At 67.3% G+C, this 101,278-nt stretch carries 129 protein-coding genes and 2 tRNA genes; 103 read left to right on the top strand and 28 right to left on the bottom strand.

Annotated features, from left to right (window positions below):
* Positions 1-533: 533 nt before the first annotated feature.
* Positions 534-1,532, bottom strand: coding sequence for a sigma-70 family RNA polymerase sigma factor (locus NBRGI_RS24740; RefSeq protein WP_029899603.1), 999 nt, complete (start codon positions 1,530-1,532; stop codon positions 534-536).
* Between the two features lie 184 nt (positions 1,533-1,716).
* On the opposite strand from NBRGI_RS24740, the gene NBRGI_RS24735 reads away from it, so the two are divergent.
* Positions 1,717-2,133 (top strand): VOC family protein, encoded by a 417-nt coding sequence (locus NBRGI_RS24735; protein WP_029899602.1) that lies wholly within the window; start codon positions 1,717-1,719, stop codon positions 2,131-2,133.
* Between the two features lie 53 nt (positions 2,134-2,186).
* Here the strand turns inward: NBRGI_RS24735 and NBRGI_RS24730 are convergent, their stop codons facing one another.
* Positions 2,187-2,969: a crotonase/enoyl-CoA hydratase family protein gene (locus NBRGI_RS24730; RefSeq protein WP_014981408.1), complete on the bottom strand. Its 783-nt coding sequence runs from the start codon at positions 2,967-2,969 to the stop codon at positions 2,187-2,189.
* A 60-nt stretch (positions 2,970-3,029) separates the two neighbouring features.
* On the opposite strand from NBRGI_RS24730, the gene NBRGI_RS24725 reads away from it, so the two are divergent.
* Positions 3,030-4,679, top strand: a complete 1,650-nt coding sequence (locus NBRGI_RS24725; RefSeq protein ID WP_029899601.1) for an acyl-CoA synthetase — start codon at positions 3,030-3,032, stop codon at positions 4,677-4,679.
* Positions 4,680-4,796: 117 nt separating this feature from the next.
* On the opposite strand, the gene NBRGI_RS24720 is transcribed toward NBRGI_RS24725, so the two are convergent.
* Together NBRGI_RS24720 and NBRGI_RS24715 are read right to left on the bottom strand one after the other, a co-directional pair.
* Positions 4,797-5,900 carry an acyl-CoA dehydrogenase family protein gene (locus NBRGI_RS24720; protein WP_029899600.1) on the bottom strand — a complete coding sequence of 368 codons (1,104 nt, stop codon included), beginning with the start codon at positions 5,898-5,900 and terminating at the stop codon, positions 4,797-4,799.
* Positions 5,901-5,921: 21 nt separating this feature from the next.
* The gene (locus NBRGI_RS24715) at positions 5,922-7,115 is read right to left on the bottom strand and encodes an acyl-CoA dehydrogenase family protein (RefSeq protein ID WP_014981411.1); all 1,194 of its coding nucleotides are present in this window, start codon (positions 7,113-7,115) and stop codon (positions 5,922-5,924) included.
* Between the two features lie 155 nt (positions 7,116-7,270).
* On the opposite strand from NBRGI_RS24715, the gene NBRGI_RS24710 reads away from it, so the two are divergent.
* The 12 genes from NBRGI_RS24710 (at position 7,271) to NBRGI_RS24655 (ending at position 18,941) form a co-directional block, all read left to right on the top strand.
* Complete coding sequence (locus NBRGI_RS24710; RefSeq protein ID WP_029899599.1) at positions 7,271-7,459, top strand: ferredoxin; 189 nt, start codon at positions 7,271-7,273, stop codon at positions 7,457-7,459.
* Between the two features lie 45 nt (positions 7,460-7,504).
* Positions 7,505-8,410: a 3-oxoacyl-ACP reductase gene (locus NBRGI_RS24705; RefSeq protein WP_029899598.1), complete on the top strand. Its 906-nt coding sequence runs from the start codon at positions 7,505-7,507 to the stop codon at positions 8,408-8,410.
* Positions 8,411-8,755: 345 nt separating this feature from the next.
* A complete protein-coding gene (locus NBRGI_RS24700; protein WP_014981414.1) occupies positions 8,756-9,520 on the top strand; it encodes an MlaE family ABC transporter permease in 765 nt (254 codons plus the stop codon).
* Between the two features lie 4 nt (positions 9,521-9,524).
* Positions 9,525-10,376, top strand: coding sequence for an MlaE family ABC transporter permease (locus tag NBRGI_RS24695; RefSeq protein WP_014981415.1), 852 nt, complete (start codon positions 9,525-9,527; stop codon positions 10,374-10,376).
* A 4-nt stretch (positions 10,377-10,380) separates the two neighbouring features.
* The gene (locus NBRGI_RS24690; protein WP_029899597.1) at positions 10,381-11,577 is read left to right on the top strand and encodes an MCE family protein; all 1,197 of its coding nucleotides are present in this window, start codon (positions 10,381-10,383) and stop codon (positions 11,575-11,577) included.
* Positions 11,574-12,599: an MCE family protein gene (locus NBRGI_RS24685; protein ID WP_029899596.1), complete on the top strand. Its 1,026-nt coding sequence runs from the start codon at positions 11,574-11,576 to the stop codon at positions 12,597-12,599. Before NBRGI_RS24690 ends, NBRGI_RS24685 begins: the two co-directional genes overlap by 4 nt.
* A complete protein-coding gene (locus NBRGI_RS24680) occupies positions 12,596-13,663 on the top strand; it encodes an MCE family protein (protein ID WP_014981418.1) in 1,068 nt (355 codons plus the stop codon). The genes NBRGI_RS24685 and NBRGI_RS24680 overlap by 4 nt, the downstream gene beginning before the upstream one ends.
* Entirely contained in the window at positions 13,660-14,916 is a 1,257-nt protein-coding gene (locus NBRGI_RS24675) for an MCE family protein (RefSeq protein ID WP_029899595.1), read from the top strand. The genes NBRGI_RS24680 and NBRGI_RS24675 overlap by 4 nt, the downstream gene beginning before the upstream one ends.
* Positions 14,913-16,151 carry an MCE family protein gene (locus tag NBRGI_RS24670; protein ID WP_029899594.1) on the top strand — a complete coding sequence of 413 codons (1,239 nt, stop codon included), beginning with the start codon at positions 14,913-14,915 and terminating at the stop codon, positions 16,149-16,151. Before NBRGI_RS24675 ends, NBRGI_RS24670 begins: the two co-directional genes overlap by 4 nt.
* Entirely contained in the window at positions 16,148-17,575 is a 1,428-nt protein-coding gene (locus tag NBRGI_RS24665) for an MCE family protein (protein WP_029899593.1), read from the top strand. Before NBRGI_RS24670 ends, NBRGI_RS24665 begins: the two co-directional genes overlap by 4 nt.
* Positions 17,572-18,459 (top strand): hypothetical protein, encoded by an 888-nt coding sequence (locus NBRGI_RS46595; protein ID WP_051728010.1) that lies wholly within the window; start codon positions 17,572-17,574, stop codon positions 18,457-18,459. Before NBRGI_RS24665 ends, NBRGI_RS46595 begins: the two co-directional genes overlap by 4 nt.
* 2 nt (positions 18,460-18,461) lie before the next feature.
* The gene (locus NBRGI_RS24655) at positions 18,462-18,941 is read left to right on the top strand and encodes a h domain protein (RefSeq protein WP_051728009.1); all 480 of its coding nucleotides are present in this window, start codon (positions 18,462-18,464) and stop codon (positions 18,939-18,941) included.
* Here NBRGI_RS24655 and NBRGI_RS24650 read toward each other — a convergent pair.
* The 4 genes from NBRGI_RS24650 to NBRGI_RS48545 all read right to left on the bottom strand — a co-directional run bounded on the left by NBRGI_RS24650 (position 18,928) and on the right by NBRGI_RS48545 (position 23,012).
* Positions 18,928-20,394, bottom strand: coding sequence for a sensor histidine kinase (locus tag NBRGI_RS24650; RefSeq protein WP_029899590.1), 1,467 nt, complete (start codon positions 20,392-20,394; stop codon positions 18,928-18,930). The genes NBRGI_RS24655 and NBRGI_RS24650 overlap by 14 nt on opposite strands.
* A complete protein-coding gene (locus NBRGI_RS24645) occupies positions 20,391-21,128 on the bottom strand; it encodes a response regulator transcription factor (RefSeq protein ID WP_029899589.1) in 738 nt (245 codons plus the stop codon). Before NBRGI_RS24645 ends, NBRGI_RS24650 begins: the two co-directional genes overlap by 4 nt.
* A gap of 69 nt (positions 21,129-21,197) precedes the next feature.
* On the bottom strand, positions 21,198-22,751 hold the full coding sequence (locus NBRGI_RS24640) for an alpha,alpha-trehalose-phosphate synthase (UDP-forming) (RefSeq protein WP_036560620.1): 1,554 nt from the start codon (positions 22,749-22,751) through the stop codon (positions 21,198-21,200).
* 90 nt (positions 22,752-22,841) lie between these two features.
* Entirely contained in the window at positions 22,842-23,012 is a 171-nt protein-coding gene (locus tag NBRGI_RS48545) for a hypothetical protein (RefSeq protein ID WP_014981427.1), read from the bottom strand.
* Positions 23,013-23,178: 166 nt separating this feature from the next.
* Here NBRGI_RS48545 and NBRGI_RS24630 point away from each other — a divergent pair, with 166 nt between their 5' ends.
* From NBRGI_RS24630 to NBRGI_RS24620, 3 genes are all read left to right on the top strand, one after another.
* On the top strand, positions 23,179-24,012 hold the full coding sequence (locus NBRGI_RS24630; RefSeq protein ID WP_029899587.1) for an alpha/beta fold hydrolase: 834 nt from the start codon (positions 23,179-23,181) through the stop codon (positions 24,010-24,012).
* Positions 24,013-24,182: 170 nt separating this feature from the next.
* Entirely contained in the window at positions 24,183-24,425 is a 243-nt protein-coding gene (locus NBRGI_RS24625) for an MbtH family protein (protein ID WP_011207082.1), read from the top strand.
* Between the two features lie 121 nt (positions 24,426-24,546).
* A tRNA-Thr gene (locus tag NBRGI_RS24620) sits at positions 24,547-24,621 on the top strand.
* 461 nt (positions 24,622-25,082) lie between these two features.
* Here NBRGI_RS24620 and NBRGI_RS24615 read toward each other — a convergent pair.
* Both NBRGI_RS24615 and NBRGI_RS24610 read right to left on the bottom strand, forming a co-directional pair.
* A complete protein-coding gene (locus NBRGI_RS24615) occupies positions 25,083-25,508 on the bottom strand; it encodes an HIT family protein (protein ID WP_029899586.1) in 426 nt (141 codons plus the stop codon).
* A gap of 30 nt (positions 25,509-25,538) precedes the next feature.
* Entirely contained in the window at positions 25,539-25,916 is a 378-nt protein-coding gene (locus NBRGI_RS24610) for a PH domain-containing protein (RefSeq protein WP_014981431.1), read from the bottom strand.
* A gap of 160 nt (positions 25,917-26,076) precedes the next feature.
* Between NBRGI_RS24610 and purD the strand changes: the two genes are divergently transcribed.
* Positions 26,077-27,390: a phosphoribosylamine--glycine ligase gene (gene purD / locus NBRGI_RS24605; protein WP_029899585.1), complete on the top strand. Its 1,314-nt coding sequence runs from the start codon at positions 26,077-26,079 to the stop codon at positions 27,388-27,390.
* A gap of 5 nt (positions 27,391-27,395) precedes the next feature.
* On the opposite strand, the gene NBRGI_RS24600 is transcribed toward purD, so the two are convergent.
* On the bottom strand, positions 27,396-28,385 hold the full coding sequence (locus tag NBRGI_RS24600) for a M23 family metallopeptidase (protein WP_036560657.1): 990 nt from the start codon (positions 28,383-28,385) through the stop codon (positions 27,396-27,398).
* 138 nt (positions 28,386-28,523) lie between these two features.
* Here NBRGI_RS24600 and NBRGI_RS24595 point away from each other — a divergent pair, with 138 nt between their 5' ends.
* From NBRGI_RS24595 to NBRGI_RS24570, 6 genes are all read left to right on the top strand, one after another.
* Positions 28,524-29,687, top strand: a complete 1,164-nt coding sequence (locus NBRGI_RS24595; RefSeq protein WP_148310939.1) for a pyridoxal phosphate-dependent aminotransferase — start codon at positions 28,524-28,526, stop codon at positions 29,685-29,687.
* A 128-nt stretch (positions 29,688-29,815) separates the two neighbouring features.
* On the top strand, positions 29,816-30,454 hold the full coding sequence (locus NBRGI_RS24590; RefSeq protein WP_014981435.1) for a TetR/AcrR family transcriptional regulator: 639 nt from the start codon (positions 29,816-29,818) through the stop codon (positions 30,452-30,454).
* A gap of 6 nt (positions 30,455-30,460) precedes the next feature.
* The gene (gene purB, locus NBRGI_RS24585) at positions 30,461-31,882 is read left to right on the top strand and encodes an adenylosuccinate lyase (protein ID WP_029899582.1); all 1,422 of its coding nucleotides are present in this window, start codon (positions 30,461-30,463) and stop codon (positions 31,880-31,882) included.
* A 63-nt stretch (positions 31,883-31,945) separates the two neighbouring features.
* Positions 31,946-32,539: a hypothetical protein gene (locus tag NBRGI_RS24580; RefSeq protein ID WP_051728008.1), complete on the top strand. Its 594-nt coding sequence runs from the start codon at positions 31,946-31,948 to the stop codon at positions 32,537-32,539.
* 299 nt (positions 32,540-32,838) lie between these two features.
* The gene (locus NBRGI_RS24575) at positions 32,839-33,261 is read left to right on the top strand and encodes an HIT family protein (RefSeq protein ID WP_029899580.1); all 423 of its coding nucleotides are present in this window, start codon (positions 32,839-32,841) and stop codon (positions 33,259-33,261) included.
* Positions 33,262-33,416: 155 nt separating this feature from the next.
* On the top strand, positions 33,417-34,349 hold the full coding sequence (locus NBRGI_RS24570; RefSeq protein ID WP_195088032.1) for an alpha/beta hydrolase: 933 nt from the start codon (positions 33,417-33,419) through the stop codon (positions 34,347-34,349).
* 22 nt (positions 34,350-34,371) lie between these two features.
* On the opposite strand, the gene NBRGI_RS24565 is transcribed toward NBRGI_RS24570, so the two are convergent.
* The gene (locus NBRGI_RS24565) at positions 34,372-35,043 is read right to left on the bottom strand and encodes a response regulator (protein ID WP_029899578.1); all 672 of its coding nucleotides are present in this window, start codon (positions 35,041-35,043) and stop codon (positions 34,372-34,374) included.
* A complete protein-coding gene (locus NBRGI_RS24560) occupies positions 35,040-36,242 on the bottom strand; it encodes a sensor histidine kinase (protein ID WP_200882217.1) in 1,203 nt (400 codons plus the stop codon). Before NBRGI_RS24560 ends, NBRGI_RS24565 begins: the two co-directional genes overlap by 4 nt.
* A gap of 95 nt (positions 36,243-36,337) precedes the next feature.
* On the opposite strand from NBRGI_RS24560, the gene NBRGI_RS24555 reads away from it, so the two are divergent.
* Positions 36,338-36,655, top strand: coding sequence for a hypothetical protein (locus tag NBRGI_RS24555; protein WP_235211090.1), 318 nt, complete (start codon positions 36,338-36,340; stop codon positions 36,653-36,655).
* Between the two features lie 4 nt (positions 36,656-36,659).
* Here the strand turns inward: NBRGI_RS24555 and NBRGI_RS24550 are convergent, their stop codons facing one another.
* Positions 36,660-37,703, bottom strand: a complete 1,044-nt coding sequence (locus NBRGI_RS24550) for a DUF2330 domain-containing protein (protein WP_029899575.1) — start codon at positions 37,701-37,703, stop codon at positions 36,660-36,662.
* 95 nt (positions 37,704-37,798) lie between these two features.
* Positions 37,799-38,887 (bottom strand): alkene reductase, encoded by a 1,089-nt coding sequence (locus NBRGI_RS24545; protein ID WP_029899574.1) that lies wholly within the window; start codon positions 38,885-38,887, stop codon positions 37,799-37,801.
* Positions 38,888-38,933: 46 nt separating this feature from the next.
* On the opposite strand from NBRGI_RS24545, the gene NBRGI_RS24540 reads away from it, so the two are divergent.
* The 3 genes from NBRGI_RS24540 (at position 38,934) to NBRGI_RS24530 (ending at position 42,415) form a co-directional block, all read left to right on the top strand.
* Positions 38,934-39,332 (top strand): MerR family transcriptional regulator, encoded by a 399-nt coding sequence (locus NBRGI_RS24540; RefSeq protein WP_029899573.1) that lies wholly within the window; start codon positions 38,934-38,936, stop codon positions 39,330-39,332.
* Between the two features lie 86 nt (positions 39,333-39,418).
* Positions 39,419-41,593, top strand: a complete 2,175-nt coding sequence (locus NBRGI_RS24535; protein ID WP_051728007.1) for a S9 family peptidase — start codon at positions 39,419-39,421, stop codon at positions 41,591-41,593.
* 120 nt (positions 41,594-41,713) lie between these two features.
* Positions 41,714-42,415, top strand: a complete 702-nt coding sequence (locus NBRGI_RS24530) for a DUF2334 domain-containing protein (RefSeq protein ID WP_029899571.1) — start codon at positions 41,714-41,716, stop codon at positions 42,413-42,415.
* A 55-nt stretch (positions 42,416-42,470) separates the two neighbouring features.
* Here the strand turns inward: NBRGI_RS24530 and NBRGI_RS44195 are convergent, their stop codons facing one another.
* Positions 42,471-43,427 (bottom strand): pyridoxal-dependent decarboxylase, encoded by a 957-nt coding sequence (locus NBRGI_RS44195; RefSeq protein WP_268808427.1) that lies wholly within the window; start codon positions 43,425-43,427, stop codon positions 42,471-42,473.
* 25 nt (positions 43,428-43,452) lie between these two features.
* On the opposite strand from NBRGI_RS44195, the gene NBRGI_RS45405 reads away from it, so the two are divergent.
* The gene (locus NBRGI_RS45405; RefSeq protein ID WP_051728006.1) at positions 43,453-44,955 is read left to right on the top strand and encodes a recombinase family protein; all 1,503 of its coding nucleotides are present in this window, start codon (positions 43,453-43,455) and stop codon (positions 44,953-44,955) included.
* A gap of 821 nt (positions 44,956-45,776) precedes the next feature.
* On the opposite strand, the gene NBRGI_RS24515 is transcribed toward NBRGI_RS45405, so the two are convergent.
* On the bottom strand, positions 45,777-46,154 hold the full coding sequence (locus tag NBRGI_RS24515) for a helix-turn-helix domain-containing protein (RefSeq protein WP_029899569.1): 378 nt from the start codon (positions 46,152-46,154) through the stop codon (positions 45,777-45,779).
* A 117-nt stretch (positions 46,155-46,271) separates the two neighbouring features.
* On the opposite strand from NBRGI_RS24515, the gene NBRGI_RS24510 reads away from it, so the two are divergent.
* The 37 genes from NBRGI_RS24510 (at position 46,272) to NBRGI_RS48190 (ending at position 63,523) form a co-directional block, all read left to right on the top strand.
* Complete coding sequence (locus NBRGI_RS24510; protein WP_029899568.1) at positions 46,272-46,511, top strand: helix-turn-helix domain-containing protein; 240 nt, start codon at positions 46,272-46,274, stop codon at positions 46,509-46,511.
* On the top strand, positions 46,508-46,657 hold the full coding sequence (locus tag NBRGI_RS48205) for a hypothetical protein (protein ID WP_158439921.1): 150 nt from the start codon (positions 46,508-46,510) through the stop codon (positions 46,655-46,657). Before NBRGI_RS24510 ends, NBRGI_RS48205 begins: the two co-directional genes overlap by 4 nt.
* A 38-nt stretch (positions 46,658-46,695) precedes the next feature.
* Positions 46,696-46,884, top strand: coding sequence for a hypothetical protein (locus NBRGI_RS24500; protein WP_148310938.1), 189 nt, complete (start codon positions 46,696-46,698; stop codon positions 46,882-46,884).
* 79 nt (positions 46,885-46,963) lie between these two features.
* Positions 46,964-47,098, top strand: a complete 135-nt coding sequence (locus NBRGI_RS49675) for a hypothetical protein (RefSeq protein WP_268808426.1) — start codon at positions 46,964-46,966, stop codon at positions 47,096-47,098.
* The gene (locus NBRGI_RS24485) at positions 47,095-47,286 is read left to right on the top strand and encodes a hypothetical protein (protein ID WP_029899566.1); all 192 of its coding nucleotides are present in this window, start codon (positions 47,095-47,097) and stop codon (positions 47,284-47,286) included. The genes NBRGI_RS49675 and NBRGI_RS24485 overlap by 4 nt, the downstream gene beginning before the upstream one ends.
* A gap of 68 nt (positions 47,287-47,354) precedes the next feature.
* Positions 47,355-47,726 (top strand): hypothetical protein, encoded by a 372-nt coding sequence (locus NBRGI_RS24480; protein ID WP_148310937.1) that lies wholly within the window; start codon positions 47,355-47,357, stop codon positions 47,724-47,726.
* The gene (locus tag NBRGI_RS24475; RefSeq protein ID WP_029899564.1) at positions 47,723-48,115 is read left to right on the top strand and encodes a hypothetical protein; all 393 of its coding nucleotides are present in this window, start codon (positions 47,723-47,725) and stop codon (positions 48,113-48,115) included. Before NBRGI_RS24480 ends, NBRGI_RS24475 begins: the two co-directional genes overlap by 4 nt.
* Positions 48,112-48,426, top strand: coding sequence for a hypothetical protein (locus NBRGI_RS24470; RefSeq protein ID WP_029899563.1), 315 nt, complete (start codon positions 48,112-48,114; stop codon positions 48,424-48,426). The genes NBRGI_RS24475 and NBRGI_RS24470 overlap by 4 nt, the downstream gene beginning before the upstream one ends.
* Positions 48,426-49,319, top strand: coding sequence for a WhiB family transcriptional regulator (locus NBRGI_RS44190; RefSeq protein ID WP_036560609.1), 894 nt, complete (start codon positions 48,426-48,428; stop codon positions 49,317-49,319). Before NBRGI_RS24470 ends, NBRGI_RS44190 begins: the two co-directional genes overlap by 1 nt.
* Positions 49,316-49,657 (top strand): hypothetical protein, encoded by a 342-nt coding sequence (locus NBRGI_RS24460; protein ID WP_029899561.1) that lies wholly within the window; start codon positions 49,316-49,318, stop codon positions 49,655-49,657. Before NBRGI_RS44190 ends, NBRGI_RS24460 begins: the two co-directional genes overlap by 4 nt.
* Positions 49,654-50,547 (top strand): PD-(D/E)XK nuclease-like domain-containing protein, encoded by an 894-nt coding sequence (locus NBRGI_RS24455; RefSeq protein WP_051728005.1) that lies wholly within the window; start codon positions 49,654-49,656, stop codon positions 50,545-50,547. Before NBRGI_RS24460 ends, NBRGI_RS24455 begins: the two co-directional genes overlap by 4 nt.
* A complete protein-coding gene (locus NBRGI_RS45400) occupies positions 50,547-51,833 on the top strand; it encodes a recombinase RecT (protein ID WP_051728004.1) in 1,287 nt (428 codons plus the stop codon). The genes NBRGI_RS24455 and NBRGI_RS45400 overlap by 1 nt, the downstream gene beginning before the upstream one ends.
* A 4-nt stretch (positions 51,834-51,837) precedes the next feature.
* Complete coding sequence (locus NBRGI_RS24445) at positions 51,838-52,236, top strand: hypothetical protein (protein WP_148310936.1); 399 nt, start codon at positions 51,838-51,840, stop codon at positions 52,234-52,236.
* Positions 52,233-52,718, top strand: coding sequence for a hypothetical protein (locus tag NBRGI_RS45395; RefSeq protein WP_051728003.1), 486 nt, complete (start codon positions 52,233-52,235; stop codon positions 52,716-52,718). The genes NBRGI_RS24445 and NBRGI_RS45395 overlap by 4 nt, the downstream gene beginning before the upstream one ends.
* A gap of 71 nt (positions 52,719-52,789) precedes the next feature.
* Positions 52,790-53,362 carry a hypothetical protein gene (locus NBRGI_RS24435; protein ID WP_051728002.1) on the top strand — a complete coding sequence of 191 codons (573 nt, stop codon included), beginning with the start codon at positions 52,790-52,792 and terminating at the stop codon, positions 53,360-53,362.
* Between the two features lie 121 nt (positions 53,363-53,483).
* The gene (locus tag NBRGI_RS24430) at positions 53,484-53,771 is read left to right on the top strand and encodes a hypothetical protein (RefSeq protein ID WP_029899555.1); all 288 of its coding nucleotides are present in this window, start codon (positions 53,484-53,486) and stop codon (positions 53,769-53,771) included.
* Complete coding sequence (locus tag NBRGI_RS49955) at positions 53,768-54,775, top strand: DNA translocase FtsK (RefSeq protein WP_029899554.1); 1,008 nt, start codon at positions 53,768-53,770, stop codon at positions 54,773-54,775. Before NBRGI_RS24430 ends, NBRGI_RS49955 begins: the two co-directional genes overlap by 4 nt.
* The gene (locus tag NBRGI_RS24420; protein ID WP_029899553.1) at positions 54,772-55,080 is read left to right on the top strand and encodes a hypothetical protein; all 309 of its coding nucleotides are present in this window, start codon (positions 54,772-54,774) and stop codon (positions 55,078-55,080) included. Before NBRGI_RS49955 ends, NBRGI_RS24420 begins: the two co-directional genes overlap by 4 nt.
* Entirely contained in the window at positions 55,077-56,141 is a 1,065-nt protein-coding gene (locus tag NBRGI_RS24415) for a phage Gp37/Gp68 family protein (RefSeq protein WP_029899552.1), read from the top strand. Before NBRGI_RS24420 ends, NBRGI_RS24415 begins: the two co-directional genes overlap by 4 nt.
* A complete protein-coding gene (locus tag NBRGI_RS24410) occupies positions 56,132-56,395 on the top strand; it encodes a hypothetical protein (protein ID WP_029899551.1) in 264 nt (87 codons plus the stop codon). The genes NBRGI_RS24415 and NBRGI_RS24410 overlap by 10 nt, the downstream gene beginning before the upstream one ends.
* Before the next feature lie 18 nt (positions 56,396-56,413).
* Positions 56,414-56,809: a helix-turn-helix domain-containing protein gene (locus NBRGI_RS24405; protein WP_148310935.1), complete on the top strand. Its 396-nt coding sequence runs from the start codon at positions 56,414-56,416 to the stop codon at positions 56,807-56,809.
* Positions 56,810-57,284: 475 nt separating this feature from the next.
* Positions 57,285-57,728 carry a hypothetical protein gene (locus NBRGI_RS24400; RefSeq protein WP_029899549.1) on the top strand — a complete coding sequence of 148 codons (444 nt, stop codon included), beginning with the start codon at positions 57,285-57,287 and terminating at the stop codon, positions 57,726-57,728.
* Positions 57,729-57,739: 11 nt separating this feature from the next.
* Positions 57,740-58,120 (top strand): hypothetical protein, encoded by a 381-nt coding sequence (locus NBRGI_RS24395; RefSeq protein WP_029899548.1) that lies wholly within the window; start codon positions 57,740-57,742, stop codon positions 58,118-58,120.
* Entirely contained in the window at positions 58,110-58,580 is a 471-nt protein-coding gene (locus NBRGI_RS24390; protein ID WP_029899547.1) for a hypothetical protein, read from the top strand. The genes NBRGI_RS24395 and NBRGI_RS24390 overlap by 11 nt, the downstream gene beginning before the upstream one ends.
* Entirely contained in the window at positions 58,577-58,795 is a 219-nt protein-coding gene (locus NBRGI_RS24385) for a hypothetical protein (RefSeq protein WP_029899546.1), read from the top strand. Before NBRGI_RS24390 ends, NBRGI_RS24385 begins: the two co-directional genes overlap by 4 nt.
* A complete protein-coding gene (locus NBRGI_RS24380; protein ID WP_029899545.1) occupies positions 58,785-59,135 on the top strand; it encodes a hypothetical protein in 351 nt (116 codons plus the stop codon). Before NBRGI_RS24385 ends, NBRGI_RS24380 begins: the two co-directional genes overlap by 11 nt.
* Positions 59,132-59,299, top strand: a complete 168-nt coding sequence (locus tag NBRGI_RS48200; RefSeq protein WP_158439919.1) for a hypothetical protein — start codon at positions 59,132-59,134, stop codon at positions 59,297-59,299. Before NBRGI_RS24380 ends, NBRGI_RS48200 begins: the two co-directional genes overlap by 4 nt.
* 276 nt (positions 59,300-59,575) lie before the next feature.
* Positions 59,576-60,166, top strand: coding sequence for a RusA family crossover junction endodeoxyribonuclease (locus NBRGI_RS24365; RefSeq protein WP_235211089.1), 591 nt, complete (start codon positions 59,576-59,578; stop codon positions 60,164-60,166).
* Positions 60,163-60,402: a hypothetical protein gene (locus tag NBRGI_RS24360; RefSeq protein WP_029899542.1), complete on the top strand. Its 240-nt coding sequence runs from the start codon at positions 60,163-60,165 to the stop codon at positions 60,400-60,402. Before NBRGI_RS24365 ends, NBRGI_RS24360 begins: the two co-directional genes overlap by 4 nt.
* A 259-nt stretch (positions 60,403-60,661) precedes the next feature.
* Positions 60,662-61,438 (top strand): hypothetical protein, encoded by a 777-nt coding sequence (locus tag NBRGI_RS49220; RefSeq protein WP_051728001.1) that lies wholly within the window; start codon positions 60,662-60,664, stop codon positions 61,436-61,438.
* Positions 61,435-61,902 (top strand): hypothetical protein, encoded by a 468-nt coding sequence (locus NBRGI_RS24345; RefSeq protein WP_029899540.1) that lies wholly within the window; start codon positions 61,435-61,437, stop codon positions 61,900-61,902. The genes NBRGI_RS49220 and NBRGI_RS24345 overlap by 4 nt, the downstream gene beginning before the upstream one ends.
* Positions 61,899-62,207: a hypothetical protein gene (locus NBRGI_RS24340; protein ID WP_029899539.1), complete on the top strand. Its 309-nt coding sequence runs from the start codon at positions 61,899-61,901 to the stop codon at positions 62,205-62,207. The genes NBRGI_RS24345 and NBRGI_RS24340 overlap by 4 nt, the downstream gene beginning before the upstream one ends.
* Positions 62,204-62,398 (top strand): hypothetical protein, encoded by a 195-nt coding sequence (locus NBRGI_RS24335; protein ID WP_029899538.1) that lies wholly within the window; start codon positions 62,204-62,206, stop codon positions 62,396-62,398. Before NBRGI_RS24340 ends, NBRGI_RS24335 begins: the two co-directional genes overlap by 4 nt.
* A 92-nt stretch (positions 62,399-62,490) precedes the next feature.
* A tRNA-Met gene (locus NBRGI_RS24330) sits at positions 62,491-62,565 on the top strand.
* 242 nt (positions 62,566-62,807) lie between these two features.
* On the top strand, positions 62,808-63,047 hold the full coding sequence (locus NBRGI_RS24320) for an Acb2/Tad1 domain-containing protein (protein ID WP_081878217.1): 240 nt from the start codon (positions 62,808-62,810) through the stop codon (positions 63,045-63,047).
* Between the two features lie 141 nt (positions 63,048-63,188).
* Positions 63,189-63,359 carry a hypothetical protein gene (locus NBRGI_RS48195; protein WP_158439917.1) on the top strand — a complete coding sequence of 57 codons (171 nt, stop codon included), beginning with the start codon at positions 63,189-63,191 and terminating at the stop codon, positions 63,357-63,359.
* On the top strand, positions 63,359-63,523 hold the full coding sequence (locus tag NBRGI_RS48190) for a hypothetical protein (protein WP_158439915.1): 165 nt from the start codon (positions 63,359-63,361) through the stop codon (positions 63,521-63,523). Before NBRGI_RS48195 ends, NBRGI_RS48190 begins: the two co-directional genes overlap by 1 nt.
* A gap of 266 nt (positions 63,524-63,789) precedes the next feature.
* Here NBRGI_RS48190 and NBRGI_RS48185 read toward each other — a convergent pair whose 3' ends face one another.
* The gene (locus tag NBRGI_RS48185) at positions 63,790-63,963 is read right to left on the bottom strand and encodes a hypothetical protein (protein ID WP_158439913.1); all 174 of its coding nucleotides are present in this window, start codon (positions 63,961-63,963) and stop codon (positions 63,790-63,792) included.
* An 8-nt stretch (positions 63,964-63,971) separates the two neighbouring features.
* Between NBRGI_RS48185 and NBRGI_RS46585 the strand changes: the two genes are divergently transcribed.
* From NBRGI_RS46585 to NBRGI_RS24135, 31 genes are all read left to right on the top strand, one after another.
* Positions 63,972-64,265 (top strand): HNH endonuclease, encoded by a 294-nt coding sequence (locus NBRGI_RS46585; RefSeq protein ID WP_081878216.1) that lies wholly within the window; start codon positions 63,972-63,974, stop codon positions 64,263-64,265.
* A 116-nt stretch (positions 64,266-64,381) separates the two neighbouring features.
* Positions 64,382-64,753, top strand: a complete 372-nt coding sequence (locus NBRGI_RS24285) for a hypothetical protein (protein WP_029899535.1) — start codon at positions 64,382-64,384, stop codon at positions 64,751-64,753.
* On the top strand, positions 64,737-66,521 hold the full coding sequence (locus NBRGI_RS24280) for a hypothetical protein (RefSeq protein WP_029899534.1): 1,785 nt from the start codon (positions 64,737-64,739) through the stop codon (positions 66,519-66,521). Before NBRGI_RS24285 ends, NBRGI_RS24280 begins: the two co-directional genes overlap by 17 nt.
* Positions 66,522-66,534: 13 nt before the next feature.
* On the top strand, positions 66,535-67,971 hold the full coding sequence (locus NBRGI_RS24275; protein WP_148310934.1) for a phage portal protein: 1,437 nt from the start codon (positions 66,535-66,537) through the stop codon (positions 67,969-67,971).
* A 3-nt stretch (positions 67,972-67,974) separates the two neighbouring features.
* Entirely contained in the window at positions 67,975-69,075 is a 1,101-nt protein-coding gene (locus tag NBRGI_RS45385) for a VG15 protein (protein WP_051728000.1), read from the top strand.
* On the top strand, positions 69,072-69,644 hold the full coding sequence (locus NBRGI_RS45380; RefSeq protein WP_148310933.1) for a hypothetical protein: 573 nt from the start codon (positions 69,072-69,074) through the stop codon (positions 69,642-69,644). The genes NBRGI_RS45385 and NBRGI_RS45380 overlap by 4 nt, the downstream gene beginning before the upstream one ends.
* Positions 69,645-69,671: 27 nt before the next feature.
* Positions 69,672-70,052 carry a DUF2190 family protein gene (locus NBRGI_RS24260; protein WP_029899530.1) on the top strand — a complete coding sequence of 127 codons (381 nt, stop codon included), beginning with the start codon at positions 69,672-69,674 and terminating at the stop codon, positions 70,050-70,052.
* Between the two features lie 18 nt (positions 70,053-70,070).
* Positions 70,071-70,976 (top strand): major capsid protein, encoded by a 906-nt coding sequence (locus NBRGI_RS24255; RefSeq protein ID WP_029899529.1) that lies wholly within the window; start codon positions 70,071-70,073, stop codon positions 70,974-70,976.
* The gene (locus NBRGI_RS24250; RefSeq protein WP_029899528.1) at positions 70,973-71,323 is read left to right on the top strand and encodes a hypothetical protein; all 351 of its coding nucleotides are present in this window, start codon (positions 70,973-70,975) and stop codon (positions 71,321-71,323) included. The genes NBRGI_RS24255 and NBRGI_RS24250 overlap by 4 nt, the downstream gene beginning before the upstream one ends.
* A 3-nt stretch (positions 71,324-71,326) precedes the next feature.
* Positions 71,327-71,722: a hypothetical protein gene (locus NBRGI_RS24245; RefSeq protein WP_029899527.1), complete on the top strand. Its 396-nt coding sequence runs from the start codon at positions 71,327-71,329 to the stop codon at positions 71,720-71,722.
* A 107-nt stretch (positions 71,723-71,829) separates the two neighbouring features.
* Positions 71,830-72,081 (top strand): hypothetical protein, encoded by a 252-nt coding sequence (locus NBRGI_RS24240; protein ID WP_148310932.1) that lies wholly within the window; start codon positions 71,830-71,832, stop codon positions 72,079-72,081.
* Positions 72,078-72,446 carry a hypothetical protein gene (locus tag NBRGI_RS44165; RefSeq protein ID WP_036560593.1) on the top strand — a complete coding sequence of 123 codons (369 nt, stop codon included), beginning with the start codon at positions 72,078-72,080 and terminating at the stop codon, positions 72,444-72,446. Before NBRGI_RS24240 ends, NBRGI_RS44165 begins: the two co-directional genes overlap by 4 nt.
* Positions 72,443-72,937 carry a phage tail termination protein gene (locus NBRGI_RS24230; protein WP_029899525.1) on the top strand — a complete coding sequence of 165 codons (495 nt, stop codon included), beginning with the start codon at positions 72,443-72,445 and terminating at the stop codon, positions 72,935-72,937. The genes NBRGI_RS44165 and NBRGI_RS24230 overlap by 4 nt, the downstream gene beginning before the upstream one ends.
* A 68-nt stretch (positions 72,938-73,005) precedes the next feature.
* Positions 73,006-73,911, top strand: coding sequence for an Ig-like domain-containing protein (locus NBRGI_RS44160; protein WP_036560590.1), 906 nt, complete (start codon positions 73,006-73,008; stop codon positions 73,909-73,911).
* An 86-nt stretch (positions 73,912-73,997) separates the two neighbouring features.
* On the top strand, positions 73,998-74,468 hold the full coding sequence (locus NBRGI_RS24220) for a hypothetical protein (protein WP_029899524.1): 471 nt from the start codon (positions 73,998-74,000) through the stop codon (positions 74,466-74,468).
* Between the two features lie 125 nt (positions 74,469-74,593).
* Positions 74,594-74,890, top strand: coding sequence for a hypothetical protein (locus tag NBRGI_RS24215; protein ID WP_029899523.1), 297 nt, complete (start codon positions 74,594-74,596; stop codon positions 74,888-74,890).
* 504 nt (positions 74,891-75,394) lie between these two features.
* Entirely contained in the window at positions 75,395-79,237 is a 3,843-nt protein-coding gene (locus NBRGI_RS49215; RefSeq protein WP_235211088.1) for a transglycosylase SLT domain-containing protein, read from the top strand.
* Positions 79,234-80,142: a hypothetical protein gene (locus NBRGI_RS24205; protein WP_051727999.1), complete on the top strand. Its 909-nt coding sequence runs from the start codon at positions 79,234-79,236 to the stop codon at positions 80,140-80,142. Before NBRGI_RS49215 ends, NBRGI_RS24205 begins: the two co-directional genes overlap by 4 nt.
* Positions 80,139-81,845 (top strand): Gp37-like protein, encoded by a 1,707-nt coding sequence (locus NBRGI_RS24200; protein WP_148310931.1) that lies wholly within the window; start codon positions 80,139-80,141, stop codon positions 81,843-81,845. The genes NBRGI_RS24205 and NBRGI_RS24200 overlap by 4 nt, the downstream gene beginning before the upstream one ends.
* A gap of 10 nt (positions 81,846-81,855) precedes the next feature.
* On the top strand, positions 81,856-82,389 hold the full coding sequence (locus NBRGI_RS24195; RefSeq protein ID WP_029899519.1) for a hypothetical protein: 534 nt from the start codon (positions 81,856-81,858) through the stop codon (positions 82,387-82,389).
* Positions 82,382-82,981 carry a C39 family peptidase gene (locus NBRGI_RS24190; protein ID WP_063726300.1) on the top strand — a complete coding sequence of 200 codons (600 nt, stop codon included), beginning with the start codon at positions 82,382-82,384 and terminating at the stop codon, positions 82,979-82,981. Before NBRGI_RS24195 ends, NBRGI_RS24190 begins: the two co-directional genes overlap by 8 nt.
* Entirely contained in the window at positions 82,978-83,895 is a 918-nt protein-coding gene (locus NBRGI_RS24185; protein WP_051727998.1) for a glycoside hydrolase family 25 protein, read from the top strand. The genes NBRGI_RS24190 and NBRGI_RS24185 overlap by 4 nt, the downstream gene beginning before the upstream one ends.
* On the top strand, positions 83,892-84,146 hold the full coding sequence (locus NBRGI_RS24180; protein ID WP_029899516.1) for a hypothetical protein: 255 nt from the start codon (positions 83,892-83,894) through the stop codon (positions 84,144-84,146). Before NBRGI_RS24185 ends, NBRGI_RS24180 begins: the two co-directional genes overlap by 4 nt.
* An 82-nt stretch (positions 84,147-84,228) precedes the next feature.
* Positions 84,229-84,492 carry a hypothetical protein gene (locus NBRGI_RS24175; protein ID WP_029899515.1) on the top strand — a complete coding sequence of 88 codons (264 nt, stop codon included), beginning with the start codon at positions 84,229-84,231 and terminating at the stop codon, positions 84,490-84,492.
* On the top strand, positions 84,482-85,069 hold the full coding sequence (locus tag NBRGI_RS24170) for a hypothetical protein (protein WP_029899514.1): 588 nt from the start codon (positions 84,482-84,484) through the stop codon (positions 85,067-85,069). Before NBRGI_RS24175 ends, NBRGI_RS24170 begins: the two co-directional genes overlap by 11 nt.
* 1 nt (position 85,070) lies before the next feature.
* Positions 85,071-86,168 carry a hypothetical protein gene (locus NBRGI_RS48470; RefSeq protein ID WP_162483025.1) on the top strand — a complete coding sequence of 366 codons (1,098 nt, stop codon included), beginning with the start codon at positions 85,071-85,073 and terminating at the stop codon, positions 86,166-86,168.
* Complete coding sequence (locus NBRGI_RS24160; protein WP_029899512.1) at positions 86,168-86,464, top strand: hypothetical protein; 297 nt, start codon at positions 86,168-86,170, stop codon at positions 86,462-86,464. Before NBRGI_RS48470 ends, NBRGI_RS24160 begins: the two co-directional genes overlap by 1 nt.
* Positions 86,464-86,781, top strand: coding sequence for a phage fiber-tail adaptor protein (locus NBRGI_RS24155; protein ID WP_148310928.1), 318 nt, complete (start codon positions 86,464-86,466; stop codon positions 86,779-86,781). Before NBRGI_RS24160 ends, NBRGI_RS24155 begins: the two co-directional genes overlap by 1 nt.
* 120 nt (positions 86,782-86,901) lie before the next feature.
* Entirely contained in the window at positions 86,902-87,291 is a 390-nt protein-coding gene (locus NBRGI_RS24145) for a phage tail fiber protein (protein ID WP_029899510.1), read from the top strand.
* A 16-nt stretch (positions 87,292-87,307) separates the two neighbouring features.
* On the top strand, positions 87,308-89,035 hold the full coding sequence (locus NBRGI_RS44145) for a hypothetical protein (RefSeq protein ID WP_036560586.1): 1,728 nt from the start codon (positions 87,308-87,310) through the stop codon (positions 89,033-89,035).
* A gap of 23 nt (positions 89,036-89,058) precedes the next feature.
* Positions 89,059-90,201, top strand: a complete 1,143-nt coding sequence (locus NBRGI_RS24135; RefSeq protein ID WP_148310927.1) for a hypothetical protein — start codon at positions 89,059-89,061, stop codon at positions 90,199-90,201.
* Positions 90,202-90,216: 15 nt separating this feature from the next.
* Here the strand turns inward: NBRGI_RS24135 and NBRGI_RS45365 are convergent, their stop codons facing one another.
* From NBRGI_RS45365 to NBRGI_RS24095, 7 genes are all read right to left on the bottom strand, one after another.
* Entirely contained in the window at positions 90,217-90,732 is a 516-nt protein-coding gene (locus NBRGI_RS45365) for a hypothetical protein (protein ID WP_051727997.1), read from the bottom strand.
* 118 nt (positions 90,733-90,850) lie between these two features.
* Positions 90,851-91,153 carry a Clp protease N-terminal domain-containing protein gene (locus tag NBRGI_RS24125; protein ID WP_029899507.1) on the bottom strand — a complete coding sequence of 101 codons (303 nt, stop codon included), beginning with the start codon at positions 91,151-91,153 and terminating at the stop codon, positions 90,851-90,853.
* Between the two features lie 14 nt (positions 91,154-91,167).
* Entirely contained in the window at positions 91,168-91,518 is a 351-nt protein-coding gene (locus NBRGI_RS24120) for a hypothetical protein (RefSeq protein ID WP_029899506.1), read from the bottom strand.
* Positions 91,519-91,625: 107 nt separating this feature from the next.
* A complete protein-coding gene (locus tag NBRGI_RS24115; protein WP_029899505.1) occupies positions 91,626-91,910 on the bottom strand; it encodes a hypothetical protein in 285 nt (94 codons plus the stop codon).
* Positions 91,907-92,713, bottom strand: coding sequence for an SAM-dependent methyltransferase (locus tag NBRGI_RS24110; RefSeq protein ID WP_029899504.1), 807 nt, complete (start codon positions 92,711-92,713; stop codon positions 91,907-91,909). Before NBRGI_RS24110 ends, NBRGI_RS24115 begins: the two co-directional genes overlap by 4 nt.
* 229 nt (positions 92,714-92,942) lie before the next feature.
* Entirely contained in the window at positions 92,943-93,134 is a 192-nt protein-coding gene (locus NBRGI_RS24100; protein WP_029899502.1) for a hypothetical protein, read from the bottom strand.
* Entirely contained in the window at positions 93,131-93,391 is a 261-nt protein-coding gene (locus NBRGI_RS24095) for a hypothetical protein (RefSeq protein WP_029899501.1), read from the bottom strand. The genes NBRGI_RS24100 and NBRGI_RS24095 overlap by 4 nt, the downstream gene beginning before the upstream one ends.
* 193 nt (positions 93,392-93,584) lie before the next feature.
* Between NBRGI_RS24095 and NBRGI_RS24090 the strand changes: the two genes are divergently transcribed.
* Together NBRGI_RS24090 and NBRGI_RS47630 are read left to right on the top strand one after the other, a co-directional pair.
* Positions 93,585-94,751 (top strand): helix-turn-helix domain-containing protein, encoded by a 1,167-nt coding sequence (locus tag NBRGI_RS24090; RefSeq protein WP_029899500.1) that lies wholly within the window; start codon positions 93,585-93,587, stop codon positions 94,749-94,751.
* A complete protein-coding gene (locus NBRGI_RS47630) occupies positions 94,751-94,996 on the top strand; it encodes a hypothetical protein (RefSeq protein WP_148310926.1) in 246 nt (81 codons plus the stop codon). The genes NBRGI_RS24090 and NBRGI_RS47630 overlap by 1 nt, the downstream gene beginning before the upstream one ends.
* A 44-nt stretch (positions 94,997-95,040) precedes the next feature.
* Here the strand turns inward: NBRGI_RS47630 and NBRGI_RS24080 are convergent, their stop codons facing one another.
* The gene (locus NBRGI_RS24080) at positions 95,041-95,511 is read right to left on the bottom strand and encodes a pyridoxal-dependent decarboxylase (RefSeq protein WP_029899499.1); all 471 of its coding nucleotides are present in this window, start codon (positions 95,509-95,511) and stop codon (positions 95,041-95,043) included.
* A 160-nt stretch (positions 95,512-95,671) separates the two neighbouring features.
* On the opposite strand from NBRGI_RS24080, the gene NBRGI_RS24075 reads away from it, so the two are divergent.
* Entirely contained in the window at positions 95,672-97,045 is a 1,374-nt protein-coding gene (locus NBRGI_RS24075) for a dipeptidase (protein WP_029899498.1), read from the top strand.
* Here the strand turns inward: NBRGI_RS24075 and NBRGI_RS24070 are convergent.
* The gene (locus NBRGI_RS24070) at positions 97,042-97,686 is read right to left on the bottom strand and encodes an MBL fold metallo-hydrolase (RefSeq protein ID WP_029899497.1); all 645 of its coding nucleotides are present in this window, start codon (positions 97,684-97,686) and stop codon (positions 97,042-97,044) included. The two genes, NBRGI_RS24075 and NBRGI_RS24070, sit on opposite strands and share 4 nt — an antisense overlap.
* A gap of 129 nt (positions 97,687-97,815) precedes the next feature.
* Between NBRGI_RS24070 and purS the strand changes: the two genes are divergently transcribed.
* Together purS and purQ are read left to right on the top strand one after the other, a co-directional pair.
* Complete coding sequence (purS, locus tag NBRGI_RS24065) at positions 97,816-98,052, top strand: phosphoribosylformylglycinamidine synthase subunit PurS (RefSeq protein ID WP_014981451.1); 237 nt, start codon at positions 97,816-97,818, stop codon at positions 98,050-98,052.
* Positions 98,049-98,726 (top strand): phosphoribosylformylglycinamidine synthase subunit PurQ, encoded by a 678-nt coding sequence (gene purQ, locus NBRGI_RS24060; protein WP_029899496.1) that lies wholly within the window; start codon positions 98,049-98,051, stop codon positions 98,724-98,726. Before purS ends, purQ begins: the two co-directional genes overlap by 4 nt.
* A gap of 7 nt (positions 98,727-98,733) precedes the next feature.
* On the opposite strand, the gene NBRGI_RS24055 is transcribed toward purQ, so the two are convergent.
* A complete protein-coding gene (locus NBRGI_RS24055; protein WP_029899495.1) occupies positions 98,734-99,810 on the bottom strand; it encodes a substrate-binding domain-containing protein in 1,077 nt (358 codons plus the stop codon).
* A gap of 52 nt (positions 99,811-99,862) precedes the next feature.
* Here NBRGI_RS24055 and NBRGI_RS24050 point away from each other — a divergent pair, with 52 nt between their 5' ends.
* The gene (locus NBRGI_RS24050) at positions 99,863-100,294 is read left to right on the top strand and encodes a MarR family winged helix-turn-helix transcriptional regulator (protein WP_014981454.1); all 432 of its coding nucleotides are present in this window, start codon (positions 99,863-99,865) and stop codon (positions 100,292-100,294) included.
* Positions 100,295-101,278 lie beyond the last annotated feature (984 nt).

Raw genomic sequence — 101,278 nt, 5'->3', positions numbered from 1 at the left:
CTCCTGCACATGTCCTGGCGTGTCCCTCGGCAAGTCGTCGCACGGGACACGAAAACGTGCGCGGGGACGCGAAGACCTGCGGGGGTGCAGCGCCGGGCGCGTGCCCGGGCGGGGACTGCTGGGTAAACGGGACGCCCCGCGTGCGTTTTCGCGACTCTTCTGGTGTGTCGCCCGGCAAGTCATCGCGCGGGACGCGAAAACGTGCGCGGGACGCGAAGACCTGCGCGGCGCAGCGCCAGGCGGGTGCCTGGTGGCCTACTGCGGCAAACGGGAAGCTCGCGCGCGCCTTCGCGACACCCGGTGTGCCGTCCGGCAAGTCGTGGCGCCGTGCGCGAGAACCCGCGCGGTGCGGGAGAACCCGCGCGGTGTGGGAGAACCCGCGCGGTGCGGGAGAACCCGCGCGGTGTGGGAGAACCCGCGCGGTGCGCGAGAACCCGCGGTGCGGGAGAACCCGTGCGCGAGTGGACCCGTACCCGCTCGCACAGGACAACGCCGTCTGTCCCAGACCTTCCCCCGGGCGGCGGGGCGGGAAACTACGCCGGCTCGCGCAGTTCCGGGGCCAGGCCGAACAGCGGGAAGAGCTTGTCGGTGTCGAGGAAGAAGTTGAGGCCGGAGATGGTGTCGCCGTCGAGTTCCAGGACCGTGATCGACCAGGGGACCCAGACGCCGGGCTCGCCGCTCGGCTTGTAGTGGCCGAAGGCGGGGTGACCGTTGGCGCCCTCGAGGCGGATCATCCGGGAGTCGCGGCAACCGCTGCCGTGGCCGAGCATGAACGCGACCACGTTCTCCGGGCCGGAGATCCACAGCTCGATCGGCGGCATGGACAGCGCCACATCGGTTTTCAGCAGCGAGGTCAGGGTGTCCATGTCGTAGGCCTCGAAGGCCTTGACGAAGTTGTCGACCAGCTTGCGCTGGTTGTCGTCGGACTCGTCGTAGTTGTCCGAGGTGGTCGGCTGCACCTTGGACATGGTCGCCCTGGCCCGCTGCAGCGCGCTGTTGACCGAGGCGGGCGACATGGTGAGGGCCTCGGCGGTCTCGTTGGCGGAGAACCGCAGCACCTCGCGCATGATCAGGATGGCGCGCTGGGTGGCGGGCAGGTGCTGGCAGGCGGCGACGAAGGCCAGCCGCAGGGTGTCCTTGGCCGAGGCGTGGTCGGCCGGGTCGGCACCGAAGGCCAGGGCGTTCGGGATCGGCTCGATCCAGACGTAGTCCGGCTGGGGCGCGGGTAGTGGCGAGTCCGGTCGCGACGGACCGGACAGGTCCATCGGCCTGGCCCGCCGCTGCGGACCGTCGAGCATGTCCAGGCAGACATTGGTGGTGATCCGATACAGCCAGGAGCGCAGGCTCGCGCGGCCCTCGAACGAGTCGTAGGACTTCCACGCGCGGGTGAAGGTCTCCTGGACCGCGTCTTCGGCCTCGAAAGAGGAGCCGAGCATGCGGTAGGCGTAAGCGCACAATTCCCGGCGGTGCTTCTCGAAGGATTCGAGGACGTCGGGAGCGAGGCCGGCGGTGTGGCCGGACAAGTCGTTCATGGTTGTCACCCTGCCACAGCCCACCGACACATCCCAGACCCAAAAGTCCGTTACCTGCGTTTTCAAGATCGCTGAACCAGGCCGTGTGCCCGGCCACATCGCCCGCTCAGCGATGAGTTCCGGGTCTGCGCCTCGTCTTCATAGATGCGCAGGAAACAGGCGGACTACGAAAAGGGACCGACACATGAGCAGCCGGATGATTTTTCTCAACTTCCCCGTCGCCGATCTGGATCGGTCGAAGAAGTTCTACGAGGCGCTCGGCTGGAAGGTCAATCAGGAATTCACCGACGACAACGCGGCCTGCATCGTGATCGACGACAACATCTGCATCATGTTGCTGACCAGACAGTTCTTCACCACGTTCTGTCGTCGCCCGGTGGCCGAAACCACCGAAAGAATCGGCGCCTCTTACAGTTTGGCACTGACCAGCATCGCCGAGGTGGACTCCTACATCGGCGCGGCGCTGGCCGCGGGCGGCACCGAGGAGGTCAACGCGGAGAAGCGGGCCCAAGAGGAACAGGTCGGCATGTACAGCCGCACCTTCATCGATCCCGACGGTCACCAGTGGGAGCCGTTCTGGATGGCCTACCCGGTCGGCTGAATTCGCCGCAATAACGCCCCCGGTCGCCGAAAGGCGCCGGGGGCGTGCTTTTTTCAGCTACCGGTGAAGGTCGGCTTGCGTTTTTCCGCGAACGCCTTCGGGCCCTCCTTGGCGTCGGTGGACTTGAAGACCGCCATGCCGAGTTTCGCGTCGATCTGGAACGCCTCTTCCTCGTGCATGCCCTCGGTTTCCCGGATGGTGCGCAGGATGGCCTGCACCGCGAGCGGACCGTTCGCGGCGATCTGGGCCGCGAGCTCGAGTGCTTTGTCCAGCGCGCCGCCGTCCGGGACCACGTGCCCGATCAGGCCGATGTCCTTCGCCTCGGCCGCGGTGACGTGCCTGCCGGTCAGCAGGATGTCGGCGGCGACCGTGTAGGGGATCTGGCGGACCAGTCGCACGGCGGACCCGCCGAGCGGGAACAGTCCCCAGCGGGCTTCGGACACGCCGAATTTCGCGCTTTCACCGGCCACTCGGATGTCGGTGCCCTGCAGGATCTCGGTGCCGCCCGCGATGGCGGGGCCCTCGACCGCCGCGATCAACGGCTTGGTGAGCCTGCGGCCCTTGAGCAGCGCCTCGATCTTCGACAGGTCCCAGCCGCCGCCCGCGAAGGAATCGCCGGGATGCTGCGCGGTCATCGCCTTCAGGTCCGCGCCCGCGCAGAACGCGCCGCCCGCACCGGTCAGGATCGCGACCCGGATGTCCGGATCGTTGTCCACCTGGTCCCAGGCGTCACGCATGATCGCCATCATTTCGGCCGAGAGCGCGTTGCGCGCCTCGGGGCGATTCATCGTGACGATCAGGACATGATCGCGTTTCTCGACGAGACAGTGTGGCATCGGCGAATCTCCTGACTTTCGAACCTTGCCAGGAACAGTAACACGTTCTATTTTAGGGCTGTGAGCTACAACATAGCGGACCTTGTCGAACACGCCATCGACCTGATGCCCGACCGCGTCGCGCTCGCGGACGACAGCCGTGAGGTCACCTACGCCCAGCTGGAGGAGCGCGCCAACAAATTGGCTCACTACCTGCTCGAACATGGTGTTCAACCGGGCGACAAGGTGGGCATCTACTCGCGCAACACGATCGAGGCCGTCGAGGCCATGGTCGCGGTGTTCAAGGCGCGGGCGGTGATGGTCAACGTGAACTTCCGATACGTCGAGAACGAGTTGCAATATATCTTCGACAATTCGGACATGGTCGCGCTGATTCACGAGCGCCGCTACAGCGATCGGGTGGCCGGGGTACTCCCGAAGACGCCGCTGCTGAAGACGGTGATCGTTGTCGACGACGATACGACCGGTGCCACCGCGACCGCAGCGGATTCGGTCGAATACGAGGCCGCGCTGGCCGCCGCGTCAGGGGAGCGTGACTTCGGTGAACGTTCCGGTGACGACATCTTCATGCTCTACACCGGCGGCACCACGGGACTGCCGAAGGGCGTGATGTGGCGGCACGAGGACTGGTGGCGGGTGCTCGGCGGCGGTATCAACTTCCTCACCGGTGAATACGTCCAGGACGAGTGGCATCAGTCCAAGCAGGGCGCGGGTAACCCGCAGATGGTGCGGTTCCCGATTCCGCCGATGATCCACGGCGGCTCGCAGACGGCGACCTTCCACAGTCTTTTCGACGGCGGCAAGGCCGTGATGATCCCCGAGTTCACCGGGCACGGGGTGTGGCAGCACATCGATCGGCACAAGATCAACCTCATCTTCATCACCGGTGACGCGATGGCCCGGCCGATGGTGGACGCGCTGCTCGACGGGAACCCGGAAACCGGTGCGCCCTACGACCTTTCGAGCCTGTACGTGATCGCCAGCAGCGCCGCGCTGTTCTCGCCGACGCTCAAGGACAAGTTCCTCGAATTGCTGCCCAACCGGATGATCACCGATTCCATCGGGTCTTCGGAGACCGGTTTCGGCGGGCTGTCGGTGATCGCCAAGGGCGCCAACCACACCGGTGGTCCGCGGGTGAAGATCGACGCCGCCACCGAGGTGCTCGACGAGGACGGCAATCCGGTGGTGCCCGGCTCCGGGCAGGTCGGGCTCATCGCGCGCAAGGGCCACATCCCGGTCGGCTACTACAAGGACGAGGTCAAGACCGCGGCAACGTTCAAGGAGTTCAACGGGATTCGCTATTCGATCCCCGGCGACTACGCCCGGGTCGAGGAGGACGGCACGGTCACCATGCTCGGCCGCGGCTCGGTCAGCATCAACAGCGGTGGCGAGAAGATCTACCCCGAAGAGGTCGAGGGTGCGCTGAAATGCCATCCCGAGGTCTTCGACGCCCTCGTCGTCGGCGTCGACGACGAACGCTGGGGCCAGCGCGTCGCCGCCGTCGTCCAGTGCCGCGGCGACAAGCGCCCCACCCTCGAGGAGCTGCGTCCCGTCCTCACCCAGGAGATCGCCCCCTACAAACTCCCCCGCAGCCTCTGGTTCGTCGACCAGATCAAGCGCAACCCCGCCGGCAAGCCCGACTACCGCTGGGCCAAGGCTCAAACCGACGAACGCCCCGCCGACGAACACGCAGAAGCAAGCACCAAGTAGACCGCGCACGCATACCGGGGGCCGCCACGAATAACGTGGCGGCCCCCGGCGTTTGCGTCACACGGTGACTTCAGACAAGAACGGCCCGCCGGGATCGGCGGGCCGTTCGGGGGTGGGTCAGGTGGGGTTGGTGGTGAGGAGGGTGCCGAGGGCGCGAAGGTGGTCGGTGGCGGCGCCGAGGGCGAATTCGTGGTGTTTGGCGGCGGTGAAGTAGTTGTGCACGATGTGGTCGCGGTCGATGCCGACGCCGCCGTGGATGTGTACGACGGTGTGCGCTACGCGGTGGCCCGCGTCGGCGGCCCAGAACTTGGCGGTGTGCACGGCCGCGGCGCTCGGCAGGTCCTCGGAGAGCTGCCAGGCCGCCTGAGTGACCGCCAGGCGCAGGCCCTGGACATCGATGTAGGCGTCGGCGAGCCGCTGGGCCACGGCCTGGAAGCTGCCCACCGCCTTGCCGAATTGTTCACGCTCGCGGGCGTATTCGGCGACCAGGTCGAGTGCGCGCTCCAGCGTGCCGAGTTGGAGCGCGCTGAGACCGAGCCAGGCCCTGGTCAACAGCCAGTCCAAGATCTCGGCGCCCTGTTCGACGGTGCCGACCAATTCGGCCGGGGCATCGGCGAATTCGACGAGGTACTCGGGGCTGCGGTCGACGACCTGCTGCGCGGTCACCGTCGCCGCGGCGGGATCGACCAGGAACACCGCCGGCACGCCCGCGACGGTGGCCGGGACCAGGATGCGCTCGGCGCGATCGGCCACCGGCACCGTGGTTTTGACGCCGGTGAGCAGCCAGCCGCCGTCGGCCTCGACCGCGACGGCTGTGGGCTCGGCCGGATTCCAATTGTGCTCTTCGGTCAGCGCCGCGGTCAGGATCACCTGGCCCGCGCCCGCCCGGGTCGCCAGATCCTGTTGCGCCGCATCGCCGAACCGGGCCAGCGCGCCCGCGCCGACCACGATCGAGCAGAGGTAAGGCACGGCGGCGAGCGACTTGCCGAGTTCGCGCAGCACGGCGGTCTGCTCGAGCACGCCGAAGTCGCCGCCGCCCACGGACTCCGGCAGCGCCGCCGCGAGCACGCCGGTGTCGGCGAGTGAACTCCACAGCGCCGCATCGAATCGGTCGTCGGCCTTGTCGAGTTCGCGCAGCCGGTCGGCGGTGACGAGCTTGCCGCACACCTCGCCGGTCAGCCGGGCCAGATCGAGTTGGGCTTCGGTGGGAGTGAAATCCATGTCAGCTCTCTGCTTTCCGGATCAGCGCGCGGCGGCGGGTTGCTTGAGGGCGGTCATCGCGATGATGTCGCGCTGCACCTCGTTGGTGCCGCCGCCGAAGGTCAGGATCAGCGCGGCCCGATGCATCCGCTCGAGCCGTCCGCGCAGTTCGGCGCCGGGGGAGTCCTGGCGCAGGTAGGCCTGCGGGCCGAGCACCTCCATGAGCAGCCGGTACGCCTCGGTGGCCAGCTCGGTGCCGTACACCTTGCAGGTGGAGGCGTCCCACGGCCGCGGCGCCGCGTCGCCGCCCGCGTCGGCCCGGCTGGCGATCTCCCAGTTCAGCAGCTTCAGGTATTCGACCTTGGCGTGTACCCGGGCCAGGTTGACCTGGACCCATTCCTGGTCGATGACCCGGGAGCCGTTGCCCGCCTTGGTGTTGCGCGCCCAGTCGACGGTCTGGCGCACCGCGAGCGCGAGCGGTCCCGCGGAGGTGAGTGCGACCCGCTCGTGGTTGAGCTGGTTGGTGATCAGCGCCCAGCCGCCGTTCTCCTGGCCGACCAGTGCGCTCGCGGGTACCCGGACGTCCTGGTAGTAGGTGGCGCTGGTGTCGGGCCCCGCCATGGTGTGCACCGGGGTCCAGGAGAAGCCTTCGGCCGTGGTCGGCACGATGAGCATGCTGATGCCCTTGTGCTTCTTGACGTTCGGGTCGGTGCGCACCGCGAGCCAGACGTAATCGGCGTAGGCGATCAGACTGGTCCACATCTTCTGGCCGTTGATCACGTAGTCGTCGCCGTCGCGCACCGCGGAGGTGCGCAGGCTGGCCAGGTCGGTGCCCGCGCCGGGTTCGGAGTAGCCGATGGCGAAGTGCAGCTCACCCGCGGCGATCTTGGGCAGGAAGAAGCGCTTCTGCTCCTCGCTGCCGTAGTGCATGATCGTCGGCGCGACCGAGTTGATGGTCAGGAACGGCACCGGGGCGCCGGCGATCGCGGCCTCGTCGGTGAAGATCAACTGATCCATCGTGGACCGGTCCTGGCCGCCGTATTCCTTCGGCCAGGCCAGCGTCAGCCAGCCGTCGCGGCCCATCTCCCGCACGACGTCGCGATAGACGGTGCCCTGGCCGTACTCGCCGGTCTGCGCGCTGAGCGCGGCCCGCCGCTCGGGGGTGATGAGTCGCGCGAAGTAGTCGCGCAGCTCCGCGCGTAGCTCCTCCTGCTGCGGCGTGTACGCAATGCGCATGGCAAATACCTCATGCCTTCTCGATGTGGGTGCACCCGATCATTGCATACCGACTGAAACATGTTCCAGTATTGCTACTGAATCCGGTCGATAGCGCCACCTGCGGCGGTACCGGCTTGTTAGGGTTCGCCAAGGATCGCGGTAAAGGAGTTCTCATGAAGGTAAGCGTCGATCTGGATCAGTGCGAAGCGAACGGAATCTGCGTCGGAATCGCCCCCGACGTGTTCGAACTCGATGACGAAGACCAGTTGCACATCCTGACGGCCGACGTGCCCGCCGATCGCGTCGCCGATGTCGAGGACGCGGTCGCGCAATGCCCGAAAGCGGCGCTGCGGCTCCAGTGAAATGGTCCCTTGCCATCGGCTGGAACACGTTCTAGGGTCGGCCCCGTGGACGATGCAGATGTGAGCCTGGCCGGACGAGTGGCGATCGTGACCGGAGCGGGCGCCGGGCTGGGGCGGGCAGAGGCGCTCGCGTTGGCCGGTGCCGGTGCCTCGGTGGTGATCAACGACCTGGCCGAATCGGATGCGGTGTCCGACACGCTGTCCGAGCTCCGCGCGCTCGGCACCAAGGCCGAGTTCGTCGCGGGCAGCATCGCCGAACGGGCCACCGCGGACGCGCTGATCCGCACCGCCGAGGAAGCCTTCGGTGGTGTGCACATCGTGGTGAACAACGCCGGGATCACCCGGGACCGGATGCTGTTCAACATGTCCGACGAGGATTTCGACGCGGTCGTCGCGGTGCATCTGCGCGGCCATTTCCTGTTGTCCCGCAACGCCGCGGCCTATTGGCGCGGCAAGTCGAAGGCGGCCGGCGCGCCGGTCTACGGCAGGCTGATCAACACCTCGTCGGAGGCCGGACTGCTCGGCCCGGAGGGGCAGGCGAACTACGGCGCCGCCAAGGCGGGCATCACCGCGTTGACGTTGTCGGCGGCGCGGGCGCTTTCGCGTTACGGCGTGCGCGCCAACGCGATCGCGCCGCGCGCGCGGACCGCGATGACCGAAGCGGTGTTCAGCGCCGCACCCGAGGGTGCGGTCGATCCACTTTCTCCCGATCATGTGGCCCGGCTCGTCGCCTATCTCGCATCACCGGCCGCCGACGCGGTGAACGGTCAGCTGTTCGTGGTCTACGGCGCGATGGTGGCGCTCATGGCCGCGCCCGTCGTCGAGCAACGGTTCGATGCCGCGGACGGTCAGTGGTCGCCGGGCGATCTCGCCGCCACCCTCGGCGGCTACTTCGCCGAACGCCTCGCGGGGCAGACCTTCTCGGCTTCGGCGCTGCTCGATCTCGGTTGAGTCCGCATCGCCGCTCGATCTCCGGCGCGAAACATGCGCAGCGAGGATCGGTATCTGCAAGACCCACTCGACACGAACTGCTGATCAACTGACCAACTGTTGATCAAGGGTCCGGCACTTGGTAGACATTGGGTGTCGAGATGTGCTCCGCCTCACAAAGGTGGGATCAATCTCTCTGACACCCGTTCCAGATTTATATGCCGACGCAGCTAAAAAGTGCAGTTCAAAAGTGACAAACATCTTCCGGCAACGTTGTGAACGTGTTCTAATCAATGAGGCGGTGCGGCCTCGGTGAAGAATCGTGCCGTGAAGTTGTACGCGGGTTCTGAGCAAGGAGGTTCGTAGATGAACGAGGTCCTTGCCGTGCCATTGCGGGCCGTCGGCGGGTTCTTCGAACTGACTGCCGAAGTCGCCCGCGCCAGCGTGCGCAGGCCATTTCAATGGCGCGAGTTCATCGACCAGTCCTGGTTCATCGCACGGGTCTCGATCGTGCCGACACTGTTGGTCGCGATTCCATTCACGGTTCTGGTGAGCTTCACCCTCAACATCTTGTTGCGCGAGATCGGCGCGGCCGATCTCAGCGGCGCGGGCGCGGCGTTCGGCGCGGTGACCCAGGTCGGCCCGATCGTGACGGTGCTGATCGTGGCGGGCGCCGGAGCCACCGCGATCTGTGCTGACCTGGGCGCCCGCACGATTCGCGAGGAAATCGACGCGATGCGGGTGCTCGGTATCAACCCGGTGCAGCGACTGGTGGTGCCGCGCGTGCTCGCCTCGATGTTCGTCGCGTTGATGCTCAACAGCCTGGTCTGCACCATCGGCATCGTCGGCGGATTTCTCTTCTCGGTGTTTCTGCAGGACGTGAACCCCGGCGCGTTCGTCAACGGCATCACGTTGCTGACTCATTTGCCCGAATTGATCATCTCGGAAGTGAAGGCCGGATTGTTCGGGCTGATCGCCGGGCTGGTGGCCTGTTATCTGGGTTTGAATGTCAAAGGTGGTCCCAAGAGTGTCGGTGATGCGGTGAATCAGACCGTCGTCTTCGCCTTTATGGCTTTGTTCGTCGTGAACGTGGTGGTCACCGCGGTAGGCATCAAGTTCACGGCGCGGTGACCGCATGGCCTTCGTGATCGAATCCCGCTTCCCGCGTACCGTTCGACGGGTGCGTCGGATGTCGGACTCGCTCGATTCTGTCGGGAAACAGGCTGTGTTCTACGCGCAGGCGCTGGGGGCAATTCCGCGCGCGCTCACCCACTATCGGACCGAGACCATTCGATTGATCGCCGAAATCAGCATGGGCAGCGGTGCTCTGGCGGTGATCGGCGGCACCGTGGTGATCGTCGGCTTCCTCACTCTGTTCGCCGGCGGCACCATCGCGGTGCAGGGCTACAGCTCGCTCGGCAATATCGGCGTCGAGGCGCTCACCGGATTCTTCGCGGCCTTCATCAATGTCCGCATCGCCGCCCCGGTCATCTCCGGCATCGGTTTGGCCGCCACCATCGGCGCCGGCTCGACCGCGCAACTCGGCGCCATGCGGGTGGCCGAGGAGATCGACGCGCTCGAGTCCATGGCCATCCGGCCGGTGCCATACCTGGTCGGCACCCGGGTGCTGGCCGGGATGATCGCGATCGTGCCGCTGTACGCGCTCGCCGTGATCGCCTCCTTCCTGGCCAGCCGGTTCGCCACGGTGGTCATCTACGGGCAGTCCGCGGGCGTGTACGACCACTACTTCTCCACGTTCTTGATCCCGAGCGACATCCTCTGGTCGTTCGCGCAGGCGATCTTCATGGCACTGGCGGTCATGCTCATCCATACCTACTACGGCTACAACGCCGCGGGCGGCCCGGTCGGGGTCGGCGTGGCGGTCGGCAACGCGGTGCGGACCTCGCTGGTCGCGGTGGTCACGGTGACACTGTTGATCTCGCTGGCCATCTACGGCACCTCCGGCAACTTCCACCTCTCCGGATAGCGATATGGCGGATTCGACGAAATTGCGAAACGCGCTCGGGTTCAAGCTCGCCGGAGCCGCGATGGTGCTGGCGATGGTGGCGATCGTCGCGATCGCGCTGCTGATGTTCGTCGGCGGCTTCACCTCGACGGCGACCGTCATGGTCGACGCGCCGCGCAGCGGCCTGGTACTCGACCCGGACGCCAAGGTGAAGGTGCGCGGCGTGGAGATCGGCCGGGTCGTCGGGATCGAGCAGACCGCCGAGGGCGCCAGCCTGAAGCTGGCGGTGAATCCCGATCAGCTGAAACTGGTTCCGGCGAACGCGGGCGTAGATATCCGCTCCACCACCGTCTTCGGCGCGAAGTATGTGAATTTCACGGTGCCCGATCAGCCTTCGGCGACCTCGCTGAAACCCGGTGCGCGCGTGAGTGTGCAGCACGTGACCGTCGAGTTCAACACGCTGTTCCAGCACCTGTCCGATGTGCTGGCCAAGGTCGAGCCGGAGAAGTTGAACGCGACGCTGTCCGCGCTCGGCACCGCGTTGCAGGGCCGCGGCGAGAAGCTCGGCGACCTGCTCGCCCGCAGCGATGCCTACCTGCGCGATATCAACCCGTATCTGCCCACGCTGCAACAGGATCTGGTGCAGACCGGTCAGGTCACCGACCTGTACGCGGACACGGCGCCCGAGCTGCTGCGCACCGTGGACAACGCCACGGTCACCAGCCGCGCGCTGGTCGACGAGCAGCAGAGCCTGGACGACGTGCTGGCCAACCTGATCGGCCTGGCCGACACCACCGGTGCGGTACTGAAGGAGAACGAGGGCAACCTCGGCACCGCGCTGGATCTCTTGCGGCCCACCACGCAGTTGCTGTTCGAATACAACCCCGCGCTCGGCTGCGTCATCAACGCGCTCGGCCCGATGATGCCGCTGGCCGAACGGGTATTCGGCGGGGTGCTGCCCGGCATCGGGATGAACACCAACTTCATGTTCGGCGCCAAGCCCTACACCTATCCGGACGACCTGCCGAAGGTGAACGCCACCGGCGGCCCACATTGCGAGGGCGTGGTCGACCGGGTGCCGAACAGTCATGCCGACTACGTCGTCACCGACACGAATCAGGGAGCTCCGTACGTGCCCAACACGGGTTTCGTGAAGCCCAACTCGGCGCCGAAGGTGTTCCAGCTGCTGTTCGCCGGGTTACCGGGGGTGGACGCACTGTGAAGAACACCGCGACGACCGTGAAACTGGCCATCTTCACCTTGGTGATGGCGCTGGTCTTCGCCGGGCTGACGGTCGTGTTCAGTCAGATGCGCTTCGCCAGGGAACACGGCTACCACGCCGTGTTCACCAGCTCGTCGGGCATGTTGCCCGGGGCGAAGGTGCGCATCGCGGGGGTGCCGGTCGGCTCGGTCTCCTCGGTGCGGGTGGGCAAGGACAAGCTGGCGCACGTCGAGTTCGACGTCGACCGCAAGTACCGGTTGCTCACCAGCACCCGGGCCACCATCCGCTACGAAAACCTCGTCGGAGACCGGTATCTGGAACTGCTGGAGGGCCCGGGCGCCGCGGACGTGCTGCGGGACGGCGGCACCATCGACAAGGACAAGACGGCGCCCGCGCTCGACCTGGACATGCTGCTCGGCGGGTTCCGGCCGCTGCTGCGCGGTCTCGATCCCGCGCAGGTGAACGACCTGACCAGCGCTCTGCTCCAGATCTTCCAGGGCCAGGGCGGCACGCTGGTCTCGCTGCTCAACAGCGGTGGTTCCTTCGCCAAGACGCTGGCCGACCGCGACGAGCTGATCGGCAACGTGATCAACAACCTGAACACGGTGTTGCAGACCATCGATCAGCGCGGCGACCAGTTCGCCACCACGCTCGACGAATTGCAGCGCCTGATCACGGATCTGGCCGCCGACCGGGATCCGATCGGGGACGCGTTGCCGCGGATCGCCGGGGCCACCAGGGATCTCACCGATCTGCTCGCGCAGGCGCGACCCGATCTGCGCACCACCATCGAGCAGACCGGGCGGCTGTCGAGCAATCTCGACAACGGCTCCGACACCATCCAATGGGTGCTCGATCGGCTGCCCGACACCTACAAGAAGCTCATCCGCATCGGCGCCTACGGCTCGTTCCTGCAGCTCTACGTCTGCGGGACCAACCTGCTCGTGGACGGGCCGGACGGGCAGCCGTTGCAGGTGAACCTGCCGGGCAAGCAGACGACCGGAAGGTGTGCGCCCGAATGAACGAGCAGCGATCCCGTGTCGTCACCATCGGCATAGTCGGCCTGGTGGTCGCGGTGTGCGTGGCTTTGTCGGCCCTGCAGTTCGAACGGCTGCCGTTCATCCGCGGCGGCGCGAACTACACCGCGTTCTTCGCCGACGCCGGCGGACTGCTGCCCGGCGACCCGGTCCAGGTGGCCGGGGTGCGCACCGGCCGGGTGGACAGCGTGCATCTCGACGGCGACAAGGTGCTGGTGCGTTTCACGCTCGACGAATCGATCGTGCTCGGCCAGAAGACTGCTGCCGCGATCAAGACCAACACGGTGCTCGGCCGCAAGTCGCTCGAGCTGACGCCGACCGGGCCGGGCGCGCTGCGGCGCGACGACACGATTCCGTTGGACCGCACCACTTCTCCGTACTCGCTCAACGACGCGCTCGGCGATCTCGGCCGCACCGTGCAGGGGCTGGACCTCGAGCAGGTGGACAAGACGCTCGACACGCTCTCGGCGACCTTCGCCGATACGCCCGCCCCGCTGCGCGCGGCACTGGACGGGGTAACGGCGTTGTCCCGCAGCATCAATGCGCGCGACCAGGCGCTGTCCGATCTGCTGGTTCGAGCGCAGAGCGTGACCAAGATCCTGGCCGACCGCAGCAACCAGATCAACATGCTGCTGCTGGACGGCAACAACCTGCTCGGCGAGCTGGACCGGCGGCGCGGCGCGATCGGGCAGCTGATCGTCTACGTCAACGAGGTGGCCAAGCAGCTGTCCGGTCTGGTCAACGACAACGAGGCGCAGCTGAAACCGGCGCTGGACAAACTGAACTCGGTACTGGGCCTGCTGCAACGCAACAAGCAGAACCTGTCCGACGCGCTCGACAACCTCGGCCCGTACGCCGCGGCCCTCGGCGAGCAGGTCGGCAACGGCCCGTGGTTCAACGCCTATGTCGTCAACGCCACCAGCACCCAGTTGCAGGGCCTGGTGGACGCGCTGGTGTGGCCCGAGCATCTGCCCGACGACCTGCGCAACATCTTCACGCATCCGGCACCGCCGTCGATCGGCCCGTCGATTCAGGAGCCACCGCGATGACCCTCATGGACAAGGCGAAAAAGGTGCCTCGCTGGGCGGTCGTGGTCGCAGGCGCCGTGGTGGTCGCGCTGGTGGCGTTCGGCGCGTACACCGGGATCACGCGGCTCGGCACGACCAGCATCACCGCGTACTTCCCGTCGACCTCGGGCCTGTACAAGGGCGATGAGGTCCGGGTGCTGGGGGTGAAGGTCGGCCGGATCGACTCGATCGATCCCGGCAAGGACCGGGTGCGGGTGCGGGTGACCATCGATCGCGGGATCGACCTGCCCGCCGACGCCCGCGCGGTGATCATCTCGCCGTCGCTGGTCTCGGCGCGGTTCATCCAGCTGGCGCCTGCCTACACCGGCGGCCCGAAAATGGCCGACGGCGCGCAGATTCCGATCGAGCACACCGCGGTGCCGGTGGAGTGGGACGACATCAAGGCCGAACTCTCCAAGCTGGCAACCACTTTGGGCCCCGTCGGCGATGACTCGCAGGGCTCGTTCGGACGCTTCGTCAACACCGCCGCGGACAATATGGACGGCAACGGGCAGAAGCTGCGCGACACCCTGCGTGAACTGTCCGCCACCCTGAACACCCTTTCCGACGGACGCACCGACCTGTTCGGCACCATTCGCAACCTGCAGAAGTTCGTGGATGTGCTCGCGGCGAGCAACGAACAGATCGTGCAGTTCGGCGGCAGGCTGGCCTCGGTCTCCTCGGTGCTGGCGGGTGCCTCTGCCGAACTCGGTGCGGGACTGGACAATCTGGATACCGCGCTGGCCGATGTGAAGCGTTTCCTGGAGGGCAGCGGCGCCGAACTCACCGAGGGCGTGCAGCGGCTGGCCGACGTCACCCAGATTCTGGTGGACAAGCAACCGGAACTCGAGCGGGTGCTGCACTCGGGCCCCACCGCGCTGGTGAACTTCTATCAGATCTACAAGCCCGCCCAGGGCACGCTCACCGGTGCGGTGGCGCTGAACAATACGGCCGATCCGCTCGGCTTCCTCTGCGGCTCGGTGCGCGCGCTGGAGATCAACCAGTCCGATCGTTCCGCCGACCTCTGCGCGCAATACCTTGCGCCGGTGATCAGTTCGCTGGCCATGAATTACGCGCCGATCCTGCTGAACCCGGCGACCGGTGTGCACGCGTTCCCGGAACAGCTGAAGTTCAGCCCGCCGAGTCTGGCGGAGCAGGCGCCCGCGCCGGGACCGCCGCCGGTCACCGTGCCGGAAGGCCTTGCCGGACTGGCTATTCCGGGAGGGGGACGATGATGCCGCGCCGGATGACGACGATGGTGCTCGGTCTGGCTGTGCTGCTCGGCGTTTCGGGTTGCGAGTGGGACGGTCTGAACTCGCTGCCGATGCCGGGCACCGAGGGCACGATGGACGGCGCGTATCAGGTGCGCATCCAGATGCCGAATGTGACCACGCTGACCAGGAATTCACCGGTGCGGGTCGACGACGTGACGGTCGGGACGGTATCGAATATCGAGGTGGAGGGCTGGCACGCGCTGGTCACCGTCTCGCTGAACCCGAACGTGCACCTGCCGGCCAATGCCGTCGCCAAGATCGGGCAGACCAGCTTGCTCGGCAGCAATCACATCGAGCTCGCCGCCCCCACCGATACCGCCGCGCAGGGGCAGTTGAAGGGCGGAGACGTGATTCCGCTGGAGCGAGCGGGCGCCTACCCGACGACGGAGCAGGTGCTGTCCTCGCTGTCGGTGGTGCTCAACGGCGGCGGTATCTCGCAGCTGGAAACGATCACCCGCGAATTGAATTCGGCGTTGACCGGGCGCGAGAACGACATCCGTGACCTGCTACCTCAGCTCGAGACGCTGACCACGGGACTGGACAAGCAGCGCAACGACATCATCGCGGCGATGAGCGGACTCGACCGGCTCGGTGGGCAATTCGCCCAGCAGCGCGACGTGGTCGCCAGGGCGATCGAGCGGATCCATCCCGCGCTCACCGTGCTCGCCGACCGCAGCGCGAACATCACCGCGGCGATCAGCGCGCTCGGCGACCTCAGTGACGTCACCGACCGGATCGTCACCACCAGCGGGGAGAACCTGAAGGCGAACCTGCGCAGTCTGGCACCGGTGCTGCAGACGCTGGCCGATACCGGGATGAACCTGGTCGAGGCGCTGAAGATCGTCCCGACCTTCCCGTTCCCGATGAAAAACCTGGACAAGGCGATCAAGGGTGACTACTTGAACTTGTTCATCACGGTCGACCTCACCGGCAAGCGGTTGGACAACAACTGGTTGATCGGCACGCCGCTCGGCGGCCGCTTCGGCGGTGTCGAAGGCGTGGTCGGCGGCTTCGCCCCGGATACCGCTACGCAGGCAGGCAATCCGGCGACCGGACCGCTGCTGCCGCCGCCTGCCGACGGGCAGCCCGCGCCCGCGCTGCCCGGCCTGCCGCCCATCCCCGGCCTGCCCGCGATTCCGGGCCTGACCGTGCCGTTGCCGGGAAACACTGCGCCACAAGGGGGCCCGGGCCGATGACGCTGACCAGATTCGTCCGCACGCAGCTCGCGATCTTCGCCATCTTGACGGTGATCGGCCTGGTGGTGATGGGCGGGGTGTATGTGAAGGTGCCCGCGATGCTGGGCATCGGGCGCTATGACGTCACCGTGCAGCTGGCCGCCACCGGTGGTCTCTATCCCACCGCGAATGTCGCCTATCGCGGCACGAATGTCGGTGTGGTGCAGGATGTCCGGCTGACCACGACCGGTGTCGAAGCGCACCTGTCCATCGACAGCGATTACAAGGTCCCGGCGGACGTCAACGCCTGGGTGCGCAGCGTTTCGGCGGTCGGTGAGCAGTACGTCGACCTGATTCCCGCCGAGCGTCCGGTCGGCGGCAACCTGGCCGACGGCTCGGTGATTCCGGTGGGGCGCACCAAGTTGCCGCAGGATGTGGGCACGTTGCTTGACCAGTCCGATCGATTGCTGTCGAGCGTGGCCGACACCCGGCTGCGACAGGTGATCGACGAGGCGTTCAAGGCGTTCAACGGGGCGGGCCCGGATCTGCAACGGTTCATCGATTCGGCATCGCTGCTGGTGCAGGAGGCACAGAACAACGCGGAACCGACGAAGAAGCTGCTCGATCAGATCGGACCGTTGCTGGACACCCAGATCCGGTCCGACGCCGCGATCCGGTCGTGGACCAGTGACCTGGCCACGGTGACCGATCAGCTGCGCGCGCACGATGTTTCGCTGCGCAACGTGCTGCACGAGGGCCCCTCGGCGATGCAGCGGGTGAACGCGCAGTTCGAATCCCTGCGACCGACCCTGCCGCTGCTGCTGAACAACCTGGTCAGCACCGGGCAGGTCGGCGTGACGTATCACGCTGGGCTGGAACAACTTCTGGTGGTGTTCCCGCCGCTGATCGCGGCGCTGCGGACGGTCATCCGCGGACCCGCGGAGTACGGCGCCATGGTCGACTTCGGGACCGTGGTCAACGATCCGCCCGCGTGTACCACCGGATTTCTGCCCACCGACCAATGGCGCTCGCCGAGCGAACTCGATTCGCTGCCCTCACCGCCGGGCCTGTATTGCAAGGTGCCGCAGGACTCGCCGATCCAGGTGCGCGGTATCCGCAATACGCCGTGCGCGGAATTCCCCGGTCGTCGCGCGCCGACGCCCGAACTGTGCCGCACCGGTTATGTTCCGGAAGGCAACAACCCGCCGTTCGGTCCCGTACAGCCCGTGGCGCCCGCGGCAGCGCCGCCCGCGGAGGTTCCGGCGCAGACCGCACCCGCCGCGTACGGCACCGGGACACCGGCGGCCGCGCGATCCTACGACCCGTCCACCGGTCAGTACATCGGTCCGGACGGACGCACGTACCGACAGGGCGATATCGGACCGAGCGGTTCGGGCACGGTACCGTCGAGCTGGCAGGCGATGCTCGAGGAGCAGCAACGATGAGCGATATCAACGCAGATCAGCGGCGCACGCGGCGACGTGCCGTGCGCTCGGTGGGGCCACCGGCAGACGAGTCGGCGGCACCCGGTGTGACATCGATACCGGCCGAACAGACGAAAGCGCCGAAGGCCGGTGCCGCCGGACCATCGGTGCGTGCGGCGTCCTCCGATACCGCCCCCGCGCCCACCCCGGTCGACGCCGTGGATTCCGGCGCGGTCGCAGACGCCGGAACTGTCGATCTCGGCAAGGCGGCCGCCGACCTCGGCGCGGCGACGAGTGTCGAGGCCGTCGACCTCGGTAAGGCCGCGAACGTCGGATCCGACGAACGCCGCACAGCGCCGAAGACGAGCGGAGTCGAGCCCGATGCGACGCCGGTCGACGCCACCGGGGCGAGGTCCCCCCTCGGCGTCGGGCGCATCCTCGCCTTCGCGGCCGCGGCGCTGCTGGTGCTCGCGTTGGTGATCGGCGCGGGACTGTCGGTGGTCAAAGCTCGATCGATCGACGCACGCGACGAGCGGCGCACCGAATTCGTGCAGACCGCCAGGCAGGCCGCCCTGAATCTGACCACCATTCGCGCCGATTCGGCCAAGCAGGACATCGATCGGATCCTCGCGGTGGCCTCGGGCCAGTTCAAGAGCGAGTTCGACGGGCGGGTCGATCCGTTCCTGAATGTCGTGCAGCAGGCCAAGATCGTCTCCAACGGCGAGGTCGTCGAGGCGGCACTGGAAAGCGACGACGTGGACTCGGCGCAGGTGCTGGTGGCGGTCAAACAAACCCTGACCAACGCGGGCCAGGAGGGCCCGCAGACGCGGCTCTACCGTTTCCGGATCACCGTGAGCCGGGGCGACGCCGGGTTGACCGCATCCAAGGTGGAGTTCGTCGGATGACAATGCGCAGCAAGATTTTGTTGGCGGGCGCGAGTGTGGTCGCCGTGGCGGCACTGATCGTGCTCGGCGTCAACGGATTCCGGATCTGGAACGACGATCGGGCGGAGCAGGCCCGCAAGGACGCGGTCGCCGCGGCCGATCGATCGGTGTCGGCGATGTTCACCTACGACTATCAAACGGTGGACAAGGAACTGCCCAAGGCGGCCGACAACCTGTCGCCGAAGTTCCGCGACGACTATCTGAAGCTGATCACCCAGGCGATCGCGCCCGGCGCGAAGGAGAAGCAGCTCACGGTGCACGCCACCACCCAGGCGGCGGGCATCGTGTCCGCGGACAAGTCCGAGGTGGTCGTGCTGATGTTCCTCAATCAGGTGACCACCAGCAAGGATTCCCCGCAGGGCACCACCACCGGCAGCCGGGTCAAGGCGACGGTGCGCAAGGACGGCGACCGTTGGCTGGTCGACCAGGTCACGCCGGTCTGAGTCCGCGCGGCAGCCGGACCGTGAAGGTGGTGCCGATGCCCTCGGCGCTCTGCACGCGCACCGTGCCGCCGTGCGCGGTGACCAGCGCCTGGACGATGGACAGGCCCAGTCCGGTGCCGCCGCTGCTGCGGGTGCGCGAGCCGTCGGTGCGGTAGAAGCGTTCGAAGATGTGCTCGGCCTCTTCGGGTGGCAGGCCGGGGCCGGTATCGGCGACCTCCAGCACGATGTCGTCGGCGGTCGGAGTGAGCCGGACCGCGACGGCCGCTTCCGCCGGCGTGTGCGTGAGCGCGTTGTTGAGCAGGTTGGTCAGCACCTGACGGAGCCGGGTCTCGTCGCCGACGATCTCCAGAGTGCCCTCGCCGGACTGTATTTCGAGTTCGATGCGCCGCCGCGGGCCCGCCGGATCGGCCGCCGCGGCCAAGGCGCGGGCGCCGTGCACGGCGTCGCTGGCCACCGCGAGCAGATCCACCACTCCCTGTTCCAGCGGACGTTGGGCGTCCAGTCTGGCCAGCATCAGCAGGTCTTCGACCAGGATGCCCATCCGCTGGGACTCCCGTTCGATGCGGTCCATGAACAGATCGGGCTCGCCGGTCGCGCCTTGCCGGTACAGCTCGGCGAAACCGCGAATGGTGGTGAGCGGGGTGCGCAATTCGTGACTGGCGTCGGCGATGAACTGGCGCATCTTCGCCTCGGAGTGCCGGGCGGCCGCCTCGGAGGCCTCGGTCTTGGCGAAGGCCTGCTGGATCTGCGCGAGCATGCCGTTCAGCGACCGGGACAGGCTGTCGACCTCGGTGTTGGTGCCGCGCACCGGAACTCGGCGATACAGGTCACCGCGGGCGATGGCGGCCGCGGTGCTCTCGACCCGGCGCAGCGGGCGCAGGCTGCGCCGGATGACGAAGTACGCGACCAGTGCCAGCGCGGCCAGCACCGTCAGCCCGACGACCAGTTGCAGCACCACCAGCCGATGCACGGTGTCGTTGTTCTGGGTGAGCGGCAGCGCCACGGTCGTGGTGCCGTCCGGGGCGCGTAGCGTCAGCGCGCGCCACTGGACCGGCGCACCGCCCGCCGAACCCACGGTGATCGGTCCAGTGGCCGGATTCTCCGGCAGCGCGGGTTCGCCGTCGACACCGAAGGCCTTGATGAAGAACGTACGGCCGTCCGTGCTGGTGGAATGCACGTAGAACTGGCTCGGCGCGTGCCGCGGGTCCGGTGGCAGCACCGGCGGCGGTGGCATTCGGGCCCGGCGTGACCATTCGATCACGCCCTCCCGTAACTGCTGATCGGTGCGGTTGGTCAGCGACTGCTCGAGCCCGGAGGTGACCACCGTGCCCGAGATGAGCAGGCCGAGCCCGGCGGTGAGCACCAGCACCACCATCAAGGTCACCCGCAACGGGACCGCCGAGAGTGCGGCGGTGGCCTTGGCGCGAATCCTTCCGATCCGCCCCGGGCTCATTTCCCGGCCGACCGGCTGCGGCTCGGTGCGCGCATCACGTAGCCGACGCCACGCAGGGTGTGAATGAGTCGCTCGGAACCGGTGTCGACCTTCTTGCGCAGGTACGACACGTAGGTCTCGACCACGCCGACCTCACCGCCGAAGTCGTAGCGCCACACGTGATCCAGGATGCGCGGCTTGCTCAGCACGGTGCCCGCGTTGACCATGAAATAGCGCAGCAGCGTGAATTCGGTGGGCGACAGCGCGACCGGCTCGCCCGCCTTCCAGACCTCGTGCGTGTCGTCGTCCAACTCGATGTCCTCGAACCGGAGCCGCGAATTCTCCCGCTGCGGCGCGGTGTGCCCGGCCCGGCGCAGGATCACCCGCAGCCGCGCGACCACTTCCTCCAGGCTGAACGGCTTGGTGACGTAGTCGTCGGCGCCCAGGGTGAGCCCGGTGATCTTGTCCTGCATCTCGTCGCGCGCGGTCAGGAACAGCACGGGGGAGTCGACGCCGTCGGCGCGCAGCCTGCGCAACAGGCCGAACCCGTCCATGCCCGGCATCATCACGTCGACGATCAGCGCCTGCGGTCGGAAGGTGCGCGCCTTGTCCAGCGCCTGCGCGCCATCGGCCGCGGTGTCCACCTCGAAGCCCTGGTAGCGCAGGCTCACCGCGAGCAGCTCGACGATCATCGGCTCGTCGTCCACCACCAGCACCCGCGCCTCGGGTGCCTGCTCCACAGGCGCACCACTCATGGGCTTCATGGTCCGTCATCCTCCTGCGAAGTCGCTGGACCAAACCTGGGTGATTCCTGTGAACGGAACTCAGCGGGTGGGTTGACGTTCCTCCGGGTAGACGTCGTCGTCGGAGAGCAGGGCGCTGCCCGCGACCTGATCCTGGGCCAGGGCCTCGAGGAAGGCGCGGGCCCAGCGGTCCACGTCGTGGGCGAGCACCTGACGGCGCAGCGAACGCATCCGGCGGCGCTTGGTGTCGCGGTCGTCCTCGATCGCGGAGACGATCGCGTCCTTCACGCTGTCCAGGTCGTGCGGGTTGCACAGGTAGGCCTGGCGCAATTCCGCTGCCGCGCCGGTGAACTCGCTCAGCACCAGGGCGCCGTTGAGCCCGCTGTGACAGGCGACGTACTCCTTGGCGACCAGGTTCATGCCGTCGCGCAGCGGCGTCACCAGCATGACGTCGGCGGCGACGAAGAAGGCGATCAGCTCGTCACGCGGGATCGGACGGTGCAGGTAGTGCACCACCGGGTAACCGACCCGGGCGAACTCGCCGTTGATCCGGCCGACCTGGCGCTCGATGTCGCCGCGCATCTGGATGTAGCTCTCCACCCGCTCCCGGCTCGGCGTGGCCAGCTGCACCATGACCGTCTCCGCCGGATCGATCCGCTGCTCGAGCAGCAGCTCCTCCAGCGCGTTGAGCCGGATATCGATGCCCTTGGTGTAGTCCAGCCGGTCGACACCGAGCAGGATGGTCTTCGGATTGCCCAGCTCCGCACGGATTTTCGCGGCCCGCTCGCGAATCGAACGGCGGCGCGAATGCTCGTCGAGCTCGGCGGAGGAGATCGAGATCGGGAACGCGCCCACCCGCACCGTGCGGAAACCGACCTGCACGACGCCGAGTTTGGAACGGACGCCGACGGTGCCGCGCGAAGTCGGCTGACCGGCCAGCCTGCGCGCCAGATAGAGGAAGTTCTGCGCGCCGCCGGGGAGATGGAAGCCGATCAGGTCGGCGCCGAGCAGACCCTCCACGATCTCGGTACGCCACGGCATCTGCATGAACAGCTCGACCGGCGGGAACGGGATGTGCAGGAAGAAACCGATGGTCAGATCGGGTCGCAGCATGCGCAGCATCTTGGGCACCAGTTGCAACTGGTAGTCCTGCACCCAGACGGTGGCGCCCTCCGCCGCCACCTTCGCGGTCGCCTCGGCGAAGCGCCGGTTCACCGTGACGTAGGCGGCCCACCACTTGCGGTCGTAGACCGGTCGCACGATCACATCGTGATACAGCGGCCACAGCGTCCCGTTGGAGAAGCCCTCGTAGTAGTCGGCGACCTCCTGCGCCGACAGCGGCACCGGATGCAGTTCCAGGCCGTCCTCGATGATCGGATCGACATCCGCGTCCGGCACCCCGGCCCAGCCGACCCACGCGCCCTTGTTGTTGCGCAACACCGGTTCCAGCGCGGTGACCAGGCCGCCCGGGCTGCGTTTCCACCGGCTCGTGCCGTCCGGCAGCCGTTCCAGGTCGACCGGGAGCCGATTGGCCACCACCACGAAGCCCGAACCGGATTCGGCGGGGCCGACCGGGGATTGCGGGTTGTCGGCGGAAGTGTCTAGGGCGGGTTCGGAGCCGTCGGACGAAGTCATCTGGTCCACTCACGCATCCTTTGCGCGTCGCTGGGTCCCACAGGATCTGGGTAGCTCGACGTCGCCGTTGGCGTCGAAGGTAAGAACGGGTTATTCGACCCGGGAGCTGGGGCCGATACCGAGCATCGACAACAGCATCCGGCACTCGTCGGCGTCCTCCGCATAGGCGGCGACCACGCGCTGAGCCTGTCGTGCGGTCTCGTCGGCCAGTGGTTCCAGATCATCGTCCGCGATGTCGTTCGCGCTGCCCTTCGCGGCCATCTTCAAGTCCTCCCGGTTCACTACGCTCGTACGTGCGAATAGTCAATGGTATCTGGCGCCGCCAGGAGCGGGTGGTACCCGCGTCACACCGGCCCCCGGCCGGGTGTGCCGCCCCCGCTCGCCCCTATACCGTGGGGGACAGCAGCAACTCCACGAAAGGGTCGATATGCCGCTGGCCACGGTGAACGGAATTTCCCTCAACTACCAGGTCAAAGGTGACCGTGCGCGGGGTACCGATGTCAAGGGGTCGGGGCCGCTTGTGGTCATGATCATGGGCACCGGCAGCCCCGGGCGGGTGTGGGAACTGCACCAGGTGCCCGCGCTGGTCGCCGCGGGTTACCGGGTGTGCACCTTCGACAACCGCGGCATCGCACCCTCCTACGAGGCAGCCGACGGTATGACGATCGACCAGCTGGTCGCCGACACCGCCGGGCTGATCGAGCTGCTCGACGAGGGCCCGGCGCTGGTCGTCGGCACCTCGATGGGCGCGCGGGTGGCCCAGGAATTGGCGTTGGCCCGGCCCGAACTCGTGCGCAAGGCCGTCTTCATGGCCGGCCACGGGCGGCTCGACCAGTTCCAGAAAACCCTCTCGCTCGGCGAACACGAACTCGACGCCAGTGGCGTCAAGCTGCCGGCGAAGTACGAGGCCGCGGTGACCGCGGTGATGAACCTCTCGCCCGCGACCATGGCCGAACCGAATTCGGCCCGCGACTGGCTCGACCTGTTCGAGTTCACCGGCGGCCCGGTGACGCCGGGCATCCGCGCCCAGCGCCGGATGGATCACGACTTCGAGCGGGTGCAGGCCTACCGTGCGATCACCGTGCCCTGCCTGTCGGTCGGCTTCGCCGACGACCGGATGATCCCGCCCTACCTGTCCAGGGAGATTGCCGAGGTGATTCCCGGTGCGCGCTACCAAGAAGTCCCCGATGCGGGCCATTTCGGGTACCTGGAACAGCCGGAAACGGTCAACAAGATCCTGCTTGATTTTTTCGCGAGCTGAGTTCTCACCGCCAGAGGTAACCGCCCAGGCGTAACGTCTGCCTTGCTAGGGTCGAAACTACGCTCGGGACTCTAACGGTGCGGACGTCCGTGGAACCTCGGTTCATCGGGCCTGTGCCGGGTGAACCACGAGCGGTCCCGTACATAGCGCCAGTATCCAGTGAGGTGAAATTGAGCACCAACCCCTTCGATGACGAAGACGGCCGCTTCTTCGTCCTGGTCAACGACGAAGAGCAGCACTCCCTGTGGCCCGCCTTCGCGGAGGTCCCGGCCGGATGGCGTGTTGTGTTCGGTGAGGACAGCCGGGCCGCCTGCGTCGAGTACGTCGAGAAGAACTGGACGGATATGCGTCCGAAGAGCCTGCGTGACGCGATGGCCGCCGACGATGCGGCCCGCCAGGGCGCCCAGTCCTGATCCGCGGTATCTGATACTGCGCCGGGACATTTGATCGATCGCCGTCTGCGTGACACCGTAATGCCGGTGTCACGCAGTCGGCGTGCCCGGTTATGATGGCAACCGCTTTCGAGCGGACCCCGCCTCCTTAGCTCAGTGGTAGAGCACTCGCCTTGTAAGCGAAAGGTCGTCAGTTCAATCCTGACAGGGGGCTCCAGACGAGCGCGTCGGCGACGGCGCGCTCGTTCGGTAGGTAGAGGCCCTGCCTGATGTGTAAGCGAAAGGTCGTCAGTTCAATCCTGACAGGGGCCTCCGACTAGATAGGCGCGTCGGTTACGGCGCGCCTATCGGCGTACTTGGGACATGGTGCGGACGTAGTGCTCGGGCAGGGCACGGACGTATTGGGGCAGGACGGTGGCGAGAGTTGTCGTACCCGCCTGGTAGTTGTGGTGGCAGCGGTTGGGGTCGACCGCGCGCGAAACGGAGGGGAAAACCGATGCGCCCGAGCACGAGTCAGCTGATCAACGACATCTGTGACGAACTGGAGCGGATGCCGGAGGGTTACGGGTTGCCGGTGTGGCCACCGCGCGAAGAGTCGGCCGAGACGCCGAAAAAGGCAGCCAGGCAACCTGTTTCAGCGCCCGGCCACCCTTTGGTCAAACATCATGTGCGACGGGCTCAGTCGGGCACGTTCGCCCCGTAGCCGAGGTCACGCAGCGCCTGCTTGATTTTGGTCTGTGCGTCGTCCAAGGATTCGGGCGACGGGTTGGGGTCGGCGCCCGAGATATCGAAATCGGTCATGGTGAACGCCGGGAAGACGTGGACGTGCAGGTGCGGCACCTCCAGCCCGGCGACGAGCAGGCCCGCGCGCGGCGCGTCCCACGCCTGCCGCACCGCCTGCCCGATCTTCTGGGCGACGGCGGTCAACCTGGCGAACGTCTCGGTGTCGACGTCCTGCCACTGATCGATCTCTTTGCGGGGCACCACGAGGGTGTGCCCGGTAGTGACCGGGGCGATGGTGAGGAAGCCGACGAATTCGTCGTCCTCCCACACGAATCGACCCGGGAGCTGACCGGCGATGATCGCGCTGAAGACAGAAGCCATACAGCGCAGACTAGTCCGGGGCGGCGCGGACTACACCGACACGAAGTGCGACAGGATCCCCTGCACCTCGTAGATGTCCACCTGGCGGTTGAACCGTTTCTGCAACGGATCGGGATTGCCGGAGATCCAGATGGCGAGCTCGGCGTCCAGATCGAAGGTGCCCGCGGTCTCCACGGAGAAATGCGTGATCGCCCGGTAGGGAATGCTGTGATAGCTCACCTTGCGTCCGGTCATGCCCTGCTTGTCGACCAGGATCAGGCGGCGATTGGTGAACAGGATGGCGTCGCGCACCAGCAGGTACGCCGCATAGATCTGTTCGCCCTCACCCATCAGCTTCGCGTATTCCTGTTGTGCCCGACCGGGATCGATCCGTCCGGCATTGCCCATGATTCCGTCGATCAGGCCCATCGTTTCCCCGTCCTTCGCACGAGCTGGGTGTGGCAGGCCCGCAGCGGTATGCCGGAACCGTCCCTTTCCATCATGCGCGTCGCGAAGCTGATATTCGATGGTCGCCTATCGTTCATGAGCCGAGGCGTGGGTTCCTGGGGCTTCACCTAAGCTGTCTGCCGTGCGCGTACTCGTCATCGGTTCCGGAGCCCGTGAACATGCCCTCGTCCTTGCGCTGCGCAGGGACCCCGCGGTGACGGGGATCGTCGCCGCCCCGGGCAACGCGGGCATCGCCCAGCACGCGCAGACCAGGCCGGTCGATCCGTGCTCCGCGGAGGCCGTGGTCGCGCTGGCCACCGACGTGGCCGCCGACCTGGTGGTGATCGGTCCCGAGGTGCCGCTGGTGCTCGGTGTGGCCGACGCCGTGCGGGCCGCGGGCATCGCCTGTTTCGGCCCGTCGGCCGCGGCCGCGCGGATCGAGGGCTCGAAGGCCTTCGCCAAGGACGTGATGGCGGCCGCCGGGGTGCGCACCGCGCACAGCGAGATCGTGGACAACCCGGCCGACCTCGACGCCGCACTGGACCGCTTCGGCCCGACCTGGGTGGTGAAGGACGACGGCCTGGCTGCGGGCAAGGGCGTCGTGGTCACCGCGGACCGGTCGGCGGCCCGCGATCACGGCGCCGAACTGCTCGAACAGGGTCATCCGGTACTGCTGGAATCGTTTCTGGACGGACCGGAAGTATCGCTGTTCTGCCTGGTCGACGGCGAAACGGTGGTGCCGCTGCTGCCCGCGCAGGACCACAAGCGGGTCGGCGACGGCGACACCGGCCCGAACACCGGCGGCATGGGCGCGTACACGCCGCTGCCCTGGCTGTCCCCGGACGCGGTGGCCACGATCGTCGAAGACGTGGTGAAACCGGTTGCCGCCGAACTGGTTCGGCGCGGCAGCGGCTTTTCCGGACTGCTGTACGCGGGCCTCGCGATGGGGGTCGCCGGACCCGCCGTGGTCGAATTCAATTGCCGCTTCGGCGATCCCGAGACCCAGGCGGTGCTCGCCCTGCTGGCGAGCCCGCTCGGCGAACTGCTCAACGCCACCGCGACCGGGACCCTCGCCGAGGTCGAGCCGCCGCGCTGGCGGGACGGCTCGGCGATCACCGTGGTAGTCGCGGCCGAGAACTACCCGGGCCGCCCGCGCATCGGCGATGTGATCGCCGGCGCCGGTGACGGCGCGCTCGACGACACCGCGGCGGTGCTGCACGCGGGCACCGCGCTGCGCGAGGACGGCGCGCTGATCTCGGCGGGCGGCCGGGTGCTCAACGTCGTCGGTGTGGGCGCCGACCTGGCCGAGGCGCGAACCAACGCCTACGCGCGGATCACCGCGATCAAGCTGCCGGGCAGTCACTACCGCACCGATATCGGACTCGCCGCGGTGGAAGACCGCATCGCCGTGCCCGACCGCCTCTCCGCGAATTCGGGCCAGACCCGGGAGTCGTAACAGCCTCAGCCGAAGTTCAGGCCGTGGACCGCCAGCCACTGGCGCGGGTCTACATGCTGGCCGCCCACGATGACCTCGAAGTGCAGATGCGGTCCGGTGGAGTCGCCGCGGTTGCCCATGCGCGCGATCTGCATGCCCGCGGGGACGCGCTCGCCACGGGACACGAAGAAGTCGTACATGTGCCCGTACACGGTGATCGAGCCGTCGTCGTGCCGGATGCGCACCCACAGCCCGAATCCTTCGGCCGGGCCCGCGTCGATGACGGTGCCGTTGGCGACCGCGTAGATCGGCGTGCCGATCGGGCCAGCGATGTCGATGCCGTTGTGGAAAGTGCCCCAGCGGGAACCGAACCCGGAGGTGAAGACGCCGCGCGCGGGCATCACGAAACCGCCCATGCCGGGCAGCGCCGCGCCGGGATTGGGGAGGGTGCCGCCCGCCATCCACGGTTGGTATTCGCCCGCCGCCGCCGCGGCGGCTTCGGCCTTGGCGCGCTCCAGGGTGGCGCGTGCGGCCGCCGCCACCACCGCCTGTTCGCGCAGGCGTTCACCGTTGGCGATGGCGTTCAGGTAGCGGCGTACCGACGGCGGGGTGGTCTGCATCTGCAGGGGATAGGCCACGGCTACGCGCTGCACGTGGTCCACGTCGGGTTGTTGATCGCTGATGGTGCCGGTGTAGGCGGTGTCGCCCGCCGCGAACACGGCGGTGGCCGCGAGCCCGGCCAGTAGCACGCGATGCTTGCGCAGCAGCGCGAGCATTTTGTCCCGATCGGGTCGGCGCTGCGCCCACAGTTCGGGTAACTCGGCCCGCCGCCGCCACAGTTCCCTGGGGTCGGGCCGGTGTCGCAGCAGTTCACCGAGCTGCACCCGATCGAACAGCATGCGGATGCCCCGGGCGGGTTTCTCCCGCATCCGGGCACGCCAATCCGGCGGAACGACCACGATGCCGCCCACTCCGCGCACCCGGTCGAGTCCGGCTCGTCGAGCATTCTCGAGCATCAGAGCGACCATAACCCCGGTCGCGGCCGCGTGCAGGACCGGCAGGCACGACGGCGGGATACGGCGGAGTCTGCGCGACGAGACGAAAGCCCGGCAGCCGCGCGCTGCCGTCGAGGGACACCGTCTAGCGTCTTGCGGGTGTCCAGAGAATCTCGCCGGTCGACCATTCCACCTTTCTACGTGATGGACGTATGGAAAGCTGCGGCGCAACGGGCCAGAACGCACGGCGATGTGCTGGTACTCGCCGCAGGTCAGCCCTCGACGCCCGCGCCCGCGCCGGTGCTGCGCGCGACGAGAACCGCGATCGAATCCGAATTGCTCGGCTACACCGAGACTTTCGGCATCCTTGCGCTGCGCGAGGTGATCGCGGCCCACCACACCGTGACCTACGGCTACCCGGTGGACCCGGACGATGTCGTGATCACGACCGGGTCGTCGGGCGCGTTCTCGCTGATCTTCCTGGCCGCCTTCGACCCGGGGGACACCGTCGTGGTGGCCCGGCCCGGTTATCCGGCCTACCGCAACACCCTTACCGCGCTCGGCTGCCGGGTCGTCGAACTGGACTGCGGCGCGGAGACCAGGTTCCAGCCGACCGTGGCGATGCTGGAGGCGTTGGCGCAACCGCCGGCGGGGCTGGTCGTCGCGAGTCCGGCGAACCCGACCGGCACCGTGATCGCGCCCGCCGAACTCGCGGCGCTGGCGCGCTGGTGTGCCGAGCACGGCACCCTGCTCATCTCCGACGAGATCTATCACGGCATCACCTATGCGGGTGCGGATACGGCGACCTCGTCCGCGTGGGAGACCTCGCGGGAGTCGGTCGTCATCGGTTCGGTGTCCAAATACTTCTCGATGACCGGATGGCGGCTCGGCTGGATGCTCGCCCCGCCCGGGTTGCGTCCGGCGCTGCAGCGACTCGCCTCCAATCTGACCGTGTGCCCGCCGGCCATCTCGCAGTACGCGGCCTTGCACGCGTTCGGCGCCGAAGCGAAGGCCGAGCTCGACGGGCACGTGCGTCGCTACGCGATCAACCGGCAGTTGCTGCTGGACGGGCTGCCGAAACTGGGCATCACCGACCTCGCCCCGGCCGACGGCGCGTTCTACGCCTACGCCGATATCGGTCACCTCACCGACGATGCGCGCGGCTGGTGTGCCGACGTGCTCGACCACACCGGCGTCGCGCTCGCGCCCGGCCTGGACTTCGATACGGTGCGCGGAAACCGGACAGTTCGGTTCTCCTTCGCGGGCGCCACCGCCGACATCGAGGCGGCGCTGCTGCGTCTAGGGCACTATCTCGCGGTCTGATCGTCGTGTACGGCAACAACTTTCCGCAGTTCGACACCATGACCGCGCGGATACGGTAAAACATCGATGGTTGCTTTTCCTCGCTGATTTCCCCTGGAAGAACTGATGACGACTGGCACGATGGCACGGTGATCACCGCGACGACCCCGAAAGGCGAACGGCGTCGCCAGGCTTTGGTAGCTGCTGCCGCCGAGTTGTTGCTCGAAGGCGGATTCGAGGCAGTGCGGCACCGTTCGGTCGCGACCCGCGCCGACCTTCCCTTGGCGTCGACCACCTACTACTTCGAATCGCTGGAAGACCTGATCGCGCGCGCGGTCGAATTCAGCGGCAACGTGGAACTCGACGCCATGCGCCGCCGGGTCGGCGAGGTGAGTCACCGCCGCCGCGGCGCCGAGGCGACCGTCGATCTGGTGCTCGATCTGCTGGTCGGCACGGATGGGCACGACGAGGGCGCGCGCGGGCAGTTGATCGCCCGTTACGAGCGCTCGGTCGCGTCGGCGCGGCACCCCGAGCTGCGCGAGGTGCAGCTGCGCCTGCGCGCCCAGCTCGACGAGCTGCTCGCCGACGTGCTGCGCCGCTCCGATCGACTCGTCCGCCCCGAACAACTCCGCAGACTGGTCGCCGTGGTGGACGGCGCGGTGGTCGCGGCACTCACCGAACTCGACCCCGAACCCCGCCGGATGGCGCGTGGCGCCCTGCTCGAGGTGATCGACATCGTCGCCCCGGCGACGCCCCAGCAAGTGGACCGTTTCCGCACATTAGACTGACAAGACGTGAGCATCGTTCCGAACGTCCTTGCCACCCGATACGCCAGCCCCGAACTGGTGCGGCTGTGGTCGCCCGAACACAAGATCGTGCTCGAACGGCGACTCTGGCTGGAGGTGCTGCGGGCGCAGTCGGAACTCGGAATCGACCTTCCCGCAGGCGTACTCGACGATTACGAGCGCGTGCTCGAGCAGGTCGATCTGGCGTCCATCGCCGAACGGGAACGAGTCACCCGCCACGATGTGAAGGCGCGCATCGAGGAGTTCAACGCGCTGGCCGGGCACGAGCACGTGCACAAGGGCATGACCAGTCGCGACCTCACCGAGAACGTGGAGCAGCTGCAGATCCGGCTCTCGCTCGAGCACGTGTACGCCCACGGTGTCGCGGTCGCGGCCCGGCTGGCCGAGCGGGCCGCCGAGTATCAGACCCTGGTGATGGCGGGACGCTCGCACAATGTCGCCGCACAGGCCACGACGCTGGGCAAACGGTTCGCCTCGGCCGCCGATGAACTGCTCATCGCCCTGACCCGGGTCCGTGAGCTGATCGAGCGGTATCCGCTGCGCGGGATCAAGGGCCCGATGGGCACCGCCCAGGACATGCTCGACCTGCTCGGCGGCGATCCGGCGAAGCTGTCCCGGTTGGAGCAGCAGGTTGCGCGGCATCTCGGTTTCGCCAACGTGCTCACCAGCGTCGGACAGGTATATCCGCGCTCGCTCGACCACGATGTGCTGTCCGCGCTCGTGCAGGTCGGTGCAGGTCCGTCCTCGTTCGCGCACACCATCCGGCTGATGGCCGGGCACGAACTGGTCACCGAGGGGTTCCAGCCCGGCCAGGTGGGCAGCTCGGCGATGCCGCACAAGATGAACACCCGCTCGTGCGAACGAGTCAATGGGCTGCAAGTGGTGCTGCGCGGCTACGCCTCGATGGCCGCAGAGCTGGCCGGCGCGCAATGGAACGAAGGCGACGTGTTCTGTTCGGTGGTGCGCCGCGTCGCGCTGCCCGACGCGTTCTTCGCGATCGACGGCATGATGGAAACCTTCCTCACCGTACTCACCGAGTTCGGCGCCTACCCGGCCGTGATCGCCCGTGAACTCGACCGCTACCTGCCGTTCCTGGCCACCACCCGGATCCTGATGGCCGCGGTCCGAACCGGCGTGGGCCGCGAAACCGCGCACGAGGTCATCAAAGAGCACGCCGTCGCCGTCGCCCTCGCCATGCGCGAACAGGGCCGCGAACCCGATCTGCTCGACCGCCTCGCCGCCGACGAGCGCCTTCCGCTCGACCGCGCCGCCCTCGACACCGCCCTCGCCGACAAGTCCGCCTTCATCGGCGCCGCCGAGGCCCAGGTCTGCGATGTCATCGCCGCCGTCCAGAAACTCGTCGACGCCAACCCCGAAGCGGCTCGCTACACTCCCTCGCCAATCCTGTAGCGAGAGCAACGATTTCGCCGGAATTCGATCGCGGTTGTCATAGGCGACCGCTATCGTCCCACGGTGGCCATTCACGCCTTCGTGGACGAATCGATCCGCCGGGACAGGTACATCCTCTGCGCGGTCCTGATACCTGGTGAGCAACTGCACCGTGCTCGGGCGCTGGTGCGCAGCTTCTGTCTGCCCGGTCAGCGGCGCTGGCATTTCAACGACGAGTCCGAACAGCGGCAGCGGCACATTATCGCGGCCATGGCTCAGTGCGTTGGAGTGGGCGTTGCCATCTATGAAGGGCGTGGTCGCGAGGTCAGTGTGCGGCACAGCTGTATGACGGAGTTGGTCACGGATCTGGTGGAGATCAAGGCTGCTCGGCTGGTCATCGAGTCTCGGGAGAATCAGGACCAACGCGATCGGCAGTCCATTGCGACCGTGCTTCGCAAGGCCTCTGCCGAGTTGCAATACGCCCACATGCCGCCGCATACGGAGCCGTGCCTGTGGTGGGCGGACGCCGCCGCGTGGGCCTTCGGCGCCGGAGGGCGATGGCGGTTGACCATAATGCCCCTCGTCCGACTGGTCTTCGACGTGAACAAGCCCCCACTACGGCGCGAAACCCGGATGCTGGTCGTCCGGCCAGGACCCGGGTCCACTTCTTCCGGCTAGTGCCAGAAGCTACGACTGATGTTACAGCAGCTCGTCGAGAGGGGGCCAGTCGTTTGAATCACCTGTTGCCAGCGGCCGCAGCACATCTTCGAGGTGGATTGCCGCAAATAGCGCGAAACCCGACTGCTCACCGTCCGGAGAGGAGCCGGGTCCACTTCTTCCGGCTAGTGCCAGAAGCTATAACTGATGTTACAGCAGCTTGTCGAGAAGGGGCCAGTCGTTTGAATCGACTGTCGCGGGCAGCATCGTCTGTTCGGTATGGGGCGGGATGCGTGGTGGGGTGGGGTTAGGGTGCTGCGGTGAATCCGTACACGATTTTTGGCGACATTGTGGCTGGGCGGGCGCCGGCGAGCCGGGTGTTCGAGGACGATGATGTGTTGGCGTTCATGGACATTCGGCCGATGACGCCGGGGCATGTGCTGGTGGTGCCGAAGGTGGCGGCGCGCAGTCTCGCCGAGCTGGATCCGGTGGTGGGTGGCAAGTTGTTTCAGGTGGGGCAGCGGGTGGCGGCGGCGTTGCGGGTCAGCGAGGTCGGCTGCGACGGGGTGAATTTCTTTCTGGCCGACGGGGTTACGGCGGGCCAAGAGGTGTTCCATGTGCATCTGCACGTCATCCCGCGGACCCTCGGGGACGGATTCGGCCTGCGTGGCCGCCCGACCAGTCCGCCGCGCGCCGATCTGGATTATCTGGCCGGGTCGATCCGTGGGGCACTAGATCGCTGAGCCGTCGGGCGTAGCGCATACATACCGGACAGTTTGCTGAATAGAAGCTTGAAATCAAGATCTCTTCCGTCCCGTCTTGCCGTGGGTTACCTTGAAGGTCATTGTCTTGCGGTGATGGAGGTGGGGACGTGCGGCGAACATCGGTTGCTGTGGCAGTGCTGGCCTTGGCGCTGGGCCTGGCCGTACCTACGTGGGTGGGCTCCGGTACGGCGGCGGCCGCGCAGATCGAGCGCATCGACCGCCTGACGCCTACCCGTTCGGCGCTGTTCATCGATTCACCCGCTATGGGCCGAACCATCCAGGTGCAAGTGCTGCATCCGGCCGGCGGCGGCCCCCGGCCGACCTATTACCTGCTGGACGGGCTCGATCCCGGCCTGACCCAGAGCACCTGGACCAACGCGACCGACGCGGAGCACTTCTTCGCGGGTTCGCGCGTCAATGTGGTGCTGCCCGTCGGCGGCCAGGCCAGTTATTACACCGACTGGCAGCAGGATGATCCCCGCTTCGGCCATTACCGCTGGGAGACGTTCCTGACCGAGGAGCTGCCGCCGCTGATCGATGCGGCGTTCAACGGCAACGGCGTCAACGCGATCGGCGGGCTCTCCATGGGCGGCAACGCGGCGTTCATTCTCGCCGCCCGAAAGCCGTGGCTGTATCGCGCGGTCGCGGGCTACAGCGCCTGCCCTGACACGGGTTTGGCGATGGGCGCGATGATGTTCTCGATCGCGAACCGGGGCGGGAATCCGGTCAACATGTGGGGTCCGCCGGGTAGTCCGGCCTGGGCCGAACACGATCCCGCGCTGCTGGTGGAGAACCTGCGCGGCAAAACGATCTACCTCTCGTCCGGCACCGGCCTTCCGGGTCCGCACGAGCTGGAGATCAAACCGCAACTGGCCGAGAACATTTTCCTCGGCGGCCCGGTCGAGGTCGGCGTCAACACCTGCGTGGTCGCCTTCGAGCAACGCTTGCGCGCCCTGGGCATCCCGGCCCGAGTCGACTACAGCCCCACCGGAACTCACTCCTGGTCGTACTGGCAGGACACCCTGCACGCCTCGTGGCCGACCATCGCGCCCGCCATCGGCGCCTAGGGTTTCGTTGCGGCCCAGCGGATCACGTGCCGGGTCGGGCCGCGGTGAGTACCAGGATCGCGATCTGCACTCGGTTCTCCGCGCCGAGTTTGGTGAGCAGTCTGCTGATGTGCGACTTCACCGTGGCGACGCTGAGGTGCAGTTCTTTGGCGATATCGGAGTTGGACAGGCCGCGGCCGATGGCTTCGGCGATCTCGCGTTCCCGGTCGGTGAGGGCGGCCAGGGCCCGGCGGGCCGGCTCGCGTGCCGCCTCCTCCGCGCTGGGTGCGGCGGTGGCCACTGAGATCAGCTGCGCGGTCACGCTGGGCGACAGCATGGGCTTGCCCGCCGCGACCTGTTTGATCGCGCTGACGATCTCGGCGGGGGGCGTGTCCTTGAGCAGGAATCCGTGCGCGCCGATGCGCAATGCCTGCAACACCATGTCGTCGGCGTCGAAGGTGGTCAGCACGACCACGCGTGGCGGATCCGGGCGGCTCAGCAGTTCGCGGGTGGCGTCGAGCCCGTCGCGTATCGGCATCCGGATGTCCATGAGCACCAGATCCGGACGTTGCTCGCGCACCACGGCGAGCGCCTGCTCACCGTTGGCGGCCTCGCCGACCAGCGCCAGTTCCGGATCGCCGCCGAGGATCAGTGTCAAGGCGGAGCGGGCCAGCGGTTCGTCGTCGACGACGACCACGCGGATCGGCGTGGTCATCGCTCGCCCGTGGTGACGGCGGCCGGCCAGGGCAGCACCGCACGCAAGCGGTACCCGCCGGCCGGGTCCGGCCCGTAATCGAGGGTGCCGCCGACCAATTCGGCGCGCTCGGTGAGTCCGAGCAGGCCGTATCCGGAGGACGGGATGGGCAGCCCGGGCGCTCGCGCGGCGGCGTTGCCGACGACGACGGTCAGGTCGCCGCCGGGGCCGCCGTCGATGCGCACCCGCACCGGCGCGCCGGGTGAATGCTTGCGCGCGTTGGTCAGTCCCTCCTGGGCGATGCGATACGCGGTGCGGGCGCTGGTCGCGGGTAGTTCGGCGGTGGTGGTGTCGATGATCGACACGTCCATGCCGGTCGAGCGGGCTTCGTCGACCAGCTGCTCCAGATCGGCCAGGGTGGGTTGCGGCGGTTCCGGGATGTCGTCGAGGCCGGTGTCGGCGCGCAGCACGCCGAGCACCTCGCGCAGCTCCTGCAGTGCCAGATGGGCGTTCTCGGCAATGGTTTTCGCGGTGGCCGCGGTCTGCTCCCTGGTCAGGTCGGTGCGGAAGCCGAGCGCCCCGGCATGCATCGCCACCACCGAAATTCGGTGCGCCAGTACGTCGTGCATCTCCCGTGCGATGCGGTTGCGTTCCAGCAACCGGGCCTCGGCGGCGCGCGCGTGCTGCTCGCGTTCGGCGGTTTCGGCGCGAGAACGCAACGACCACACCAGATCTCGCCGTGCGCCCACGGCGAAGCCGATCGCGACGATGGCGGCGACGGTGGCCGTGAGCACGGTCGGGCCGTACCAATCCGGCTGGATGTCAGGACGTTTGGGATAGAAGACGGTGTCGGTGAGCAGACCGGTGCCGACGCAGACGATCGACATCGCGATCGTCTCGGCATACCGCCTGCGCGTGGCCAGCGAGCACAGAACGAGGGCGGCCGCGCCGTTCGCCGTCACCGACACGGTGGACACCACCGTCACGATCGCCGCGATGGTCACCGGATACTGGCGCCGCAGCAGCGTGAGCAGGATGCAGGCCACGCCGAGCAGCGGATCGACCACGTGGAACCAGGCCAACTGCATGCCGTCGAGCGGTGCCATCTCGACCTGGGAGGTGTTCCAGGCCAGCCCGCCGATCAGCGCCGCCACCGCCAGCCGCCAAGCGTGCGACCACCACCGCAGCGGCGGCGCCGACGACATGGGGGCGCTGGACATGAGGTGACTCTATGCGGGGCCAGTCGGCCCGCGCATCGCTCTGCAGGGCGAATCGCGAGCGACCAAAGGATGAACCCGTCCCCGACCGATGACCGATGCGCGATTCAGGGGGCGCGGCGAACGATGAGAACGGCACCGAGGGTGTCCGGACCGAGCACAGCGACGAAAGGAAGATAAGGATGGGCAAGAACGCGTGGATCGGCGTGCAGGTCGTCGGCATGGTCGTCCTGGTCGCCTCGGCACAAGCCGTCATTCGGCTGCTGATCGATCACCGGAAATCGCAGCTGTGGGGCCTGTTCGATTGGGTGCCGGGCGGCTGGCTCGGCGAACTGGCCGGGCTCGTCGTACTGGCGACGCTCGGCGCGGTGCTCGCGGGCCGAGCGAACGACAAGGTGAAGGTTTTGGAAGGCTGATCTGCTACTTCGGCTGTCGGCGCAACGTGCGCACCAGCGCGAAAAGCACCAGCGCCGCGGCCGCCGTCGCGGGCGCGAGGATCACCGGACCGGCGGGCATACCGAGGAACTCCACGGGCTCGAGCACCGTGAGCCGGCCGCGGACCTCGTCGTCGGTGGGTGCGGCAGCGAAGGTGAAGTCGGTCGTGCGGCTCGAGGGGTCCGGGATCGCGACCGACATTTTCGTCAGATAGTTCCGTCCGCCGTCGGCCATACCGGTCAGCGTCGGATTGGTGGTGTCGGCGATGCGTCCGGCGAACTCCACGTCTACGGTCTGCGTCGTCGCGGCGGGGTTCGAACGTGCCATGCGGTGATCGCTCAGCACATACAACTGCAGCCGCTGTGGTGTGGCGCCGGATATCCGCATCGGGTAGACGGGTCGTTCGGTCGCGAAACTCAGGCGGATCGGAGCGATCCGCCCGGTCAACGAAGGCGTCCCGGTCGTCGAGCCGGAGCGGGTGAGCCGGATCGCGACGAACGACCAACCGTCCCTGCCGTATTCGTCGAGCGCCGTATTCGCTTCCGGTCGAAGTGTGTAACCCGTGGCGGCCAACCACGTTCGCATGTCGGCGAGTTGCGGGCCGGTGAAGTGAAACGTCTCGAACGGACCTGTCGGTTCTTCCAGCGTCGCTTGATAAGGCCCGTCGGATGCGCCGGTGGGTGCGCCTGCGCCGAACCAGCGGCGCTCGGTCACGATCTCGGGCAGGGTCAGCCGATTCAGGTCGACGAAGGTGGTTTCGGCGACCGGCTCCAAGCCGGCCCGGCTCGGCGTCGGGACGACGAGCACCGCATTGTCGGTGTCCGCCAACAGATTCAGGTCGAGAACCAGGGTTTCGCGTTTGCCGTCCCAGCTGAGCAACGCGGTTTCGGTGGCGATCGAAGCCTGCCGACCCGGGGGTACCGCGAGTGCGCCGCCGGTGGCCGCGGCCGGGCTCGCCGCGCCGAGGCCCGCCACCGCGGACAGTATCGTCGCGGCGACGGCCACCCGGCTGGCAACGGCGATACGCATAATCGCAACCCTACGACACGGCGCAGACACGCCGATTCGTCAGGGCGACACGCCGATTCGAGTTCGCGGCTCGCCGGTAGAGCTGAGCGTCCGGCTCACGCGCTGCGTGCCACGCTCGCCGCGTACGCCGGGTAGTCGCTGTATCCCTCGGCCGTGCGGCCGTACAGCCCGTCCTCGCGCAGCGCGGCCAATGGCAGATCGTGGGTAATGCGATGCACCAGATCGGGATTGGCGATGAACGCACGACCGAACGACACCAGGTCGGCGAGGCCGCGCGCGAGCACGGCCTCGGCGCCCGCGGCGGTCGTCGGTTCCCGGTTCTCGCCGATATTGGCGATGAGCGTGCCGTGCCAGCGGGGCCGCAGGTCGGCGAGCGCCGGGTAGTCGTCGTTGTCGGTCAGGTGCAGATAGGCGAGGTCGCGCCGGTCGAGTTCGGTGACCAGCATGCGGTAGAGCGGTCCCGGATCGGCCTCGTACATGTTGAACTGCGGATTGCCGGGGGAGAGCCGGATCGCGGTGCGCTGCGCGCCGATCGCACCCGCCACCGCGTCGACGATGGCCAGCGGCAGGCGCATGCGGTTGGCGGGCGAGCCGCCGAACTCGTCGGTGCGCAGGTTGGTGTTGTCGGCCAGGAACTGGTGGATGAGATAGCTGTTGGCGCCGTGGATCTCGACGCCGTCGAAGCCGGCGTCGATCGCGTTGCGCGCCGCGTGGGCATGCTGTTCGACCGCGGCGGCGATGCCGTCGTGGTCGTACGCGGCAGGCGTGATGGGGTCGGCCTTGCCGCCCGCGATCAGGTGCACCCGGTCCTCGTCCACCACGGCGGACGGACCGGTGGGCCAGGAGCCGTCGATGCGCGCGAGCGGATGCCCTTTGCGCCCGCCGTGCATGAGCTGGGCGAAGATGCGGCCGCCGCGCGCGTGCACGGCGTCGGTGACCTGGCGCCAAGCCGCCACGTGCGGCTCTGTTTGCAGACCGGGCGACCAGGCCTCGCTCTGCCCGGTCGAATGCGGCCAGAGGCCCTCGGTGATGATCAGCCCCGCCGTAGCCCGCTGGGCGTAATAGTCGATGACGTCGGCGGTCGGCGCGCCGTCGGGCCGGGTGCGCAGCCGGGTCATCGGCGACATGACGATGCGGTTGGCAGTAGTGAGTTTCGGATCGCGGTACTCGGTCAGCAGCCTCATTGCTGTACCGTAAAACCTGACATCAATGTCAGGTCAAGGAGTGATTGTGCGCATCGGAGAACTGGCCGAGCAGACCGGCGTCAGCGTCCGCTCGCTGCGGTACTACGAGACCAAGGGGCTGCTGGCCGCAACGCGGACCTCCGGTGGGCAGCGCGAATACCCGGCCGCCGCCGTCGAGCGCGTGCGACGCATCCAGGAGATGTTCGCGGCCGGCCTGCACAGCGACACCATCGGCGAATTGCTGCCGTGCATCAACGATGTGGACGGCACACCCAACGCGACGGCCACGCCGTTGCTGCTGGAACGGCTCACCGAGGAACGCCGTCGGATCGAACAGGCACTGCGTGATCTACAGAGCACCCAGCAGGTTCTCGACGGTGTCATCCACGCCGCTTCGGACCACACCACGATGCCCCGGGGAAACGCGGGATCAGCGGAGGTCTGACCGTAAGGCCGGAGTGTCCCCGCTGATCAGCGGGCAGGCCGGGTCCTGCCGGGACGGACGATGCGCACGCCGCTACGGTGGAGCGCATGGCTCTCGACAGTGGTACCGGAACGATCTCAGACCTGGGCGGGGTGGCCGCGCCGATCGCCAAGACGGTGCCCGCCGAACGCGTGCACCACGGCGACGTGTTCGTCGACGAATACGAATGGCTACGGGACAAGGAGAACCCGGAGGTCATCGCCTACCTCGAAGCCGAGAACGCCTACACCGAGGCACAGACCGCGCACCTGGCCGGGTTGCGCGACAGCATTTTCGACGAGATCAAGTCGCGGACCCAGGAGACGGACCTGTCGGTGCCGACCCGGATGGGCGACTACTGGTACTACTCGCGCAGCTTCGAAGGCAAGCAGTACGGCGTGCACTGCCGTTGTCCGATCGCGGCCGACGCCGACGGGATCGACGCGTGGACCCCGCCGCAGCTCGAGGCCGGCACCGAGGTGCCGGGCGAGCAGATCCTGCTGGACAGCAACGTGCTGGCCGAGGGCCACGACTTCTTCGCGCTCGGCGCGTACTCGATCAGCCACGACGGCAATCTGCTCGCCTACTCCGTGGACACCAACGGGGACGAGCGATACGTGCTGCGCTTCAAGGACCTGCGCACCGGTGAGCTGCTGCCCGACGAGGTCGCCGAGACCGCACCGGGCGCGACCTGGTCGCTGGACGGCACGCACGTCTTCTATCAGACGGTCGACGAATCGTGGCGGCCCGACACCGTGTGGCGGCACCGGCTCGGCACCGCGCCGGACACCGACGTCAAGGTGTTCCACGAGCCGGACGAGCGGTACTGGGTGAGCGTGGTTTCCACGCGCTCGGAGAAGTACCTGATGATCTGGGTCGGCTCCAAGATCACCACCGAGGGCTGGGTGCTCGAGTCCGACAACCCCGAGGGCGAGTTCCGGGTGATCCTGCCGCGCCGCGAGGGGGTCGAATATTCGGCCGAGCACGCGGTGGTGGCCGGCGAGGACCGATTCCTGATCCTGCACAACGACGTGGTGGACGGCGTGAAGGCGGAGAACTTCGTGCTCGCCGACGCACCGGTGGCCGACCCGTCGAACCTGACCCTGCTGATCGGGCACCGCGACGACGTGCGGCTCGAGGACGTCGACGCGTTCGCCGATCACCTGGTGCTGAGCTACCGGCGCGAGGCGCTCACCCGAGTGACGGTTTGGCCGCTCACCGAGACCGGCTACGGCGAGCGCAAGGAACTCGACTTCGACCTCGAGCTGTTCTCCGTCGGCGCGGGCGCGAATCCAGAATGGGCACAACCGACCTTGCGCATCGGACTGAGCTCGTTCATCACCCCGGTGCAGGTGTTCGACTACGTGCCGGCCACGGGCGAGCTGCTGCTGCGCAAGGAACAGCCGGTGCTCGGCGGGTACGACGCCAACGACTATGAGCAGCATCGTGATTGGGCGGTCGCCGCGGACGGCACCCGGATCCCGATCTCGCTGGTCTGGAAGCGGGGCGTCCCGATGGACGCACCGAAGCCGTTGCTGCTCTACGGATACGGCTCCTATGAGGCGAGCATGGATCCGTCCTTCTCGGTCTCGCGCCTGTCCCTGCTGGACCGCGGCATGGTGTTCGCCGTCGCGCACGTCCGCGGCGGCGGCGAGATGGGCCGGCTCTGGTACGAGAACGGCAAGACGCTCACCAAGAAGAACACCTTCACCGATTTCGTCTCGTGCGCCCGGCATTTGATCGACACCGGCGTCACCGCCGCGGATCGGCTGATCGCCGACGGCGGCAGCGCGGGTGGCCTGCTGATGGGCGCGGTCGCGAACCTGGCCCCCGAGCTGTTCACGGGCATCCTGGCGAACGTCCCGTTCGTGGACCCGCTCACCTCGATCCTGGACCCGTCGCTGCCGCTGACCGTCATCGAATGGGACGAGTGGGGTAACCCGTTGGCGGACAAGGACGTCTACGACTACATGAAGTCGTACGCGCCCTACGAGAACATCGAGGCCAAGGACTACCCGGCCATCCTCGCCATCACCAGCATCAACGACACGCGCGTGCTCTACGTCGAACCGGCCAAATGGGTCGCCAAACTCAGGGCGACCAAGACCGGTGACGCGCAGTTGCTGCTCAAGACGGAGATGAGCGCGGGCCACGGCGGTGTCAGCGGCCGGTACGAGAAGTGGAAGGAAGTCGCCTTCGAGTACGCCTGGGTGCTGGACCGGGTCGGTCTCGCCGGCGCGTGATCGCGCGCGGTGCGGCCGCCGGATCGGCCGCGCCGCAGGTAGCGACCTCGCCCGGTGCTGTTCGTCGCGCGGTCACCCGACCTGCACGTCGAATACATCTGCCACTGGCATCGTAGGTTCATGAACGCTGAGCTGATCGTCTCGATCTCCGGCATCAGGGACACCACCCGGGACGCGGCGATCGAGTTCGCCGCGTCGATGGACCAGCGCGGTGTGCCGCTCTCGCTGCTTGTGGCGCCTCGGCTGAAGGGCAAGTATCGCCTGACCGAGGACCCCGCGACGCAGGCCTGGCTGCGCGGCAGGCGGGCCCGCGGCGACGCCATCGTGCTGCACGGCTACGACCAGGCGGCGACCAAGCGCCGCCGGGCCGAATTCGCCACGCTGCCACGGCACGAGGCGAAGTTGCGGCTCACCGCGGCGGACCGGGTGATGGAGCAGGTGGAGCTGCGTACCCGTCTGTTCGCGGCGCCGCGCTGGGACGCCTCGGTCGGCGCCCTCGAGGTGCTGCCGGAACTCGGCTTTCGCGTCGCGCTGGGCCTGACCTCCATCCTGGATCTGGAAAGCAATGTGGCGCAGAAGGTCCGGGTGTACGGCATCGGCGAGGGTTTCCGCGCCGAACCGTGGTGGTGCCGCGCGCTGGTGATGGGCGCTGCCCGCACCGCCCGCCGCGGTGGGCTACTGCGCCTTGCGGTTTCGGCCGCCCAACTGGAGCGCTCCGGCCCACGCCAGGCCATGCTCGACGCCGTCGATCTCGCGCTGTTCCACGGCGCCGTAGGTGCCGTCTATCGGTGGGAGTCGCCCGCGATCGCACGCGCGGCGTAACGCACCGGCGTCGCCGTCCGTCATGGCGTAAAGCGGGCGGCGACGCGCGAAAGGCTCAGTGCGTGTTCGGTTTCGGGTCCGGCACCTGCGCCGTGGCACTGTGGGTGAACCCGCCGGCTTCCCGGCGGGTGAGTGAGGTCGAGAACGGATGCCGGGCAAGCTGTTTCACGCAGCGGTCGAAGTCGGCGAGCAGTAGTTCGGCCATGTCGACGGTGAAGCCGTGCCGGATCACCGCCCGCATGATGATCTCGTTCTCCCGATGCGCGGGCAACGGGTAGGCGGCGATCAACCAGCCGCGACTGCGCAGCCGATCCGACAGGTCGTAGAGGTTGAAGCCCGGGTCGCCGGTCAGCCGCCACGACACCGCGGTGATCCCGTGCCGCGGGTCGCCGTCGTGGATCGGCTCGAACATGCCGAACTCGCGCAGGCCTGCGGCCAGTTTCCGGGCCGCGTGATAGCCGGCGGACTGCACCCGTGTGTAGCCGGTGCGGCCGAGCCGGATGAATTCGTAGTACTGGGTGATCGCCTGTCCGCCAGGCCTGGAGAAATTGAGATTGAAAGTGCCGACGCTGCCGCCCAGATAATCCACATCGAAGATGAGCTCGGCGGGCAGATCGGCGGCCTCGCGCCAGATCGCCCAACCCGCGCCCAACGGGGCCAATCCGGTCTTGTGCCCGGAGGCGTTGATCGATTTCACCCGCGGCAGCCGGAAATCCCAGACCAGGTCGGGCGCGGTGAACGGGGCCAGGAACCCGCCGCTCGCGGCGTCCACGTGGATCGGGATGTCCAGGCCGCTCACCTCCTGCACCCGGTCCAGCGCGCGGCTGATCCCGGCGACGTCCTCGTACAGGCCGGTGAAGGTCTGCCCGAAGGTCGGCACCACCATGATGGTGCGCTCGTCACAGTGCGCGGCGACCTCGTCCGGATGCAACGTCAGCCGGTCACCGCTGAGCGGGACCTGTCGGATCTCGACGTCGAAGTACCGCGCGAATTTCTCCCAGCCAACATTTATTTAGCCGGGGGGTTAAACTTCCTGCATGACCCTTGCACGCCGGTCGGCCGCCGCGAAAGCCCGCATCATCACCGGAGCCGTGATTTACGCCCGCGTATCGAAGGACGACGCGGGCGGGCGGTCGTGCCGAGAACAGATCAACGGCTGCACCGAGGACTGCAAGTACGAGGAATGGCAGGTTCTGCACGTCCTTGAGGACAACGACCGCGGCGCGTCGAGGCACTCGAAGCGTGAGCGGCCGGACTTCCAGCGGCTGCCCACTGTGCTGAAGCCAGGGCAGGTTCTGGTGGTGTGGGAGCCGTCGCGCATCACCCGCGACCCGGTCGAGTTCGGACCGTTCTGCGACGTGCTCGCCGAGCGTGACGTGCCGTTGTACTACGACGGCCGTCTCTACGACATGAACGACGACGACGATCGTGCGCGGGTGTGGCAAGACATCCTCGACGGGGCGAAGCAGGCGGGCAAGACCCGCAAGCGCGTCATCCGCGCATTGTCCGCCAACCAGGATGCGCGTTTGCCGCACGGCAAGAAGTCGCCCGGATTGCGCATCGTGCGCGACGACCGAACCGGCAAACCGGTACGGCGCGAGATCGATCCGGTGCAGGCGCGCATTCTCAACGAGGCCGCGCGGCTGATCCTCGACGAGAACAAGACACCGCGTGCGGTGGGCAGGCTGTTCGAAGACCAGTGGAGGGCGAGCGGTGGTGGCGCGTTCCGCGGCCCGGACGTGAAGCGCATCCTCACGAACCCCACGCTGTTCGGCATCTATGCCCACTACGGCGAGGAACTGGGCGAGGGGCAGTGGCCGGCGGTGCTGGACCGGGAGCTGTATCCGTTGTTGCGGCGGCGCCTGTGCAGTGAGGTGGTCGTCGAGACGCGCGGCACCGAGCCGAAGTATCTGCTCACCAGCATCGCGCGGTGCAATTCGTGTCTGGAGTTGGGGAAGCAAGGAAAGATCGACCACAAAGGGCCGACGAACAAACAGCGTCACGGTGACCGGTACATATGCGCGGAGTACAACCACGTTGCTCGGAACATGGTCCGGGTGGATGCGCACGTGGAAGAGGTGTTGCTGTCGCTGCTCGAGCGGCCGTCGACTCGGACGAAGCTGCTCGCGCAAGACGAGTCGGAGACGGAGTCGATCGAGTCCGAGTTGTCCGCGATCAAGAACCTGCGCGAGGAGATCAACGCGTACGTGAAAAATGCGGCCCGGACGCGGATGTCGGCTGAATCGGTCGCCGTCTACGTCGAGGAGTTGGAGGCGGACATCCGAGCGGCGAACGCTCGCGTCGACGCGATGACGCAGGCGGCCGACCCCGTCTTGATCGAGGCGGCACGCGAAGATATCCGGGAACTGTGGGCTTCGGACCGCTTCACCTTGCAGCGCAAGCGGGAGATCATCCGCCGCGGATTCGATGTTCGGATCGTTCCCGTCGAGCGCCGGGGAAGGTACAGCGAGGTGGGGGTGCAGGTCTATCCCGCGAGATCCCTTGCCCCGCAACAGAACCGTGCGGTTGGTTCTGTGTGAGATGCCGTGGGGTTTGCTGGCGATCACGGCGTGTCGTTCGAATGCTGGACACAGGCATTCTCGCTATCAATCAGCAGCGGGTACCGAATGTCCTGTTTAGCAATGGTTTCGCGCTCTATGGTGGCGCATGTGCGCCGAACGCCGTTGGCTTGCCAGTGATTTGCCGAACGGTCTGAGCGGTTGCTGTTGGAATATTTCGGAGGCGATCCCTCCGAACTCCTTGGACCATCGGACCTTGAGGATTACTATCGCATGAACCGGTCAGTTGATACGTGAACTACCAAGGGCCGGTTGATAACTGAAGGGTCACGACACGGTCACGCTGTGGCCGTGCGCGGGCTCAGAGCGTGTCCAGAAGTGAGGCACGCGCCCCCGCGTCCACGCGGCGACACCTGGTCGGTTACGTGTGGGAGCTTTCCGAATGCCGGATTGCCACGTGGACGCGGGAGCTCAGAAGCTGAAGGAACACCGAGCACGAGCGGGGCTAGTCGGGGCTTTGCCGCAAGCGGGCGCGGCGAATGGGAGAGCACCCGAATGGATGAACATGCGTATACCAGCGGTTCGGCAATCGATTTCAGCCTGAGCGCGATAGGGGTCGTTTTCAAGACTCCGAGAGGGAGGGTGTCGGTTCGCGACGGCCGCGCGACGATCGGGGTGATAGCCCTCGTCGGGGACCGCCCCTATGTGACCCCGCGGTGTGGCCTGAGCGATGCGGAAATGGATCTATTGCGCGAGGCAGCAGGGTGGGCGTGGGTCGATAGGCGTGGGCCGCAGTGGCGGCGAAACGCTCGAGGGCGATACGTCCAGCGAATACACGTGCCCTACGAGGCGTCGTCATCGGCCTCCGAGATTCGCAGATCTTCCTCGTCGGGCGGTCCGGCCTGCCACTTGTCGCCCCCGGCCTTCGCCAGAGAGGCGACGGATTCCGTCCCGGCGGGCTGTTCGTTCGCCGGCGGTTGGTGAGCCCTCGCCTTTCGCATGATCTCGCCAGGGTCGACGTCGAGCGCGTCGGCCATGGCGGCGAGCTGCTCGATATCGATCGCCGCCCGGGCGCGCAACATCGCCGACAGGGTGGCCTTGTGGATGCCGGTAGCACGGCTCAGATCGATTTGTTTCATCTTCCGATACCCGAGCAGCGCTCGGATCTCTGCCGCGACGGCTTCGGTGAGCCACCCCGTCTCGCGTGCATTCGTCGCCATAACCCGTCAGTTTAGGTTTCATTTGGAGACGCCAGCAACAGGACACTAGTTCGAACGAGATGTCCTCGTGACCGCTGAACGGTTGCTGATGTCTTCATATGGCGATAGAGTCGCCATATGAAGACACCGCAGACTTGGGCGGAAGAGGTCACGGCACGGGTCCGCACCGCCATTGACGATGCAGGCAAGACCGGACTACAGGTCAGCATCGAGACCGGGATACCCGACGCGACGCTGAGCCGGAAACTGCGCGCCCTATACCCCCTGTCGCTGACCGACATCGAGAAGATCGCGGACGTACTCGGCGTCACTCCCGATGAGTTCATGCCCCCCAAGCAAGTTCGAGCAGCGTCATGACGATCGATTCGGATTGGCTGAAGCAGCAGCTCGACCGCTTCGGGCCCGACGACATGGACGAGGTCGTGCTCTTGATACGCGGCTACGGCCGCGCCGACCGCGAGCAGGCGCGCCGTGAAGCGGCCGTTGTTCGGGGTGCGGCGTGAGCGCCGGTGGCCGCGCCAAGAGGCGTGAGAACCAGCACGTGAGCCAGTACGAGAGCCATCGCCCGGTGTCGGACTACGACATCGAAATGTTCGCCCGCGCATTCGGGTTCGAGTCGCCGAGGCATTTCGACGACGTGCTCGCGGGCCGCGCGCCATCGGCGTTGCGCGACGGGCGGATGAACGACCGCAGTGCCCGCCGCTGGGCCGAGAGGTCGGGACGGTCATGATCGCGCTCGCCGCCCTGATCATCCTCGGCATGCTCGGTGCCGGTGGGCTCGCCGCCCTTCTCGCCGACGGAGGCCGACCGTGAAAACCCCTGGGCTGCATTGGCATCGGCCGCACAGCGGACTCGTGCACGACCTGCTCGTCGTGGTGCTGATCATGCTCGGCATCGCCGCGTGGATCGTGCTGATGACCTTGATCAGCGGGGCCGCGATATGAGCGGCTGGCTGTTCCTGATCGTCGCGTTCGGCTCGTGGACCGCCGCCGGGTTCGTCCTCGGCGTGATGTTCATGAGCGGGCGACTGCGGCCCGCCCCCTATTCGTCCCCTGGCAGTGACCAGGAGACCACGACGCCCGGCACGGGTGAGTCCGACCTCGCGCCGGGCGTCGCGTCCAACACCCCTTGAACCCAACACGCACCGCCGAGGGCCTAACTCGGCGGTGCGCTCTACAACACAGCACAGGAGCATATCCGATGAGTTCATTCCTCGCTCAGACCACACAATTGCACGAGCACACCGTGTTCGGCGTGGTCTGGGATGCCGACCACAACCAGCACCTGATGCGGCTCAGTCCGGCCGCACAGTTGTACCTGACTACCCCCGACGCGCGGGCGCTGTACATCTCGCTCGGCGTGAGCCTCGCCTCGCGTGGTGCGATTGCCCCGCCGGCCGATCTGGCGGGCCGCCTCGAGGTGCTGGCCCGCATGCTGCGCTGGGCGAACCAGGCCGAGTTCGCCGACCAGGTCGAGGAGATCCTCGCCGCGTTCGCGCCCGTCGCCGCCGACGGCCCGGCACCGACGTGCCCGCTGCCCGTGGCCGCCGCGCTGGACGGGGCCGACCGATGATCGAGATCAAGCACCGCGATCTCGACAGGGCTGTGTCGAGGGCCATCTCGAGCTACATGAACGGGCTTGCGCCCTCACTGCCTCCGTTGTGGTGGACGCAGTACGCCAAGGATTACCGGGATTGGAGCCTGCACGGCCTCGCCGAGGACGGCGACCCCGATGCGGTCGCGGCGTGGGCGGCAGAACTCAACCTGACTCGGGTGTCCGACCCGGTCAGCCCCGGGCTTGTCGAGTATTCCGGCGAGTGCTCGGCACGGAACATCACGGAAGTCGTGGTGTGGTGCGTCGCCGACCGAGATGCGTACGAGGCGAGCGTCGCCGAGGTCAAAGCTGCGGCCGCGGAATACAGGGCGGCGCGCGCCGCCGCTGACGAAGGGGCTCAGCGATGAGCGACGCCCTGACCGAGACCGAGCAGTGGTATGCGATCCGGCTGCCCGACGGGCGATTGCACAACGATGACCCCGGCTGGCCGGGAGCGGGCACGCGCGTACTGGTGACGAGCGAGGGTGTGTGCCTGGCGTGGTCGGCGCTCTATGCGGCCGAGGCGACCTTGCGGAACCTGCGTGGCGATGCCGAAAACCTCGGGGTAGCAAGGGCATTCGAGGCAGCTCGGATCGTGACGTTCACCTCGACAACGATCGTCGTCGAAACCGAGACCGTCGGCCCGGTCGAGCTCGCCGACGCGGTGGGGGTGGGCTGATGGTCCTCCAGAACAACACCGTCGAGAAGGTCGACGAGATCGACCCGGAGACAGAGGCCCGTGCGCGCCGCGAGATCGCGCGCCGCGCAACAGATCCCGACGACGAGTCCCGGCTACTCGCGATGCTCGGCCTCGGCGAGAGCGCGTCGAAACGCTTCGGCTGTTTCGTGTGCGGTGGGCCGCTGCCGCTGACCGCGCTCTCGGCGAAAACGGGAATGGCCGGATGCTGTAGCGCGGCATGCAAACGGCAGCGCAACAACCCCGATGCAGTGTCCGCTGCACCGGCGAGCCCGGCGAGAACGGCACCCGCTGAGGTAACGGCGGGTGCCGGAGGCGAGGGGCCAGATCCCCTCAGTTGGCGCATGGGTGCTGATTGCGCGGACCCTGCGTTCGATCCGGAAACCTGGTTTCCCGTCGGTACGAGTCCCCGTGCGGCCGACGCAGCGCGCGACATCTGCCGGGACTGCCCCGTTCTCGAGGCGTGCGGCGCCGAGGCTGCCCGGCACGGCTTGACGCATGGCGTGTGGGCGGGTCATCACCTCGACCGTAGCGCCGAGCGGAAAGCATTGTGGGAGAAGTATTCCGGGCCGCAAGTCGAAGAGGCTCCGAAGAAGCGGCTGGAGTGCCCGCAATGCGGGCACGAGTTCACCGAGCGCCCCGGGCGGGATCGATGCCAGCCGTGCACCCGGGGCATGGTGCCTGCCGATGCATCACGGGAGCACATCGAACGGTTGTGCGCGTTGCGCGCGCGCCGCCAGGACATCGCGGATGCTGCCGGTCTACCCCTGGCGGTGATCCGGGATATCCGGGGCGGCTATACGCGGCACGTCTGGCCCGAGGTCGAACAGGCCATCTGCACCGTCACCGGTATCGGATCGGCGGTGCCCGCGTGAGCGTCGATCCGCACCTGCATTTCGTGGCGATCACCGGCACCGCCGATTCCCCGAAGATCGAGTTCACCTGCCGAGGTGACCGCGATGCGGAGTGCCACAGCTTCCCGGATTGCGAATGCGAGGTCTGGACACGCGGCGACCACGAGCACCCGTTCGTACTACACGAAAAATGCTGGATGGCGTCGTTTTTCGATAACGCCGGTTGGGGCGCGATCGATCCGATGCCCGAGATGCTCGCCGAGTCGGAGATCACCCCCGGCGTGGCAGGCCCGATCAGCACCCACTTCAACGGCGAGTACATCGAATGGGAATTCGTCGACGGGCCGGTGCTGGCGTGAACGACATCTGCGACGTGACCGACCTCGACCGCGAGGCGTGCTGGCACTGCGCGCCCGAACCGGCACCGGCGCCGGAGCCCGGTTTGTACTACGGGTACGACGAGGGCGACTACCACGGTGATTTGACCGCGCTGTCGTGCTCGGGGGCGAAAAAGCTCGTCGACACGGTGCCCGAACAGTGGTGGTACGACTGGACGCACCCTGTCGTGCACGAGGTCAACGAGACCATGGAGTTCGGCAGCGCGGTGCACTCGCTGACCCTCGGTGTCGGTGCGCCCGTGGTCGAGATCCATGCCGACAACTGGAACCGCAAGGCCGAGCAGGAATTGCGGCGCAAGCACCGCGCCGCCGGTGAGATCCCCTTGCTGTCCAAGAAGTACCGCCACGCGGTCGCCATGGCCGATCAGGTGCGCCTGCACCCGGTCATCGGGCCGCGGCTCGAGGTGAGCGACCGCGAGGTGTCGGGCTGGTTCCTCGACCCAGAGACCCGCATCCGCCGGCGGTTCCGTGTGGATGCCCTCTACATCTCGCCGTCGTCGGGCAAGGCGCTCGCGTTCGACGTGAAGACCTGCGAGCTCGCCGACCCGCGCACTTTCTCGGCCGACATCCGCAAATTCCATTACCACCAGCAAGACGATTGGTACGTCGAGGGCCTGGCCGAGAACGACGTCGACGCCGATTTCCTGCTCGTCGCGGTCGGCCGCCGACCGCCGCACCTGGTGTCGATCAACCGCGTGCCCCGCGAGTTCCTTGCGCTCGGTCGCGACCGTAACCGGCGCGCCATCGACACCTTTGCCCGCTGCCGCGACGCCGACGACTGGCCCGGCTACGGCAACGACATTCACGAAATCTCCCAGCCTGCATGGGTTTACCGAGAGGACCACGCCTGATGACCACCACCGAAATCGCTGTTGCCGAGCAATCCGCACCGCCGGTGACCCGGGCCGCCGTGCGGTCGGAGATCGCGCTCGCACCCGACCAAACCAAGTTCACCCCGCAGCAGGTAGCCGCGCTGCGTCAGCTCGGCATCGAGGACGCCTCCGAGGGCGACTTGCAGGTGTTCCATCACGTCTGCCAGACCACCGGGCTCGACCCGTTCCGCAAGCAGATCTACATGATCGGCCGCCGGACCAAGGTGAAGTACTGGGACGAAAGCCAGCGTCGCCAGGTCGAGGACTGGGTGATGAAGTGGACCATCCAAACGGGCATCGATGGATTCCGCCGCAACGGTCGCGAGGCAGCCAAACGCGAGGGCGAAGTCATCCGCGTCGACGGCCCGTATTGGAAGGCCGCCGACGGAGGGGACTGGCAAGACGTCTGGCTTGATCCCAAGAACCCGCCTGCCGCAGCGAAGTTCACGATCTTCCGGGGTGGCGAGGCGCACGTCGGTGTGGCGATGTACTCGGAATTCGTCCAGACCAACGCCGACGGTTCACCAAACTCGATGTGGCGCAAGATGCCCGCCAACCAGACCGCCAAATGCGCCGAGGCGCAGGCGTGGCGGCGCGCGTACCCCGACGACTTCGCCGGCGTCCAACTCGAAGACGCTGTACAGGCGATCAACCCCGACGGGTCGCCGGTCGCGCCGGTGCACGCCACCGCCGAGCGGGTGAACGCTGCCGATGTCCTCGCCGAAGGCAGGCAGACCGACCCCGCCCCGGCCGCCGACGAGGACACCATGTCCTCGCTCGCCGAGCAACGCCGCCTCGGCGCGCAGCTCGACCGGCACGGCCGCCGCACCGTCGACGAGAAACTTGCTTGGCTGTCCAAGCGGCTCGGCCGGATGATCGGCACTGCCGCCGATCTGACCGGCGTCGAGGCCCGCACCGTCGCCAACGAACTCGCCGCGATGGTGCCCGGCGCGCTCGACGAGCCCGCCTCGAATGAGGGCGCAAAACCAGACACTGCGCAGGTAGACGCCGCGCCAGGATGGTGGGCCGACGCCGCCCAGATGCTCGACCAGCTCGGCGCGGACACCGACGACAAGAAGATTCTCTTCCTGCGCACCTTCCTCAAGCGCGACGACATCCCCGGCCCGCACGCGCTCACTGACGCCGAAGCCGCTGACGTCCTCGCCGAACTCAGCGTGCTGATCGCCGACGAGGCGCAGAGCAACGCCCGAGACACCGTCGCCGAAGCCCTCGGCCCCACTAGCGTCCCGAATGCGGGGGAGTGAGACCGTGCCGATCACCACGCCAGCACAACTCGATCTCGCCCGCCGGGTGAGCGAGCATGTGCACGCCCACCCTGCGCAGCACGACCAAACGATTTTCTACCGCGACGACGCAGGCGCTGGCGGTACGGCCGGATGTATCGCCGGGTGGACCGCCGTGCTCGACGGCGCGCAACCGATCTTCGCAGAGCTGGGCAGTTGCCTCGCGTTCGAAGTGTCGACACCGGGCGGTGACCGCCTCATCGCCGAGTATGCCCGGAAGGCGCTCGGTCTCACCGCCGACGAGGCCCGCGAATTGTTCACGCCCGACCAACTCGACTCGTCAGCGCGTGAGTATCTCGATGAGTTGATCGAGGACGCCGTGCGATCCGGCGTCGTCACGGCGAACGCAGGTGTCCGGGTATGAGCGCACCTCTGGTCTTCCTCGACAACGCAAGTCCGCTTCGTCGCGCGTGCCCGCATTGCGGGACGGGCTTCACGGTCAAGTTCGCCAGCGAGCGCAAAAAGTTCTGCGGCTACAGCTGCTCGGTGAAGTCGCGACCATCCCGACCAGATGAGCGCAACGCGAACTGGCGCGGCGGCAAATCGAAGCATCCGCTCTACGACACCTACCTCGACATGATCGGGCGCTGTTTGCGCACAACTCATCACGCGTACGTGCGATACGGCGGTCGCGGAATCGAGGTGTGCCAGCGGTGGCGGGATGACTTCTGGAACTTCGTCGCCGACATGGGCGAGCGACCCGCGGGCCGCAGCCTCGATCGCGTCGACAACGACGGGCCGTACTCGCCCGATAACTGCCGCTGGGCGACGACCAGCGAGCAGGCGCGCAATCGCCGCCCGGCTTATCTCGGGCGTACCCGCAACACGAAAGGCCAGTTCAAATGAGCGCGCCCCTTTGCTTTCTTGATTGCGAAACCACCGGCCTGCATACGGATCGGCGCGCGTGGGAAGTCGCCATGATTCGGCGTGACGACGGCGTCGGTGACCGATCGGTCCTCATTCAGGTGAGCGACGTAGACCTGTCCGGGGCCGAGTTGATCGGGCTGCGGATCGGCCGCTTCCACCAGCGGCACGAGTGCTACGCCGACGGATGGAACAGGGCGAAGGCTGCACCGGACGACTCGCTCCGCTTGCTCCCTGAAGCTGAGGCCGCCCGGCTGGTCGAACAGTGGACCCGCGATGCCCATATCGTCGGCGCTGTACCGAATTTCGACACCGAGGTGTTGGCGGCGATGCTGCGCCGACACGGGCTGTGCCCGGCGTGGCATTACCACCTGATCGACGTCGAGACCCTGGCGGTCGGGTGGCGGTATGGGCTCGCCGCACATGGGCATTCGAGCCTCGCATGCATGGACGCGCCCATCGATTGCGACGTGGACTCGATGCCGCTCACTCTGCCCTGGAAATCCGACGTGCTGTCGCGAGCCTGCGGTGTCGAGCCGCCGACCGACGAGGAGCGGCACACCGCGATGGGTGACGCCCAGTGGGCGATGCGCCTGTACGACCAGATCACCGGCGGTGCGCGATGAGCTGCCCTCGCGGTTGCCCCGCGGGCGAGTGCTACTGCGCCGAAATGACCTATCGCGAGGCGAACGACATGTGCGCCGGTTGTGGTGCTCATGACGGCGACTGCTACTGCGGGGAGGACTGATGAGCGACGCCGAGAACCACCGCGCCGCCGCCGAAAGCGTCCTGAGCAAGCTCCGGCACCCGTACGGCAGCGAGCAGGCGATCCCGATCGCCAGCGAGGCCACCGCCCGGGTACTGCTCGCCATCGAGGCCCGCCTCGGCGAACTGGTCGACGAGCAGCGCAAGGCGAATGTGCTCGCCGCCTATGAGTCGCGAGTCATCAAGGACGACAGCGAGTTCCGGCAGGCCGAGCACATCGTGCGTGCGGTGCTCGGACTCTCCAACACCCCCGAAGGCCAACCCGAATGAGCACCTCTATCGCCATCTCTATCACCGTCGGCACCGCCGACCTACGTCACGCCCTGACCGCAGTCATCGTGCACGCCTGCACTGAAGACGAAATGCCGAGCGTGCACCGCGTGCGGCTCGCGGTCGATACCGAGAACATCACGGTCACCGCGACCGACCGGTTCACTGCCGGTCTGGCGATCGTGTCGATCTGGCACGGCGAGGACATCGAAGGCTGCGCGGTGGACCTTCTGCCCGACGACGTGAAGAAGATCCTCGCGATCTTCAAGGCGGGCAAGGACAGCGGCGCCGATGAACCCGACTACATGCTGCGCTTGGACATCGCGCCCGAGCACGTCACCGTCACCGACTGTTCCGGCATGCTCGACGGCCGCGCCCTGAAGGTCCCGCGGCTACCCGCCGATACCGGCATCCTGTGCGTGGTCCCGAAACTGATTGCCGAGCAACACGGTTCCGGCCCGACGCTGCTCGCCGACATGGTGGTTGGGGGCGAGTTCCTCGCCCGCTTCAAGGCCGCGGCCAACGCCTACGGCGAGCCGCTCGAGATCGAGGCGCACGTCGCCTCTCGCGGATTGTTGATGCGCTGCGGGGAATCGTTCCTCGGCATGCTGATGCCCCGCATCCGTCCCGCGGATGACCTTCGCGCCCGTGACTGGGCGCAGGGATGGGATCGGCGCCTACCCGAAATCGTCGCCGCGGCAACCGCCTTGCACGAGCCGGACCCGCCCGCCGGCCCCGAGTCCGACCCCGAACACGAGCTGTTCATGCAAGCGGTCGATCTGGTGGTGTCGACGCAGATCGCCTCGGTGTCGATGGTGCAGCGCAAACTTCGCCTCGGCTTCGCCAAGGCGAACCGGCTGATCGACGAGATGGACGGGCGCGGCATCGTCGGTCCCCGAAACATCAACGGCCGCCGCGATGTCCTCGTGCCCGCCGAGAGCCTGCCGAGCCTGCTAGCCGATCTGCTGGCCACCCGTGACAGCGACAGCGAGGCGGGCCAATGAATCCGTTCAAGCGACGCAGGCGCGGGCCGATCCCCATCACGAAGACGTACCAGCGTCCCGGCCCGGAAGCCGATCGGCTCGAAGATGACCTGTACACCTATGCCGGTATCCGGATTCTGATCTCCCGAGATCCGGACCGGCCGGGCACGATTCAGAATTTCGTCAAGGTCGACGACCGCGCCCCGTGCCTGGCCGTCGCTGCGCAGGCCCTGCGCGGCATCGCCGCCGAGTTCGAGCAGATACACGCCACGCAGGGATGCAACGCCCGCCGCCCGGCCGACCTGCGAGAGCCGGGGCAGTTATGACGGCGATCGAATGGACCGAGGAGACCTGGAACCCCACCACCGGCTGCACGCGCATCAGCGAGGGCTGTGACCACTGCTACATCGAGCGGACACCGCCGATGCGCATGGCGCACAGGCGATTCGACGGGCCGCAGATCGGTGCGTCGACCGGCGTCCTGCTGCATCCCGACCGGCTCGGCAAGCCACTGCGCTGGCGGTCGCCGCGCCGCGTGTTCGTCAACAGCATGTCGGACCTGTTCCACGAGGACGTACCCGACGGCTACATCGCGCGGGTCTGGGAAGTGATGGCGCAGGCGCCACAGCACACGTTCCAGACCCTCACCAAGCGGCCCGCGCGGATGCGGTCGTGGTTGAAGCGCTGGCACGACAACACCGGCGACGAGACCGTGAAGGGCGCGCCGCTGCCGCGCGGACCGGAAGCCGTTCGCGCCGTGTACAGCTCGCCACGGGCGCGGCTGTTCGCCGACATGCTCGACAGCATGGGCGAGCCGCCCGAGGGCGCGGCATACCCGTTGTACGACTGGATGGAGGGCCCGCGCTGGTTTCCCCGGCCGCTGCCGAACGTCTGGCTCGGCGTCTCGGTCGAGTCGCAGCGCTGGGCCGACATCCGCATTCCGCAGCTGCTCGACACTCCCGCCGCAGTGCGGTGGATCAGCGCCGAACCGCTGCTCGGGCCGGTCGATATCAGGCGCTCGCACTGCCCAACACATGACTTCCCGGGTGGGATGTGTACGTTCTCGTGCCCAGATCGACGGCGTGTGGATTGGGTAGTTGCTGGGGGCGAGACCGGCCCGGGTGCCCGCCCGATGCATCCCGATTGGGCGCGCTCGCTGCGTGACCAATGCTGCCAGGCCGGTGTGCCGTTCTTCTTCAAACAGTGGGGCGACTGGGCTCCCGTGGGCGTGGGCATGGGCATCTTCCGGCATCCGGAGAAGCTGGTCGGCCCACCGCTGGACGACATGGGCTTCCGGCAGATCATGCGCCGTGTCGGCAAGAAGGCTGCCGGGCGCGAACTCGACGGCCGCACGTGGGACGAATATCCGGGGGTCGTATGCCCCTAGTCCATCGCATCCGCAGCGAGAAGATCGCCGAGTTGCGCGAGCTGGCGGCCCGGACGCTCGCCGAGACCCACGAGCCCGGCTGGCCGTACGACGGGGGCGGTCCGGGTGTCTGGTCCGCCAACGTCGAGGCGTTGCTCGGTGGCCGGGCTGGGGCCTATTGCGGCGCAGTGCATCCCGATCTGTTGATCACGCTGCTCGACGAGCTCGAGCGGCTGCGTAAGGAGGTGCCCGGGTGGCACAGAGGCCAGGAGTAGGGCAGTTGGAGGTGTGCCGTGCATGCGAGTCCGGACAACGACGGCGCACCGGTACATGCCGGGTTACGGGGGGTGGATCGGTTCGAGTGGGAACGCATCGTGCGCCGGGCGCGCATCCCGTCGAGTACGAAATATCTGGCGTTGATGCTGTCGACGTACGCGAATCCGGACGGCACGCGGGTCGAGCCGGGGGTCGATCGGCTCGAGATCGTCATGCAGGTGTCGCGGCGGACGGTCTTACGCGCGCTCTCCGATCTGCGGGAGCTGGGGTTGATCCAGAGGGTCAAGCAAGGCAATCGGCACGCCAAGCAAAGCGACAGCTACCGGTTGACGGTGCCGTTGGACATGCCGTATTCGCCCGACATCGCGCTGTTGGACCCGGACGAGACGGAATTGTCTGGGGGTCATGGGTGACACCTGGACTTGTGCCCGCCGGACCCTGTCCAGGTAGCCCAGATGGCACCTGGAGTTATCCACAAGGGGCGTGTCTAGGTGCCATTCACAACACTCAGACATGGACGGCCCGAGGAAGTCTATGTGCCATCTGGGCAGAGTCTAGGTGCCATTTCGAACAAGTCTATGTGCCACCTGAGCACCTCCACCATTACATACCAACCATTACCAACCCAGAGACGTACCCGGCTGTAGAACGCAACTCACGACCGCGCGCGAACACGGGCCACACCCGCCGCGGCACTCGCCGCGCCTCGCTGCCGATGCACCGGCCGCGCCGCGGCGCAGCACACACCACATCGCGCCTCCCCAAGCCGTCGGCCGCCGTGTCTCCCGGCCCGCAAACCAGTTACCCAGCGAACGCCAGGAACACCCATGCCTGAGCCCACAGTCGCCGAGCAGCTCGCCGCGATCACCGACCGGGACGAGCTCGACCATGGTTGAGCTCACCGCCGACCAACGCGACCTGATGCGCCGCGTCGCACACAAGCTCGGCCCCTGCCTCGCCAGCCCCGATGCCGAGATCGACTGTCTGCGCACGAGCCACGTCAGCGGCGGGGGAGCCGGATTCGGCTACCGGTTCGGCTCGACCGCGATCACCGGCGAATGGCACGAATGGATTCCGGTCCGCTGGGCCGGACCGAACTCCTACCGGCCCGAGGGCGAGCCCATCCAATGGCGCGCCGGCGCCCTGCTGCGGCACACCTCGATCAGCTACGAGCGGCTACACCGATGGTGCCTGAGCCTGCCCGCCGACCTGCGCGCCCGCGCCCTCACGCACTGGCGAATGCCGACCCGCGACCTCGACGCACTCGACCGGCTCACCCTCGCCGCCATCGATGCAGATGACCCACAACCCGCCCTGTTCGACCTCGCCTGAAATGCACGCTGATGACTGAAGTTTCAACCACACCGCCCGCCGAACCGACCCCACTCGAGCGCGCCCTCGCCCGAGCCTGTGAGTTCGCCATCGCACACGACGTCGCGGAACCCATCACGCCCGCCGATTTCGGTATCCAGCGCAGCGACACCGGGCTCACGACCGCAACCTACGTCGACGCAGACCACGCCGTCACCGTCACCGTCGACCGCCACGGCGAGGCCCGGATCGCCGTCGCGGAGCTGAGCTGGATTCACAACGAGGCCGACAGCGACCGCGACTGCTGCGACTTCTGCGAGTACGACCTCGACGACCTCGACAACTACGGCCCGCCGATGCACGACGTGTACCTGCCCGGCGACGCACCCGCCGAGGCGAGCCATGGCGTTTGACATCACGCCCTGCGCGCTCGGACCCATCGGTCCCGGTATACAGCTGTTCGGACGCCCGCGACGCCGCGCCGAATGCGCATGCGGAACCACAATTTCAGCCTGGGACGACGCCCAGGTTCGCGACCTGTACGCCCGGCACCTCACGATCCCGCGGCCACCGGCCGACGTGCTCGCCAAGGACGCCCCCACCCTCGCCGACGTGCGCCGGTGGCCGGACTTCTTCATCAGCGGCCCCGGCCGCGCCGTCGCCTCCCGCACGCACTGTCCGCACGACTACTACCTGACCGACTCCTGCCCGGGGTGCGACGCCGACGAGGAAGCGAACGAGCAGCCCGACTTCGCCGGGCTCGATACCGGCGCCGAGCAGCCAGCACCAGCACCCGCCATGCACTGGCCGCGGGTCACCTGCGGAATGCCCGGCTGCCCTGAACACGGCACACCGATGGACGGGCCGAGATGACGCTCGACCGGACCGGCGAACCCATCCCGCCACAGGAGACTTGCCCGTACCGCTGCCGCCGCGGCGGCTGGCTCACCCCCGAAGACGCCGACGTACAACGTCCGTGCCCGATCCATCGGCCGCGGCGCGAGCCCACCGGCACCGACTACAACCCGGCCAACATCAGCGCGCGGGCACGCGCCGCCATCGCGAGAGCCGAACGTGATGACGTCTGAACCCGCCCTGTTCGACCTTCCCGCCGGCACTCGGCCCGCTGAGCCGACCGCAGAGGAGTTGACCCGCGGGCAGAAGCGAGCACGCCTGGTCGAGCGGCGAATCGCCTGCGGTGCTCACCCGCTCGGCAACCTCGCCCTGCACCCCGAGGCCGCCCGGGGCCGCGAGGGTGACGGACTGCGCTGCGGCAGCTGCCGATTCCGCGTGCTCACCACCCACCACGGCCGTACATACCCGAAATGCATGTTCGGCGAGGGCATTCGAGTTTCGGCGTGCGAATCATCCGACATCCGTGCGTGGTGGCCCGCCTGCCGCGACTACGAACCGGAAGGACGCGTATGAACCCGTTCGAATGTGAAGCCTGTGGCGGAAGCGGCGACAGCACGGGTACGGGCTGGTGCGACGAATGCAACGGAACGGGGCTGCTCGAGATCGTGCCTGGCGGCATCGTTCCGTTCGATCCCTGCGCGGTTGACGAAATCGAGGTGGCCACCGATGGCCAGTGACCGCGACACACTGGGGCATAGCGGGGCTCGGAAGCCTTCGTGGGCTTGGTCGTCGGTCGATGACCCGGACCCGCACTACCCGAAATGCGACCGGTGCGAAGCGTTCGCGCGGTGGTCGATAGCCCGAGCTGAAGGGACTTTCGACATACGCGGGGACCTTGAGTTCATCACCCGATGGTTCGCCTGCGGTACGCACCTCAACCGAATCCTCATCGACGAGGAGTGGGAGCTCGACGTTGTGCATATCTACGACCTGACCAGACCTTCGGAGCGGGCATGAGCAACAACGAGGCGGCCAGTGACCGCGACACCCTCGCCGGGTTGATCGCCGAGCACTTCCCGGAGTACATCTCCGGACATTGCCTGTGCGGTAGTGAGGCTCCGAACCTGGCTAGCTGGTCTGCCCACGTTGCCGATGCCATGGCAACCGCTGGCGTGCGTCCGCCTGCCCAGGTGAGCGAGACCTCGCTGTTCGTGCCCGGCGACGCCGCCCCGCAGGGCAGCAAGCGGCACGTCGGCGGCGGGCGCATGGTCGAATCCTCCAAGCTCGTCGGCCCCTGGCGCGAACGCGTCGCCCTCGCCGCGCACCGCCACGGATTCCCTGTGCTCACCGGCCCGGTGTCCGTCGCGCTCGAATTCGTGCGGCCCCGGCCGGTCTCGACCCCCAAGCGGCGCACCCCGCCCGCGGTCAAGAAACCCGATCTCGACAAGCTCACCCGCGCCATCCTCGACGCCCTCACCGGCATCGCGTTCGGCGACGACGCACAGGTAACCGAGATCCTCGCCCGCAAACGCCTCGCCGAAATCGGCGAGACCCCCGGCGTATGGATCGCCGTCATTTCAACCGCCGAGGAGGTCAGCCCGTGAGCAGCAGGCAGAAACCGCGGTGGCCCGAGTTCTTCCCGCGTATGAAACAGCGGGGGCAAGGCCGGAAACGCCCGGCACGCATCGTCGTGCGGAACGTCGCCGATGGGCCGATCTGGCCGCCGGTACTCCAAATCGGCGGTTGCAGCGTCGATTTCCGCCGGGCAACCGTGACCGTGAGCACCGAGCACGGCAATCGTCAGTTCAACCGCTGGTCGGGATTCTGGGAAGAGGTGTAGCAATGGCTTGGTACGAGAATTACGAGCGCGACGTGCTCGGCCTGCCTGGCGCGGCCCGATATCAACGCACGCCAGTATCGCCGACATCACACGAACCGAATTCAGGGATTTCGGCACCAGCGTCACATATGACGCCAGTACAACCACCCCCGCCGCCGGTTCCGGTTGTCCCGGATGACAACCGGACGCTCTTCGGCGAGATGATCCGCGGATTCATCGACGGACTCACCGATTTCGTGTTCGGCCGGCGGGGGCCGCTATGAGCGGCGATCTGTTCCTGACGCGGCCCGAGATGTCCGAGCTGATGAAACAACTCAGGGCGCTACCCGGCGTCCTCGACGACCTCGCTGTCACCGTCGCCCGCCAAGGCGTACGCGGCAAGGCTGGTGTGGGCAGCCGCGGCGTGCCCGCGTCGCGCCCCCCAATCGACCTCGACGCGTTCGCCGCCCGCCAGGCCCTGCACTGGGAGCTCTACACCGCGGTGCGCGCCGTCCTCGAACAACGGCATATCGCGTACGAACCAGCCGCGGCCGCCGAACCCACCCCGCGCGCCTGGCTATCCCTCGTTTGGGTGCCCGGCGAATTCGTTGGACCGCTACAACCCGGCGCCACGCTGCCGGCGATCCCCGAGCCGCCGACCACCCTCGAACTCGCCCGCTGGCTCGATCGGCACCTGATCCCGTTCGCGATGACCGAGCACGCCCACCGGATGTATGTCGATATCCTCGCCGCGGTCCGGGGATGCCGAGACATCGTCGACCTGCCCGCCGAGGACGTCGTAGTCGTGACCGAAGCCCGGCTACGCGCCGCCAACAACAGCGTGCTCACCGCCGACCAGGTAGAACGGATCGCCGCCGGACTCGGCGATATCGGCCGCGGACTCAACCGGGACCGTGTGCGCTACCTCGCCAAACGCGGGCTCGAGGTGGCTGCCCGAGACGGCGAGACACGTTTCTACCGGCTCGGCGACGTTCTCGCCGCCCACCAGCGCACCGGACGGCGACCGAAACAAACGAGCGAAGGAGACGCAGCATGAACGAACTCATCGAGGTATCGGGCTTCCGTCTCTCTGGAGCCGAAACCGCCCGCATACTCGAAGCTGTCTCAGCGTTCGCACGGGCGCACCCGCTCGGCCCTGCCCGCTACGCGCGGCTGGCGATGCTCGCCCTGCAAAACGCGCGCCTGAATCCCTGGCAGGTCCCCGATGATCCGCTCGACGAGTGGCCCGTCGTCCCAACCGCCTATTTCGGGGCACCCGAACGCGGCCCGGCTACCGCCACCGCCGAGCGGTGCGCGCTCGCCGCCGAGCATCCGAGCCTCGCGCCACCGCTCGGCCTGCTCGAGGCCGCGCTGTTCGACCTCGCAGTCGAGAACGCGTTCCGGCGGCCGCGCGTGAGACTCTGGGGCGACGACCGGCTGAGAAACGCCTTCATGGTCGTAGGCTCCCGAGCGCACATCAACGACCCATACACCGTGCTGAAAGTGACCGGAGTGACATGACCGACAAGAGCGATTGGACGCCCACGTTCGCTCTCGACGGCCGCACCAACCTCGACCCATTGGCGCTTTACGAGACCGCGCCGGGCCGGTGGGCGCACCCGGCGCCGACGCATTGCCGCAACGGCCACGCGCTCGGCCCGAACCAAGTGACGGTCGCCTCGGCGGCGTGCCTCAACTCCCCGAACGGCTTCCACCGCACCTACTACTGCCGCACGCCAGGCTGCGGACACACTATCTACGTGCCCGCAATGGGCGAGGAGTGCGCGCACACCGAGTTCGACGGGCGATCGAAAGGAATGGCATGAGCGAAAAGCCGGAACGCCCAACCGCCGCAGAGCTCGTCGAGGCGCTGCGCGCACTCAACACGGCGGTATGGCAGGCACATACGTGGTGGGCCGCCGAGAACCCGGAGGTACGCAAGGCTAATACGTTGCTCGCGATATGGGAGTGGGCCGACAGGGTCGAGGAGCTCGATGGGCAATCGGGCCCCCGATAGGGCGAGCCCGCTTGACAAGATTTGTCCCCCCTCGCACTCTTAGGGTGCGGAAGGACTGCACCCCAGATCGGGGCGCAGTCCTTTTTCGTTGACGCGAGGTAGAGCAGCTCGGTCAGCTCGGTGCGCTCATAACGCACAGGTCGCAGGTTCAAATCCTGCCCTCGCTACGGTCGGCCCGGCGGTACGTCAACGCCTCCCCATCGAGACGGCGAAGCACTCCAACGAATCCAACGATTCCGCAATCCTCGCATCAGGTCGAGGAGAGTTCGCTGCGCGCCGCCGGCCAACCCTGGACGCCGATACTTCCGATCGAAGGAACCATCATGGCTACTCTGTCCGCCGCGCTCTCGCTCGTCCCGTGGGAACTACTCGCCAAGATCGCTATCGCGATCATCGGCGTACTCGCCGGATGACCGACAACTACAGCGACCCGGCCTCGATGAGCGACATCGACCGCCGGTTCGCCTTCCACCCCGCCGACACGGTCGAGCGGCAACTCGCTCACACCGCGGTGCGGGAACAGTGCAAGGCGCTCGCACACCAGCTCGACCGCGACCTGCCGCCCGGCCGGGAGAAGGCGCTCGCGCTCACCAACCTCGAACAAGTCATGTTCTGGGCCAACGCCGGCATTGCCCGCGCCCAGAGCTGAACCCCAGAACTTCGCAGCGCGTCACGCCGATGGATTGCCCCGGCAAAGCGGCCCACGATCCCACCGCCTCGACCTGATCCTCGAGCGGTGGAGTAGGTGCAGCTGCGCGCTGCGAACCCCTCCATCCGCCAGGGAGATTCGATGGACCTATACACCACGATCCTTGAGGCCGGCCGAGCGATATACGCGCTGCTCGGCATTCCGCTCGACGTCGACTGCGGATGGGGCGACCTTGCCGACGAATGCGCGATGTACCTGAACGCGAGCGCCGTTATGAGCGACGTCAGCCAGCCAATACTTGAGGAGACCTGATGGAGTACGCGCAAGGCGGAATCATCAAGCCCCACATGGTCGCACCCGACTCGGTACCGGTGTGGTTGCTCGACGGCGGCTGCTACCTGCCTGCCCGCGGGGCCGGGCGCCTCGGGACGAACCTCCTGAAACGCCTGAACGGCACAGCACCCAAGGAGTTCTGATGGACCTGTACGCCATCGTGCACGCGATGCTGTGCCACCCGATCGGCATCGCGCCGCAGCTGAAGGCGATCCCGTTGCGCATCCTCTTGTCGGTGCAGTGGTAAACAGACTGCCAGGCGGCGAGATACGCGCGGTCACGCTGCTCTCGATCAACCCGACCGAAGAGCAGCGCCAGGTCGCTCGCGCGTGGGGCATCGAACATTTCGCGTTCCCGCAAAGGTTCACCGTCGACACCGAGTCGAACAGTGCACGCGATGCGTAGCCGTCTACTCGACTTGGTTGATCGCCTGATCACCAAGCTTGCGCAGCGCATCGCGGACCGCATGGCCGAGCGGCAGGCCGACACACCAGCCATGACGTACCACGTCCACATCGGCGAGCACAGCGCAGGAGCGCGTCTGGCCGAGCATGTAGCCGCAGCGCGACAGCACACGCACCACTACCGCTGATGCCCTGGTCTACCGCACCCGACCGATACCGCGGAGTGTCGCGGGCAACAGCCGAACGTATTCGCAAGCGCGACAAACGAACCTGTCAGAAATGCGGCCGCGGCGGATGGGAAGTCGACCACATCACGCCGATCTCGGCCGGCGGAACCGACGAGGACTCGAACCTGTGCGTGCTGTGCCGCTCGTGCCACCAGGCCAAGACCCAAGCCGAAGCCGCGGCCGGCCGAGTTAAGCACAGCCGCAATCGCGAGCCCGAGCCACACCCCGGACGCCTACCCCGGGGTGGGGGGTGACCCTCGCCCGCCGCCGGACACGGCGGAAGGCATAGCACTTCCCGGTTTGCGTGCGCATCGCACCTGTTTTTCACCCTGGCCAACCGCCCTGGAGGCGGCGAGACCCTGGAGGTCACATGGCATCGAAACCGCCTGCGCCGAAAGGTCTCCGACCCGGGGGCCGCAAACTGTGGGGCGACATCGTCAACCGGTGGGATCTGCGTCCCGATGAGCTGCGTGTGCTGCGGGAGGCAGCGCGCGAGGTCGACCTTATCGACAGTCTCGAGGCCGCGCTCGCTCGCGACGCGATCATGATCAGGGGTTCGATGGGGCAACGGGTGGTAAACCCGCTGATCACCGAGCTGCGTCAGCACCGCGGAACTCTGGCTGCGCTGCTGCGACAGCTGAAACTGCCCGACGACGACGCCGAGCAGGCGCAGGAGAACCGTTCGACCGCGGCGCGCGCGGCGGCGAATGCCCGCTGGTCGACTCGTGGCAAGAGCGCGTAACGCCGGCCCGACCCTCATCACGACCACACTCGAGGACGAGTACCGCGAGATCATCCGGTGGTACGAGGATCTGCTCGAGACCACGGCGCCGCCGGTCGATTTGGAGTATGAGCCGGTCCGGGTCGGCCCGGTCTGGCAGTGGGAAAACGGGTGGCTGCTGCCGGAGTTCTCGCTCGGCTGGCATCGGCTCGCGTGGGCAGGGCGATGGTTGCGGGACCGCAAGGGGCAGCCGTGGCAGTGCACGCCGGAACAAGCCCGGTTCCTGCTGTGGTTCGATGCGCTCGAGCCGTCCGGCGATCTGACGTATCACTCGGCGGTGTTCCAGCGGTTGAAGGGACACGGCAAAGACCCCCTGGCGGCGGTGGTGTCGGCGAGCAGCTGCTTTGCCGATGTGACGTTCGATCACTGGGGCAGCGACGGGCGCCCGGCCGGGCGCGACGAACCCAACGCGTGGGTGCAGATCATCGCGGTCAGCCAGGAACAGACCAAGAACACGATGCGGTTGTTCCCGAGCCTCATCCCGCCGGAGACCCGACGACACTACGGAATCCAGATCGGCAAGCTGAACGTGTTCGGGCTCGGTGATACCCGCCAGATCGAGGCGGTCACGAGTTCGCCTCTGGCGATCGAGGGCGGCCGGCCCACGCTGGTGGTCCGCACCGAGACGCAGAACTGGAACAGCTCGAACGGCGGGCATGACATGGCGGGCGCGCTGGAGGGCAACGCCGCCAAGGCCGAGATGGACTCGCCTGCACGGATACTCGACATCTGCAACGCCTACCGGCCGGGTGAGGACTCGGTCGGCGAGCGTGCCCGCGAAGCGTACGAGGCGACCCTCGGCGAAGACGCGACCGCGATGGACTTCGGTGTGCTGTACGACAGCCTCGAGGCACCGCCGGCCGCGCCGCTCACCGCCGAGGACGCACCCGCGGTGGTGCACTCGATCCGCGGCGATTCGTACTGGCTCGACACCCGGCCGAACGGGCGCATCGTCAAGAGCATCCTGAACCCGGCGAACCCGCCGAGCGAGTCGCGGCGCAAGTGGTACAACCAGATCGTCGCCACGGCCGACGCATGGACGACGCCGCAGCTGTGGGACCGGCTCAGTAGCCCGCCGAGTCCGGCCCCGGCCGAGGGCGCCGAGATCTTCATGTTCCTCGACGGCTCCAAGAGCGACGACTCGACGGCCCTGATCGGCTGCTGCCTCGACACCGGCAACGTGTTCGTGGTCGGCATCTGGGAACGGCCTGCGAACCACGACAGCAAACGAGCCTGGCTCGTCGACCGCGCCGACGTCGACGGCCGAGTGCGATGGGCGTGCGCGCGCTGGGACGTCGTTGGGTTCTGGTGTGATCCGTCGGACGCCCGCGACGACGAGTCCGGCGAACTGTTCTGGGAACCGCTGTGTGACGAGTGGGCGACCATTCAGGATTGGCGGTTGCCCGCCGTGCGATCGGGCGATCGTCAGCACCCGATCGTTTGGGACATGCGTTCGCCGCGGCACGCCGCGTTGCACACCGAGCACGCCGAGCGCACGGTCACCGACATTAAAGACCAGGCTTTCCGCCACGACGGCCACAAGCGGCTACGCGCCCACGTGCACAACGCGCGGCGGCGGCCCGGCAAATACGGTGTCGGACTCGGCAAGTCGGCGCGCGGCTCGGCCCGCAAGGTCGACGCCGCGGTCGCGATGGTCGGCGCCCGGCTGATGCGCAAGGTCTGGCTACTCGCTCACCCGGAACCGTCCGGTGAGGCGATGTTCGTGTGAGAGGCGGTGATCGGTGAACCGACAGCAGGCCGTAGACGCCGCCCGGTACATGCTGCAAGGGCCGCGCTGGTATGAGGCGCAACGGCTCGAGGTGCTGGCCGCGGCGATGCGCCCATGGACCGCGAGCACGGCGCTGGCGGCGCTCGAGATTCGCGGCGTGACCTCGACGCAGATGCAAGGCGCGCTGTCGGCCCTGGTCGGTCTCGCCCGCAAGAGCCAAACGAATTTCCTGCCGCTGATCCTGGACGTGTTCGGCCAGGCCCTCAAAGTCGACAACTACCTCACCGGCGGGCAGATCAACCCCGAGACCGGACGCCGGGAGATGCGGACCACTGCGGGCCCGTGGACGTGGTGGCAGCGCAACCAGTTCGACGCCAAACAGACCGGGATCAACCGTGGCGCACTGCATTACGGCGTCGCGTATGCCACCGTGCTGCCCTCGCTCACCGTCGACGCCGCCGAGGGTGAGGCGGCGGTACACCTGCGCGGGGTATCGCCGCGGCAGATGACCGCGCTGTATGGCGAACCGCTGGAATGGAATCCGCGCGACGGCGGCCCGGTCGATGACGCGTGGCCGATTCAGGCGATGGAGATGAAGGGGCCGATGATCCGGCTCTACGACGAATCCAGCGTGCATTTCATCGGCGTGAAAAACGTCCCACAGTCCGCGCTCGGTTGGACAGACCCGTCGTATATCGCGGTCGGCAATTTCGACTACATCGAGGGCCGCAACCACGGTGTCGGTGTCTGCCCGGTGGTGCGGTTCCAAGACCGTGTCCTGCTCGATGGTGAGGAGCAGTTCGGGATCATCGAGCCCCTGCTCACGATTCAGGAACGCATCAACGAGACCACTTACGAGATGCTGGTCGCGCAGTACTGGTCGGCGTTCCGGCAGCGGTACGTCATGGGCTGGATTCCGAAGAACGAAGCCGACGCGTTGCGCCACGCAGCCTCGGACACCTGGTATTTCAAAGACTCGACGGTCAGCGCGGGCCAGTTCGATGCAACCGACCTGGACAACTACATCAAGTCCAAGGAATCGGGGCTACGCGACCTCGCCGCGGTAGGGCAGGTGCCCGCGCAGCAGCTGGGCCTGTCGGGTATCTCGAACATCAGCGAGGCGAGCCTCGCCGCGCTGGAGGCGGGCAAGGACCGCAAGGTCAGCGAGATCGAGACATCGCTCGGCGAATCCTACGAGCAGATGTTCCGCACCGCGGCCCACATCGCAGGCGACACCGCGGCGGCGGCTGACTTTGCGTCCGAGGTGATTTGGCGTGACGCGACGGCACGGAGCTTCGCGCAGATGGTGGATGGTCTGGGCAAGCTCGCGACGATGCTGAACGTGCCGGACGAGATCCTGTGGGAAGACATTCCCGGATGGACCAAGGAGAAGGTCGAGCGCGCGCGGGCCGCGCGGGCGCTCGAGGACGATATCCCGATCGAGGTCTAACCGGTGCTGTCCGCGGTTCTGCGGCTGCTGCACCGTGCTCTCGGTGCTTCCCTCGCCCGAATCGTGCTGCGGCGCATGACTGCCGACGGGGTGCCGGTCACTCCTGAGCAGCGTCAGCAGATGGCGCGGCAGCTGCACCGGCAGGTCGTGGCTCGGCGCCGCCGCAGTTACGGGCGCGCGGTCGAACAGATCCGCGTGTTCGATCCCGCGATCCGGCCCGCCGACGCGGACCCGTACCCGGTCGAGGCGGTCGTCGCCGCGCTGGAACGCGCGGTCAAACCACCAGCGCCGCCGCGGCGAGAACCAGAGCAGCAAGCGCTGAACCCTTCGGAATCTCCGAACAGTCCGGAAATCCCGGACAGTTCTGCGAGGCCGCGGGCCCGTGTGAGCGCACCGGAGGTAGCCGAGCGGCCACGAGCACGTGTCGCCGCGCCGGCCGAACTGGACCCGGCGTCGCGGCGCCGGTCCCGTGTCCGTGTGACGGCGGCGACGGCGGCGAATCGCACTGACCGGGTGGTGGTGCGCCAGGTCGCCGACGCGGTCAGCGCGACGCTGACTCGTCACGTCGCCGCGGCGGGCCGCAACGCTATCGCGCACACCGCGCTGGGTGCCGGTGACGAGATCGGCTGGGCGCGTGTGCTCTCCGGTGACGAGAACTGCGCGTTCTGCGCGATGCTCGCCAGCCGAGGACCGGTGTATCGCTCGGACAAGTCCGCGCTGACCGTGGTCGGCCGCGCGGGGCGGCCGCGCGGGAGCCGCGCTCTCGGCGAGCTGTATCACGACAACTGTGACTGCGAGGTCGTGCTCGTGCGCCGCGGACGCGACTGGGAGGGCCGAACCGAGTTCGAACGGCTCGAACGACTCTGGATCGCCGCGGGCACCGCGGCGCGTGACCTCGACGAGGAAACGCGCCTGACGTTCAACCGTGCGTTCCGGCGCATCGCTGCCAATCCCGCGCTCGGCGAAGAGATCGAGCAGCTGTGGAACGACAGCACCGAAAACCTGTCCGGCAGTGCAGCGCTGAAGGCGTTCGCGGCCGCGATCAAGGAAAACCCACCGGCTGCCCTGGCGGCGGCCCGACGCCCCAGGAGGGCTACACGATGACCGCTCCGACGCCCGCGACCGACCCGACGGCACCTGTACCGACCCCGGCGGATATGCCGGGCGCTTCCGGTGCGGGCGCTCCCGATCCTGCGCCCCCCGCGGCCACCCCGGCGCCTGCTGCGCTGAAAACCGATTGGACTCCGGAGGAGGCCACGAAGGTAATCAGCGAGCTGCGCGCCGAGAACTCCGATTGGCGGCGCAAATATCAGGCCGCCGAGCCGATCGTCAAGGAGTACGAGGCGGCGCAGGAAGCGGCCAAGTCCGAGGCGCAGCGGGAACGCGAGCGCGCCGACGCAGCCGAAAAGCTCGCCGCCGACCGGGAAGCCGAGGCGAACGTGCTCCGCGCAGCGGCCAAACACGGCATCCCTGAAGAAGATCACGATCTGCTGGGGTCCGGAACCCCGGAAGAACTGGACGCACGCGCGGCGCGCCTTGCCGCGCGGTACCCGTCCGGCACCGCACCGACCCCGCCGCCGAGTGACCGGCCGGTCGAGGGTCTGAGGCCAGGAGCCTCGCCCACCCCGCCGGCTCAGCCGGACACCTCATACCCCGCGGCCTGGAAGCCGTAGGGGCTCACCGAAAGGAGTTGGCAGCTCATGGCGAATGAGTGCTCACCTCTGTTCCGGCCGGGCAAGGACATCACCATCCTGGCCACGGCCAATATCACCGGCAAGACGTTCGTCGGTGTCTCGGCGACCCGGGACACCTCGACCGGCCTGATCAAGTCGGCGACCGCGACCGCGGCGGCGAAAGCGCTGGGAGTCGCCAGCGCCGATATCGCGTCCGGAGCGACCGGCCTGATTCACCGCGGCGGCATCGTGCCCGTCACTGCGGGCGGCAGCATCTCGGCCGGCGCCGAGGTCGAGGTCGGCTCGTCCGGCAAGGCGGTAACCCTCGCCTCGGGCAAGGCCGTCGGTATGGCCGTCGAGGACGGCACCAACAACAACCCGGTCATGGTCGCGCTGTACGGCGCGTAACGGAAAGGAGGCAGGACAATGGCACAAACTGCGTACTCGCAGCAGTACCCGCTCGGCACGCCTTCCGTTGCGGGCAACCTGATCACCGTCGATCTGATGCTGAAGGAACCGACGCGCATCAACGCGTACTTGTCGGATCTGGCGCTGAAGAACTACTTCGCGGAGCGCATTTTCACCAACAGCGGAGGCGTACAGGGTGGCGCGCTGGTGTACACACAGCTCACCAGCAACGACCTGTTCCCGACGCGTGGCGCGCAGAAGATCGCGCCGGGCGCCGAGTTCCCCGAAGTCACCTTCGATCGGCCCGAGCCGAAGACGGCTCAGGTCGAGAAGCTGGGCGGCAAATACCTCGTCACCGACGAGGCACGCGACCGCAACGACCTGTCGCTGATTCAGAACGAATCGGTCAAGCTCGGCAACGACATCGTGCGCCAGCTGCACGCCCGCGCGCTGGCCGAGCTGGAAGCGTCGATCACCGCGATCGGTTCCGATCTCCAGATCACCGCTACCTCATGGGCGGACGCCACCGCGCTCACACTCTCGACCGAGAACAAAGCAGCGCTCCCGGCCGCCGATCTCGCCGAAATCCGCAAGCGCGGCGAGGTCAAGGAGTTCGGCACGACGTTCAACCTGCTGATCCTGAATCCGCAGGAGTTCGCGAACCTGTCGATCATCTACGGCGACGCCGAGGCGTGGTTGCGGTCGCAGGGCTTCGGCGTCGCGGTGTCCAACGTGGTCACCGCAGGTACCGGCTACGCGGTGCAAGAGGGTCTCGTCGGGCAGGTCCGCTACGAGAAGCCGCTCACCACCACCACGTACCGGGCCGAGGGCATCGAGTCGACCTGGGTGCAGTCCTCGGTGCGCAGCGTGTTCGCGGTCACCAACCCGTACAACGCGATCAAGCTGACGGGTCTCGCGGCATGAGCGGGGTGAAGCGCACCGTGCGCATGGGCTCGATGGCCTACATCGACGCGGCGGGCAAGACCCGCCGCGCCGACAACGGCGCTGTCGTGCTCGTCCATCCCGATCACGTCGAGCGCTTCGACCGGCTCAACAAGCCGCAGGTGCTCGAGCCCGCCCCGGCGGCGGACACGGGCGAAGCCGAGCCCGAACCGGCGCCGTTCCCCGAGGGCGAGCCGTCGACATCCTGGACGGTCCCGCAGTTGCAGGCGTTCGCGGAGGCGAACGGGATCGACCTCGGCGACGCCAAGCTGAAAGCCGACATTCTCGCGCTCATCGTGGCAGCGAACCCGCCGGGCGCGGGGGACTGACCGATGCCGTTCGCCACCTACGACGATCTCGTGGCGCGCCCGCCGGCCTTGCCCCAGGCGAGCGAGGAACAGGTCGAGACGTTGATGGGTGACGCGGCGTGGTGGCTGTCGGTGTGGTTCCGGGTGTACGGCGATCTCGTCACCCTGGCCGAGGACGACGCCGAACTTGCCAAGGGCCTGGAGATCTTGTCGTGCAGCATGGTTCGCCGTGCGCTCACGACCGGCGCGATCGAAGGGGCCGCCAGCACCTATCAGGTGATGGGGCCGTTCTCGACGCAGATCGCCTACAAGAATCCCGACGGGAACCTCTACATCACCAACGCCGAGCGCGACGCGATCCTCGCCCTGCTCGGAGTGAATGTGTCCGGCGCGGTGTCGGCGAGCGGGCCGGGGCTGTAGTGCAGCCGTTCGTCGTCCCGTACGGCGAGACATGGACGATTCTGCGGGGCGCAGGGGATCGGACCGGCGACCGGGACAGGAGCCCGGCCGGAACGCTCACAAAATGCGTGTACTGGCAGAACGTCCCGGTCGAACCGGGCGGGGAGTATCCGGCGAACGCGCGCGAATCGGCGACCCTGACGAGCACCCTGGCGGTGCCGAAGGGCTCGCCCGAAGTGCGGCAGTCAGATCAGCTGCGCCGCGAATCGACCGGGGTCCGGTATCAGGTTCTGGGCCCGGCGAACTGGGATCGCGTCCACCCGATGACCGGATGGAATCCGGGCTATCTGATCTACACGCTGAAGGCGGTGACCGGATGAAGCACAACATTCCGTACCGGAACGAGTCCGGCGCCGGGAGCAATCCGGCGATCGAGGGTCTGTTGCTTTCGCCGCAGATGCGGGCGCTGATGTACGAGCGCGCCGAGATCGCACAGGCGATCTTTCGTGACATCGTCTCGAAACGTACGAGCCGCCTGGCGCGGTCGGCGAGAATCGAGACCTACCGCGGCGGCCGGCTGAAAGACAGGTGGAAGTCGCGCCTCGTCATAGGTGGCGCCGAGGCTCCGCACGCGCTCGGCCACAACTACGGATACCAGCGGCGCAACAAGGCCGGTCAGGTGACCGCGGTCATCGCCGGGCACGACGACCTCAACCAGGTGTTGGACATGTTGGGGACGTTGTGAGCGTGCAGTTCCCGGACTTCTACGAGGGCGGCTGGCCCGACCGTGAACTGCTGATGTGCGACCTCACGCAACGCTGGCTCGACCTGCTCACCCCGGCGGGTGCGGCCTACACCTGGCTGCCCGATGACCTCGAGACGCAGTTGGACGCCGGGCGCGTCCTGGTACGCATCCATCGAGGCGGGCTCGGCGCCGAAGGGCTCTACGACGCGGCCGCGGTGCAAGTCGTCACCATCGCGGCGACCCGCGCCGACAGCTGGGCCGTCATGGAATACCTGCGGCAGATGATCCTGTCCTACGAGCACGGCGGCGCGGTCCGCCGCGAGGACGGCACGATCAGCCACATCTCGTTCGTCGAGGAACTGGTCGGGCCGCAGCAGATATTCGAGCTCGATCTCGACGAGCGAATGGTCCCGGCGACCTTCCGCATCGAGTGCCGACTTCCCACCACCACACCGGACTACGCGCGTATCCGCGAGTCCCTGCCCCTCTGAATCACCCCTGACGCACCGCGCCCGACCGGGCCGCGGCAGTTCGTCACGCCCGAAAGGAGCCGCCTGCCATGGCCGCAACCACCTTCTTGGAACTGAAGGACAAGCAAGACCCGCTGGTGATGTCCGCGCTCGACTGGCTTGTTTGCCTGCACGATTGGGCGCCCGGCGCGTCGTATTTCCCGACCGACCTCACCGATTCATCCGGGGTACTCCAGACGCTGCCCGCAGGCTGGAAGACCTCCGGCGAGTTGCAAAAAGCGGCGGCCGTGAGCCTGGCGCCGGATACGCAGACCGCCACGATCGACGGCTACGGGTCGCCGATGCCGCGCCGGGAGATCATGACCGGCGAAATGCTCTCGATCGACTACGTCGCGCAGGAGTGGCGGAAGATCAATCTCGAACTGGCGCACAACATGTCGCTCGCGACCGTGACCGCCGAGCCCGGCAAGGGCTTCCGTGCGCGCAAGCTGCCGACGCTCGATGTGCGGTACTACTCGGCGCTGGTCATCGCGAAAGACACCAACTCAAGCGGTGCACTGTACCCGTTCTTCATGTACCCGAAGTGCTCGGTCAAGAAGCGCGGCGCGATGCAAGGCCAGGTCGGCAAGGAGCTCGGTTTGCCGTTCACGCTCGGCATCCTCGACGACCCCGTTTTCGGTGGAAGCTACGACTTCGGTATCGCTGGTGCGGGTTTCGACTCGATCGCCGCAACCGCCGGATTCGTCGGGGCTGCGACCGCGATCTCGGTCACCCCGCCTGCAACGACCCTGGCGGTCGGCGAGCAGCTTCAGCTGTTGGTCATCGACGACAACGGGTTCGACCGCACCGCCGAGTGCACCTACGGCACGAGCAACGCGGGCCGCGCGACGGTCACCCCGACCGGCCGCGTCACCGCGGTGGCGGTCGGTTCGGCGGCCACGATCACCGCCACCCTCGGCGCGCTGTCCGATACGAGCGCGATCACCGTCGCCTGACCCCCTTCGAGCGCCGTCCCCGTGTCGTCCTGGCGGGCCACGGGGGCGGCTCCCGCCAGGAACCCGCCAGGGCAGGAGGAATCACCATGGCCGCGAGCACACCCCGCAAGAGTGCCCCGCGAAAGTCCGCGCCCCGCAAGGCCGACACGAAGAAGCCGGCCGTTCAACGGGCGAAGACCGACGACGCTGCACAGGCGCAAACGCAACGCAAGATCGAGGCGTTTGACGAACTCCGTTCCATCGCAGGCGATATCGGCCTCGACGGTCGCGTCATGGCACCGTACGTGCTGGACTGGATCGATCCGCCCGTGACCGCACGGTTCCCGGCCGACCTGGAGGACAAGATCGCCCTCGACACGGCATCGCGTCATTCCGATTCGATCGGCGTCTTGCGCGTGCTGCTCGGCGATCTCGGCTTGCTGAGAGTGGTGCGGGCGTTCCGAGGTCAGCCCGACGGCGAACGCCTGCTTGTCGGGTTGCAGATGCGACTGACTGACCACTTCCTCGGCCGAGGTGCCGCCGAGGTGGGGGGTACTGCGGCCTCGTCGACGTCGTAGGCGTTTACGGGGCCGCCCTGCGCTGGGATCTCCAAACCGTCCTGCACCTCGACCTCGACGACTGGCTACGCGGTGACCGGGATTGGCGCACTCTGTTCGAGTACTGGGAGCGATTACGCCGGCGGATGGGCTCGGCGTGCTGGTCCCAGCGCATCCAAGAACCCGAGGTCGTCGCCGAACTCGCGGCACAGAAGGAGCCTGACCGGCCCACGCCACCGCCGATCGAAGGATTCGGTGCGCTCGAGTCGACCCTCGCCGCGATGACCGACCGGCTCGCTCAGATCGTGTACGCCACCTTGCGCCTCGATCCGAACGCCGCGCCGGTCTCACCCCGTCCCGACTATCCGCATCTCGCTGCGCGAGAGGCGATCCGGCGCGCGCCGCTGATCGAGATGGAACTACAGCTGACGGGGGGTGAGTGAGTGGCAACGAGGTTCTCCGCCGGTGAGGCCGATGTCTCTATCGGCCCCGATTTCAGCGGTTTCGTGCGGGAACTGCGCGCAGACCTCGAGGAGGTCGAGGCAAAGCTCGGCGTCGAAATCCACCCGGATTTCACGGAATTCGCGCGCGAGCTACAGGAATACCTCGAACGCGTTCACGCCGACCTGGACGTGAAGATCCATGCCGACACCTCGGAGTTCGAGGACGAACTCGACACGCACCTGCGGACGATCGCGCGAGCGGTCGAGGTCCGAGTCGGTGTCGACGAGGTATCCCTCGATGCGGTCGAGACCCTGATCCGCGGGCGGCTGGCGGCGATGGACCTGCGGGTGGACGTGCAGGTCGGCGCCGACACCCGCACCGCGGCCGACGATCTGGCGTTGCTGCGAGCCTCCTACCGAGACCTGACCGTCAACGTCGACGCCGACACCGCCGGGGCCGCAGCACAGATCGCCGCACTCAACGGCACCACGGTAGGTGTGAACGTGCGCGCCGACACCGGCAGCGCTGGCGGATCGCGGGGCCTGCTCGGTGGCCTGCTGACCAACCCGCTCATTCTCAACGCCGGCGCGCTCGGCCTGTCGCAGGTGCCCGCGCTCGGCGCCGCGGTCGCTTCGATCGGCGCCGACATGCAAGCGCTGACGCAGAACGCCGCGCTGCTGCCCGGCTTCTTCGCCGCGGCCGCCGCGGGCGGCACGACCTTGGCGATCGGTCTGAACGGGTTGAAAGACGCGTTCGCTGACGGCAAGAAGGGGCAGGAGGCTTACGAGGGTCTGACCCGTGAGGGTCGTGCCCTGGTCGATCTCATGAAATCCCATGATGGGCAGTGGGAGCGAATCGGGGACCGTGTCCAGTCGATCACGCTGAAGAACCTGACCGAGCCGCTCCATCGCGTGGTCGATGAGCAGCTGCCCGCGCTCGATCGTGGCATGGGCTTGCTGGCCGGCCAGTTCAATACCGGGTTCCGGACGATACTCGGCGAGCTGGGCTCCGAGCGTGCCGTCGGCGCGGTCGACACCGTGTTCCGTAACACCGCCACCTCGGCCGGGATTCTGAACAGTGCGCTCGCCCCGGTCATCTCGAGCCTGTTCACCCTGACCGATGCGGGTACCGACAAGATGCCCCGGCTCGCGCAGTCGTTCACCGATGCGGCGACACAGTTCGATGCGTTCCTGACGCGCGCCGATCAGGCGGGCGATCTGGACCGGTGGATGAACGAGGGCATCGAGGCCGGCGGGCGGTTGCTGTCGGTGCTCGGCAATCTCGGCTCGATGCTGAACTCGGTTCTGAACGCGGGAAAGCTCGGCGGCGAGGGCTTCCTCGCGACTACCGACCGGCTCACCGACAAATGGGCGGGCTGGCTCAAATCCACTGAGGGACAAGAGAAGCTGACGACGTTCTTCGTGCAGGGACAAGAGCAGCTCGACCGGTGGGTGCCCGTCCTGCAATCGGTCGGCACGATCCTGAAGTCCGTGTACGAGGCCGCGCAGGCGTGGTCGGCAATCCTGATGCCGTTCCTGTCGGGGGCTGCATCCCTGCTGGCGAATCACGAGGGGCTCGTCAAGACCCTGCTCGTGTCCTATCTCGCGTTCCGCACGATCGGCCCGATCTTCACCGGCTTGCAAAACGTCATCAGCGGCGCGAACACCCGGCTGGACACGTTCCGCAACGGTATGGCTGCCAGCTCGAGCGCCTCGAACTTCGGGCGCGCGCTCGGTGGCATCGGGGCGATGATCGGCCCGCAGGGGCTGATCACTCTCGGCGTAGGTGTCGCGGCCGCCGGTATCGGCATCCTCGCGCAACGGCACGCCGAGGCCGCGCGCGCCGCCGAGGAACAACGCGCCAAGCTCGAGGCGTTGGGCCGCACCCTCGACGAGACGACCGGCAAGGCCACCCAAGCCACCCTGTCGACTGCGGCCGAGCAGTTCGGCAAAGAGGGATACCTCACCCGCGCAAGCACATTGGGTGTTGGGCGCGAAGCTTTTGTTCGCGCGTCGACCGGCGTCGACCCGGTCGCCCGGGATCAGATCAACGAGCGGCTGACACAGATCATCCTCGAGCAGCGGGACGCGACCCCCGAGAGCGCCAACACCTTCGGGCGGGCGCGGGCATCAGGGCTGTCGGACACCGAGATTGCCCAAGCGTTGCAAGGGCTTCCAGAGGCGGTCAAGAAGTACCGCGAGGGGATCGACAAGGCACAGGCCGCGCTCGCCGCTCAGGGCAGCGAGGAAGTGTTGCCGGACCTCGCGCAGCTGAAGGCCGCGTACAACGACGTCGGCGAGTCCGCGGCCACGCTCGGCGGCAAGATGAACGAGACGTCAGAAGCCATGGCGCGCGAAGGCAACGAAGCCGTCCAGGTGACTGACGCATCCCGGGGTTTGTTCGAGCTGACGCAGCAAGGCCGGGACGCGTTCGCTTCGTACGGCGTCGAAGTCGACCGGGTGACCGCGAACACTGTGGTTTTGAAGTCGGCGACGGTCGAGCAGCAGGATGCGATGCGCAAGCTCGGCTACACGGTGCAGGAGCTGCCGGACAAGACCGTCGTCGTCACGCTGAACGACGAGCAGGCCCGCGCGCAGCTGGTGAAGATCGAGGCCGAGGCGACCAGGCCGGTCACCAAGAACATTATGTTGCGCGTGCAGCAGGGCATCGACAGCCCGGCTGTTCGCGAGAACGCCGACACGTATTCTCCCGAGTCCGGCTACGTCCATTACGCCGGCGGCGGGCCGATCGAGGGTGGCATCCCCGGGCGCGACAGTGTGGCGCTGCTCGGCATGCCCGGCGAGCACATGCTCACTACCTCTGATGTTGACAAGCTCGGCGGGCAAGCTGGCGTGTACCGGTTCCGTGCGGCGCTGCAAGCCGGTCTCGTGCAGCCGATGGCGCAGGGCGGTGCGGTCAAGCCGTGGGGCGAGAAGGACGATATCGACCTCGCGCAGGCGCAGAACGCGGTCACACAGGCGCAGGAGCGTTTGCGCGCACTGGATTTCAAGAAGAACGTGAAGCCGTCCGAGCGTGAAGCCGCCGAGCTGGCAGTGCGTGAGGCCGAGCTGAAGGTGCGCCAGCTCGAGGACCGCAAGGCAGGGCGCTCCGGCACGCCGGGCCCGTCGTCGGAGGTGTTGCCGCAGCAGGCGCTGCCGGGCCGCCGCAGCGACGACGAGCTCGAACGGGAGGACGCCGACGCTTCGGTTGACCAGGCCAACACCAAGCGCAATCAGATCTATGCGGACCCGAACGCGACCGCCGAGGAGAAGGCGGCCGCGGACCGCGACTACCAGCGGGCCCAGAACCAGCGCGCGCAGAAGCTGCGTTCGCTGCAATCGTCGAAATCCGGAAGTGGAAGCGGCGCAGGCGATGTCGATATCAGTCTGCCGGGAATCGCGGCCAAGGGCGCGGGCATCCTCGCCGAGGGCATCCTCGCGATGTTCGGCCTGGAGAACAGCATCTTGTCCGGCGGCAACGTCTACACCCGCAGCCTGAACACCGCGATCAACTTCTACGCCGGCAAGGCCGGGCAAGGCGAACCCGGGCAGCCTGCCGACGGCGAAGGCTACGACTACACCCCGAAGAACCTGCCCGTCGACAAGAAGGGCAGCGAGTCCGGCACGAGTTCGTCGAGCAGCAGCACCGGCGAGCAGGGCACGCCGAGCCCGGAGTACAACCCGGGCGGCGGGGTGCAGCAGTGGTCGCCGACGTTCGCCTCGGTGCTGTCCGCGCTCGCGATGCCGGCGAGCTGGCTGAGTCTGGGCCTGGCGCAGATGCAGTCGGAGTCCGGCGGTAACCCGCGCGCGATCAACCTCTGGGACAGCAACGCCAAGAAGGGCATCCCGAGCAAGGGCCTGATGCAGGTGATCGACCCGACGTTCAACTCCTACAAGTCCGAGCTGTATCCGTCCGACATCTGGCATCCGTCGGCGAATATCGCTGCGGCGCTGCGCTATACGGTCGCCCGGTATGGGACGCCGGTGGGGGTGTGGGGGCAGGGTCACGGCTATCGGAATGGCGGTTGGGTGTTCGGGCCGGGCACCACCACCAGCGACAGCATCCCCGCGCCGTGGCTGAGCAACAAAGAGTTCGTGGTGAGCGCGGGCCCGGCCGAGACGTGGGGGCCGCAGCTGGAGGCGATCAACGCCGGACTGCCGATGCCGCTGCCGCCGCTGCCCGCCGGGATGACCCCGCGCGGCGGCGATTCGCGCACGGTGAATCGCGATCACGGCGTGCACTTCCACGCCCCGGTCACGGTGACCGACATGGGCGAGCTCGTGCGCGAGCAAGACCGGTGGTCCGCGCTACAGGCGCAAGGCGCGATGGCGGGGCTGCCCGGGTGAGCGAGTACCTGACACTGTTCTTGCTCGGCCGCGACGGTTCCCGCTGGAACCTGACCGACGAGTCCGAGGGCGTACTGCTGCGCAAGGGGCCGTCGAAACTCATCGACGCCCCAGCGAAAACGTACTGGCTCAACAGTGCGACCGGCGCGCACTACCAGGGCATGACCTTCGAACGCCGCGACCCCGTGTTCTCGGTGCAGATCAGCGGCCGCGATCCGGCGCAATGGGCCGACCGCGATTCTCGTTTCCGGATGGCACTCGGCCTCGTCGGTGAAGACACGTTCTGGCTGGAGGCGCACACGTCGTACGGTGTCCGGCGGCTGGAGATGCGGTTGCTGACCGAGCCGATCGCCTACGCCTCGGCCGAGTGGGAGGGCTACGACCCATGGCTGCGTCACGAGTCGACTCTCGGTATCAGCGCGGCGTGTGAGCGTCCGTTCTGGGAATCGTCCCCGGTCGAGCTGGAGTGGATTCCGCCGACATCGACCGCGACCGGGACGGTCATGGTCCCCAACCGCGGCGACGTGCCGGTGTTCTGGCGCGGCTTCGCGAACGCGCCGGGGCGATGGCGGGTCTTCGATCGCAGCTGGGGTCAGAAGATCTACGCGAAGGCGACCTATCCGTTCAACCGGGCCGCCGACGACGCCGCGCGGATGGTGTGGTTGCCGACGCTGGTCACCGGTGAGGACACCTCGATCGACAGCGACCCGGACGAGCCGACGCTGATCGCCGCGAATGGTGCACCCGTACAAGACCGCTGGCAATCCAACGGGATTCTCTACCCGATCGCGCCATGGACGCCACCGACCCCGGTCACCGTCCAATGCGAGGGCGTGCAGGCGGGCGCCGGCATCAAGTTCTGGATTCCGCGCCGGTTCTCGCGACCGTGGGGGGTGACGATTTGACCACCACGTTCGCCGACATCGAAGCCTTGTCTGCGCAGACCGACGAGATCCGCGACAACCTCACCCGCCTGCGCCGCACCCCGCCGTTGACGCGGCTGTGGAAGAACCGTCCCGACGGCTCACCGGGGGCTGTTCTGCAAGGCCGGGTGCCGGACACCGTCGCCGGGAAATTCCCGTGGAAGAACAACAAGAGCGTCGGCGGGCAACTGCGCCTGCGCCTCGACCATCACCTAGCCCGCTGGCTCGTGTCGATTCCCGATGATCCCGAAGCCAAGAAAAACGTAATCGTCACCGTCGACGTGATGGGCGGCGCGAAACGATGGTCGGGGCTGCTGAAAAACTGGAAGGTAGTCACGAAGAACCGCGTTCACTATCTCGAAGTGAATTTCGTGGACGACCTCCAATTCTTGCAATTCATGCTCGGCCCACCCAACCCGGCATTGCCGATCCCGATTTTCCAATTCCCGCGTGTACTACCAATTTTCGGACCTGCCAAGTGGGCAATCTCCATGATGGTCCTGATGAATCTGATAAGGCTCAACGGGCACCCGTGGACAATGCCGGACGATCCATTCAATGTCGAATCCTGGGATGATCTTTTCGATTGGTCAGACTGGCAGGTCCTGATCAAATGCAAACCGTTCGATCTGGACGATTCGAGTTTGTGGACGATTCTTGCCACTCGCATGAATCGCATGGATCAGATCATCGGCGACGCGCTCGACGACGCACAACTCACGATCACCTATCGCCGCATCGTGACCGTGGACGGCGAGACGTGCCCGGTCGAGGGTGTCGACACCTGCGAGAATCTCGCATTGGTTTTCGAAGTGGTCGACAATTCGGGCTACTACTCGGCCGATGGCACCGGCACCGGCGGCGGGATCGCAGCAGGGTTACAGCGCACGGTCGCGCAATTCCTGTCCGGGTTCGTCGAGGATGTTCGGCTGTTCGTGGACGACGATCAGTCGATCTGGCCCGACGAGTACTACCAGGGCCACTACCACGGCACCATCCCCTCGCACCCGCACGTCACCGTGCGCGACAGCAGATACAGCCAGATCGAAACCAGCGAGCTCACCTGGGCGCCCGCGACCGCGGTCAGCGTGATAGTCGGCGGCGACAACCCCCTCGTCGACCAACTCGCACGGCTCACTATCGAATCCATCGCCGCCTTGATCGGCTATTTCCTACTCGGCGGATTCAGCGGGCTCGGCTCGATTGTCGCCGACGTGGTAATGCCGTTCCTGGTGGGAACCATTTTCGCTTGGTTGCAATGGACGAACCACACTCGCGCCCATAATCTCGGATGGATTCACCTGTATGAGATCTATCAGCAGGGCGCGGAAAACAATTCGTGGTCCCTGTCGGCGGTCGCCGCGCTGCGGGCGGGGTTCGAGGTCACGAAATCTCAGACCGCCCACCAGTTCACGATGCGCGACGGCGGCGAATACATTCCGGGGCTCGATTACGACATCGGTCACCGCATCATCTCGACCGCGAGCCACGTCACCGACAAGTTGTTCGTGGATCAGGTCGAGGAGATGGAAATCGATTGGGACTTCGAGGCGGGGAAGTTCTTCGGCTGGTCGACCACTGTAGGCAAAGCGGACGCTGCGATGTCGATGGCGGCCCGTAACGCGCGGCTGCTGACCAAGGCGTTCACGACGCTACAGAACATCGGCGTGCACCTGATCTCGTGAGGACATTTCTGTGACCGAACATCCGATTTTCCGGGACGGCGGCGACCAGCTGACCATGCTGATGGCGCTGTTGGACGCCTTCCCGGGCCAGGCCGGGAACCCCGACGTGCTCGTGCCGATCCATCCGCGCGTTCGCCAGGCGTGGGCGCAGGCGCTGATCAACCGCGGCGTAGTGGTCGTGCCCGACCTCATGACCGAGATGCCGGTCGGCACCGGCGAACACCCCGAGGCCGCGGCATGGCTGCAACCTCAACAGTGGGTCAAACGCGAGGAATACGAGCAGCAGGCCGCCGCACGCGCCGAGGCCGCGCCGGCGTCGACACCCGAGCAGCAGTACACCCAAGCCGAGCAGATGCTACGCGCGGTCAAACCGAGCCTCGCCGATCAGATCGCGGCGATGACCGACCCCGAACAGCGCGCCGCGATGGCCGCCCAGCTGGAGAAGGACATCCCGCGTCACATCGATGTAGTGCGCGCCGCGCAGGAGCAGCTCGAGAAGGCACGCCGGAAGGCACAAGCACAGGAGGCCCCCGACGATGAGTGAAACCGTGCTGTCCTACGACCGGTCAGTTGTGCCGCAGGAGACACCGTATTGGTGCGGACCCGCCTCGACGCAGGTCGTGCTGAGCGGGCGAGGCATCCATGTCACCGAACAGGCGATGGCCAACGCGATGCGCACCACCCGCAACGGCACCGACCACATCGGGCTGATCGCGCCGGTGCTCAATGCGTTCTGCGGAGACGTTTACCTCGTGCGGCAGATGCCCGACGATCCGCCCACCCCTGGCCAGATCGATCGATTGTGGGCCGACATCCGCGCCAGCATCGACGCCGGATTCGGGATCGTCGCCAACATCGTGGCCCCGCCGTCGAACTACCCACGCGGGGTGAACGGATCGGCGTCGCCCGCCTACAGCGGCGGGACGGTCTATCACTACATCGCGCTCATGGGCTACTCCGACGACGAGGCTATCTGGGTCGCCGACTCCGGATTCCGCCCGTACGGGTATTGGATCTCCCTCGGTCAGCTCGCCTCGCTGATACCGCCGAAGGGCTACGCGTGCGCGCCGCTGGGCGCCCCGGACATCGCGGTGTGGGACGAGATCGCGACGCAGATGATGGGGCCGCGGTCATGACCGTCTACGGCGTCGACATCTCCGGATGGCAGCGGGGGATCGACCTCGATCAGGTTGCGGGCGAGGGGTTCTCGGCGGTCATTGCGAAGGCGACCGAGGGCAGCACGTACACCAGCCCCGCCTACCACGAGCAGAAGGCCGGGGCGCAGCGAAACAACCTGGCGTTCATGGCCTATCACTACGTCACCACCACACCGGCGGCCGCGCAGGTCGACAACTACGAGCACGCGGAGCCCGACCGCGGCGTGCCGGTGATGCTCGACCACGAGAACGGTTCCGGTCAGATCGAAGTGCTGCGCGGCGTGCACGCCGAGTTCGTGCGCCGCGGCTACCACGTCGCCCTGTTGTATCTGCCGCGCTGGTACTGGGACGGCATCGGCCGCCCTGACCTGTCGGGCCTGCCGCCTTTGATGGCCTCGAGCTACGGCAGCGACCAGACCGGCTACGCCTCTGCGCTCTACCCCGGCCCCAGCGCCAGCGGCTGGAACCCCTACGGCGGCAACAGGGTCGCTGTCCTGCAATTCACACAAAGGGCCCGTGTCGCCGGTCTCCAGATCGACGCGTGGGCCTTCCGCGGCACGACCGCGGAACTCACCGCGCTGTTCAGCGCAGACAAGGAGCACCCCATGTCCGATGCAGAAGATGTCGCTGTCCAGCTGATGGGCCCAGACCGCGCGGGCTGGACCGAGCTGCTCGGCAAGGCGGTCGAAACCGCCCCCGACCGCGGCCGGTATCTCGTCGAGGCGGTCGCGGTCATCCTCGATCAGCTGTGCGGTTCGCCGAATTTCGACGGCTGGCCCCAGCTCGGCGACGGCGCCGACAGCGACAACCCGCGCCGCACTCTCGTCGACGGCATCGCGCACGTGATGCGACAGAACGAGCGGATTCTCGAACTGCTGGAGGCGAAGTCGTGAACGCGTTGCGGAAGTGGTGGAACGAGGAGCCCCTCGCGGCCCGGGTCGGCCCCGTGGTCGTGCTCGTCGTCGGCTACCTCGTCAGCAAGGGGATCGTCGACCACGCGACCGAGGATCTGATCATCGGCATCGCCGCGGCGATCCTCGGCGGCGGCGCGCTGGTGACGGCGCGCGCGAAGGTATGGCCGGAGCTGAAACTGCCGGCCGCCGTACGTGCTCTATTGCGGCCCGTGTCGGGCGACGAGGACTGAGCGGTGACCGGGCCTCGGGGTGGCCCGCGCTGGCTGCTCGGGCGAATCCCGGATGTGTGCACGTGTGGAGAGGTGGTGAAGCGTGGACGAGAACGGACTCCTGGTCAAGGTGCTCGCAGGCATCTCGGTGGCGATAACCGTCGGGTGGCTCGTTTCGTTCGTGCTGATGCCGGCGATCCGGGCCGAGGACTATCGGCCCCAACCCGAGGTCGCGGTCGCGATGACCGCGGTCATAACCAGCATCGCGGGACTTCTCGGCACCGCCTATTTCAAGGCTCGTCGCCCGCGCGACGAGGCCCGCGACGAGGACGAGGACGCCCCGGATGGTGATGGAAATGATCACTAACTACTGGCTCGCTGTGTTGGTCGGGCTGCTCATCGGCAGCGTGATCACTGCGACCGGTATGTATCTGCTCGGGTTCCGCCGGGTGCGCCGCGGTCGGCGCACCCGGCTTGTTCCCGAACTCGACCGGCGGCCTATCCGCGTGCGGTGGCGTCAGTTCCGCGAGCGGCTCGCGTCGGTAGAGCTGCGCCCGCCAGCGTTCACCGTGATCGTGATCATGATGGCCGTGGCTGTCGTGCTCGGGCTCGTGCAGATCGTGTCGTTCACGCTGCATCAGCGGGAATGCAACGCTCAATTCCGAAGCACCTCACTGGAATTGCGGCGCATCGGGACCGAGGATCGCGATCTCGAGAACCAGGACGATCAGTTACGCAACCAACGCGACGACGCCTGGTCAGCCATGATCGAAATCCTCGTCACGCCACCACCCCCGGGCGAGCGGGTCGACGCGTTGGGTGCACTCAATCGCCTACGCGCCACGACGCGGGCGATCGACGTCCGCCGCGACCAACTCGTCGCCGAACGCGCGGCTCTCGAGCAGCGCCGCCGCGAGCAGCCGGTGCCACCCGAGCGGTGCTGACGTGAGCTTTCCAGCCGGGGCCCCGTTCGACGGCGGCGAATACGGAGCATCGGCGGGCCCCTCGATCCCCGGCATGTCCGCGCGCACCGAGGCCGCAGTCACCGAGCAGCTGAAATCCACTGTCGGCGATGGCCGCTGGGGGCAAATCGACGGCGGACTATTCGCGATCATCGCCGCGATCATTCAGGCGATACTCGGCGGGTTCGGCTCGGTACTCGAGGCGATTTTCGGGGTCGTGAACGACGATTTCGTAGGCAATATGCCGGTCGTGCAGGCCCAGGCCGGGGCGATCGCGAGCACTGCGGCCGCGGCGGTCACGACGTCGGTGATCGACGGCCAGACCGTGACCCGCTACCTCTACACCGGCAGTGGATCGTGGACGAAACCCACCCCGCCGGCGGGCATGCGTATCAGCCGGATCGCTGCGGCGGTGATCAACGGCGGCAACGGCGGCAACGGGCCCCCGGGCACCAATTCCGACGGCGCCGAGGGTGGCGAGGGCGGCGGCTACCGCTATCAGGAATGGTCCGACCACACCATGGTCGGAGGCACGGAAACGATCACGGTCGGCGCGGGCGGGCTCGGAGCCACCGTCAACAGCATCGGTCAAGTCGGCGGCACCAGCTCGTTCGGTTCGCTGCTCTCCGGTAAGCCGGGCACCTCGAATGTGTTCACGGCGCAAGGGGCGGTCGCCTCGACCTGTGCGCCGGGCCGCGGCGGCGACGGAGGCGGTGGCGGCGGCGATGACGGCTATCAGTACATGTCGCCGGGGTTTCGGGGCCAATCGACCGCTCTGGGCGTTGGTGGTGACGGGGGCCCGCCGGAAACGTCTGGTGCTGCGGCGGGCACCACCGCCACTGACCCTCACATCTTCTCGGGTGGTGGGGGCGGCGGCGGTGGCGGCGGCAACAACGCCGGGCCCGGCGCGACTGCGAACTCGCGCCCTGGAGGTGGCGGCGCGGGGGCCGCTCCCGGTGGCGGCGGTGGTGGCGCGGGCGGCGGGCGCCGGGGCGGGCTCCTGCCGCCTGCATGGCTGCCCGGCGGCAACGGCGGCAACGGCGCGGTCGCCGTCTGGGTCTACATGGAGGTGATTCCCTGATGATCGCGAATCTTGTTCTCGCCGAACATCCCTCGTGGATCGGTGACGCTCAGATCTGGCGGGTCGACCCGCCCTATCGGGGACACGAATATCTCGCAGTCACCGTGCATCCGGTCGAGTATTCGCAGTGGCGCAATGCCGGAGTCGATGTCGTCGGCTGCACCGCCAACGGCGGTATCCCCGGCGCGACGGTCGACCCGATCTATCAGTCCTATGTCGTCTCCACGCACGCCGAGGTCCTGACCGATCTCGGCTATGAGATCGGCGACCCCGTCACCGCCGAAGGGAACGAATGATGTTGTACCCGAGGCGGATCAAAGACCCCGAGGCGAATCTCGACTACCGGTTCGTATGGGGGCAGGGACGGCCCACGGAGCGGGTGCCCGGCGAGGTGCCCTGGCTCGATGACGGCGAGACCATCTCGAGTTTCGAGGTCACCGTGCCCGCCGGGTTGACCATCGAATCCCAGGAGGCCACCGACGACAGCAGCGCCGTGCTCGTGTGGCTGTCCGGAGGAACCGCGGGCACCGAGTACGAGGTGCGGTGCCGCATCACCACCAGTGCGAGCCGGACCGACGTCCGCCGCATGACCCTCTCAGTAGAAGCGAGGTAACCCACCATGACCGCAGCATTCGATGCCAGCACCTGGGCCGAGGCCACCGTCACGCACGCCGACGGCACCACCGACGCCGAAACCATCACCGAATCTGTTGAGACACAGGAGGACTGACCGATGACTGTTGGTATCCACACCGCAAATCTGGCGAACAAGATCCTCGACCACCTGCGCGGCGGCACCGCCTGGACGCAGCCGTCGGGCATCTACGCCAAGCTGCACATCGGCGATCCCGGCTCGGCGGGCACCTCGAATCCGTCGGCCCTGACCACGCGCAGCCAGGCGACGTTCGGGGCGGCCGCGTCCGGGGCTATCGCGTTGACGGGTACGAATCCGTCGTTCGCGATGACCGCGAGCGAGACCGTCTCGCACGTCTCGTTCTGGGATGCCTCGTCGTCCGGGAACTTCTTGTGGTCGGCGGCGCTCACCGCGTCCAAAGCCGTGGTCAACGGTGACACGTTGACCCTGACCGCGGCGGGGCTGAGCCTGGCGCCGCTCGCGGCATAGCCGCAAGGGTGGCCCGGTGCCCGCCCCGTCGCGCGTCACGACCAACGGCACGAGCACGGCACAGTCCGCGTCGACGTCGGCCTCGCTGGTCGTCAACTATCCGAGCGGGTCCGCCAGCGGTGATCTGCTCGTGTTGTGCGTCGGCACATACCGCAATACGGCGGGCACCTACACCCACACCACCCCTTCGGGGTGGACGCTGGCCGAGAACAACAACCAGTCCGGCGCATCCGACGCCAAGAACTACAGCATCTTCTATCGGTTCCGTGGCGCGGAAACCAGTGTCACACTGAACTTTTCGGTCGCGGTTACCAGCTTGGCAGGCATCGTCGCCTACCAGGGCGCGACCGTGGACGCGTCGAACCCGATCAACATCGACGCCAGCTCGTTCGACAACTCGTCGAGCACAGGGTTCACCACGCCGAGCGCGACCACCACCACCGGGCAGGTAGCCCTGCTGTGCTGGGCGTTCGGCATCCGCGCCGCCGCAACGACATACACGTTCACCTGGACCTCACCGGCGACCGAAGTACTCGACGCCTCGGTTGCCATGTCGGGTATCACCGCGGCGCACGGCATCAGCGCCGGCGTCGACAGCCAGACCGCGGCGGGCGCGACCGGCACCCGGACCGCCACCTCGAGTACCGCGGTGCTCGGCCGGTTCACGGCGACGCTCGCGATTGCGGGCGTACCGATCACGGCGAGCACTCAGACCGATGTGACCGTGAGCCCGACCGCGACCGCGGTGCGTGGCGCGCTCGGGGATGCGCCGACCACGGTGACAGCAACCCCGACCGCCACGGCGCAACGGACCGCGAACGCTTCTGCGCCGCTGGAGATCACCGCCGCAGCCACCGCCGACGCTCAACGCGGCCAACCCGCCTCGACGTCCACCACGATCACCGTCGGCACGAGCGCCACCGCCGCCGTCAACTACGCCGCGGCGGCCGCACTCGCGGTGACCGCGGCGCCGACCGCCGGTGCAGCGTGGTCGGGCACGGCGCAAGCGCCCCTGGCGATCACCGCGGCAACGACCGCCGACGCGTTCGCGGGCCCGGTGATCCTCGCCGACACCCTCGCGGTGACCGCGGCGCCGACCGCGGCTGTCGATCGCACCACACCGGCGAGCGCTCAGACCGACGTGACAGCGGCCGCGACCGCGACCGCCGCCAGAGCGGCCACCGCAGGTGCACCACTCGCGGTCACGGTCGGACTGACCGCCTCGGCGTCGACGCCGGCCTCGGCCCCACTCGCCGTCGCAGTCGGGCTGAGCGCCGAGGCCGCGGTCACGCGCCCCATCCAGGCAGTCCCCCTCGTCGTCACTGTCACCCGCACCGCCGCGTTCGCTGCCCTTTTCGCGACGAACCCGACCACGATCACCGTCACGCCCACAGCGGCCGCGGTCCGGACCGCGGCCGGAGTCAAGACCGCCAACGGCGCACTCGTCGTCACCGCGACCGCGACCGCGGCGGTTACCCGCAACACCCCCGCCGACACCGCGACCACGGTCACCGCCACCACCTCGGCCACCGCCTCGGCATCCCTGCACGCCAGCACGGGACGGGTCATCACCGTGCGCACCACGGCGACAGCACGCGTGCTCGGCCAGCCCGAGCCGGACACGCCCCGCGCGCGCGTGCAGGCGATCACCACCGAGGACCGGTCGGTTGTCGTCACCCAGGAGTCACGCACACAGGCAGCCGTAGCCGATCCGCGGCGGGTTGTGGCCTACCAACTCACATAGCTCAACTTTCATGGAGGTTTACCGTGGCCTGCTACTCCAGTGACTTCAACGCCATGGCCGGGACGAGTCTCGGTGCGGACTGGACCGAGAGCGGCGGGGACCTCGGCGTCACCGCCGGCATGCTCGCGGTGCAGGGGACCGCGACCGGTCGCCGTGCCGCGATCTACAACGCCGAGACCGACACCCCGTACCAGAGCGTGGAATTCACCGTCGGCTCGGCACCGAACACCTCAGCAGGCGCGGGGGCGGTGTTGCGATGCAACGCGGCCGCGACCGAGATGATCATCCTGAGCACCGCCGCGAACGGCTGGAGTCTGGGCCGCATCAACGGCATCACCGGCACTTTCACCGGAATCGGTAACCACGCGGTCACGATCCCGGTCGGTACCGTGGTGCGCGTCCAAGTCGACGAGAACCACGTCTATTCCGTCTACCTCAATGGGGTGAAGTCCGGGCCGTCCTTCCGTCACGCGATGTGGGGCGACGCGAACCACCGACGCTGCGGGCTGTTCGTATCGCGGACGTGGTCGGCCAATTCGCACAGCCTCGATAACTTCGTCGGCCGGGACGTCATCCCGTACAGCCTGTTCGCCTCCGACGATTTCACCGGGGCATCCCTTAGTGCGGACTGGATCACCCGGTTCGGGCCGCTGTACGTCGCGTCGGGCGAACTATCCGCGGTCGGCAACGCGTCCGAGCCGATCTCTTTCGGCTGGCACGCAACACCGTCCACCAGCGACGACCAGGCGTGCGAGGCCCGCATCAGGTGGAACGGGCGCAACCCGCTGCACTCGTCGGTCAGCGTGTGCGTGCGCGCCGACCCGGCGAGCAACCATGGCGGGGTGCACTATTGGCGCGTCGCGGACAAGCACGGCATCTGCATGTACTCGTGGGACGGAACGGACTTCACTTCCGCCACCGGGCTCGCCGGCATCATCAGCACGACGAAAGCCCCTGAGGGCGGCAAGATCCGGCTGGAGGCGCGCGGCACCGTCTACACTGCGTTCCTCGACAACGCGCCCGTGCTGCAAGGGACATTCACGACAACGCAAGTACCCCTGAGTAATCGGCACTGCGGCGTGCACGGCGAGGACGACTCCGCAGTGTCCGGGGGCGGCGCACCTCCGGCGAACCTCGACGACTGGGCCGCCTACGCCATCCTGTAGCGGCGGTCCCGCAGGTCATTTGCCGCCGAGGGTGGTGGTCAGCGGCAGTTCGAGATCCTTCCTGGTGTAGGTGAGCTCGCCGCGGCGCGCGATCTCGAGGGTGTAGAACTTCTCGGTGGCCGGGACGTCGAGCATCGTCCATAGGAACATGCAGTCGGACCCGTCTTTCGAGCCCTTCTCGAGGGACGAAACACCGATGGTCGTACCAGACTCGTTGGTGAGCACTACCCGGGTTCCCTGGCGAATGTCGCTGTATCCGCCCGAGCCTTCGCACCCGCCAGCGGCCGCCGCGTCCCAGCTCGCGGAGCCGATCAACGTCATCGTTCCGACGACGAGTAGCGGCTTCGGTTGGTCTCGGCGGTTGTCGTATGCGCGATACCCGAAGTAGCCGGCCGCGGCCAGTGCCGCGCCGATGACGACGCCCGCTGTTAGCACCAATGCGAGCGTCCGATTTCGCCGGCGCGGCCGCTCGGCCTTGTCGATCGCGTTGTTGTCCGACTGTCCGGCCGCGCCGGGGAGGCTGTCCTCCATGGAATCCCCTTGTTGAATGTGGCCGAGACGCTACTCGGCTGCCGGGGATGTCGGCATCGATTCGCCGATCGATACACAAACGCGCCCGACTCTTAACGAGTCGGGCGCGTTTTGTTGTTCACGAGGGGTTGATGTCGGGCGCGCCGTCGACCACGCGCCCGTCGAGCATCCGCGCGCGGTAGCTCGTCGCGTTGTGCGCCTCCGATCGCATCGTGTTGTCGAGCGCCTGGCCGATGGCGTCCGGGTCGAGCCCGAGCCGCCGCAGATCTTGGGTGGGCACGGCGTGCGGGTCGGCGAGGATCGCGAGCATGAGGTGTTCGACGCCGAGGTATCCGTCGCCGCGTTCGATGGCGATCCGTGCCGCGCCTGCAATGGTGTCGTGGTAGCGCGGCGTGATGATGAGTCCGTCACCGGTGGCCATAGTTCATCCTCCCATCAGGCGCCTGCGCCGAGGACTTCGTCCCAGTCCCAGTAGTCCGGGCCGATCAGATCGGTGTGCTTGCGGCAGATGAAGTAGGACCAGCCTCCTTGCGGGTGCCGCACCCGCACGTGCTGACCGTCGTTCAGCCGCGAGCAACTGAGCTTCGGCGTTCCCGCCGGTGTGCCCTCCGATTCCGGCCATGACCCGTCGTGGCTGCCCTTGCAGGCGCTGTTCGGGTCGCGTGCGTCGACGTGCCCGAACAGGCATGGCCCCGCGTGGGCTGGCGCGTCGACCGCTGGCGTGATGCCGGTGAATGCGACTGCGGCCCCTGCTGCTGCACTCGCTACCGCCATGATCAGTTTCATCGACTCCCCTTTCCTCCCCCGGCCCGATGCCGGGCTGATTTGAAGTGCGGCGCCCGGCGTTCCACAACCGGGCGCCGCCGCGGCGAGACGGGGTGCAGCCGTCTCGCCTACCGGGACGGTCGCAGCCCCGGAGTCTGTGACCGGATGGCGTTTTCGGTCAGGTGCATCGCCGTGCGCACCTGTTCGGCGAACATTTCGTCGTATGCGCTGGGCTGCGCGAGGGCGTCCGCTGTCTCGTACTCGGCATCGAGAGCGGTCTCCGCTCGAAGTCTGGGCAGGCATTGGCCGGGGCAGGCGTGGTGAATGGCCAGGGCGTAGACCGCGGCGTCGCCGCTCAGCGCTCCCGGGTCGGCGAAGCAATCGACGTAGCCGGGCAGCGTGCTGGCGTTCACGCGTCACCGCCGATGCGGCCGATCGCGGCGTCCATGACCATGCGGGTTTTCGGCAGGTCGGGACGCAGCCACTCCTGCACCGGCACGACACCGGGTTCGAGCAGCTCGAAGCCGTCGAGGAACGCCTCGGTCTGCGCCGGTGACCGGAAGCAGACCTGGGCTGACGTGCCCATGGTGGCCGTGAGCACCTGGAGCACCTCGGGGGCGGACTCGGTGGAGCCGTGCGTGATTGCCAGCAGGCTGCCCGGCGCCATGGCGTCTCGGAACGCGGCGACGATCTCGCCGGGGCTCTCGTCGTCCATCACGTAATGCAGGACGCCGATAGCCGTGATTGCTACGGGTTCGTTGAAGTCGATCAGGGTTTGGTTCTTGACCTGATCGAGGATCTCGTCAGGGCGGCGAATGTCGCTCAGCAACGCCGTGATCCCGCGTGGCCCGGCCAACAGTGCGTCGCAATGGGAATGAACCACCGGGTCGTAGTCGACATACACCACCTCGGCGGACGGGTCGATCTCGCGAGCCGCTTCGTGCACGTTGGGCGAGGTCGGGATGCCCGAGCCGAGATCGATGAACTGCCGGACACCGGCATCGGCGGCCATCTGAACCGCTTTCAGCATGAAGCTGCGAGCGAACCACGCCACCGTCTTAATCTCCGGTGCGCGCGAGAGCATTTCGTTGCCCATGTCCTGGTCGACCTCGCGGTAATCCTTCCCGCCCAACAGGTAGTCGTACACCCGCGCAGAGTTCAGCGCGCCGGGGTCGAACGGTTCCGGCGTCCCGCGCAGCGGGGGGTCGGTGCTCATCACTGCGCACCACCACCCCGGGCGAGGTCACGTTGCGACTCGAAATCGAATAGCGTGCGCTCCCACAACGAGCGCGGCATGCGCCCGAACGCTTTGCCCAGCTCGATACCGCGGAGGTTGCGCTCACCCGCTCGGGTGCGGAGAGTGTCGACTCGTACGGTGCCCGCTTCGACGCGCCATGTGACCGAGCAGTCGGCCACCCGGGTTATGTGTGACTCGCCGTCGGAGGTCATACCGCCCCCCGGCATCCGAGGCTGTACGCGTGGGCGTTGAACGTCTGAAGGCACGACATTCCGTGTCCGTCGTGAGTCGCGAGGATGTAGCGCGCCTCATCGAGACCATCCGGAAAGTCGACGTCGTCGCCGCAGAAGCGGTGCCGGTCGGCCCAGCGCTCGCGCGCGAAGGCGGTAGCGTCGATCACCGCTTGACCTCCTCGACCGGCGTGATCTCACCGGCATCGACGAGGACCCACCACGCGGCGCGCTTGCGGTCGCAGTCGTCGACGTCGCAGTTGATGAGGTCCTGCATGATCTCGTGCGCCTCGTCGATATCGGGCGGCACGGGCGGGGCGGCGTGGCAGGTCTGCTCGCCGGCGTCACCGGGTCTGATGTAGAGGCCGATCCCTCCGACGAAGGCGAGCGCCAGGGCGAGAAAGACAAGCAGAATCAACGCGGGCATTGGGTGATACCCCTCGGATGTGGTGTGTTGTGTTGGAGGCACCCAGCGGCGGGGGTATCGACGTGTGGGCCGGTGGCTCGGGGGCCGCCGGGACGACACCTGGTCCGTCGCTGGATGCGAATCCGACGTTAAGCCCTGGTGAACGCGCTACTGTCCTGTAAATGTCCTCTTTTTCGGTGCTACCGTTGGACGCATGAGTGACAACGCCGCGATCGGCAAGAACATCACTCGCTGGCGCCGGCGCAGGACATTGACGCAGGTACAGCTAGCGAGCCTCGCCGGAATCAGTCGGTCCCGCCTGTCCGACGTCGAGAACGGCAAGGAAGCTCCGAGTGCGATGTGGGTTGGCATTGTCGCGTCTGCGCTCAATGTCGACGCGTCGGTGTTGAAGCGCGGTGAAGACACCGAGTTGGACCAGGCGGACGTCATCGTCCCTACGGTCCGTCGGGTAGTGGCGTCTGTGGACCTGCTGCCCGATATCGACCCGGAACCACTGGAACGGCTAGTACCCCTGGTCGAACAGGTGGGGCGCTGGCGTCACGCTGCGGCGTACACGAAGATCACCGAGGTACTGCCGGAACTCGTCGACCAACTTCTTGTTGCGGGCCTGCGCGACGGAGCCCCGGCGTACGAGCTGCTGGTCACTCTGTTCCGCGCAGGAAACACGTTGTCGCACAAGACAGGTCACTACGACCTGAGCACGTTGGCGACCGAGCGCATGGTCTGGGCTGCGACTCAATCCGGCGACCCCCTGTTGATCGCGACCACCCAGTACGTGAAGTCGGCGGCGCTTGCGCGGGTGGGCGAGACGCAAAGAGCGATGCAGCTGGCAGATCGGACCATCTCTGAAATCGAATCGCTCGCTGACGATCAATCTGGCGCGGCGGTGTTGTGCGCGCTGCACATGCGCCGGGCAGGGCTTGCCGCACTGTTCACCGACACAGCTACTGCGGAAACTCATTTCGCCGAGGCGCGCGCACTCGCGGAGCGTGTCGGCGATCGGCAGTCGTATGGCACTGTCGTCGGCCCGACCAACCTCAAGCTATGGGAGATGTCCGCGCAGCTTGATCTCGGCGAGATCGGCAAAGCAATGGAGATCGCCGAAGAGGTACGCCTGCCTGAGGGATTTCCGAAGGAACGTCGAGCACACTTCTGGCTTGACTGGGGCCGTGCCTACCTAAGCGCCGGGAAGCCGGACGCGGCGATCGAAGCGCTTGCCAACGCGAAAGAGGCTTCCCGCGAGTACTTCCGGAAGAGTCGGGCCGTCGATCTCACGCTGGACACCATCCAAACACACCCTGCTCGCATCGCAGCGGACAAGCTGCGGCCGTTGCTCGCCGCGGCGGGCAAGGACCTCTGATGGCTGAAGCGCTGCCTACCCGGCCGGGAATCTATCGCGACGTCCGCCGGGATCTGTGGACGTTCGATGGCGAGAGGTTCAGGCACATCGCGCGGTGGATGGCGACCGGCCCGATGTGGCCCGTCCACGACCACCCCGGCGTACCGGCCGACCTGATGGCTGCGCCGGTCGATCCCGGCGCCGAGGTTCTCCCGCTTGAGTGGGTTCCGATCGGCGACGTGCCGGAGGAGATCACGCTCCCGTAGGAACATGAGAGGGACCCTTTACACAGTTCAGCGGATAAGTCCCGCTAAATGAATTTCTCCCAGCAGACCTGCACCGGGCCGCAGACGAAATTGGGTGTACCGGTGCCGCCGCGTTGCCGCCAGCGGAACTTGGCGGCCAGGCCGCCGAGCATCGCCGCCTCGCTGGAACCGGTGGTCGAGGTGCCGTGCGTACCCGCCGGGTCGGGGCAGTGCCACAAATCGGCGATCATTCGCACGCAGCGTCGCTCCAGCTCGGCGGTCTGCGGATACTCGTCCTTGTCGACGATGTTCTTGTCCAGTGACTCGGCCATCAGCCTGCGCGCCGTGTCGTCGGTCCAAGTGGTGCAGAAGGTCGCGAGGTTCATCCGCGAGACGCCGTCGAGCAGCAGCTCGTCGTGCACGATCTCGTAGGCGACCTGGGGGCGGAGTTCATGCTCCGGGAAACCGGCCCGCGGCGCGATCCGGTCGATGCCGGGTAGCGCGAACAGGTCGTCGGACTCGGGGGTCTCGGACATCGGCTGCCTCCGGAGGGTCGGCTCGCGTGCTGGTACCGAACTGCGCTCGGGTACCAGAATCACACACGTGGCGCACGGCGGTGCGGGGCGCGGCGACACGAATCGGCCGTTGCGCGATATTTCACTCGGTGGACCGGTCAGTTCGTGCCAGAGTGGACCGGTGACCGACGATTCTCGTACCGCCGAACTGCGCGCGGCCGTGGCCGCGCTGATGCCACAGGCGAAAACCGATCTGACACAACTGGTTTCGTTCAAATCGGTGGCCGACCCACGGCAGTTCCCGCCGGAGGAGTGCGACCGTGCCGCGCAGTGGGTGGCGGACGCGTTCGCCGCGGCGGGGTTGACCAGGGTCGGCCTGCACGAGACGCCGGACGGCAGCAAGGCGGTCATCGCCGCGCGTCCGGCGCCGGAGGGCGCGCCGACCGTGCTGCTGTACTGCCACTACGACGTGCAGCCGCCGCTGGACGGCGCCGCCTGGCACTCGCCGGTCTGGGAACTCACCGAGCGCGACGGCCGCTGGTACGGCCGCGGCAGCGCGGACTGCAAGGGCAATATCGTCATGCACCTGACCGCGCTGCGCGCGGTGGGACCGGACCTGCCGCTGGGCATCACGGTGGTCGCCGAGGGATCCGAGGAGCAGGGCACCGGCGGGCTCGAGCGGTTCGTCGAGACCAACCCGGAACTGCTGCGCGCCGACGCGATCGTGATCGGCGACTGCGGTAACTTCGCCGCGGGGGTGCCGACGCTGACGGAGACGTTGCGCGGCAACGTGAATGTCGTGGTGACTGTCGAAACTTTGACCAGCCCATTGCATTCCGGCATGTTCGGCGGCGCCGCCCCGGACGCGCTCGCGGCCTTGATCCACCTGCTCGCCTCGCTGCGCGACGAACACGGCAACACCACCGTGGCGGGCCTGCAGCACGATCAGCGCTGGACCGGCGTGCAGTACCCGGAAGACCAATTCCGTAGCGACGCAGGCCTGTTGCCCGGCGTCGAGTGCACCGGTGACGGCACGGTCTCCGACATGCTGTGGGCCCGGCCCGCGTTGACCGTGCTCGGCATCGACGCGCCGCCGGTGGTCGGGTCGGCCGCCGCGGTGCAGCCGTCCGCGCGCGCCCGGCTCAACCTGCGCATCCCGCCCGGTACCGATCCGGAACAGGCGCACAAGGCGCTCGTCGCGCACCTCGAGGCGAACACGCCGTGGAACGCGAAGCTCACCATCGAACTCGAAGGCGTCGGCGCCGCGTTCAGATCGAGCAGCGGCGGCCCGGCGCGCGAGGCGATGGAGGCGGCGCTGACCGCCTCCTATGGGCGCCCCACGACCACCCAGGGCCAGGGCGGCTCGATTCCGCTGTGCAATGTCTTCGCCGACACCTACCCGGCCGCCGAGATCATGCTGCTCGGCGTCGAGGAACCGAAGGCGCTGATCCACGCGCCGAACGAGAGCGTGGATCCCAGCGAGATCGAGCACATGGCCCTGGCCGAGGCGCTGTTCCTGCTCGACTACGCCGAGCAGGCCCGGCGGGCGCGCTAGAACTCGCGCTGGTCTTCCGGCTCCACCACGGTGAATTCTGTTTCGGCAGGCCCCATTTCGGCCAGCCTGCCGAAGTAGATGCCCTGCGCGGCGGGCTCGATGATGCCGTAGTGGATGGGCAGCGCGGTGCGCGGACGCACCGCGCGCAGGTAGTCCACGGCCTCGCTGAGCCGCATCCACGGCGCGGCCGCGGGCAGTGCGAGCACGCCGACCGGGACCGGCGGCACCCACAGCGAGTCGCCCGGGTGCACCAGCTGCGCCGGATCGTCCGGGGTGCCCAGTTGGAAGACGGTGTTGTCGACCACGGGCAGCTCCGGATGGATCACCGCGTGCCTGCCGCCACCGCCGGTGATCCGCAGGTCGCCTAGTGCGAGCACGTTGCCCGCGTGCACTGCCTCCCACGGCTCGCCGCGCTGCTGCGCGGTCTGCGGATCGGCCAGCAGCCGCGCCCCCGGATTGGCCTCGATCAGCGCCTCGATCCGGTTCGGGTCGATGTGGTCGGGATGCTGGTGGGTGATCGCGATCGCGTCCAGGCCGGTGAGGCCCTCGAAGCCGTGCGAGAAGGTGCCGGGATCGAAGAGCACCTTCTTACCGTGCAGCTCGACGAGTAGGCAGGAGTGGCCGAAGTGAGCTATGCGCATGGCGCCATGTTAGGCGCGGTGCGGTTCGCGGCCCTCGCCCGCGAAATTTGGCCGACCCCGGAGGTGCCGCGGGCAACCAGCACAACTACGCTGCTGAGGTAACCCCCCACCCCACTTGAGGAGCAACGCGTGGCACGAGTCGTGGTCGAGGTGATGCCGAAGGCCGAGATCCTGGACCCCCAGGGGCAGGCCATCGTCGGTGCACTCCCGCGCCTGGGATTCGAGGGCATCTCGGATGTCCGGCAGGGCAAGCGATTCGAGCTCGACGTCGACGACAGTGTCGGCGACGCGGAGCTCGCGCAGATCGCCGAATCGCTGCTGGCCAACACCGTGATCGAGGAGTGGAAGGTGGTTCGCCTGCCATGACGGCGCGGATCGGAGTCATCACCTTTCCGGGAACGCTCGACGATGTCGACGCGGCCCGTGCGGTGCGGTTGTCCGGCGCCGAGGCGGTCAGCCTGTGGCATGCGGACGCGGATCTGAAGCAGGTCGACGCGGTCGTGGTGCCGGGCGGTTTCTCCTACGGTGACTACCTGCGTGCCGGCGCGATCGCCCGATTCGCCCCGGTGATGGGCGAGGTCGTGCGCGCGGCGCAGTCCGGCCTGCCGGTGCTGGGGATCTGCAACGGTTTTCAGGTGCTGTGCGAGGCCGGCTTGCTGCCCGGCGCGCTGACCCGCAACGAAGGTCTGCACTTCATCTGCCGCGACGAGTGGCTGCGGGTGGAATCGGCGGCTACCGCGTGGACCTCGCGCTACGAGGCCGGCGCGCAGATCCTCATCCCGCTCAAATCCGGTGAGGGCCGCTACCAGGCGTCCACCGCTGTGCTGGACGAGCTGGAGGGCGAAGGCCGGGTGGTCTTCCGCTACGCCGGTGACAACCCGAACGGTTCGCAGCGCGGCATCGCGGGCATCGCCTCGGCCGACGGCCGCATCGTCGGCCTGATGCCGCACCCCGAGCACGCGACCGAGCCGCTCACCGGCCCGAGCGACGACGGCCTCGGCCTGTTCCTTTCCGTGCTCGACACGCTCGTCTCGGCCTGATCCGCCGTCAGGTGATCCGGTCGACGATGTCGAATTCGACGCCGTCGGCGCGGGCGATGAAACCGTGCTGGATCGCCTGATTGCCTTGAAAGGCGCGCTGGCCGCCGGGGGTCTCCAGGATCACCCCGTGGTCCAGCGCGCCGAGGACTTCGGGCACGCGCAGTGAGCCGACCGCGTGCGCGAGCCCGGCCAGCGTGTGGATGGCCTCATAGGTCATATTGCTGAAACTGGTCAGCGCGGGGGCGAATTCACCGTGCCGTCTGCGATAGCGGGCTACCCGGTCGCGCCCGTCCGGTGAACGCTCGTCGATGAAAAAGCTGGATGCCACATAGAAGTTGTGGTTGGCCCCGGGGCCGCCCGCCAGCAAGACGTTCTCGTCCGCCGCCGGGCTGATCCGTAGTTGCGAGGCCGCGCGGCCGGTGGCCGCGAATTGCCGGTTGAACCGGGACACGTCCGCACCGACCATCAGGATCATCACGCCTTGGGCCTGGTCCAGCGCCGGATGGGAGAGGAAGTCGCCGAAATCGGGTGAACCGAGCGGCACGAACCGCTCGAGCACGATGGCGTCGGGGTCGGCCAGGCTGTTGCGGATCGCCTTGGCCGATTCCCGCGGCCAGATGTAGTCGTTGCCGATGATCGCCCAGCGCCGGATGCCGTGCTCGCGGCCCAGCCAGTGCACGGCGGGCAGCGTCTGTCCCGCCGGATGCTCGCCCAGCATCAGCACACCGGGCAGCTCGTCCGGCAGGCCCTCGTGTCCGGTGGCGAACAGATAGGGCACCCGGCTCGCGGTCGCTCGCGCCACTGCCAGCCGCACGGCGGAGGTGTGCCAGCCGGTGATCGCGTCCACCATTCCGGTCGCGAGCAGGGCGGAAACCTCGCTCGCCACCTCGTGCGGCGGCCTGCCGCCGTCGATATTCGTAGTACGAATTTCGCGACCGAGAATTCCTGTGCCCCGGTTGATTTCGTCGACGGCCAGCGAAATCGCCGCGTCGCACGAGGGGGCCACGATACCGCCGGGACCCTGCATCGGAACGATGTTCAGGATCTCGATAGTGCCCTCGGGGCTCTCGCCGAACGCTGACATTCGGTACTCTTCTTCTCGTTCGAGCGAAATTCATGGCAGGCAGGAAATAACAATGACGACCATTGTAAGCGGATATTCGACGCTGCATGGTGCGCTGCGTGCCGCAGAACGCGGTTGGCTGCGTCACTTGGACGCAGCACTGTGTGCCAGGCAGCTCACGGCCGATCAGTGGTCGATGCTGTCGAATCTCTCCAGTGAGACCGGCATCACGATGAGCGAGCTTGCGGCCAGGTCACAGCTGGCGCCGTCCTCGGCGACCAGGCACGCGGACTACCTGGCCGAGCGTGGTCTCATCTTCCGGCTCGCCGCACAGGACGACCGCAGGCGGATCCTGATCGGGCTCAGCAGGCTCGGCGCGGAACTCGTCGCGTCGGTGCGCGCCGAAGAGGCGCGCGCGGAACAGGAACTGCGCGCCCGGATCGGTGCGCGCCGTTATGCGGACCTCATGCGACTGCTGGAACTCGTTTCCGTGAATCCGGGGTAAGCGCGTATTCATCCGACGTATGTCCAGAACGTCCGATCTGTGATCGGCGCTGTTTTCCCTTGTCCGCCAAACCATTCCACCCGGAACTAACGGGCGGCACCGGTCATTCGAACCGCCGCGGGGATTGTTTCGCGGCCATGTGAGTGGCCGTTCATTGCGGCCGTGCAATAGTCGGGCACGGCCGCGACTCGGCGGTGCCGCCGTGGGGTCTGTCGGCCCGCTGGAGCCGTCGGCCCGCCCCGGACGACTAACTCGTCCATCTTTCCTTTTTTTGTCGGCACAGCGGCCGGCCGGGCTCGGCCGGCCGCTTGTGCTGCCATCGGCCGGATTGGGTTGTGCGGGTTGAGCATTGATTTGGTCGGACGACCGACCAGTTAATTATGGAGTAGCCATATTCTATTTAAATGAAGTCCGGAGCGAGGCGACTTCGTTTAATTTCCCGACACGCCGGGTCGGATCGTCACGCGCCACGTGACAGTTGGCATGATCACCAGCGCTAAGTCATCCATGGATCGACCTACAAACAGGAGGAACAATGCTGCTGCCCGTGGTTGGAAGTATGGCCGGTGCCGCTATTGCTGCGCTTACCGTCATCCTCGGCATCATCATCGCGGTCATCTAGCACTCCGTTCGAACCGAGTTCGTGAAACTGCCTCCGGTGTGAGGCGACCTCGGCTAAGTTCCTGAAATGTCGAGGTAGTTCGACATCTCTGATATCGGCAGCGGCACATCCGCCGCTGTGCGATCACTAGCTCTACCGACAACAGGAGGAACAATGCTTCTGCCCGTGGTTGGAAGTATGGCCGGTGCTGCCATTGCGGCTCTTACCGTGATCCTCGGCATCATCATCGCGGTCATCTAGCTTCCCCAGCTGGCTGAGCTCTCCCCGCCTCTCGTCCGAGGCGATCCTCGGCCGATTTCCTCTCCGGCCGAGATGGTTTGACATTCTGAAATCGAGAGTGGCATGATCGCCGCTGCTCGATT

The organism is Nocardia brasiliensis IFM 10847 (assembly GCF_000710915.1).
Classification (GTDB): Bacteria; Actinomycetota; Actinomycetes; order Mycobacteriales; family Mycobacteriaceae; genus Nocardia; species Nocardia brasiliensis_A.
The sequence above is the reverse complement of the archived record's forward strand: the minus strand, read 5'-3'. Positions and strand labels throughout refer to the sequence as shown.

Excerpts from the sequence above, each read along its gene's own strand:
- NBRGI_RS24510 (WP_029899568.1), top strand. The coding sequence starts at position 46,272 with ATGAAGACACCGCAGACTTGGGCGGAAGAGGTCACGGCACGGGTCCGC.
- NBRGI_RS24190 (WP_063726300.1), top strand. The coding sequence starts at position 82,382 with ATGAGTGAAACCGTGCTGTCCTACGACCGGTCAGTTGTGCCGCAGGAG.
- NBRGI_RS49955 (WP_029899554.1), top strand. The coding sequence starts at position 53,768 with ATGAGCACCTCTATCGCCATCTCTATCACCGTCGGCACCGCCGACCTA.
- NBRGI_RS44190 (WP_036560609.1), top strand. The coding sequence starts at position 48,426 with ATGGTCCTCCAGAACAACACCGTCGAGAAGGTCGACGAGATCGACCCG.
- NBRGI_RS24670 (WP_029899594.1), top strand. The coding sequence starts at position 14,913 with ATGATGCCGCGCCGGATGACGACGATGGTGCTCGGTCTGGCTGTGCTG.
- NBRGI_RS24515 (WP_029899569.1), bottom strand. The coding sequence starts at position 46,154 with ATGGCGACGAATGCACGCGAGACGGGGTGGCTCACCGAAGCCGTCGCG.
- NBRGI_RS24245 (WP_029899527.1), top strand. The coding sequence starts at position 71,327 with ATGCCGTTCGCCACCTACGACGATCTCGTGGCGCGCCCGCCGGCCTTG.
- NBRGI_RS24110 (WP_029899504.1), bottom strand. The coding sequence starts at position 92,713 with ATGAGCACCGACCCCCCGCTGCGCGGGACGCCGGAACCGTTCGACCCC.
- NBRGI_RS24655 (WP_051728009.1), top strand. The coding sequence starts at position 18,462 with ATGCGCAGCAAGATTTTGTTGGCGGGCGCGAGTGTGGTCGCCGTGGCG.
- NBRGI_RS24260 (WP_029899530.1), top strand. The coding sequence starts at position 69,672 with ATGGCGAATGAGTGCTCACCTCTGTTCCGGCCGGGCAAGGACATCACC.
- NBRGI_RS48195 (WP_158439917.1), top strand. The coding sequence starts at position 63,189 with ATGGACCTATACACCACGATCCTTGAGGCCGGCCGAGCGATATACGCG.
- NBRGI_RS24055 (WP_029899495.1), bottom strand. The coding sequence starts at position 99,810 with ATGTCAGCGTTCGGCGAGAGCCCCGAGGGCACTATCGAGATCCTGAAC.
- NBRGI_RS24640 (WP_036560620.1), bottom strand. The coding sequence starts at position 22,751 with ATGACTTCGTCCGACGGCTCCGAACCCGCCCTAGACACTTCCGCCGAC.
- NBRGI_RS24400 (WP_029899549.1), top strand. The coding sequence starts at position 57,285 with ATGGTTGAGCTCACCGCCGACCAACGCGACCTGATGCGCCGCGTCGCA.
- NBRGI_RS24390 (WP_029899547.1), top strand. The coding sequence starts at position 58,110 with ATGGCGTTTGACATCACGCCCTGCGCGCTCGGACCCATCGGTCCCGGT.
- NBRGI_RS24475 (WP_029899564.1), top strand. The coding sequence starts at position 47,723 with ATGATCGAGATCAAGCACCGCGATCTCGACAGGGCTGTGTCGAGGGCC.
- NBRGI_RS24070 (WP_029899497.1), bottom strand. The coding sequence starts at position 97,686 with ATGCGCATAGCTCACTTCGGCCACTCCTGCCTACTCGTCGAGCTGCAC.
- NBRGI_RS24665 (WP_029899593.1), top strand. The coding sequence starts at position 16,148 with ATGACGCTGACCAGATTCGTCCGCACGCAGCTCGCGATCTTCGCCATC.
- purQ (WP_029899496.1), top strand. The coding sequence starts at position 98,049 with ATGACGGCGCGGATCGGAGTCATCACCTTTCCGGGAACGCTCGACGAT.
- NBRGI_RS48205 (WP_158439921.1), top strand. The coding sequence starts at position 46,508 with ATGACGATCGATTCGGATTGGCTGAAGCAGCAGCTCGACCGCTTCGGG.
- NBRGI_RS24545 (WP_029899574.1), bottom strand. The coding sequence starts at position 38,887 with ATGAGGCTGCTGACCGAGTACCGCGATCCGAAACTCACTACTGCCAAC.
- NBRGI_RS24125 (WP_029899507.1), bottom strand. The coding sequence starts at position 91,153 with ATGGCCACCGGTGACGGACTCATCATCACGCCGCGCTACCACGACACC.
- NBRGI_RS24185 (WP_051727998.1), top strand. The coding sequence starts at position 82,978 with ATGACCGTCTACGGCGTCGACATCTCCGGATGGCAGCGGGGGATCGAC.
- NBRGI_RS24095 (WP_029899501.1), bottom strand. The coding sequence starts at position 93,391 with ATGCCCGCGTTGATTCTGCTTGTCTTTCTCGCCCTGGCGCTCGCCTTC.
- NBRGI_RS24430 (WP_029899555.1), top strand. The coding sequence starts at position 53,484 with ATGAGCGACGCCGAGAACCACCGCGCCGCCGCCGAAAGCGTCCTGAGC.
- NBRGI_RS24470 (WP_029899563.1), top strand. The coding sequence starts at position 48,112 with ATGAGCGACGCCCTGACCGAGACCGAGCAGTGGTATGCGATCCGGCTG.
- NBRGI_RS45405 (WP_051728006.1), top strand. The coding sequence starts at position 43,453 with ATGACCCTTGCACGCCGGTCGGCCGCCGCGAAAGCCCGCATCATCACC.
- NBRGI_RS24395 (WP_029899548.1), top strand. The coding sequence starts at position 57,740 with ATGACTGAAGTTTCAACCACACCGCCCGCCGAACCGACCCCACTCGAG.
- NBRGI_RS24675 (WP_029899595.1), top strand. The coding sequence starts at position 13,660 with ATGACCCTCATGGACAAGGCGAAAAAGGTGCCTCGCTGGGCGGTCGTG.
- NBRGI_RS24090 (WP_029899500.1), top strand. The coding sequence starts at position 93,585 with ATGAGTGACAACGCCGCGATCGGCAAGAACATCACTCGCTGGCGCCGG.
- NBRGI_RS46585 (WP_081878216.1), top strand. The coding sequence starts at position 63,972 with ATGCCCTGGTCTACCGCACCCGACCGATACCGCGGAGTGTCGCGGGCA.
- NBRGI_RS24550 (WP_029899575.1), bottom strand. The coding sequence starts at position 37,703 with ATGCGTATCGCCGTTGCCAGCCGGGTGGCCGTCGCCGCGACGATACTG.
- NBRGI_RS24700 (WP_014981414.1), top strand. The coding sequence starts at position 8,756 with ATGAACGAGGTCCTTGCCGTGCCATTGCGGGCCGTCGGCGGGTTCTTC.
- NBRGI_RS24160 (WP_029899512.1), top strand. The coding sequence starts at position 86,168 with ATGATCGCGAATCTTGTTCTCGCCGAACATCCCTCGTGGATCGGTGAC.
- NBRGI_RS24155 (WP_148310928.1), top strand. The coding sequence starts at position 86,464 with ATGTTGTACCCGAGGCGGATCAAAGACCCCGAGGCGAATCTCGACTAC.
- NBRGI_RS24215 (WP_029899523.1), top strand. The coding sequence starts at position 74,594 with ATGGGCTCGGCGTGCTGGTCCCAGCGCATCCAAGAACCCGAGGTCGTC.
- NBRGI_RS46595 (WP_051728010.1), top strand. The coding sequence starts at position 17,572 with ATGAGCGATATCAACGCAGATCAGCGGCGCACGCGGCGACGTGCCGTG.
- NBRGI_RS24380 (WP_029899545.1), top strand. The coding sequence starts at position 58,785 with ATGACGTCTGAACCCGCCCTGTTCGACCTTCCCGCCGGCACTCGGCCC.
- NBRGI_RS24340 (WP_029899539.1), top strand. The coding sequence starts at position 61,899 with ATGACCGACAAGAGCGATTGGACGCCCACGTTCGCTCTCGACGGCCGC.
- NBRGI_RS48190 (WP_158439915.1), top strand. The coding sequence starts at position 63,359 with ATGGAGTACGCGCAAGGCGGAATCATCAAGCCCCACATGGTCGCACCC.
- NBRGI_RS24080 (WP_029899499.1), bottom strand. The coding sequence starts at position 95,511 with ATGTCCGAGACCCCCGAGTCCGACGACCTGTTCGCGCTACCCGGCATC.
- NBRGI_RS24630 (WP_029899587.1), top strand. The coding sequence starts at position 23,179 with ATGCCGCTGGCCACGGTGAACGGAATTTCCCTCAACTACCAGGTCAAA.
- NBRGI_RS24050 (WP_014981454.1), top strand. The coding sequence starts at position 99,863 with ATGACGACCATTGTAAGCGGATATTCGACGCTGCATGGTGCGCTGCGT.
- NBRGI_RS45400 (WP_051728004.1), top strand. The coding sequence starts at position 50,547 with ATGACCACCACCGAAATCGCTGTTGCCGAGCAATCCGCACCGCCGGTG.
- NBRGI_RS24345 (WP_029899540.1), top strand. The coding sequence starts at position 61,435 with ATGAACGAACTCATCGAGGTATCGGGCTTCCGTCTCTCTGGAGCCGAA.
- NBRGI_RS24690 (WP_029899597.1), top strand. The coding sequence starts at position 10,381 with ATGGCGGATTCGACGAAATTGCGAAACGCGCTCGGGTTCAAGCTCGCC.
- NBRGI_RS24385 (WP_029899546.1), top strand. The coding sequence starts at position 58,577 with ATGACGCTCGACCGGACCGGCGAACCCATCCCGCCACAGGAGACTTGC.
- NBRGI_RS49220 (WP_051728001.1), top strand. The coding sequence starts at position 60,662 with ATGAGCGGCGATCTGTTCCTGACGCGGCCCGAGATGTCCGAGCTGATG.
- NBRGI_RS24415 (WP_029899552.1), top strand. The coding sequence starts at position 55,077 with ATGACGGCGATCGAATGGACCGAGGAGACCTGGAACCCCACCACCGGC.
- NBRGI_RS24250 (WP_029899528.1), top strand. The coding sequence starts at position 70,973 with ATGAGCGGGGTGAAGCGCACCGTGCGCATGGGCTCGATGGCCTACATC.
- NBRGI_RS24565 (WP_029899578.1), bottom strand. The coding sequence starts at position 35,043 with ATGACCACGCCGATCCGCGTGGTCGTCGTCGACGACGAACCGCTGGCC.
- NBRGI_RS24485 (WP_029899566.1), top strand. The coding sequence starts at position 47,095 with ATGAGCGGCTGGCTGTTCCTGATCGTCGCGTTCGGCTCGTGGACCGCC.
- NBRGI_RS48545 (WP_014981427.1), bottom strand. The coding sequence starts at position 23,012 with ATGGCCGCGAAGGGCAGCGCGAACGACATCGCGGACGATGATCTGGAA.
- NBRGI_RS24220 (WP_029899524.1), top strand. The coding sequence starts at position 73,998 with ATGGCCGCGAGCACACCCCGCAAGAGTGCCCCGCGAAAGTCCGCGCCC.
- NBRGI_RS24680 (WP_014981418.1), top strand. The coding sequence starts at position 12,596 with ATGAACGAGCAGCGATCCCGTGTCGTCACCATCGGCATAGTCGGCCTG.
- NBRGI_RS45380 (WP_148310933.1), top strand. The coding sequence starts at position 69,072 with ATGACCGCTCCGACGCCCGCGACCGACCCGACGGCACCTGTACCGACC.
- NBRGI_RS24720 (WP_029899600.1), bottom strand. The coding sequence starts at position 5,900 with ATGGATTTCACTCCCACCGAAGCCCAACTCGATCTGGCCCGGCTGACC.
- NBRGI_RS24615 (WP_029899586.1), bottom strand. The coding sequence starts at position 25,508 with ATGGCTTCTGTCTTCAGCGCGATCATCGCCGGTCAGCTCCCGGGTCGA.
- NBRGI_RS24710 (WP_029899599.1), top strand. The coding sequence starts at position 7,271 with ATGAAGGTAAGCGTCGATCTGGATCAGTGCGAAGCGAACGGAATCTGC.
- NBRGI_RS47630 (WP_148310926.1), top strand. The coding sequence starts at position 94,751 with ATGGCTGAAGCGCTGCCTACCCGGCCGGGAATCTATCGCGACGTCCGC.
- NBRGI_RS24365 (WP_235211089.1), top strand. The coding sequence starts at position 59,576 with ATGAGCAACAACGAGGCGGCCAGTGACCGCGACACCCTCGCCGGGTTG.
- NBRGI_RS44160 (WP_036560590.1), top strand. The coding sequence starts at position 73,006 with ATGGCCGCAACCACCTTCTTGGAACTGAAGGACAAGCAAGACCCGCTG.
- NBRGI_RS24285 (WP_029899535.1), top strand. The coding sequence starts at position 64,382 with ATGGCATCGAAACCGCCTGCGCCGAAAGGTCTCCGACCCGGGGGCCGC.
- NBRGI_RS24645 (WP_029899589.1), bottom strand. The coding sequence starts at position 21,128 with ATGAGTGGTGCGCCTGTGGAGCAGGCACCCGAGGCGCGGGTGCTGGTG.
- NBRGI_RS24480 (WP_148310937.1), top strand. The coding sequence starts at position 47,355 with ATGAGTTCATTCCTCGCTCAGACCACACAATTGCACGAGCACACCGTG.
- NBRGI_RS24555 (WP_235211090.1), top strand. The coding sequence starts at position 36,338 with ATGCGCGATTCAGGGGGCGCGGCGAACGATGAGAACGGCACCGAGGGT.
- NBRGI_RS24410 (WP_029899551.1), top strand. The coding sequence starts at position 56,132 with ATGCCCCTAGTCCATCGCATCCGCAGCGAGAAGATCGCCGAGTTGCGC.
- NBRGI_RS24170 (WP_029899514.1), top strand. The coding sequence starts at position 84,482 with ATGATCACTAACTACTGGCTCGCTGTGTTGGTCGGGCTGCTCATCGGC.
- NBRGI_RS24650 (WP_029899590.1), bottom strand. The coding sequence starts at position 20,394 with ATGAGCCCGGGGCGGATCGGAAGGATTCGCGCCAAGGCCACCGCCGCA.
- NBRGI_RS24145 (WP_029899510.1), top strand. The coding sequence starts at position 86,902 with ATGACTGTTGGTATCCACACCGCAAATCTGGCGAACAAGATCCTCGAC.
- NBRGI_RS24730 (WP_014981408.1), bottom strand. The coding sequence starts at position 2,969 with ATGCCACACTGTCTCGTCGAGAAACGCGATCATGTCCTGATCGTCACG.
- NBRGI_RS24120 (WP_029899506.1), bottom strand. The coding sequence starts at position 91,518 with ATGAAACTGATCATGGCGGTAGCGAGTGCAGCAGCAGGGGCCGCAGTC.
- NBRGI_RS45395 (WP_051728003.1), top strand. The coding sequence starts at position 52,233 with ATGAGCGCACCTCTGGTCTTCCTCGACAACGCAAGTCCGCTTCGTCGC.
- NBRGI_RS24735 (WP_029899602.1), top strand. The coding sequence starts at position 1,717 with ATGAGCAGCCGGATGATTTTTCTCAACTTCCCCGTCGCCGATCTGGAT.
- NBRGI_RS24255 (WP_029899529.1), top strand. The coding sequence starts at position 70,071 with ATGGCACAAACTGCGTACTCGCAGCAGTACCCGCTCGGCACGCCTTCC.
- NBRGI_RS24695 (WP_014981415.1), top strand. The coding sequence starts at position 9,525 with ATGGCCTTCGTGATCGAATCCCGCTTCCCGCGTACCGTTCGACGGGTG.
- NBRGI_RS24610 (WP_014981431.1), bottom strand. The coding sequence starts at position 25,916 with ATGGGCCTGATCGACGGAATCATGGGCAATGCCGGACGGATCGATCCC.
- NBRGI_RS24715 (WP_014981411.1), bottom strand. The coding sequence starts at position 7,115 with ATGCGCATTGCGTACACGCCGCAGCAGGAGGAGCTACGCGCGGAGCTG.
- NBRGI_RS24420 (WP_029899553.1), top strand. The coding sequence starts at position 54,772 with ATGAATCCGTTCAAGCGACGCAGGCGCGGGCCGATCCCCATCACGAAG.
- NBRGI_RS24535 (WP_051728007.1), top strand. The coding sequence starts at position 39,419 with ATGGCTCTCGACAGTGGTACCGGAACGATCTCAGACCTGGGCGGGGTG.
- NBRGI_RS24335 (WP_029899538.1), top strand. The coding sequence starts at position 62,204 with ATGAGCGAAAAGCCGGAACGCCCAACCGCCGCAGAGCTCGTCGAGGCG.
- NBRGI_RS24530 (WP_029899571.1), top strand. The coding sequence starts at position 41,714 with ATGAACGCTGAGCTGATCGTCTCGATCTCCGGCATCAGGGACACCACC.
- NBRGI_RS24600 (WP_036560657.1), bottom strand. The coding sequence starts at position 28,385 with ATGCTCGAGAATGCTCGACGAGCCGGACTCGACCGGGTGCGCGGAGTG.
- NBRGI_RS48200 (WP_158439919.1), top strand. The coding sequence starts at position 59,132 with ATGAACCCGTTCGAATGTGAAGCCTGTGGCGGAAGCGGCGACAGCACG.
- NBRGI_RS24435 (WP_051728002.1), top strand. The coding sequence starts at position 52,790 with ATGATTCGGCGTGACGACGGCGTCGGTGACCGATCGGTCCTCATTCAG.
- NBRGI_RS45365 (WP_051727997.1), bottom strand. The coding sequence starts at position 90,732 with ATGGAGGACAGCCTCCCCGGCGCGGCCGGACAGTCGGACAACAACGCG.
- NBRGI_RS24740 (WP_029899603.1), bottom strand. The coding sequence starts at position 1,532 with ATGAACGACTTGTCCGGCCACACCGCCGGCCTCGCTCCCGACGTCCTC.
- NBRGI_RS24560 (WP_200882217.1), bottom strand. The coding sequence starts at position 36,242 with ATGTCCAGCGCCCCCATGTCGTCGGCGCCGCCGCTGCGGTGGTGGTCG.
- NBRGI_RS44165 (WP_036560593.1), top strand. The coding sequence starts at position 72,078 with ATGAAGCACAACATTCCGTACCGGAACGAGTCCGGCGCCGGGAGCAAT.
- NBRGI_RS24320 (WP_081878217.1), top strand. The coding sequence starts at position 62,808 with ATGACCGACAACTACAGCGACCCGGCCTCGATGAGCGACATCGACCGC.